This window comes from Caulobacter sp. GW821-FHT05F04, assembly GCF_059419665.1.
The window spans coordinates 111,757-222,816 of sequence record NZ_JBWKSF010000005.1; the positions used below are offsets into that span (position 1 = coordinate 111,757).

The 111,060-nt window shown below is 67.5% G+C and carries 110 protein-coding genes, 2 pseudogenes and 1 riboswitch (2 of these 113 cut by a window edge); of the genes and pseudogenes, 52 read left to right on the top strand and 60 right to left on the bottom strand.

What is annotated here, in order from left to right:
* The 5 genes from AC07R7_RS14770 to AC07R7_RS14790 form a co-directional block, all read left to right on the top strand.
* On the top strand, positions 1-54 hold the end of the coding sequence (locus AC07R7_RS14770) for a DNA polymerase III subunit delta' (protein ID WP_492885313.1). It extends 951 nt beyond the left edge of the window; 54 of the gene's 1,005 nt are visible here — the last part of the coding sequence; the start codon falls outside the window, past its left edge; its stop codon occupies positions 52-54.
* Positions 51-839, top strand: a complete 789-nt coding sequence (locus AC07R7_RS14775) for a TatD family hydrolase (RefSeq protein WP_492885311.1) — start codon at positions 51-53, stop codon at positions 837-839. The genes AC07R7_RS14770 and AC07R7_RS14775 overlap by 4 nt, the downstream gene beginning before the upstream one ends.
* Positions 836-1,648: an MBL fold metallo-hydrolase gene (locus tag AC07R7_RS14780; RefSeq protein WP_492885309.1), complete on the top strand. Its 813-nt coding sequence runs from the start codon at positions 836-838 to the stop codon at positions 1,646-1,648. The genes AC07R7_RS14775 and AC07R7_RS14780 overlap by 4 nt, the downstream gene beginning before the upstream one ends.
* 212 nt (positions 1,649-1,860) lie before the next feature.
* Entirely contained in the window at positions 1,861-2,067 is a 207-nt protein-coding gene (locus AC07R7_RS14785) for a hypothetical protein (RefSeq protein WP_492839168.1), read from the top strand.
* A gap of 79 nt (positions 2,068-2,146) precedes the next feature.
* A complete protein-coding gene (locus AC07R7_RS14790; RefSeq protein ID WP_494635673.1) occupies positions 2,147-2,857 on the top strand; it encodes a winged helix-turn-helix domain-containing protein in 711 nt (236 codons plus the stop codon).
* On the opposite strand, the gene AC07R7_RS14795 is transcribed toward AC07R7_RS14790, so the two are convergent.
* Positions 2,854-3,378, bottom strand: a complete 525-nt coding sequence (locus AC07R7_RS14795) for a hypothetical protein (RefSeq protein ID WP_492885305.1) — start codon at positions 3,376-3,378, stop codon at positions 2,854-2,856. The two genes, AC07R7_RS14790 and AC07R7_RS14795, sit on opposite strands and share 4 nt — an antisense overlap.
* 10 nt (positions 3,379-3,388) lie before the next feature.
* A complete protein-coding gene (locus AC07R7_RS14800) occupies positions 3,389-4,123 on the bottom strand; it encodes a 2OG-Fe(II) oxygenase family protein (RefSeq protein WP_492885303.1) in 735 nt (244 codons plus the stop codon).
* Between the two features lie 650 nt (positions 4,124-4,773).
* On the opposite strand from AC07R7_RS14800, the gene AC07R7_RS14805 reads away from it, so the two are divergent.
* Positions 4,774-7,656, top strand: coding sequence for a TonB-dependent receptor plug domain-containing protein (locus AC07R7_RS14805; RefSeq protein WP_494635873.1), 2,883 nt, complete (start codon positions 4,774-4,776; stop codon positions 7,654-7,656).
* A 115-nt stretch (positions 7,657-7,771) separates the two neighbouring features.
* Here the strand turns inward: AC07R7_RS14805 and AC07R7_RS14810 are convergent, their stop codons facing one another.
* Positions 7,772-9,265 (bottom strand): putative 2OG-Fe(II) oxygenase, encoded by a 1,494-nt coding sequence (locus AC07R7_RS14810; protein WP_494635674.1) that lies wholly within the window; start codon positions 9,263-9,265, stop codon positions 7,772-7,774.
* A gap of 59 nt (positions 9,266-9,324) precedes the next feature.
* Positions 9,325-10,206 carry a 3-keto-disaccharide hydrolase gene (locus AC07R7_RS14815; protein WP_494635675.1) on the bottom strand — a complete coding sequence of 294 codons (882 nt, stop codon included), beginning with the start codon at positions 10,204-10,206 and terminating at the stop codon, positions 9,325-9,327.
* Between the two features lie 130 nt (positions 10,207-10,336).
* Here AC07R7_RS14815 and AC07R7_RS14820 point away from each other — a divergent pair, with 130 nt between their 5' ends.
* Entirely contained in the window at positions 10,337-11,113 is a 777-nt protein-coding gene (locus AC07R7_RS14820; protein WP_494635676.1) for a 3-keto-disaccharide hydrolase, read from the top strand.
* Here AC07R7_RS14820 and AC07R7_RS14825 read toward each other — a convergent pair.
* Positions 11,110-12,117, bottom strand: coding sequence for a LacI family DNA-binding transcriptional regulator (locus tag AC07R7_RS14825; protein WP_494635677.1), 1,008 nt, complete (start codon positions 12,115-12,117; stop codon positions 11,110-11,112). The two genes, AC07R7_RS14820 and AC07R7_RS14825, sit on opposite strands and share 4 nt — an antisense overlap.
* Before the next feature lie 136 nt (positions 12,118-12,253).
* Between AC07R7_RS14825 and AC07R7_RS14830 the strand changes: the two genes are divergently transcribed.
* From AC07R7_RS14830 to AC07R7_RS14855, 6 genes are read left to right on the top strand one after another with little or no spacing between them, the layout of a single operon-like run.
* Positions 12,254-13,495 carry an MFS transporter gene (locus tag AC07R7_RS14830; protein WP_494635678.1) on the top strand — a complete coding sequence of 414 codons (1,242 nt, stop codon included), beginning with the start codon at positions 12,254-12,256 and terminating at the stop codon, positions 13,493-13,495.
* 24 nt (positions 13,496-13,519) lie between these two features.
* On the top strand, positions 13,520-14,458 hold the full coding sequence (locus AC07R7_RS14835; protein WP_494635679.1) for a sugar phosphate isomerase/epimerase family protein: 939 nt from the start codon (positions 13,520-13,522) through the stop codon (positions 14,456-14,458).
* Positions 14,459-14,469: 11 nt separating this feature from the next.
* Positions 14,470-15,606 carry a Gfo/Idh/MocA family protein gene (locus AC07R7_RS14840; RefSeq protein WP_494635680.1) on the top strand — a complete coding sequence of 379 codons (1,137 nt, stop codon included), beginning with the start codon at positions 14,470-14,472 and terminating at the stop codon, positions 15,604-15,606.
* The gene (locus tag AC07R7_RS14845; protein WP_494635681.1) at positions 15,603-16,658 is read left to right on the top strand and encodes a sugar phosphate isomerase/epimerase family protein; all 1,056 of its coding nucleotides are present in this window, start codon (positions 15,603-15,605) and stop codon (positions 16,656-16,658) included. The genes AC07R7_RS14840 and AC07R7_RS14845 overlap by 4 nt, the downstream gene beginning before the upstream one ends.
* 34 nt (positions 16,659-16,692) lie before the next feature.
* On the top strand, positions 16,693-17,052 hold the full coding sequence (locus AC07R7_RS14850) for a c-type cytochrome (protein WP_125158406.1): 360 nt from the start codon (positions 16,693-16,695) through the stop codon (positions 17,050-17,052).
* Positions 17,053-17,073: 21 nt separating this feature from the next.
* A complete protein-coding gene (locus tag AC07R7_RS14855) occupies positions 17,074-17,565 on the top strand; it encodes a cupin domain-containing protein (RefSeq protein WP_494635682.1) in 492 nt (163 codons plus the stop codon).
* A 9-nt stretch (positions 17,566-17,574) separates the two neighbouring features.
* Here the strand turns inward: AC07R7_RS14855 and AC07R7_RS14860 are convergent, their stop codons facing one another.
* The gene (locus tag AC07R7_RS14860) at positions 17,575-18,393 is read right to left on the bottom strand and encodes a 3-keto-disaccharide hydrolase (protein ID WP_494635683.1); all 819 of its coding nucleotides are present in this window, start codon (positions 18,391-18,393) and stop codon (positions 17,575-17,577) included.
* 171 nt (positions 18,394-18,564) lie between these two features.
* Here AC07R7_RS14860 and AC07R7_RS14865 point away from each other — a divergent pair, with 171 nt between their 5' ends.
* Complete coding sequence (locus AC07R7_RS14865; protein WP_492885280.1) at positions 18,565-20,313, top strand: FAD-dependent oxidoreductase; 1,749 nt, start codon at positions 18,565-18,567, stop codon at positions 20,311-20,313.
* On the top strand, positions 20,313-20,882 hold the full coding sequence (locus AC07R7_RS14870; protein WP_494635684.1) for a gluconate 2-dehydrogenase subunit 3 family protein: 570 nt from the start codon (positions 20,313-20,315) through the stop codon (positions 20,880-20,882). Before AC07R7_RS14865 ends, AC07R7_RS14870 begins: the two co-directional genes overlap by 1 nt.
* A gap of 25 nt (positions 20,883-20,907) precedes the next feature.
* Here the strand turns inward: AC07R7_RS14870 and AC07R7_RS14875 are convergent, their stop codons facing one another.
* Positions 20,908-21,150 (bottom strand): hypothetical protein, encoded by a 243-nt coding sequence (locus AC07R7_RS14875; protein ID WP_494635685.1) that lies wholly within the window; start codon positions 21,148-21,150, stop codon positions 20,908-20,910.
* A gap of 615 nt (positions 21,151-21,765) precedes the next feature.
* The gene (locus AC07R7_RS14880) at positions 21,766-22,647 is read right to left on the bottom strand and encodes an AraC family transcriptional regulator (protein ID WP_494635686.1); all 882 of its coding nucleotides are present in this window, start codon (positions 22,645-22,647) and stop codon (positions 21,766-21,768) included.
* A 146-nt stretch (positions 22,648-22,793) separates the two neighbouring features.
* Between AC07R7_RS14880 and AC07R7_RS14885 the strand changes: the two genes are divergently transcribed.
* The 3 genes from AC07R7_RS14885 to AC07R7_RS14895 all read left to right on the top strand — a co-directional run bounded on the left by AC07R7_RS14885 (position 22,794) and on the right by AC07R7_RS14895 (position 25,067).
* Complete coding sequence (locus AC07R7_RS14885) at positions 22,794-23,537, top strand: SDR family NAD(P)-dependent oxidoreductase (RefSeq protein ID WP_494635687.1); 744 nt, start codon at positions 22,794-22,796, stop codon at positions 23,535-23,537.
* Between the two features lie 135 nt (positions 23,538-23,672).
* Positions 23,673-24,005 (top strand): hypothetical protein, encoded by a 333-nt coding sequence (locus AC07R7_RS14890; protein WP_492885270.1) that lies wholly within the window; start codon positions 23,673-23,675, stop codon positions 24,003-24,005.
* 120 nt (positions 24,006-24,125) lie between these two features.
* On the top strand, positions 24,126-25,067 hold the full coding sequence (locus AC07R7_RS14895) for an MBL fold metallo-hydrolase (protein WP_494635688.1): 942 nt from the start codon (positions 24,126-24,128) through the stop codon (positions 25,065-25,067).
* A 77-nt stretch (positions 25,068-25,144) separates the two neighbouring features.
* Here AC07R7_RS14895 and AC07R7_RS14900 read toward each other — a convergent pair whose 3' ends face one another.
* The 5 genes from AC07R7_RS14900 to AC07R7_RS14920 all read right to left on the bottom strand — a co-directional run bounded on the left by AC07R7_RS14900 (position 25,145) and on the right by AC07R7_RS14920 (position 31,757).
* Positions 25,145-25,618: a hypothetical protein gene (locus AC07R7_RS14900; protein WP_492885266.1), complete on the bottom strand. Its 474-nt coding sequence runs from the start codon at positions 25,616-25,618 to the stop codon at positions 25,145-25,147.
* A gap of 156 nt (positions 25,619-25,774) precedes the next feature.
* A complete protein-coding gene (locus AC07R7_RS14905; protein WP_494635689.1) occupies positions 25,775-26,494 on the bottom strand; it encodes an alpha/beta fold hydrolase in 720 nt (239 codons plus the stop codon).
* 6 nt (positions 26,495-26,500) lie between these two features.
* The gene (locus AC07R7_RS14910; RefSeq protein WP_494635690.1) at positions 26,501-27,886 is read right to left on the bottom strand and encodes an aldehyde dehydrogenase family protein; all 1,386 of its coding nucleotides are present in this window, start codon (positions 27,884-27,886) and stop codon (positions 26,501-26,503) included.
* A gap of 127 nt (positions 27,887-28,013) precedes the next feature.
* Positions 28,014-30,887: an ATP-binding protein gene (locus AC07R7_RS14915; protein ID WP_494635691.1), complete on the bottom strand. Its 2,874-nt coding sequence runs from the start codon at positions 30,885-30,887 to the stop codon at positions 28,014-28,016.
* A 282-nt stretch (positions 30,888-31,169) separates the two neighbouring features.
* Positions 31,170-31,757, bottom strand: a complete 588-nt coding sequence (locus tag AC07R7_RS14920; protein WP_494635692.1) for a helix-turn-helix domain-containing protein — start codon at positions 31,755-31,757, stop codon at positions 31,170-31,172.
* 244 nt (positions 31,758-32,001) lie between these two features.
* Here AC07R7_RS14920 and AC07R7_RS14925 point away from each other — a divergent pair, with 244 nt between their 5' ends.
* Both AC07R7_RS14925 and AC07R7_RS14930 read left to right on the top strand, forming a co-directional pair.
* Positions 32,002-32,463 carry a nuclear transport factor 2 family protein gene (locus tag AC07R7_RS14925; RefSeq protein ID WP_494635693.1) on the top strand — a complete coding sequence of 154 codons (462 nt, stop codon included), beginning with the start codon at positions 32,002-32,004 and terminating at the stop codon, positions 32,461-32,463.
* Between the two features lie 42 nt (positions 32,464-32,505).
* Entirely contained in the window at positions 32,506-32,853 is a 348-nt protein-coding gene (locus AC07R7_RS14930) for a carboxymuconolactone decarboxylase family protein (RefSeq protein ID WP_494635694.1), read from the top strand.
* 28 nt (positions 32,854-32,881) lie between these two features.
* On the opposite strand, the gene AC07R7_RS14935 is transcribed toward AC07R7_RS14930, so the two are convergent.
* Positions 32,882-33,403, bottom strand: a complete 522-nt coding sequence (locus AC07R7_RS14935; protein ID WP_494635695.1) for a helix-turn-helix transcriptional regulator — start codon at positions 33,401-33,403, stop codon at positions 32,882-32,884.
* A 125-nt stretch (positions 33,404-33,528) separates the two neighbouring features.
* Between AC07R7_RS14935 and AC07R7_RS14940 the strand changes: the two genes are divergently transcribed.
* Positions 33,529-34,362, top strand: a complete 834-nt coding sequence (locus AC07R7_RS14940) for an oxidoreductase (protein WP_492885250.1) — start codon at positions 33,529-33,531, stop codon at positions 34,360-34,362.
* Between the two features lie 49 nt (positions 34,363-34,411).
* Here AC07R7_RS14940 and AC07R7_RS14945 read toward each other — a convergent pair whose 3' ends face one another.
* Positions 34,412-35,416 (bottom strand): zinc-dependent alcohol dehydrogenase family protein, encoded by a 1,005-nt coding sequence (locus AC07R7_RS14945; protein WP_492885249.1) that lies wholly within the window; start codon positions 35,414-35,416, stop codon positions 34,412-34,414.
* Between the two features lie 101 nt (positions 35,417-35,517).
* Between AC07R7_RS14945 and AC07R7_RS14950 the strand changes: the two genes are divergently transcribed.
* The 4 genes and pseudogenes from AC07R7_RS14950 to AC07R7_RS14965 all read left to right on the top strand — a co-directional run bounded on the left by AC07R7_RS14950 (position 35,518) and on the right by AC07R7_RS14965 (position 38,301).
* A complete protein-coding gene (locus AC07R7_RS14950) occupies positions 35,518-36,387 on the top strand; it encodes a LysR family transcriptional regulator (protein WP_494635696.1) in 870 nt (289 codons plus the stop codon).
* Positions 36,388-36,500: 113 nt separating this feature from the next.
* A complete protein-coding gene (locus tag AC07R7_RS14955; RefSeq protein ID WP_494635697.1) occupies positions 36,501-37,481 on the top strand; it encodes an alpha/beta fold hydrolase in 981 nt (326 codons plus the stop codon).
* Positions 37,482-37,842: 361 nt separating this feature from the next.
* A pseudogene (locus tag AC07R7_RS14960) lies at positions 37,843-37,941 on the top strand (hypothetical protein); the annotation flags it as partial.
* Between the two features lie 126 nt (positions 37,942-38,067).
* The gene (locus AC07R7_RS14965; protein ID WP_494635698.1) at positions 38,068-38,301 is read left to right on the top strand and encodes a hypothetical protein; all 234 of its coding nucleotides are present in this window, start codon (positions 38,068-38,070) and stop codon (positions 38,299-38,301) included.
* A 43-nt stretch (positions 38,302-38,344) separates the two neighbouring features.
* Here AC07R7_RS14965 and AC07R7_RS14970 read toward each other — a convergent pair whose 3' ends face one another.
* From AC07R7_RS14970 to AC07R7_RS14990, 5 genes are all read right to left on the bottom strand, one after another.
* Entirely contained in the window at positions 38,345-38,650 is a 306-nt protein-coding gene (locus AC07R7_RS14970; RefSeq protein WP_492885243.1) for a tautomerase family protein, read from the bottom strand.
* Between the two features lie 683 nt (positions 38,651-39,333).
* Positions 39,334-40,968, bottom strand: a complete 1,635-nt coding sequence (locus AC07R7_RS14975; protein ID WP_494635699.1) for a carboxylesterase/lipase family protein — start codon at positions 40,966-40,968, stop codon at positions 39,334-39,336.
* Positions 40,965-42,281, bottom strand: coding sequence for a spinster family MFS transporter (locus tag AC07R7_RS14980; RefSeq protein WP_494635700.1), 1,317 nt, complete (start codon positions 42,279-42,281; stop codon positions 40,965-40,967). The genes AC07R7_RS14975 and AC07R7_RS14980 overlap by 4 nt, the downstream gene beginning before the upstream one ends.
* On the bottom strand, positions 42,278-43,540 hold the full coding sequence (locus AC07R7_RS14985; protein ID WP_494635701.1) for a serine hydrolase domain-containing protein: 1,263 nt from the start codon (positions 43,538-43,540) through the stop codon (positions 42,278-42,280). Before AC07R7_RS14985 ends, AC07R7_RS14980 begins: the two co-directional genes overlap by 4 nt.
* Before the next feature lie 127 nt (positions 43,541-43,667).
* Positions 43,668-46,268: a TonB-dependent receptor plug domain-containing protein gene (locus AC07R7_RS14990; protein ID WP_494635702.1), complete on the bottom strand. Its 2,601-nt coding sequence runs from the start codon at positions 46,266-46,268 to the stop codon at positions 43,668-43,670.
* Positions 46,269-46,464: 196 nt separating this feature from the next.
* Between AC07R7_RS14990 and AC07R7_RS14995 the strand changes: the two genes are divergently transcribed.
* The gene (locus tag AC07R7_RS14995) at positions 46,465-47,151 is read left to right on the top strand and encodes a TetR/AcrR family transcriptional regulator (RefSeq protein WP_492838427.1); all 687 of its coding nucleotides are present in this window, start codon (positions 46,465-46,467) and stop codon (positions 47,149-47,151) included.
* A gap of 10 nt (positions 47,152-47,161) precedes the next feature.
* Here AC07R7_RS14995 and AC07R7_RS15000 read toward each other — a convergent pair whose 3' ends face one another.
* Positions 47,162-48,625, bottom strand: coding sequence for an AMP-binding protein (locus AC07R7_RS15000; RefSeq protein ID WP_494635703.1), 1,464 nt, complete (start codon positions 48,623-48,625; stop codon positions 47,162-47,164).
* Between the two features lie 233 nt (positions 48,626-48,858).
* Here AC07R7_RS15000 and AC07R7_RS15005 point away from each other — a divergent pair, with 233 nt between their 5' ends.
* Positions 48,859-49,917, top strand: coding sequence for an alginate lyase family protein (locus tag AC07R7_RS15005; RefSeq protein WP_494635704.1), 1,059 nt, complete (start codon positions 48,859-48,861; stop codon positions 49,915-49,917).
* Between the two features lie 47 nt (positions 49,918-49,964).
* A complete protein-coding gene (locus tag AC07R7_RS15010) occupies positions 49,965-50,549 on the top strand; it encodes a DUF2939 domain-containing protein (RefSeq protein WP_492885229.1) in 585 nt (194 codons plus the stop codon).
* A 1-nt stretch (position 50,550) separates the two neighbouring features.
* Here AC07R7_RS15010 and AC07R7_RS15015 read toward each other — a convergent pair whose 3' ends face one another.
* From AC07R7_RS15015 to AC07R7_RS15060, 10 genes and pseudogenes are all read right to left on the bottom strand, one after another.
* Positions 50,551-51,030 carry a tyrosine phosphatase family protein gene (locus AC07R7_RS15015; RefSeq protein WP_494635705.1) on the bottom strand — a complete coding sequence of 160 codons (480 nt, stop codon included), beginning with the start codon at positions 51,028-51,030 and terminating at the stop codon, positions 50,551-50,553.
* Positions 51,027-51,782 carry an adenosylcobinamide-GDP ribazoletransferase gene (gene cobS / locus AC07R7_RS15020; RefSeq protein WP_494635706.1) on the bottom strand — a complete coding sequence of 252 codons (756 nt, stop codon included), beginning with the start codon at positions 51,780-51,782 and terminating at the stop codon, positions 51,027-51,029. Before cobS ends, AC07R7_RS15015 begins: the two co-directional genes overlap by 4 nt.
* A gap of 2 nt (positions 51,783-51,784) precedes the next feature.
* Entirely contained in the window at positions 51,785-52,810 is a 1,026-nt protein-coding gene (gene cobT / locus AC07R7_RS15025) for a nicotinate-nucleotide--dimethylbenzimidazole phosphoribosyltransferase (RefSeq protein WP_494635707.1), read from the bottom strand.
* A 13-nt stretch (positions 52,811-52,823) separates the two neighbouring features.
* Positions 52,824-54,263, bottom strand: a pseudogene (locus tag AC07R7_RS15030) (cobyric acid synthase); the annotation flags it as partial.
* Complete coding sequence (gene cbiB, locus AC07R7_RS15035; protein WP_494635708.1) at positions 54,251-55,222, bottom strand: adenosylcobinamide-phosphate synthase CbiB; 972 nt, start codon at positions 55,220-55,222, stop codon at positions 54,251-54,253. The pseudogene AC07R7_RS15030 and the gene cbiB, both read right to left, overlap by 13 nt.
* Entirely contained in the window at positions 55,212-55,982 is a 771-nt protein-coding gene (locus tag AC07R7_RS15040; protein WP_494635710.1) for an ABC transporter ATP-binding protein, read from the bottom strand. The genes cbiB and AC07R7_RS15040 overlap by 11 nt, the downstream gene beginning before the upstream one ends.
* Complete coding sequence (locus AC07R7_RS15045) at positions 55,979-56,977, bottom strand: FecCD family ABC transporter permease (protein ID WP_494635711.1); 999 nt, start codon at positions 56,975-56,977, stop codon at positions 55,979-55,981. Before AC07R7_RS15045 ends, AC07R7_RS15040 begins: the two co-directional genes overlap by 4 nt.
* On the bottom strand, positions 56,974-57,810 hold the full coding sequence (locus AC07R7_RS15050; protein ID WP_494635712.1) for an ABC transporter substrate-binding protein: 837 nt from the start codon (positions 57,808-57,810) through the stop codon (positions 56,974-56,976). The genes AC07R7_RS15045 and AC07R7_RS15050 overlap by 4 nt, the downstream gene beginning before the upstream one ends.
* Positions 57,807-58,664, bottom strand: coding sequence for an aminotransferase class I/II-fold pyridoxal phosphate-dependent enzyme (locus AC07R7_RS15055; RefSeq protein WP_494635713.1), 858 nt, complete (start codon positions 58,662-58,664; stop codon positions 57,807-57,809). The genes AC07R7_RS15050 and AC07R7_RS15055 overlap by 4 nt, the downstream gene beginning before the upstream one ends.
* A 160-nt stretch (positions 58,665-58,824) precedes the next feature.
* Positions 58,825-60,777, bottom strand: coding sequence for a TonB-dependent receptor plug domain-containing protein (locus AC07R7_RS15060; protein WP_494635714.1), 1,953 nt, complete (start codon positions 60,775-60,777; stop codon positions 58,825-58,827).
* A 148-nt stretch (positions 60,778-60,925) separates the two neighbouring features.
* A riboswitch (cobalamin riboswitch) is annotated at positions 60,926-61,115 on the bottom strand.
* A gap of 36 nt (positions 61,116-61,151) precedes the next feature.
* Here AC07R7_RS15060 and cobU point away from each other — a divergent pair.
* A complete protein-coding gene (gene cobU / locus AC07R7_RS15065) occupies positions 61,152-61,670 on the top strand; it encodes a bifunctional adenosylcobinamide kinase/adenosylcobinamide-phosphate guanylyltransferase (protein ID WP_494635715.1) in 519 nt (172 codons plus the stop codon).
* 304 nt (positions 61,671-61,974) lie between these two features.
* A complete protein-coding gene (locus AC07R7_RS15070; protein WP_494635716.1) occupies positions 61,975-63,387 on the top strand; it encodes a tyrosine-type recombinase/integrase in 1,413 nt (470 codons plus the stop codon).
* 131 nt (positions 63,388-63,518) lie between these two features.
* Here the strand turns inward: AC07R7_RS15070 and AC07R7_RS15075 are convergent, their stop codons facing one another.
* The 19 genes from AC07R7_RS15075 to AC07R7_RS15165 all read right to left on the bottom strand — a co-directional run bounded on the left by AC07R7_RS15075 (position 63,519) and on the right by AC07R7_RS15165 (position 79,334).
* Positions 63,519-63,890, bottom strand: coding sequence for a hypothetical protein (locus tag AC07R7_RS15075; RefSeq protein WP_494635717.1), 372 nt, complete (start codon positions 63,888-63,890; stop codon positions 63,519-63,521).
* 24 nt (positions 63,891-63,914) lie between these two features.
* The gene (locus AC07R7_RS15080) at positions 63,915-64,886 is read right to left on the bottom strand and encodes an LPD7 domain-containing protein (RefSeq protein ID WP_494635718.1); all 972 of its coding nucleotides are present in this window, start codon (positions 64,884-64,886) and stop codon (positions 63,915-63,917) included.
* Positions 64,870-66,786: a type IV secretory system conjugative DNA transfer family protein gene (locus AC07R7_RS15085; protein ID WP_494635719.1), complete on the bottom strand. Its 1,917-nt coding sequence runs from the start codon at positions 66,784-66,786 to the stop codon at positions 64,870-64,872. The genes AC07R7_RS15080 and AC07R7_RS15085 overlap by 17 nt, the downstream gene beginning before the upstream one ends.
* Positions 66,752-67,753: a P-type DNA transfer ATPase VirB11 gene (gene virB11 / locus AC07R7_RS15090; protein WP_494635720.1), complete on the bottom strand. Its 1,002-nt coding sequence runs from the start codon at positions 67,751-67,753 to the stop codon at positions 66,752-66,754. Before virB11 ends, AC07R7_RS15085 begins: the two co-directional genes overlap by 35 nt.
* Before the next feature lie 4 nt (positions 67,754-67,757).
* Positions 67,758-68,906, bottom strand: coding sequence for a type IV secretion system protein VirB10 (gene virB10 / locus AC07R7_RS15095; RefSeq protein WP_494635721.1), 1,149 nt, complete (start codon positions 68,904-68,906; stop codon positions 67,758-67,760).
* Positions 68,903-69,754, bottom strand: coding sequence for a P-type conjugative transfer protein VirB9 (virB9, locus tag AC07R7_RS15100; protein WP_494635722.1), 852 nt, complete (start codon positions 69,752-69,754; stop codon positions 68,903-68,905). Before virB9 ends, virB10 begins: the two co-directional genes overlap by 4 nt.
* Positions 69,751-70,425: a VirB8 family type IV secretion system protein gene (locus AC07R7_RS15105; protein WP_494635723.1), complete on the bottom strand. Its 675-nt coding sequence runs from the start codon at positions 70,423-70,425 to the stop codon at positions 69,751-69,753. The genes virB9 and AC07R7_RS15105 overlap by 4 nt, the downstream gene beginning before the upstream one ends.
* Complete coding sequence (locus AC07R7_RS15110) at positions 70,422-70,634, bottom strand: hypothetical protein (protein ID WP_494635724.1); 213 nt, start codon at positions 70,632-70,634, stop codon at positions 70,422-70,424. The genes AC07R7_RS15105 and AC07R7_RS15110 overlap by 4 nt, the downstream gene beginning before the upstream one ends.
* Positions 70,634-71,563 (bottom strand): TrbL/VirB6 family protein, encoded by a 930-nt coding sequence (locus AC07R7_RS15115; protein WP_494635725.1) that lies wholly within the window; start codon positions 71,561-71,563, stop codon positions 70,634-70,636. The genes AC07R7_RS15110 and AC07R7_RS15115 overlap by 1 nt, the downstream gene beginning before the upstream one ends.
* 9 nt (positions 71,564-71,572) lie before the next feature.
* Positions 71,573-71,797 carry an EexN family lipoprotein gene (locus AC07R7_RS15120; protein ID WP_494635726.1) on the bottom strand — a complete coding sequence of 75 codons (225 nt, stop codon included), beginning with the start codon at positions 71,795-71,797 and terminating at the stop codon, positions 71,573-71,575.
* On the bottom strand, positions 71,794-72,519 hold the full coding sequence (locus tag AC07R7_RS15125) for a TrbJ/VirB5 family protein (protein ID WP_494635727.1): 726 nt from the start codon (positions 72,517-72,519) through the stop codon (positions 71,794-71,796). Before AC07R7_RS15125 ends, AC07R7_RS15120 begins: the two co-directional genes overlap by 4 nt.
* Positions 72,516-74,900 (bottom strand): VirB4 family type IV secretion/conjugal transfer ATPase, encoded by a 2,385-nt coding sequence (locus AC07R7_RS15130; protein WP_494635728.1) that lies wholly within the window; start codon positions 74,898-74,900, stop codon positions 72,516-72,518. The genes AC07R7_RS15125 and AC07R7_RS15130 overlap by 4 nt, the downstream gene beginning before the upstream one ends.
* A complete protein-coding gene (locus AC07R7_RS15135; protein WP_494635729.1) occupies positions 74,893-75,237 on the bottom strand; it encodes a VirB3 family type IV secretion system protein in 345 nt (114 codons plus the stop codon). Before AC07R7_RS15135 ends, AC07R7_RS15130 begins: the two co-directional genes overlap by 8 nt.
* 4 nt (positions 75,238-75,241) lie before the next feature.
* A complete protein-coding gene (locus tag AC07R7_RS15140) occupies positions 75,242-75,544 on the bottom strand; it encodes a TrbC/VirB2 family protein (RefSeq protein WP_494635730.1) in 303 nt (100 codons plus the stop codon).
* Complete coding sequence (locus tag AC07R7_RS15145; RefSeq protein ID WP_494635731.1) at positions 75,541-76,164, bottom strand: lytic transglycosylase domain-containing protein; 624 nt, start codon at positions 76,162-76,164, stop codon at positions 75,541-75,543. Before AC07R7_RS15145 ends, AC07R7_RS15140 begins: the two co-directional genes overlap by 4 nt.
* A gap of 80 nt (positions 76,165-76,244) precedes the next feature.
* Entirely contained in the window at positions 76,245-76,556 is a 312-nt protein-coding gene (locus AC07R7_RS15150) for a LuxR C-terminal-related transcriptional regulator (RefSeq protein ID WP_494635732.1), read from the bottom strand.
* Positions 76,557-76,746: 190 nt separating this feature from the next.
* Positions 76,747-76,968 (bottom strand): helix-turn-helix domain-containing protein, encoded by a 222-nt coding sequence (locus AC07R7_RS15155; RefSeq protein WP_494635733.1) that lies wholly within the window; start codon positions 76,966-76,968, stop codon positions 76,747-76,749.
* 48 nt (positions 76,969-77,016) lie between these two features.
* The gene (locus AC07R7_RS15160; RefSeq protein WP_494635734.1) at positions 77,017-77,895 is read right to left on the bottom strand and encodes an alpha/beta fold hydrolase; all 879 of its coding nucleotides are present in this window, start codon (positions 77,893-77,895) and stop codon (positions 77,017-77,019) included.
* Between the two features lie 53 nt (positions 77,896-77,948).
* Positions 77,949-79,334 (bottom strand): flavin-containing monooxygenase, encoded by a 1,386-nt coding sequence (locus AC07R7_RS15165; RefSeq protein ID WP_494635735.1) that lies wholly within the window; start codon positions 79,332-79,334, stop codon positions 77,949-77,951.
* On the opposite strand from AC07R7_RS15165, the gene AC07R7_RS15170 reads away from it, so the two are divergent.
* Entirely contained in the window at positions 79,333-80,091 is a 759-nt protein-coding gene (locus AC07R7_RS15170) for a TetR/AcrR family transcriptional regulator (protein ID WP_494635736.1), read from the top strand. The genes AC07R7_RS15165 and AC07R7_RS15170 overlap by 2 nt on opposite strands.
* Positions 80,092-80,101: 10 nt before the next feature.
* Positions 80,102-80,647, top strand: a complete 546-nt coding sequence (locus tag AC07R7_RS15175) for a hypothetical protein (RefSeq protein WP_494635737.1) — start codon at positions 80,102-80,104, stop codon at positions 80,645-80,647.
* Here the strand turns inward: AC07R7_RS15175 and AC07R7_RS15180 are convergent.
* Complete coding sequence (locus AC07R7_RS15180) at positions 80,644-82,047, bottom strand: flavin monoamine oxidase family protein (RefSeq protein WP_494635738.1); 1,404 nt, start codon at positions 82,045-82,047, stop codon at positions 80,644-80,646. The two genes, AC07R7_RS15175 and AC07R7_RS15180, sit on opposite strands and share 4 nt — an antisense overlap.
* Positions 82,048-82,224: 177 nt before the next feature.
* On the opposite strand from AC07R7_RS15180, the gene AC07R7_RS15185 reads away from it, so the two are divergent.
* The gene (locus tag AC07R7_RS15185; protein WP_494635739.1) at positions 82,225-82,821 is read left to right on the top strand and encodes a hypothetical protein; all 597 of its coding nucleotides are present in this window, start codon (positions 82,225-82,227) and stop codon (positions 82,819-82,821) included.
* Positions 82,822-82,824: 3 nt separating this feature from the next.
* Here AC07R7_RS15185 and AC07R7_RS15190 read toward each other — a convergent pair whose 3' ends face one another.
* Positions 82,825-83,931: a class II histone deacetylase gene (locus tag AC07R7_RS15190; protein ID WP_494635740.1), complete on the bottom strand. Its 1,107-nt coding sequence runs from the start codon at positions 83,929-83,931 to the stop codon at positions 82,825-82,827.
* Between the two features lie 134 nt (positions 83,932-84,065).
* Here AC07R7_RS15190 and AC07R7_RS15195 point away from each other — a divergent pair, with 134 nt between their 5' ends.
* Positions 84,066-84,803 carry a TetR/AcrR family transcriptional regulator gene (locus AC07R7_RS15195; RefSeq protein WP_494635741.1) on the top strand — a complete coding sequence of 246 codons (738 nt, stop codon included), beginning with the start codon at positions 84,066-84,068 and terminating at the stop codon, positions 84,801-84,803.
* A gap of 30 nt (positions 84,804-84,833) precedes the next feature.
* On the opposite strand, the gene AC07R7_RS15200 is transcribed toward AC07R7_RS15195, so the two are convergent.
* The 3 genes from AC07R7_RS15200 to AC07R7_RS15210 form a co-directional block, all read right to left on the bottom strand.
* A complete protein-coding gene (locus AC07R7_RS15200) occupies positions 84,834-85,961 on the bottom strand; it encodes a DJ-1/PfpI family protein (RefSeq protein WP_494635742.1) in 1,128 nt (375 codons plus the stop codon).
* Between the two features lie 104 nt (positions 85,962-86,065).
* Positions 86,066-87,046, bottom strand: a complete 981-nt coding sequence (locus AC07R7_RS15205; RefSeq protein WP_494635743.1) for a GlxA family transcriptional regulator — start codon at positions 87,044-87,046, stop codon at positions 86,066-86,068.
* 32 nt (positions 87,047-87,078) lie between these two features.
* Entirely contained in the window at positions 87,079-87,324 is a 246-nt protein-coding gene (locus AC07R7_RS15210; protein WP_494635744.1) for a hypothetical protein, read from the bottom strand.
* Between AC07R7_RS15210 and AC07R7_RS15215 the strand changes: the two genes are divergently transcribed.
* Positions 87,323-88,777 (top strand): amidohydrolase family protein, encoded by a 1,455-nt coding sequence (locus AC07R7_RS15215; protein ID WP_494635745.1) that lies wholly within the window; start codon positions 87,323-87,325, stop codon positions 88,775-88,777. The genes AC07R7_RS15210 and AC07R7_RS15215 overlap by 2 nt on opposite strands.
* A 106-nt stretch (positions 88,778-88,883) precedes the next feature.
* A complete protein-coding gene (locus tag AC07R7_RS15220) occupies positions 88,884-90,041 on the top strand; it encodes a saccharopine dehydrogenase family protein (RefSeq protein ID WP_494635746.1) in 1,158 nt (385 codons plus the stop codon).
* 60 nt (positions 90,042-90,101) lie between these two features.
* Here the strand turns inward: AC07R7_RS15220 and AC07R7_RS15225 are convergent, their stop codons facing one another.
* From AC07R7_RS15225 to AC07R7_RS15245, 5 genes are all read right to left on the bottom strand, one after another.
* The gene (locus tag AC07R7_RS15225) at positions 90,102-91,442 is read right to left on the bottom strand and encodes an MFS transporter (RefSeq protein ID WP_494635747.1); all 1,341 of its coding nucleotides are present in this window, start codon (positions 91,440-91,442) and stop codon (positions 90,102-90,104) included.
* A 105-nt stretch (positions 91,443-91,547) separates the two neighbouring features.
* Positions 91,548-94,139, bottom strand: coding sequence for a TonB-dependent receptor (locus AC07R7_RS15230; RefSeq protein WP_494635748.1), 2,592 nt, complete (start codon positions 94,137-94,139; stop codon positions 91,548-91,550).
* 36 nt (positions 94,140-94,175) lie between these two features.
* On the bottom strand, positions 94,176-95,552 hold the full coding sequence (locus AC07R7_RS15235; protein ID WP_494635749.1) for an aminotransferase family protein: 1,377 nt from the start codon (positions 95,550-95,552) through the stop codon (positions 94,176-94,178).
* 94 nt (positions 95,553-95,646) lie between these two features.
* Positions 95,647-97,362: a C45 family autoproteolytic acyltransferase/hydrolase gene (locus AC07R7_RS15240; RefSeq protein ID WP_494635750.1), complete on the bottom strand. Its 1,716-nt coding sequence runs from the start codon at positions 97,360-97,362 to the stop codon at positions 95,647-95,649.
* Positions 97,359-98,534 carry a saccharopine dehydrogenase family protein gene (locus AC07R7_RS15245; RefSeq protein WP_494635751.1) on the bottom strand — a complete coding sequence of 392 codons (1,176 nt, stop codon included), beginning with the start codon at positions 98,532-98,534 and terminating at the stop codon, positions 97,359-97,361. The genes AC07R7_RS15240 and AC07R7_RS15245 overlap by 4 nt, the downstream gene beginning before the upstream one ends.
* Positions 98,535-98,689: 155 nt before the next feature.
* Here AC07R7_RS15245 and AC07R7_RS15250 point away from each other — a divergent pair, with 155 nt between their 5' ends.
* From AC07R7_RS15250 to AC07R7_RS15325, 16 genes are all read left to right on the top strand, one after another.
* The gene (locus AC07R7_RS15250) at positions 98,690-99,286 is read left to right on the top strand and encodes a TetR/AcrR family transcriptional regulator (RefSeq protein ID WP_494635752.1); all 597 of its coding nucleotides are present in this window, start codon (positions 98,690-98,692) and stop codon (positions 99,284-99,286) included.
* A gap of 119 nt (positions 99,287-99,405) precedes the next feature.
* A complete protein-coding gene (locus tag AC07R7_RS15255; RefSeq protein WP_494635753.1) occupies positions 99,406-99,843 on the top strand; it encodes a DUF2147 domain-containing protein in 438 nt (145 codons plus the stop codon).
* A 73-nt stretch (positions 99,844-99,916) separates the two neighbouring features.
* Positions 99,917-100,690, top strand: coding sequence for an alpha/beta fold hydrolase (locus tag AC07R7_RS15260; RefSeq protein WP_494635754.1), 774 nt, complete (start codon positions 99,917-99,919; stop codon positions 100,688-100,690).
* A gap of 63 nt (positions 100,691-100,753) precedes the next feature.
* Positions 100,754-101,257, top strand: a complete 504-nt coding sequence (locus AC07R7_RS15265) for a PH domain-containing protein (protein WP_494635755.1) — start codon at positions 100,754-100,756, stop codon at positions 101,255-101,257.
* Positions 101,258-101,785: 528 nt separating this feature from the next.
* Positions 101,786-103,765, top strand: a complete 1,980-nt coding sequence (locus AC07R7_RS15270; RefSeq protein WP_494635756.1) for a ParB/RepB/Spo0J family partition protein — start codon at positions 101,786-101,788, stop codon at positions 103,763-103,765.
* A gap of 400 nt (positions 103,766-104,165) precedes the next feature.
* A complete protein-coding gene (locus AC07R7_RS15275) occupies positions 104,166-104,477 on the top strand; it encodes a DUF736 domain-containing protein (RefSeq protein WP_494635757.1) in 312 nt (103 codons plus the stop codon).
* A gap of 71 nt (positions 104,478-104,548) precedes the next feature.
* Positions 104,549-105,451, top strand: coding sequence for an ArdC family protein (locus tag AC07R7_RS15280; protein ID WP_494635758.1), 903 nt, complete (start codon positions 104,549-104,551; stop codon positions 105,449-105,451).
* A gap of 31 nt (positions 105,452-105,482) precedes the next feature.
* Complete coding sequence (locus tag AC07R7_RS15285) at positions 105,483-106,094, top strand: hypothetical protein (protein ID WP_494635759.1); 612 nt, start codon at positions 105,483-105,485, stop codon at positions 106,092-106,094.
* Positions 106,095-106,278: 184 nt separating this feature from the next.
* Positions 106,279-106,803 carry a plasmid mobilization relaxosome protein MobC gene (mobC, locus tag AC07R7_RS15290; protein ID WP_494635760.1) on the top strand — a complete coding sequence of 175 codons (525 nt, stop codon included), beginning with the start codon at positions 106,279-106,281 and terminating at the stop codon, positions 106,801-106,803.
* A gap of 155 nt (positions 106,804-106,958) precedes the next feature.
* Positions 106,959-107,828, top strand: coding sequence for a relaxase/mobilization nuclease domain-containing protein (locus tag AC07R7_RS15295; protein WP_494635761.1), 870 nt, complete (start codon positions 106,959-106,961; stop codon positions 107,826-107,828).
* Between the two features lie 74 nt (positions 107,829-107,902).
* The gene (locus AC07R7_RS15300; RefSeq protein ID WP_494635762.1) at positions 107,903-108,244 is read left to right on the top strand and encodes a type II toxin-antitoxin system RelE/ParE family toxin; all 342 of its coding nucleotides are present in this window, start codon (positions 107,903-107,905) and stop codon (positions 108,242-108,244) included.
* On the top strand, positions 108,241-108,522 hold the full coding sequence (locus tag AC07R7_RS15305) for a helix-turn-helix domain-containing protein (protein ID WP_494635763.1): 282 nt from the start codon (positions 108,241-108,243) through the stop codon (positions 108,520-108,522). The genes AC07R7_RS15300 and AC07R7_RS15305 overlap by 4 nt, the downstream gene beginning before the upstream one ends.
* Before the next feature lie 133 nt (positions 108,523-108,655).
* Positions 108,656-109,048, top strand: a complete 393-nt coding sequence (locus tag AC07R7_RS15310; protein WP_494635764.1) for a hypothetical protein — start codon at positions 108,656-108,658, stop codon at positions 109,046-109,048.
* Complete coding sequence (locus AC07R7_RS15315) at positions 109,045-109,407, top strand: helix-turn-helix domain-containing protein (protein WP_494635765.1); 363 nt, start codon at positions 109,045-109,047, stop codon at positions 109,405-109,407. Before AC07R7_RS15310 ends, AC07R7_RS15315 begins: the two co-directional genes overlap by 4 nt.
* A 43-nt stretch (positions 109,408-109,450) precedes the next feature.
* Entirely contained in the window at positions 109,451-110,425 is a 975-nt protein-coding gene (locus AC07R7_RS15320; protein WP_494635766.1) for an ImmA/IrrE family metallo-endopeptidase, read from the top strand.
* Positions 110,422-111,060, top strand: partial view of a C1 family peptidase gene (locus tag AC07R7_RS15325; RefSeq protein ID WP_494635767.1) — the 5' portion only. 51 nt of this gene lie beyond the right edge of the window; the window shows 639 of its 690 coding nt (coding positions 1-639); its start codon is at positions 110,422-110,424; the stop codon falls past the right edge of the window. The genes AC07R7_RS15320 and AC07R7_RS15325 overlap by 4 nt, the downstream gene beginning before the upstream one ends.

The window sequence follows — 111,060 nt, forward strand, 5'->3', positions numbered from 1 at the left end:
GTGTTCTGGAGCGTCATCTCGGACTTGCGCGCGGCGGCCAAGACGGCGATTTGAGCGGCATGCTCATCGACAGCCACGTGAATCTCCACGCCCCCCAGTTCGCCGAGGACAAGGACGCCGTCATCGCCCGCGCTCGCGAGGCGGGCGTCGCCCTGATGGTCACCATCTGCGATAAGGTCTCGTCCTTCGAGGCCGTCCACGCCATCGCCATGGCCGAGCCGGATGTCTGGTGCACGGTCGGCACGCACCCGCATGAAGCCAAGGAAGACCCCGGCCTGACCGCCGCGCGCCTGGTCGAACTGGCCCAGCGTCCGCGCGTCATCGGCATCGGCGAATGCGGTCTGGATTTCCACTACGATCTGTCGCCGCGCGAGGTGCAGGCCCAGGTGTTCCGCCAGCACTGCATCGCCGCGCGCGAGAGCGGCCTGCCGCTGGTGGTTCACACCCGCGAGGCCGACGATGTGATGGGTCAGATCCTCGAGGAGGAACACGCGGCCGGGCCATTCAAGATCCTGATGCACTGCTACACCAGCGGTCCGGCCCTGGCGGCTCGCGCCATCGCGCTGGGCGCCTGGTTCTCGGTGTCGGGCATCGCCACCTTCAAGGCGGCCGAGGACGTGCGCGAGGTGATCCGCGACATGCCCGCCGACCGGATCATCGTCGAGACCGACTGCCCGTACCTGGCTCCCGTACCGATGCGCGGCCGCCGCAATGAGCCGGCCTATCTGCCGCATATCTACGACAAGCTGGCCGAAATCCGGGGCTGGAGCCGAGCCGACACGGAGGCCCGCACCGAGGACGCCTTCTTCAACCTGTTCGACAGGATCCCCCGTCCATGACCGGCCCGCTGGAGTTCACCATCCTGGGCTCCGGCTCGTCCGGCGGCGTTCCGCGCGCCGACGGCAATTGGGGCGATTGCGATCCGGCCGAGCTCAAGAACCACCGCTCGCGCTGCTCGCTGCTCGTGCGGAGGAAGGGCGAGGACGAGGGCGGGGCGCTCCACGAGACCACTGTCGTTGTCGACACCTCGCCGGACCTGCGCCTGCAGGCCGCGAAGGCGGGGGTGAAGCGGGTCGACGCGGCGCTGTTCACGCACGATCACGCCGACCAGGCCCACGGCATCGACGACCTGCGACCGTTCTTCCTCAATCAGCGGGTCCGCATCCCGACCTGGATGGACCAGGCCACGCACGACGGCCTGCTGACGCGGTTCGAGTACATCTTCAAGACGCGCGGCGGCTATCCGGCCATCCTGGAACCGCGCTTGATCCCGCCGCTGGGCGAGGATTTCCAGATCGACGGCCCCAGCGGCTCGATCCCTGTCCACACCTTCGATGTGGACCACGGCGAGATCCGCGCGGTCGGCTATCGCTTCGGCGGGGTGGCCTACACCCCGGATGTCCGCGCCATTCCCGACGGAAGCTGGGCCGACCTGGCCGATCTCGATGTCTGGATCGTCGACGCTCTGCGCTGGACGCCGCATCCGACCCATGCCCACGTCGAGCTGGCCCTGGAATGGATCGCCAAGGTCAGGCCGAAGCGGGCCATCCTGACCAATCTGCACATCGACCTCGACTACAACGCCCTGACCGCGCGCCTGCCGCCGGGCGTCGAGGCCGGCTATGACGGTTTGCGGTTCACGCTCTAGGCAACTTTTCGGAGGGCCGCGGAGTTCTCTAGCCGCGCCGCTTCAAGGCGCCGTTCGCGTTTTAGGCGGCGCTGCGCTCGCATCTTCGCAACTTTTGCCGAGTTTGGCGAAAACTTGGCTTCACGTAACAGCGTTGAAATAAGCTTGTCCAACAACACCGTCATAGGGACGCGGTAGAGTCATTCTCCCGTGCGTCACCGACCAGACCTCCCATGGCTGAAACCGTCACCATTTCCCGAGAAGTCTTCCAGCGCCTCCGCTCGCGTCTGCCGGCGGTGACGCGCGAGCACCTGTTCGATTGCTACGCCATCAGCGAAACCACCTGGACCAAGCTGCGCGACGGCAAGCCGGTGAAGCGCTCGACCCTCGAGCGCATCCTGGCCAAGCTGGCGCTGCTCGACGCCCGAGTGGCCGCCTGATCCGCGACGATCCGGCCCCCTAACCTCATCAGTCCGCTCAAGGTCGTCGCCTCGCCGCGTGATCTGCTATGAGCGCTTCATGAGCTCCCTTGGGACCGGCGCGCGCCAACGCATCCTCGTCATCGACGACGAGCCGCAGATCCATCGCTTCCTAGGCCCGGCCCTGGATGCGGCGGGCTACGAGCCGCTACGCGCCGACGGCGGCCAGGAAGGCCTGCGCGCCATCGCCCTGTGGTCGCCCGACGCCGTGGTGCTGGACCTCGGCTTGCCCGACATGGACGGCAAGGATGTGCTGGAGAAGGCCAGGGCGTTCTACGACGGTCCGATCCTGATCCTGTCGGCTCGCGACCGCGAGATCGAGAAGATCGAGGCGCTGGATCGCGGCGCCAACGACTATGTCGAGAAGCCCTTCGGCGTGGGAGAGCTGCTGGCCCGGCTGCGCGCGGCGATGCGCCAGTCCGGTCGCGCCCAGGCGCCCAGCGGGCCGATCCGCGCCGGCGACATCGAGATCGACCTGGAGAAGCGTCGCGTCACCCGCGCGGGCGAGGCCGTGAAGCTGTCGCCGCGCGAATACGACGTCCTGATCCGCCTGGCGCTGGGTCATGGCAAGGTGCTGACCCACAAGGAACTGCTGACCGCCGTCTGGGGCCCCGCGCATGCACGGGACACCCAGTACCTGCGCGTCTTCGTCGGCCAACTGCGCCAGAAGCTGGAGGCCGACCCGGCGTCGCCCAAGCTGCTGCGGACCGAGCCGGGCGTCGGCTACCGATTCGCCGACGACGCGAGTTAACGCCCACCGACCTCCATGCGACGCACGCGGATGGCCGGCTGGCTGCCGATCTTCATCATGTAGCTGCCCATGGCCGCCTTGCGGACCTCGATCATGTCGCCGGCCTTGGGCGGCTTGCCCAGCATGGTGTCGTCGATCTGGCGCCAGACCGCGCCGTCCTCCAGCGTGACGACCAGCCGTTGCTCGGCGTCGACCCTGGCGCTCTTGACCATCGACTGCAGCTTCTCGGTCTCGGCCTTGTCGGCGCCCTTGTCGAGGATGGACAGCGTCGGCAGCTCCAGCCCGAAGGCCTGGCGCCGCGCGGCGCGGGCGGTCTGCTTGTCGATGATGATGACCTCGCCGGTTTCCTGGGCCTTGGTCACCGACTGGGCGGCCTTGTCGTAGCAGGCCAACCGCTCGGCGTCGGTGGTGATGGCGCGGCAGGCCTTCAGCGCCGCGATGACCGCCGGCTCGGCGGGCTCGGCGGCGAAAGCGGGAGCGGCGGCGAGAGCGATCGCGGCGGCGAGCAACAGCTTGGTCATCTCGAACTCCTTATGCGGCTTGCTGGGCGTCGCCCAGCAGCCATCCAGTCAGCGACATCCGCTTGGCGTCGGCATACGAGGCGACCTGGGCCACCGAATGGGCGGCGGGCACCTTGAACAAGGTCAGTACGTTGAACTCCGGCTTGAAGCCGCGCGTGACGTTGCCATCGGCGTCATGGAAGAGAAGTTGGCCGCCCCAGTCGGCGCGCCACTTCCGGGTGAAGCCCAAGGTGAAGGCGGCCAGGCGCGTATCCTTGCGGTGGCGGTCGTCGTGCAGCGTCAGGAAATCGCCGGGGCGATAGTAGGACGCCTGGATCCGGACGCCCGTCACGGCCGGCGCGCCGATCACGCGGCGGCCGAAATCGAGAAAGTCCTCGCTCTGCAGGAACTGCGTCGCGCGATGGATCGGCGCTTCTGGAGCGCGCAGATATTCGTCCTGCATGGCATAGGACAGGTGCACGAAGGAAAAGCCCGTCGCGGCGCGCTTGATCGCCCCTTGCAGGAACTGTCGGACCTGGGCCTCGCCGAACTTCTTGATCACGTCCGGAGTGATGACCAGCGTCTCCGACGTCTCGTCGGGCGCGACGATGTTCCAGGTCAGGCCTTCCATCGCTCCGGCGACCGCCTCGGCGTCGGCCGGAACCAGGAAGACCGGAATCTGCACATAGCCTTCCCGCGCGAACCGCTTCGCGAACGTCTCGATCGGCAAGTCGCTGTTGATTCTGAGGGGAGGGTGCGCGGGCATGCGGGACTCGTCGGTGCGGGATCGCGAGCATGGATTTGCTCGGATTTTATTCAAGCGGTGCTTTTCGTTCCCGTGCAACTGCCGCTGTGGCTTAAATCGCCAGTACCTGGGGCGACTTGTCGCGGACCTGCGCGCCATTCAAGTCGAGAAGTGAATATTATCGCACGGAAGGCCCCGTCATCGCCCCTAGGCCAGCATACCGACGCCTCGAACTGAGTTTATGAAAGAATATTTTCCTCCCGCTCGTTGGGGGGCGAACTGTATCGGCGTCGTCACTGCACTGAGGCGAAGTCATCTCTGGGTGGTTGATTACTTCGTATATAATCTACAGCATTGCGGATTTGCAAAGAAGCTGGCTGCATCCATCCCCTTGAAAACGCACAGTCTTGACCGCATCGATGCCGGGGCTTGTGTCAGGTGCGTTACATTTGGGTAACAGGTGGAAATTTCCTGGGCATTCGCGCCTTCTGGCTGATTGACCGGAGGTCGTCCAATTCCACTCTTGCCCGCAAAACCCGGTTCCAGGGGGGACAGGGGGAGCGCCGCATGCTCATCCGCAGAGCTCGGCGTATAGGTTTTGGAGGTGGAATTTGTTTAGTGTAACCACTCGTAGAAAGCGCCTGCTGGCGTCTTCGATCCTCTGCGGCTTCATGCTGCCGGCCGCCGGCGCCTGGGCGCAGCAAGCGGCCGCGCCGAGCGACTCCGCTCAGGTCGAAGAGATCGTCGTCACCGGTTCGCGCATCGCGCGTCCGGACCTGACGTCCTCGAGCCCGATCGCTCAAGTCGGCGCCGCCGAACTGAAGCAGTCGGGCGTGGTGAACACCGAAAACCTGCTGAACACCCTGCCGCAGGCCGTTCCGGGCATCACCTCGAACGTCAACAACGGCAGCAACGGCACGGCCACGGTCGACCTGCGCGGCCTCGGCTCTAACCGCACCCTGGTGCTGGTGGACGGCAAGCGCCAGACCCCGACCAGCTCGAGCGGCACCGTCGACCTGAACCTGATCCCGACCGCCCTGATCAAGGCCATCGACGTCGTGTCGGGCGGCGGCTCGGCCGTTTACGGTTCGGACGCCGTCGCCGGCGTGGTCAACTTCATCATGAAGAACGACTTCGAGGGCCTTGAGTTCTCGGCTGGCTACCAGCAGACCGACAAGGGGGAGGCCCCGATCTACACGGCGGACCTCACGATGGGCGCCAACTTCGCCGATCGGAAGGGCAACGTCGTTCTGAGCCTGGGCTACAACAAGCGCGAAGCCCTGACTCAGGGCGAGCGCGGCGGTATGCTGGCCAGCGCCTGGGGTGACAACGCCGCTCGCACCGGCTTCGTGCCCTCGGGCTCGGGCTCGATGGAGCCGGGCCGCGTCGATCCGTTCGTGTCTGGCAAGTTCGTGACCCTGCCCGGCGTCACCAACAGCGCCGCCAACTCGGCCTACTTCCTGCCGACCGGCGACGTCCGCCTGTATGACCAGAACACCGACACCTACAACTTCGCGCCGGTCAACTATCTGCAGACCCCGCAAGAGCGCTTCTCGGTCACGTCGCTGGCCAGCTACGAGATCAAGCCGGGCCTGACCGCCTACGCCAAGGGTAACTTCGTCAACTCGAAGGTCGTCACCCAACTGGCCCCGACCCCGGTCGGCAGCCGCATCTTCCGCTTCTCGCTGGACAACAACCCGTTCCTGACCGGGGCCTCCAAGACCGCCCTGAACAGCCTGGGTTCGAGCTCGAGCTATTCGATCCCCACCTCCAGCCCGTGGGCGACCGGCACCTACACCGACGTCGACACCGACGGCGACGGCCTCTACGACACCGTCACCGGCGTGTTCAACAAGCGCCTCAGCGACGTTGGCCCGCGTGTCTCGTCGTTCAACTTCTCGGGCTTCCAGATGCAACTGGGCCTGAAGGGCGACATCGAGGCCATCAACGGCGGTTTCGATCTTTACTATCAATACGGCAACACCCACGGCAGCAATACGCTGCTGGGCGACACCAGCCTGGCCCGCATCCAGCAGGGCTTGCTGCTGAACTCGACCGGCACCGCCTGCGCGGATCCGTCGGGCGGCTGCGTGCCGGTGAACATCTTCGGTCAAGGCACCATGTCGCCGGCCGCGGCCGAGTTCATCAAGACGCGCATCAACTCGGCGCAGGACTATGAGCAGCAGTACGGCGGCTTCAACATCAACGGTGACACGGCCAACCAATTCTCGCTGCCGGCCGGTCCGATCGGCTTCGCCGTCGGCTTCGAGTATCGCGCCGAGGATTTCGCCTTCAACCCCAGCCAGGACCTGGCCACTGGCAACCTTACGGGCTTCAACGCTAGCCCGCCGGTTTCCGGTCGCTTCGACGTCTACGAAGGCTACGCCGAACTGCTCGTCCCGCTGCTGAAGGACCTGCCGCTCATCAAGTCCCTGGACCTGGAGCTGGCTGGCCGCACCTCGGACTACACGGGCCAACCGCACCCGGTGAAGACCTATAAGGTCGCCGGTTCGTGGAAGGTGTTCGACGACCTGATGCTGCGCGCCTCGTACAACAAGGCGATCCGCGCCCCGTCGATCGGCGAACTGTACGCCCCGCAGGGCAACAGCTTCCCGACCTCCACCGACCCGTGCTCGGCCCGAGGCGCGCCGAACGCCGCGGTCCGTCAGGCCTGCATCAACTCGGGCGTGTCGGCCAGCGTCGTTGGTCTGATCAACGCCAACCAGCAAACCCAGACCCTGACGGGCGGCAACCCGAACCTGCGTCCGGAACAAGGCAAGACGCTGACCCTCGGCGCGGTCTACACCCCGTCGTGGATTTCGGGCCTGTCGTTCACCCTTGATTTCTACAACATCAAGGTGAACAACGCGATCGACACCTTCGGTGGCGGCACCGCCAACCTGATGAACGTCTGCTATGGCCCGCTGGTCAACGGCAATCCGAACTCGCCGTACTGCAAGGCCATCGTTCGCTTGGCCAACGGCTCGATCGACTACGTGGTTTCGACCAACCAGAACGTCGCCGCGCGTGAAGTGGAAGGTCTCGACCTTGGCGTGACCTATAAGACCTCGCTTGAAAACCTGGGTCTGCCGGACTGGGGTACGCTGGCGATTCGCTCGCTGTATACCAACACGTGGCTGTACACGATCACGCCGGACGAGATCTCCGCCCCGGTCAAGTGCGCCGACAAGTTCGGTAACCGCTGTCGTGGCTTCGGCGTCAACCCGATCCCGCGTCATAAGCTGCGGACCGCCGCCAACTGGCGCTTCAACAATGTTGGCGTCAACCTGGTGTGGAGCCACCTGGACGACGTGATCGACGACGCGCCGACGACCAAGTACACGGTCGAGCGTATCGGCGCGAAGAACTACTGGGATCTGTCGGCTGACTGGAACCTCAACGACAACGTCGCCTTCACCGCTGGTGTTCGGAACCTGACCCAGGAATCCTATCCGATCCTGGGCGGCAACGCCTCTCCGTCGAACAGCGGCTATCCGGCCGTTTACGACGTGATGGGCCGGATGTTCTTCCTGAACGCTCGCCTGCGCTACTAAGAGACCTGAACCTCTCCGATGCTTCGGCGTCGGGGAGGGGATTTCTTCGGAAAAGGCCCGCCTCGATTACTCGGGGCGGGCCTTTTTTGTTCTGTTTCAGCGTCTTAGAGAAACCTCAACGGGGCGTGACGTCGAAGGCCACGGTCAGGCGGTGCCCGGGGTCGGAGAACGGTCGGGTCCCATGCCAGAAGCATGAGGGGAATAGCACCAGCGTCCCGCGCTCGGGCTTGACCATGTGCTCGGCGGGCAGGGCGGGAGAGGTCCCGCATCCCGGCCGGCCGAACTGCAGCCAGCCCTCGCGCGCCTCGCCGTCATCGACGACGGCCGGCAGGTCCAGATAGAAGGCCGAGGAAATCCAGCCCTTGGGATGGACATGATCGGCGTGGAAGCCGTCGGAGCGCAGGCGCACCGACCAGCCGCCGGCGAAGTCGAAGGCCGCCGAGCGTCGGTTCCGGATCGGATCCTCGCCTGGCCCGAGATCCTCGATATAGCGCGCCACGGCCTTGCGGGCCGAGGCGAAGAAGGCTCGCACCAGCGGATCCGCCGAACGGTCCAGCGACGGAACCTGCGTGCCGCCGCGCAGGGACTGCTGCAGCGGATGGGTCTTGAGGTCGTGTAGCTCCAGCAGCCGGGCGCGCAACGCCTCCAGGAAGGTCTCCAGGTCGCTCCACCCGTCCGGCGTCTCCAGGCGATAGGCGCGCACGAGCTGATCGTAGTCGCCAAACGGCGCCAGGCGAGGATCCCGCGTCAGCCGCCAGGCGGTGTTGCGCAGGGCCAGGGCGTACTGGTCCTGGGGCGTGGCCGCGACCAGACGCTCGGCGGTCTCGGCGGCCGCCCGAGCCTGGCCGTTCGCCAGCAAGGCCTCGCAGAGCACGGCGTGAACTTCCGGCGCGGCGGGCGCCAGGCGCTGGGCCGCCTCGGCATGGGCGAGCATGCGGCCGGCGTCGTCGACCGCGCCGGCCGCGCGCGCGGCCGCCAGCCGCAGCAGAACATCGTTTGGCGAGGCCCTCAGCGCCTCCGCCAGCGTGGCGTCGGCCGCCGCGTGATCGCCGGCGAAGGTCAGCACGGTGCTCTTGATCAGCCACAGGCCGGGATCGTCGGGATGCTGCCGCAGCACGGCCTCCAGCACGGCCAGAGCCTCGTGCTGTCTTCCCGAGCGCATCCAGCGCAGCTGGGCCAGGTCCAGATGCGCGGCCGCATAGTTGGCCCGGCGCGCCAGGGCCGCCATGAAAGCCTGTTCGGCGTCATCGTAGCGGCGCAGGCCTTGCAGCGCCTTGCCCAGCACCAGCCAGACCTCCGGAGCGTCCAGACCCAGAGCAAGGGTCCGCCGCGCGGCGGCTTCAGCCTCGGCGTCGATGTTCAGGTCGCCCAGCGTGGCGGCCAGATTGTACCAGGCGAAGCGATCGGTCGGCGCCCGCTTCACGGCGCGCCGGTTGAACGCCACGGCGTCGTCGACCCGACCCAGGGCCTTCAGCGCCGCGGCGTGCGCCATCAGCAGGCTCGGCGTCGCGCCGCCGGTCTGGGCCGAGCGTTCAGTGAGGCTCAGCGCTTCAGCCGCTCGGCCGTGATCGATGAGGGTCCAGGCGTTCTGCGTGAGCGAGTCGGTCATGGGGCGCGGCGAATTACGAAGAGCCCGATCCTAGAAAGACGCAGGGTCCATTCATAGGACTATCGCGGCGCGCCGACCGTCACTTTCGGAAGCGTGGTGATCGGCTCCAGCACGATGTCGCGGAAGAAAGTCTCCGCGCCTTCCGACTGCAGCTGGATCGCGCCGTGGGTCAGGGGCAGGCCATTGGCCTTCAGGTCGCGGACCTCCATGACCGGAACGCCGTTGACGACATGGACGGCGCGGTCGCCCAGCACATAGAGATCCAGGGTGTTCCACTGGCCGGCCGGCTTCTCGGCGTCGCTATAGGCCTCGATATTCCAGTTCGCCGCGCCGCCCTTGGCGGTGACCGCTCGGCCCTTCGGCGAAAAGCGCAGGTTGGGCTTGATCAGGCTGGGGTCGTCGACCGCGTCGGCGACGACGCTGATCGCCTCGCCGACCGGCACCACCATGCCGATCGAGCCGGTCATGATCTCGAACTCGACCGCCTGGCTCCAGGTGCCCCACACGACGCCCGGCGCGCCGTGCGAGTGGTAGAGCAGGCCGTTGTTCGGCGCCTGGGCTTCGCGCGGCGGCCAGCGGCCGGGTCCCCACTTGTACTGCAGGCGCAGGTGATAGTTTCGGAAGTCGCCCGTGTGGACCAGGCTGCCCCAGGTCTTGCCGTTGACATAGATCGCCGGACGGCCGTCCTCGACCACGACCTTGAAGATCTCGCTGCTCAGCGGCGTCTGCCCGAGCGGCGCCAAGGCGGGGCGCTTGTAGGTCAGGGCCGGATCGGCATAGCCGAGCCACGGGCGCCAGTCGTTCAGGTCCTTGCCGTTGAACAACGTCGTCGCCGGCCCTGAGGCCTCGGGGATTTCGCCGAGCGCCAAGGACGGACGTGTCTCCGCCAGCGCCGAGGACGCGGCGGCCAGTAACGTCATGATGGCCATGGTCTTGATCATGTCGTCCTCCCGCGATCCCGCCTCCTAGTCGCCGATTGTCGGACAGCGTTGTCAAGAATGTCGTGGTCGTATTGGCCGACGCCCGGGCGCCGCATAGTCTGGTCCGTCCGACAGGGAGCCCAGGCGCCGCATGCTGACCCGATCCATCCTCACGCTCGCCGCCGCCAGCCTGCTGGCCGCGTCCGCCGCCATGGCCCAGACGAAGCCGGCGGAGACCGAGGTCTGGAGTCCGGTTCCGCCGATCGTCACGCCAGCGGCTGCTCCGGGCGGCGCGCCCTTCGACGCGATGGTGCTGTTCGACGGACGTGACCTGGACCAATGGGTTTCGGTCAGGGACAAGGCGCCGGCCGCCTGGATAGTCGCCGACGGCGTTCTGACCGTCGACAAGTCGAAGGGCAATATCGAGACCCGGCGGGCGTTCCGCGACTACCAGCTGCATCTGGAATGGCGCGTCCCGGCCGGAATCACGGGCTCGGGCCAGGCGCGCGGCAACAGCGGAGTCTTCCTGGCGTCCACCGGGGCCGGCGACAAAGGGTACGAGGTGCAGATCCTCGACAGTTTCCAAAACCCGACCTACGTCAACGGTCAGGCGGCCAGCGTCTACAAGCAGCATCCGCCCCTGGTGAACGCCAGCCGCCAGCCGGGCGCGTGGCAGACCTACGATATCGTCTGGCGCGCGCCGGTGTTCGGCGCGGACGGGGCGCTCATGACGCCCGCCGTGGTCACCGTGATCCACAACGGCGTACTCGTGCAGGACCACGCGGTGCTGGCCGGCGAGACGGTCTATATCGGCAAGCCCAGCTACACGGCCCACGGGCCCGCGCCGATCAAGCTGCAGGCGCACGGCGACCCCAGCGCGCCGATCAGCTTCCGTAACATCTGGGTCCGCGAACTGGCGCCGCGCTAACTGGGCGGCGAGGCCGTGCTCGACCGGATGACCAGCTGGTGGGGCAGGGTGACGTTCTGCAGCGCGGTGGCCCGGCCACTGAGGATATCCATCAGCAGGCGCACCACCTCGTGGCCGATCTGCTCCTTGGGCTGGCTGACCGTAGTCAATTTCGGATGCAGGTATTGGGCGAAGCGGATGTCGTCGAAGCCGACCAGCGACACGTCATCGGGGCAGGTGAGGCCGCGCTGGCGGATCGCCTCCAGAGCGCCCATGGCCATCTCGTCGCTGAAGCAGAAGATCGCCGTTGGCCGACCGGGCTCGTCCAGCAGCTCGCCGGTCTGGCGCACGCCGGACTCGATCGAGAAGTCGCCGATGGCGATGCGCAGGGCGCTGGCGCGGCCCTGGCGCTGGGCCGCCGACAGCACGCCGGCCAGGCGGTCGCTGCTGATCGGGCTGGCCAGCGGACCGGTGACCACGCCGATGCGGGTGTGGCCCAGGCCGTAGAGGTAGTCGACAACCTCGGCGGCGGCGCGGTCGTTGTCGATACGGGCGCTGGAAACGGCCAGGCCCGGCCGGAACTCGCAGCCGTTGACGATTGGCGTCCTGGGGCCCTTGGCGGCGACCATGTCGGCCAGCACGTCGGGCAGGCGGTGACCCAGGAAGATCAGGCCGTCGGCCTCCTTGCGGCGGAACATGGCCGCGTACTGCTCCTCGCGCGTCTCCTCGTGGCGGGTGTCGCCCAGCAGCACCGAATAGCCGGCGGCCAGAGCGGCTTCCTCGACGCCCCGGATCACCTGCGAGAAGAACGGGTTGGAGATGTCCGGCACCGTGACCAGGATCTTCTCCGTCCGCAGAGTGCGCAGGCTCTTGGCCGCGAAGTTCGGCTCGTAGCCCAGGCGGTTGACCGCCTCCATCACCTTGTTGCGGGTGGTCTCCAGCACCAGCTCGGGCGCGCTGAACACGCGTGAAACCGTCGCCGTGGAGACGCCCGCCTCGCGCGCAACATCTTGAATGGTCGCCATCGGCCGGACACTGGCGACAAGCCGACAGCTTGGCAAGCAGACCGACCCCTGTTATCGATGATTTCGATTACATCGGAGCGGAGGGCGTCCAAAAGGGCGAAACCAGCCGCCCAAACTGGTCGGGGAGGCCAGGTCCATGAACACGAGCGTCCGGCTCTTCGTGATGATGGTGCTGCAGCTGGCGATCTGGGGCGCCTGGGCGCCGAAGATCTTTCCCTACATGGGCATGCTGGGCTTCGAGCCCTGGCAGCAGTCGATGGTTGGCAGCGCCTGGGGCGTGGCCGCCCTGGTCGGCATCTTCTTCTCCAACCAGTTCGCCGACCGCAATTTCGCGGCCGAACGGTTCCTGGCCGCCAGCCACCTGATCGGCGGTCTGGCCCTGGTGGGCACGGCTTTCGCGACCAGCTTCTGGCCGTTCTTCGCCTGCTACCTGATCTTCAGCCTGGTCTATGTGCCGACCCTGTCGGTGACCAACTCGATCGCCTTCGCCAACCTGAAGGACCCGGCCGCCGGTTTCGGCCCGGTGCGCATGGGCGGAACGGTCGGCTGGGTGCTGGTCAGCTGGCCCTTCGTGTTCCTGCTGGGCGCGCATTCCTCGGTCGAGCAGGTGCGCTGGATCTTCCTGGTCGCGGCGATCGTCTCGTTCGCGTTCGCCGGCTACGCCCTGACCCTGCCGCATACCCCGGCCCGCAGGGACGCGCCGGACATCGACAATCTGGCCTGGCGTCGCGCCTTCAAGCTGCTGGCCGCGCCGTTCGTGCTGGTGCTGTTCGTGGTCACCTTCATCGATAGCGTCATCCACAACGGTTACTTCGTCATGGCCGACGCCTTCCTGACCAATAGGGTCGGGATCGCCGGCAACCTCAGCATGGTCGTCCTGAGCCTGGGTCAGGTGGCCGAGATCCTGACCATGTTCCTGCTGGGCCGGGTGCTGGTGCGCTTGGGCTGGAAAGTGACGATGATCATCGGCGTGCTGGGCCACGCCGCGCGTTTCGCGGTGTTCGCCTTCTTCGCCGACAGCATCCCGGTCATCGTGGCCGTGCAGCTGCTGCACGGGATCTGCTACGCCTTCTTCTTCGCCACCGTGTACATCTTCGTCGACGCGGTGTTCCCCAAGGACGTCCGCTCCAGCGCCCAGGGACTGTTCAACCTGCTGATCCTGGGCGTCGGCAATGTCGTCGCCAGTTTCCTGTTCCCGACACTGATCAGCCGCCTGAGCGCGGGCGGAGCCGTCGACTACACTACCTTGTTCATGGTTCCGACCGGCATGGCCCTGGCGGCCGTCTGCCTGCTGGCGCTGTTCTTCCGTCCGCCGTCGCGCGGCCCGGTGACGGAGACCGACGAGCTCCCCGCCACGGCCAGCCCGGCCCAAGTCTAAGCCCCTTCAGCAAAGGAAAGCCTCGTGCACGAACACCTTTCTCGGCGTGGCCTTCTGGGCGCCGGCGCGGCCCTCCTGGCCGCGACCCTGGCTGGCGGCGCCAGCGCGGCGGCGACGCCGTTCTTCCAGCGCCACAAGCTGCCGGTCGGCATTCAGCTCTACAGCCTGGGTCCGGACCTGGCCAAGGAGCTGGACGCCCAGCTGGCCACGGTCGCCAAGATCGGCTTCAAGTCGGTCGAGCTGGCCGGCTACCTCGGCCGCACCCCGGCCGAACTGCGCGCCGCTTTCGACAAGGCGGGCCTGGTCTGTCCCAGCGCCCACATCGCGCCCAAGGGGCCAGGCGGTTTCAGTGGGGATCTCTCCAAGCTGGCCGACGAGATGCACGTGATCGGCGTGACGTCGGTGATGATGCCGATCTTCTACATCCCCGACCGCCTGGGCGCCGACCTGCGCCAGGCCGGCGTGCAGATGACGGCCGACGACTGGAAGTGGAACGCCGACTTCCTCAACGAGAAGGCCGCCGTGCTGAAGAAGTCCGGCATCACCGCCGGCTATCACAACCACAATTTCGAGTTCGCGCCCCTCAAGGACGCTAAGGGTGTCGACACCAACGGCATGGAAATCCTGCTGAACGGCACGGATCCTAGCGTGGTGACCTTCGAAATGGACGCCGGCTGGGTCACGGCCGCCGGCCACGATCCACTGGCCCTGCTGAAGGCTCATCCGGGCCGCTTCACCCAGATGCACGTCAAGGACGTCAAGGCGACGACCAAGACCAACTTCGAACTGAAGCAGGACCCGACCGAGGTCGGGAGCGGCATGATCGACTGGAAGAACCTGCTGCCCGCCGCCTACGCCGCCGGCGTCCGCGGCTTCTACTACGAGCAGGAGCCGCCGTTCGCCCATGCTCGCCTCGAGTCGGCCAAGATCAGCTACGACTACCTGGCCAAGGTCGTCGCCTGATGAGCTTGCGGATGGCCCCCTTGCGAATGGCCATGGTCGGCGGCGGTCCGGGCTCGTTCATCGGGCCGGTGCACCGCATGGCCGCCGAGCTGGACGGCCGCATCCGGCTGGTCGCCGGGGTGTTCAGCCGCGACCCGGCCAAGAGCGCCAAGGCCGCCGCCGCCTGGGGCGTCGCGCCCGACCGGGTCTATCCGGACCATCGCGCGATGATAGCGGCCGAGCGGGCGCGCGAGGACGGCGTCGACCTCGTTTCGGTCGTCACGCCCAACCACCTGCACTTCGACGTCTCCGCCGCCGCGCTGAAGGGCGGGCTGCACGTGATCAGCGACAAACCCGCCACCCTGAACCTGGCCGAGGCCCAGGATCTGGCGGGCATCGTCGCGGCGTCGGGCAAGCTCTACGGCCTGACCTATACCTATACGGGCTATCCGATGGTCCGCGAGGCGCGCGAGATCGTGGCGCGCGGCGATCTGGGCGCGGTGCGCAAGGTCGTGGTCGAATATTCCCAAGGCTGGCTGTCAAGGCCGCTTGAGCGCGACGGCGACAACAAGCAGGCCAGCTGGCGCGCCGATCCCAAGCAGTCCGGCGTCGGCGGCTGCATCGGCGACATCGGCGTCCACGCCTTCAACATCGCCGAGTTCGTGACCGGCCACCGGGTCGAGCGCCTGTGCGCGGACGTTTCGACCGTCGTGCCTGGGCGCGGCCTGGACGACGACTGCAATGTGCTGCTGCGGTTCGAAGGCGGCGCGCGCGGCGTGCTGATCGCCTCGCAGATTTCAGCCGGGGCCCGCAACGGCCTGCGGCTCAGCGTCTATGGCGAGAAGGGCGGCCTGACCTGGTCGCACGAGGATCCCAACGTGCTGACGATCGACTGGCTGGACGGCCCCAGCCAGGTGCTGCATGCCGGCTCGGGCTATCTAGGCCCCGCCGCGCGCGCGGTCACCCGGCTCCCCACGGGCCATCCGGAAGGCTTCATCGAGGCCTTCGCCAATATCTATCGCGACTTCGCCGACGCCATCGAAGGGCGGGGCGGCGGGTTCGTGCCGGATATCCAAGCGGGCGTGCGCGGCATGGCCTTCGTCGAACGCGCCGTGGCCGCCAGCCGCGACGACGCCGGTTGGGTCGCCTTGGAAGGAGACGCGCGATGAAGACGCTCAAGGGACCAGCCATCTTCCTGGCTCAGTTCATCGGTGACAAGCCGCCGTTCGACAAGCTCGAGACCATGGCCAAATGGGTTGCCGACCTTGGCTATGTCGGCGTGCAGATGCCGACGGGCGGGGCGGACTCGTTCTTCGACCTGGCCCTGGCCGCCGAGAGCCAGACCTATTGCGACGACATCGCGGGGCTCCTAGCCGAGCATGGCCTGGAGATCACCGAGCTCTCGACCCACCTGCAGGGTCAACTGGTCGCCGTGCATCCGGCCTATGACGCGCTGTTCGACGGCTTCGCGCCGCCCGAACTGCGCGGCAAGCCCAAGGAGCGCCAGGCCTGGGCCGTGGGCCAGGTCAAGGCCGCCGCCGTCGCCAGCCGCCGTCTGGGCCTCAAGGCTCACGCCACCTTCTCGGGCGCGCTGGCCTGGCCGTACTTCTATCCCTGGCCGCAGCGCCCGGCGGGCCTGATCGAGGAAGCGTTCGCCGAACTGGGCCGTCGCTGGAAGCCGATCCTGGACGTCTTCGAAGAGAACGGCGTCGATGTCGCCTACGAGATCCATCCGGGCGAGGACCTGCACGACGGCGCCACCTTCGAGCGGTTCCTGGACGAGGTCGGCGGCCATCCGCGCGCCAATATCCTGTATGATCCCAGTCACTTCGTGCTGCAGCAACTGGACTATCTGGGCTACATCGACCGCTACCACGCGCGGATCAAGGCCTTCCACGTCAAGGACGCCGAGTTCCGGCCGACGGCCCAGTCGGGGGTCTATGGCGGCTATCAGGGCTGGGTCGACCGACCTGGCCGCTTCCGTTCGCTGGGTGACGGTCAGGTCGACTTCAAGGCGATCTTCTCCAAGCTGGCCCAGTACGATTTCGACGGCTGGGCGGTGCTGGAGTGGGAGTGCGCGCTGAAACACCCGGAGCAGGGCGGCCGCGAAGGCGCGCCGTTCATCCGTGACCACATCATCCAGGTGACCGACAAGGCGTTCGACGATTTCGCCGGCAGCGCGCCGGACGCTGGCCGCAATCGCCGGCTATTGGGTCTGTAAGGCCGCCGCCAAATTCCGACGGAGAGTTTTCTCGATGAAGTATCCGCTCATGCTCGCCGCCGTTCTGGCGGGGATGGCGACCAGCGCCGTCGCCGCGCCCACGGGGCAGCAGGTGTTCGAGCAGCGCTGCACGGTCTGCCATTCGCTGCGGCCCGCCCCAGGCAAGATGGGGCCGCCCTTGGCCGGTGTCGCGGGCCGCAAGGCCGGGACCGCTCCGGGCTTCGCCTACAGCGCCGCCATGAAGGCCTCGGGCATCACCTGGACGCCGGCGGAGTTGGACGCCTTCATCAAGGCGCCGGGCAAGAAGGTCCCAGGCACCAAGATGCTGCTGGGCGCGCCGGATGACGCGCAGCGCGCGGCGGTGATTGAGTACCTGACGTCGGTGAAGAAGTAGGCCTGGCGAGGGAGAGGCGCGGTGAAGACAATAGCTCGGACCTTCACGATCTGCGCGACGTCGTTGCTGCTGGCCGCACCGGGCATCGCCGGCGCTCAAGCCGCCGACCCAACCGGCTTCGCGAGCGGCGCGGATGTCCAGGCCCAGCTGCGCGACATGCTCGCCACGATGAAACCCGACCAAGGGTTCATGTGGCGCCCCCTGGTCCGCGACGGCGCGACCGTGGCGGCGATCGAGATATGGAAGAAGCCCGGTCGCCCCGCCGTCCACCCCGCCGAAGCCGAATACGCCATCGTTCTGGACGGCGCCGGCACGCTGGTTTCTGGCGGAACCATGACCGACCCGAAGGTCAAGAACGCCAACCTGACCGAGGGCGGCCAGATCGAAGGCGGCGTCACCCGGACACTGGGCCCCGGCGACGTCATCCTGGTGCCGGCGGGCGTGCCTCATTGGTTCGGGATCACCGGCGAGCGGCTCGTCCTGCTGGGCGTCAAACTGCCCGGCGCGAAATGACAGCGCGCCTTACCGCGCCGTCAGCTCTTGAATTTGAATGTCCTTGAACTCGATTGGGTGGCCCTCGCTCTGCAGGGCGATGTAGCCTTCCGTGACCGGCTGGGCGCCGCGCGCGAGGATGTAGGGTTTGGCCCCGCCCGCGACGGTGTCGTCGGGATCGAGGGTCACCCCCGCGTAGTGGTGGACGGCCACGCCGTTGATCTTCTGGGTGATTTCGCCATTGGGCAGGACTTCCAACTCGGCCTGGACCCAGGTCCCGTCTGGGATGGTCGGAGCCTTGGCGGGCGGGGTGCAGTGCTCCTTCACCTTCGCGCCGTCGATGGTGATGGTCAGGCCGGGCGTGCAGACCGCCCCGGTGGGGCGGGGCGCGTCACCATCCTTGCCCAGCAGCTGAAACTCGACCGAGACCGGGAAGGGCTGCTCGACGGTCATGCTCTCGGGGCTTTGGCTGAGGAACATGACGCCGCTATTGCTGCGCGCCCACGCTGGCGTGTCGGCCAGGCCGCCTTCGGTCAGGAAACGATAGGTCAGCTTCAGGCGATAGGCCTTGAACGGCGTGTTGTAGAACAGGTGCCCGAACTGACCGTCCAGCTTGTCATAGCCGGCGTAGGACACGCGGATCACGCCGTGGTCAGCGACGAAGGTTTGGCGGTAGTTCTCGCCGGTCGGATGCTTGGCGACCTTCGCCGTCCAGCCGGTCAGGGTCTTGCCGTCGAATAGCGGCCGCCAGGGCCCGGCCTTGACGTCCTGGGCGTTCGCCGCGCCCGCGCACAGCGCCAGCAGCAGACCCGCCGCCATCCGGTGCGCACGCCTCATCGAACTCGTCATCATATCCCTCCCAGGCGCTCGGCGATTTTGACGTGAAACGCTGAGCTTTCTTGCAATGTAACCCATTTCATGGAAGCCTCCAGGCAAGAATGAGGGGTTCGCCGAGGTCGGGGCGTCGCGTGGCTTACAGCTTCCGACGTGGTCCATCGAGCGACCGCGAAGGGAGTGAACATGGCCAATCTGAACGGCCGCGCGCGGCGTAAGAACACTTACGACGCGATCGTTGTTGGTAGCGGTATCACGGGCGGCTGGGCGGCCAAGGAGCTGACCCAGAAGGGCCTTAAGGTCCTTGTGCTGGAACGGGGGCGCATGGTCCGCCACCTCGAGGACTATCCGACCGCCGTCCTCGATCCCTGGCAGACCAAGTACCCGCAGGGACAGCTGCCGAAAGCCGAGCTGGACGCGCACTACCCGGTGCAGCGCCGCACCGGCTACACGATGACGGAGTACAGCCAGCACTTCTTCGTCAGGGACGACGAGAACCCCTATACCGAGGAAAACCGCTTCGACTGGATCCGCGGCTATCACGTCGGCGGTCGCTCGCTGACCTGGGGCCGCCAGAGCTATCGCCACAGCCCGATCGACTTCGAGGCCAACGCCAAGGAGGGCATCGGCGTCGACTGGCCGATTCGTTATGAAGAACTGGCCCCCTGGTACGAGCATGTCGAGCGCTTCATCGGCGTCTCGGGCCAGCCCGAGGGCCTGCCGCATTTCCCCGACGGCCACTACCAGCCGCCGATGGAGATGAACTGCGTCGAGAAGGCCTTCAAGAGCCGCTCGGAGGCCCGCTTCCCGGAACGCCGCGTCAGCATCGGCCGCGCGGCCCACCTGACGGAGCCGACCGAGGAACAGCTCAGCCTGGGCCGCACCAAGTGCCAGTACCGCAACCAGTGCATTCGGGGCTGTCCGTTCGGCGCCTACTACAGCTCCAACTCCGGCGGTCTGGTCGCGGCCGAGCGCACCGGCAACCTGGTGATCCGCCCGAACTCGATCGTCACCGAGCTGATCTATGACGAGAAGGCCGGCAAGGCGACCGGGGTGCGGATCCTGGACGCCGTGACCCGGCGGGACGAGGAATTCCACGCCGACGTCATCTTCCTGTGCGCCTCGGCCCTGAACTCGGCCTGGATCATGATGAACTCGACCAGTTCGCGGTTCCCGAACGGCTTTGGCAACGGCAGCGACCAGCTGGGCCGCAACGTCATGGACCACCATCTGGGCGTGGGCGCGTCGGGCGAGGCGCCCGAGTTCGCCGACATGTACTATTCGGGGCGGCGTCCGAACGGGATCTACGTGCCGCGCTTCCGAAACCTGGGTGACGCGGCCACCAAGCGGACCGACTATCTGCGCGGCTTCGGCTACCAGGGCGGCGCCTCGCGTCCGATCTGGGATCGCGACCTCGGCGAGCGCGGGCAGGGCGCCAAGGGCTTCGGCGCGGCGCGCAAAGCCGCGCTCAGCCAGCCGGGCCCCTGGAGCATGGGTCTGGGCGGCTTCGGCGAGATCCTGCCCTACGAGGACAACCGCATCACCCTGAACCGCGACGTGAAGGACCAGTTCGGCCTGCCGACGCTGTCGTTCAATGTCACCATGCGCGAGAACGAAATGGCCATGCGCCGCGACATGCAGCAGGCGGCGGTCGAGATGCTGGAGGCCGCCGGCTTCAAGAACGTCAAGGGCCACGACGGCGGCTACGCCCCGGGTCTGGGCATCCACGAGATGGGCACCGCCCGCATGGGGCGCGACCCGAAGACCTCGGTGCTGAACGCCCATAACCAGGTCCACGAGTGCAAGAACGTCTACGTCACCGACGGGGCCGCCATGACATCGGCCTCGTGCGTGAACCCGTCCCTGACCTACATGGCCCTGACCGCCCGCGCCGCCGACCACGCGGTGAAGGCTCGCAAGCGGGGAGACCTGTGATGCTGAACCGACGCGACACGCTTCGCGGCCTGGCCCTGGCGGTCGGCGTCGCCTCGACGGGCTGGGCCGAGCGCGCCCTGGCCGCCGCGGCGCCCGCGCCGGCCCTGACCTGGACCCCGACGGCCCTGACGGCGGACCAGGCCCGGTTGCTCGACGTGGTGGCCGAGCTGATCATCCCGGCGACCGACACGCCCGGCGCCCGCGAGGCTGGCGTCCCCCAGTTTATCGATCGCGCCGTGGGCGACTTCTACGACAAGGGTCAGATCGATCAACTGCTGGGCGGACTGGCCCGCATGGACGCCGACGCCCGCGCCGCGCACGGCGATGTCTTCGTGGCGCTAACGCCTGAGCAGCAGGTCGCGCTGCTGACGGCCTACGACCAGGAAGCCGGTGTCGCGCGAGGGCAGGGGCAGTCCCACTTCTTCCCGGCGCTGGAGGACATGGTCACGGTTGGCTACTTCACCTCCGAGCCCGGCGCGACGGTGGCCCTGAAGTACGAACCCGTGCCTGGCGCCTATCACGGCTGCGTGCCGCTATCCGAGATCGGCCGCGCCTGGGCGACGCGCTAGCGTCGCCATCATCCTGGCGGGAGCGTCAATCCCCGTCCGCCTCGTCGCCATCGGGCGGCATGACCGCCACGCCTTTGCGGCCGGCCAGCGCGCCGCCGTGACAGGGCAGGGCGGGAGCGTCGCGACGGTCATCGCCGGACGGCGCCGGGCGTGGCCCCTTGGCCGTACAGATCATCATGCCGACGGGCGCGGCGCAGGCCATGGGCGCGAGGACAAGGTTCAGCGCGCCCAGCAGGGCCGCGCCCGCGCTGAGCGACGGATGGGTCATGACCTCTGCTCCCTCCCGATAACGAGCGCCCATTCCGGCCTGTTATGCGAGTATATATTGTATTCTTCAGAAATCCTACCTTGACGTGTATTTAACGCCATGGCTCTCTTCCCGACAGGGAGAGCGCGATGGTTGGACAGCCACGACCCGAGGCGACGTTTCCGACGTGGCGCACGGACATCGCCGACCTCTTCGCCGCGCCCTTCTGGATGGCGCCGTCGCGGCGCGCCGACGTGGCGGCCTCTCGGACTATGACAGCGTCAAGGCCTGAGAATTCCATTATTTCCGATAATATATCTTAGACGATCTTACCTGCGTCATCCTGGGTACTTGTGTTGTCACTGACTCCAAATTCTGCGACTGGCGCGTTCTTCGACACCAGTTCTACCGATGTTCCGGCTTTCTGGCGCTTCTGACTCAATTCTCTGCAACTGGCTGACTCTTTTCGCTGCGACCGTAACGACCGAGCGCTGCTCCGGCCACGGCGTACCTCCAGCGCTGTTCTAGCGAGTACGGCCATCTGCAAGCGCGAAAGCTGAGCTGTGAAATGGCATCGCCGGGCAACTCCATGGTCAGCAGAATTAGCGGATCTGGAACCTGGCTTTAAGCCCCACCCTATCTCTCGCCTCCTCCAGAACCTCGCCACTGGCCGATCAGGGCCTCGGCGTCCCGACGTGGAGAGCGACCAAATAGCCGGGCGTATTCGCGATTGAACTGAGACGGACTTTCGTAGCCAACTCGGTCGGAAGCCGCCGCCGCGCCTAGGCCCTCGGTCACCATGAGACTTCGCGCCCGGATCAGGCGAATTGTCTTATGGAACTGCAGGGGTGTCATGCTGGTCACGGCCTTGAAGCGTCGATGGAACGCTGAGACGCTCATGGCGGCCAGGCTAGCCAGGTCGTCAATCGACGCCGGCTGATCGAAGTGCTCCCGCATCCATCGGGCGGCCGCATGAACGCCAGACAGCGCCGCGCCCGGCGTGGCGATGTCGCGGAGCATCCAGCCTTGAGGCCCTTGGAGCACGCGATAGAGAACTTCACGCTCATAAACTGGCGCGAGGACGGGAATGTCTTCGGGCCGCTCCATTAGCCGCATGAGCCGGACCCAGGCGTCGAGCAGTTCGGGCGTTGTCGCGGCGACGGAATAGCCGTCCCCCTCGCCCGCCGAAAGCGGAGTCTGCTCCAGAAGCGATGCGATCACCGCGCGGTCCAGCGTCAAGCTGACGGCGAGATAAGGCTCTCCGGTTGGCTCCGCGTGGACCGTTCCTATGGCCGGCAAGTCGACTGACATGACGAAATAGGTCGACGGATCATACCGCAGCGTCTTGCCGCCGATGGTCATGGACTTTGATCCACGCAGGATCAGATTGATCATCGGCTCATAGACCGCGGCCAGCTCGTGCTCGGGGATGACGCCCTGCGCCATCGCCAAGCGCGGGATGCCAGTCTCGGTCCGCCGGCTTTCGGCGCGAGCCGCAAGACGGCGCAGCGCGTCCAAGGGCTGTTCCATCCGTACTGCTTGCGCGGCGGCTCGGCTGCGCGCAAGCACAAAGCAGGATCAGGCAAGGATAAGGCAGGATCTCCCAGCGCCGAAAAGATCCCGCTGGCCTATTTCCCGCGCCTCAATCAGCGCGGAGAGCGGGCATGTCAGTCGTTATCATCACGGGGGGAAGCCGCGGCCTGGGTCGTAGCGCCGCCCTGCAGTGCGCCCAGCGCGGCATGGGTGTGATCGTCACCTATAACAGTCATCCCGAGGGCGCCGAGGCGGTCGTCGCCAGCATTGAGACGATGGGTGGTAAGGCCAAGGCCTTGGCGCTCGACGTCGCCCAGGTCTCGAGCTTCACGGCGTTTCGTGACGCTGTGAGCGCGGCGCTCGAGAGCCAATGGGGGCGCGAGCGCTTCGACTTCCTCGTCAACAATGCCGGCCATGGCCTCTTCGAGCCCATCTCAAGCGTCACCGAAGCCCAGTTCGACGGGCTCCTGAACGTGCATCTGAAGGGGCCGTTTTTCCTGACGCAGACCCTGCTTCCGCTGATGAACGACGGCGGCGCCATCGTGAACATCACCAGCGCCACGACCCGCGCGGCCACCGCCGGCGTCGCCCCCTATGCGGCGTTCAAAGGCGGCCTCGAGGTCCTGACCCGCTACATGGCCAAGGAGTTCGGCGATCGGCGCATCCGCGCCAACGCCGTCTCCCCGGGCGCGATCCGCACCGAGCTCGGCGGCGGCCTGACGACGGATTTCGAAGCGTTGCTCGCGGGGCAGACCGCCTTGGGCCGTATCGGCGAGCCGGACGACGTCGGCCGGGTCGTGGCCGCCCTGCTCTCCGAGGAGAGCGCTTGGATCAACGCCCAGTCGATCGAGGTGGCGGGCGGTTACCTGATCTGACCGAGGATCGGGACGAGATAATCCAAGAGCGCGCGGCGTGGCTTCAAGCCGCGCCGGAGGCGGCGGCCGACCATGCGGGGCCGCTTATGCCCCCCGCCTCCGACGGCGCCGCGCCCCTTTTCGAAGGTTCCTTTCATGACCAAGTCCGCCCCGGCCCAGGCTATTGAAATCACTCGCTTCCATCTCATCGACGGGCTGACGATCGGTGACTTCATCCGCGCCAACGCCGACGTCGATCCCTGGCTCCAGCGCCAACCCGGCTTCATATCGCGGCGTATCGCCCAGGACGCGGACGGCGAGGTCATCGACATGCTGGTCTGGGAAAGCGCGGCGCAAGGTCGGGCGGCCGCCAGTCGTCTGATGTCCGAACTGGCCGACTCGCCCGTTCACGACGCCATCGACCAAGGGACAGTCTCGTGGACGGTGGCGCCGGTGGTCCACCGCCTGGACGCCACCCAGGCTGGATGAGGAGGCTGAAGGCGGTATTCAGCCAAATGCGTGCGGCCCGGCTTCAAGCCCACTGGTGAGGCAAGGCGCAGATTCCGGGGACGCGACAGTTGCTGCGCGCCGAATTCCCAAGGAAAAGCCATGAGCGATCCCCAGTTCCTCTCGCGCCAAGGCGCGGTCCTCGCCATCTTCGTCGCCGCTCTGCTCGGCGCCCAGCCCGGACCCGCGGCCGCCCAGACGCCCTACGCCAATATCAACAAGGCGGCGGCCGCGGCAGACATCACCCTCACGCCGCTGCGTGGCGGCGTCTATCTGGTCGAGGGCTCCGGCGGGAACATGGCCGCCATCGGCGGTCCCGATGGCCTGCTGTTAATCGACGACGGCATCGCGCTGTCGAAGACCAAGATGCGGACCGCGCTCACGCGCGTGGGCAAGGGTCCGCTGCGCTATGTGATCAACACCCACTGGCATTGGGACCACACCGATGGCAACGGCTGGGCGCGCCAGGACGGCGCGGTCGTGGTGGCCCACGCCAACACCGCCCGCCACCTGGAGGAGACCATCCGCGTCGAGGAATGGGGTCACACCTTCACACCAGTCGCGGCCAGCGAGCGCGCCGACGTGCGCATCACGGCGTCGACGACGATCGCCTTCGCCGGCGACCAACTCGTCCTGCGCCCGTACGTCCCGTCCCACACCGATGGCGACCTGTCGGCCTACTTCGCCCAGGCCGACATTCTGCTCACGGGCGACACTTGGTGGAACGGCCTCTATCCGTTCATCGACTACGTCGCCGGCGGCGGCATCGACGGAATGATCGCGGCCGCAGACGCCAGCATCGCTCAGGCCGGGCCGCGTACGATCGTTGTTCCGGGCCATGGGCCGGTCGGCAGCCGCGACGACCTGATCGCCTATCGCGCCATGCTCGCGACCATTCGCGACAACGTCGCCAAGCTCAAGGCCCGGGGCCTGAGCGTCGATCAGGTGATCGCCGCCCGTCCCACGGTCGCCTTCGACGACGTCTGGGGCAAGGCGATCATCAGCCCCGAGCTCTTCACGCGCCTCGTCTATCGCGGCGTGTAACCGGATCCGAAGCTCCCAGTTCGAGCTTCGGTAGGCTCGTCGCCCTCACCCTCCCCCAGAAGGGGGCGACGAGCCGCTCATGCGACGGGGTCGCCGAGCGCGTGGCGCATGGCCTCGAGCGTGGCGATCATCGCCCGCATGGCGGCGGGGTTGTATTCCCCCTGCCCCGGCGCGCCGTGATGGATCTCCACGGAACGCCCACCGCCCAGGTCCATGTGGAACGTGTCCGGGGTCCTAAACCGCTGACCGGCCGGGGCGCCGTCCGGCGCTGGCTCGCGGGCTCCGGCGTCGGTGTCGACGGCGCCAAGCTGCTCCAATTGGCCGTTCAGCAGCGCCTTAAGCGCGGGGTCCAGGCTGCCGCCGGAAGGTCCCAGCAACGTCAATGAAAAGCCGTTGGCGGTGTCGGAGTCGAACAGGCTCGTCGGGCTTTGCAGCGAGGCCGTCTTGGGAAGCGAGATGGGATCGGCTGGCGAAGGCGAAGCGGTTGGCGCGGCGCCCTTCCGAGACAGGCTCGCGATAGACTGCCCGGCCGTCAGGCCCATGATGCTCATGATGAAACCCTCCTCGGTCTATGACTGGGGAGGGCTTCGCAACAACCGCGCCACGGATCAGACGTACAAGCCGCGGCCAACCCGTTCCCAAAATGGTCGCGTGGGCGGCGGTACATGCCTAGGTCGGCGACGAACCTGCCCAGCGTGTTACGCCGATCAACCGAGCGAGCGCCCAAACTCGGCGAAGGCTTCCGCCAAGGCGACAGGGTCTGACAGAAACGGCGAGTGATCCGCGTCGAGCACCGCCAGTCCGGCCAGGGTCAGACGCGCGCACATGGCCGCCTGGGTTTCCAAAGGAATGGCCTCGTCGCGGGCGCATTGGACATAGAAGCGCGCGATGCTGGCTGGCGGATCGCCCGGTATCGTATCGGCCGCCGGCCCCAGGGCCTGCCAGGTCGCGCAACGGTCGGCGGCCCAGGCGGCCAGGTCATCGGGGCAACGCGTATAGAAGGCCGCGATACGGTCCTGCCGGCTCAGCGCCGCCACGCCGCGTTCGGCGTCGACAATCATCCTCGGAACCGCTGCGCCCGCGGGGCCGAGGCCAAGCGCCTGAAGATGCGACTCGCCGGCAAGCGGCGCGCTGGCGGCGACATAGACCAATGCCTTGACGCCTTCGGGGCGCATCGCCGCTGCGGCGGTGATCGCCGCGCCCCCGAGGGAGTGACCGACCAGCCAAACCGGATCGTCGCCGATGGCGGCGGCGATCGCCCGCGCACAGTCATCGAGGCCGACTCCACCGAGCGCGTCCAGCGCCCCGCCGACGCCTGGAAGATCTATCGTCTCCACTGCATGCCCCTGCCGTTGGAGCCGCTGTTCAAGGCGCGACCAGCACCATGCGCCGTGCCAGGCGCCGTGGACCAGAAGGAAACGGGCCATGGATCGCTATTCCGAGCTGGTAAGGACCTGAAGGCGCGAGAATGGATCCTCGCGATCGCGTGCGACCGCCGCGAGGTCGGCGACCAGCGCCTTGGGATTCAGGGCGACGTGCGGGGCCTGGAGACGGGTGGCGACCGCCAGGGCGATCTCCGGTTCCTCGGACCAGACGACCGCGCTCGGCCGGCCTGGCAGAGCATTGGCGATCGTGATCGCTTCGTCGAGATCGCCATAGGGGATCACCGTCGCCACCGGCGCCCAGGGCTCATCGCGAACGAGGCTCATCGTCGGCGAGACATTGGCCGCTAGGGCCGGGCCCATGACTGCGCCCATGACCGCGCCTTGCCTTGGCGAAATGTCGTCACCCCGCAGAACGATTTCGGCGCCGGAGACCGCCGCATCGTCGAGCAGCAATGCTGCCCGCGCCCGCGCCGACTCTGAAATGAGGGGCCCGATTATCGTACGGGCGTCTCGCGGATCGCCGACCGGCAACGTGCGGGCCAAGCTGGACAGGGACGCGACCAATTCCGCCTGCCTGTGCCGCGGCGCCAGCAAGCGGCTGGGATTGGAGGGTCCCTGGCCGCTGGCCAGAAACAGACGTGGTCCAAGCGCCGAGATCACCGCGCCGAGGTCCGCGTCCGGCAGTAGGATGCCCGTCGTGCGGCTCTGCACGCCGTGGACAAGTGACTTCCCCGCCGCTGCGCGCGCGCGGGCCAGATCCGTGGCCAGCGCGGCGGGGCCGGAGTAGGCCAGCCAATCGATCTCGGAATGCGCCGCCATCCCCAGGCAAGCGGCCTCGTCGGCGACCAAGATGTTGAACACCCCGTCAGGAAGACCCGCTTCGGCCAGCAATTCGCCCAGCCACTGGCCGTCCAGCGGGCAGGCCGGCGGGAGCGCCAAGATCATCGAGCAGCCGGCAAGCAAGCTCGGCATCAACCAGGACAAGGCGCTGGGCTGGGTTGCGTTCCAGGCCGCGATGGCCGCTACAACCCCGGCGGGGCGGCGCGGGGCGGCGTCCGCCCCGCCAACACTCCCGCGCGCATGGGTCAGCCGAGCCTCGCCAGCCTCAAGGGCCTGCGCCATCAGCTCGCGCGCCGCCGTCACGGGCAGAGCCGTCTGGCGGGCGCTTAGGAGGACGAGTTCATCGACCCGTGCGAGATAGAGACGCCAGAAGCGATCGAGAACAGCCAGGCGCGCCTGATGGCTCAATCCCGACCAACTCCGCCGCTGGAACGCCTGACGCGCGACCTGGATCGCCAGTTCGATGTCGGCCTGGCCGGCCAGGGGCGCCTGACCAAGCCAAGCGTCGTCATAAGGGGAACGGACCTCAACGCGCAGGCGGCCAAGCGGCGCTTGTCGCCGGCCGCCTATGAAATTCCGCCGATAGGAGAGCATGTCGGTATGAGCTCTTTCGCGATCATCGCACGGCCAGGCAACGCGCTCCGGACGGCTTCTCAAGCCTGGGGCGCCGCCAGAGCGGCCGCCAGTTCAAAGGCGTGAATCGGTGTGAAAGCGTCGAACTCTAGGTCGGAGCTGACACCATATCGGCCGCTCGCCGCGCCAAGGGACCGTCTTGGTCGGGCATCGCGGCCAGCAGCTGTTGGACGCGCTCACGCGCTTCGCCGCGCGCCGCCTCCGGAGCGCCGCAGGCCAGCAACGCCATGGCCGCCGCGAGTTCCAGGCTAAGCGCCGAACCCGCCCGCGCGGCCTCCAGCGCCTGGAGCACATGGCCACGCGAGACCTCTTCGCCATCGCCCGCCATTACCTCGCTGGCGATCAGGTAGAGCCTTGGCAGGTCATAGTGCTGGCCGATCGCCTTGGCGTCTTCCAACGCCGCGAGGATCCGCCGTCGCGCTTTAGCCTGGTCGCCCAGGGCGTGGAGCCCCCAGGCGAGCGTCCCGGAAAACGCTGGCGAAAGAAGCCGGTGGGCTTCCCGGTCAAGTCGCTCGAGCGCCAGATCCAGCCCCTCGACGCCTTCGGCGTATCGCCCCCGACCGATATCCAGTTCTCCTGCCAGGGCCAAGCCAACGCCGTGATAGGGACCGATGCCGTGTCTAGCCGCATGCTCGATCAAACGCGATATCAAGCGCTCGGCCGTTTCCCAGTCCTCGTCCCATAGCGCGACCGTCGCGGTGTAGATCAGCGCGATGCACAGGCTGACCGGACGGCCGCCGCGCTCGGCTTCGGCCACGGCGGCCTCGCACACCTCGATCGACCGCGCGCGCTCGCCGCGGAGCCAGAGCGCGCGGCACAACACGATCAGCGCGCGCACCTTGTGGTCGTAGCCAAAGACATCCGCGCCGTCGGCGTCGGCGCCAGCCCAGTAGGCAAAGCCGCGGTCGATCGCTTCCTGGGCAAGGCGCTGGTCCGAGACCAGATGGAGCGAGGTGCCCAGCATCCATTGCGCCAGCGCCGCCCCACCCGGATCACGCACGGGGTCGCATAGCTCCGCGCATTGGCGCCCGCAGTCGAGCGCCGCTGAGAACTCGCCGATCCGCGTGAGGAAGATGTGCTGGCCCGCCAGTAGCTGCACCTGGTCGGCGCGCGCGCCCAAACGCTCGGCGAGCGCCAGGCCGCGCTCGATCGTTTCGCGGACGGCGTCGTGGTTGCCCCGACCGAACATGCGAGCGATCGCGACGGCTTCCAGCAGCCTCAGTTCGTCGACCCCGCCACGCCGCGCCTCGGTGAGGCCGTTCAAAGCCCTCAGGCACCAGGTCTCGCACTCCTCTAATTGGGCGCGCGACAGCAGCAGAGGCGCCGCGCCAACGGCGAGGCTGGGGAAAAGGTCTTGGGGACGGGCGACCTGCGCCCATCGCAGCGCCGCCAACACGTCGCCGATGGCAGGCGCCGCCGAAGGGGCGTACTTTTGGAAGAGTGACGCGCCAGGACGAGCGCCGTCCGCGAGACGCGCGAGCATCTGCAGGGCGTGTCGCTCGGCGGTGATCTCCGCCTCCCCGCTGCGCGTCAGCTTGGCGAGGGCGTAGGCCCTGGTCGTGTCCAACAGCCGGAACTGCACAGGCCCCACGCCGCCGTGAGACGTCCAGATCAGTGACTTGTCGACGAGGCTCGTCAGGGCGTTGGCCACCTCGAGCGCGTCATCGCCCACGTCCCCGGCCACCGCATGGGCGTCCTTCAAGCTGAAGGGGCCGGTGAACACCGCCAGGCGCCGCAGCACGCGCCGATCGCGTTCGCCCAGGAGGTCGTGGCTCCAGTCGAGCAGCGCCTGCAGCGTCTGGTGGCGCGGGGCGGCGTCGCGGCGTCCTGGCCATTGCAGGCCCAGGCTCTCGTCCAGGAGGTCCGCGACACCCTTGAGGCCAAGGGCGCCGACGCGGCTGGCCACGAGTTCGATCGCCAGCGCCACGCCATCCAGGCGTCGGCAAATGTCCCCGGCAAGGCGCGTCTCCTCATCCGTCCAAGGCCCGCGTCGACCACTGACCTCCGCCCGCTCGATAAAGAGCTGCACCGCCGAATAGCTGAGCGGCTGGCGTGCGACGGCGGCGTCATCGGCGGGTGGGAAGGCCAGGGGCTCAAGCAGATGGACGGTCTCGGCCTCCACGCGCAGGGCTTCGCGGCTGGTGACAAGGATGAGATAGGCGTCGAGGCGGCGGGTGAGCCGATCGCAGAACGCAGCGACTGCTTCGACCAGATGTTCGCAGCCGTCGAGGACCAGCAGCAGGCGATGGCTAGCCAGGGCGGTGAGCACCGTCTCCTCAAGTTCGCGACCCGATCCGTCCAGGCCCAACGCGGCCGCCACCGTCTTGACCAGACTGGCTTCATCATCGGCCGCGCTGAGGTCAACGAACACCGGCTCGATCGCCGCCCGCGCCTTCAGGGCCTGGGCGACAAGCGCCGCGACGGTGGTCTTGCCCAGACCACCGGCGCCGACCAGGGAGGTCAGACACCGCTCCCCCATCGCAGCGACGAGGCAATCGACGACGACGTCGCGACCGATCACGCGCGCGGCAGGCAGCGGTAGGCGGGTTGAAAGGCTGTGAGCCGGAGGCGGTGCAACGGAGGGCGGCGGCTCTTCAGATGCAAGGTCGAGCCACCGCACCGGCGCGACGAAGCAATAGCCTCGCCCAACCACATTCTCGATGTAGCGCGCGCCCTCCTCGCCTTCGCGCAGGGTCTTGCGCAGTCCCGACACGGCGACCCGCAGGTTGGATTCCTCGACCGTTAGGCCCGCCCAGGCGCGCTCGATCAATTGCCGGTGGGTCAGCACTCGGCCATGCTCGCTGACCAGAGCGATCAGGACCTCAAGCGCGCGCGCCCCGACGGCGACGGGAACGCCCTGCCGCGTCAGCAACCGCTGCTCCGGCGCGAGCATGTAGGGCCCGAACAGCGCCTGGCGTGTGCCAGCGGCCTCGCCGGAGTCGATGGCGCGTGCGTCCCCCAAACGGACTGTCCTCTATAAGGCTCCGATAGAACCGCCGCGGCCACAGCCTTCAGCGCCGCGCGGTCCCACAGCTTAGCCACAGTCAGGGTTCGTGGGCTTGTCCGTAAGCGCGTTCGTTCAAGTCCCCTTCGCGTGCTTGGCTTTCGACGGTTTGCGCCTGCAAGCCCTGGAGGCGTCCGAAGATCACGCCGGCCTCGCCGCGAGCGAGGACGGCGGTCAGGTCCGCCCAGGTTTCCGAGCGGATCGCCCGGTAGGGCCGGACGCGTGGCGGGGGCGGCGGCCTCAAGCGACCGCCTCCGCCACCGTCCACGAGGCCTGGGCGGTTCGACGCTCGCCCCGGTGATCACGGCGCCAGGCCGCCGGAGGACAACCGTAGTGCTTGCGGAAGGCGCGGGTCAGGTGGGCCTGGTCGCATAGCCCGCAGGCGTAGGCGATCTGGGCCAGGCCTTCATCGCTGTTCAGCATAATGTGCCGGGCCCGCTCTAGCCGCTGGCGCATGATGTAGTCCGACGGCGTCAGGCCGAAGGTGACATTGAAGCAGCGGCCCAGCTGGCTGGTGCTGATGCGGACTACGCCGGCCAGCTCGCCGACCTTGATGGTCCGCTCGATGTTCGCCTCGATGAATTCCGCCAGGCGGCGCACCCGCCAGCCGGTGAGACGCGCGCCCTTGGAGCGGGGCGGCGTGTTTTCGGGAGCGATCGGCGCGACATCCAGTTCGCGATCGATGATCCGATGCGCCTGGCCCAGATAGGTGCGCGCCGCATGCCGATCGCGGTCCAGCGACTTGAGCGCGTCGTCGATCAGAGCACGGACCATGTCTTGGCCGGGCGTCGCCCAGGTGGGGCGGTCTGTCAGGGCGATGCTGTGCATGAGAGCCTCCTTGTCGTGATGACAGGAGCATCGACCCGGATCGCGCCGAGTGCGCGTTAAGCGCCGTGACCGGGCGTGAGGCCTCGCGAAGGTTTTCGCCGCTCCTCGCACAACAGCGTTCGCCGGGAGGCTTCACAAGGCTTCACGTCGCCTGACTCGTGGCTCGGCAAGGTCCGTGCGCAGATCAAAGGGCGAAGGGCGTCGGCGTCTCTCGCCCCCTCCAACAGACTGCAAAGAGGCCGTCATGCGTCCCCCACTCCCCCCGTTCACCCTCGAGACCGCCCGGCAGAAGGTGCAGGCGGCCGAGAATGGCTGGAACAGCCGAGATCCCGTCGCCGTGGCCCAGGCCTATACGCCGGACAGCGTCTGGCGGAACCGCAGCGACTTCTTTACGGGCCGCGAGGCGATCGTCGCCTTCCTCACCCGCAAGTGGGAGAAGGAGCTCGACTATCGGCTGATCAAGGAGCTGTGGGCTTTCACCGAGAACCGCATCGCCGTTCGCTTCGCCTATGAATGGCGCGACACGACGGGCGCCTGGTTCCGCTCTTACGGCAACGAGAACTGGCAGTTTGGCGCCGACGGCCTGATGGAATGGCGCCTGGCCAGCATCAACGACCTCCCGATCAGCGAGTCCGAGCGCCTGTTCTTCTGGCCGCTCGGCGCGCGGCCGGCCGACCATCCCTCGCTGTCCGATTTGGGTCTCTGATCCCCCCCATTCTCCCTTCGACCTTAGGAAAAGGAGCCCCTGATGACCATGCTCAACTGGAATGACTATCGCGACCAACTGATGAAAGGCGTCGGCGATCTCAGCAAGCTGTCGCCCGACACCGTGCGCGGCTACGCCACGCTCAGCGGCGCCGGCGCCAAGACCGGCCATCTCGACGCCAAGACTCGCGAGTTGATCGCCCTGGCGACGTCCGTCAGCCTGCGGTGCGATGGCTGCATCAGCGTCCACACCGAGGCGGCGCATCGACTGGGGGCCACGCGGGAGGAGATCGCCGAAGCCCTTGGCGTGGCCATCGCCATCAACGCGGGCGCGGCCCTGGTCTATTCGACGCGGACGCTGGACGCGTTGGACGCGTTGCCAACGGTCTAGGTCATCACGTTTATGGCGCGCGCGGGGCCTAGCTCCGCGCGCCGCGACGCCAAGCGGCCGGCGTCTGGCCATAGGCCTTGCGAAAGGCGCGGCTAAGATGGGCTTGGTCGCAGAGGCCGCAAAGCTGAGCGATCTGCGCCAGGGCGTCGTCGGTTTCCAGCATCAGGCGCTGGGCCATCAGCAGTCGCCTTTGCATGATGAATTCAGACGGCGACAGACCAAACGTCGCCTTCAAGGCCCGGCCAAGCCGCCCCGTGCTCATCTTGGCGGCGCCGGCCAGTTCGGCGCTATAGAGCGTGCGCCCGATATTGCCGTCGACAAAGGCGGCGATCTGGCGCGCGCGCCAAGCCGGCAGCACACAACTGGCCGATCCTCCCAATGCACGGCGCTCGTCGCGCGGCGGCGGCTCTAGAAGTTCCCGCGCCCGACCGATCAGCACCTGGGCCGCGATGGGGTCGGCCGGAAGCGCGCCGAGCGCCTGATCCAGCAGGACGGCGACCCTCAACTGCAGCGGCCGCGGCGCGCGGGCTTCGGGCGCGGCTAGCGCCATGGCGGTCCACCCGCTTGCGAGGCTTCACAGCGCGCAACACCGCACAACATCCAAGGCGGGCACGAGCGACCTAGTCTGCTCACCAGGTTCGACGAAAGCCGTCGAGTCCCAAGGAGTTCTCCCCCATGAAAACCTGGTTCATCACCGGCGCGGCGCGCGGTCTCGGCGCCCAGATCGCCGAAGCCGCCCTGCAAGCCGGTGACAACGTCGTGGCCACAGCGCGCGATCCGAACGCCGTCGCCGCTCGATTTGGCGAGCGCGCGAACCTCCTGGCTGTGCGGCTGGACGTGACCCAACCGACAGAGGCCAAGGTCGCCGTGCAGAAGGCCCTCGACCGGTTCGGCGCGATCGATGTTCTGGTGAACAACGCCGGCTATGGCCTGGTGGGCGCGGTCGAGGAGGCCAGCGCCAGCGAGATCGAGCAGCTCTTCGCCGTCAATGTCTTTGGCCTGCTGGCGGTGACGCGCGCGGTCCTGCCGTCGCTGCGCGCGCAGCGTCGCGGCCACGTGATCAACATGTCGTCTATCGGCGGTTACCGGGGCGCGGCGGGCTTTGGCGTCTATTGCGCCACAAAGTTCGCGGTCGAGGGGTTGTCTGAAGCGATGCAGGCGGAACTGGCGCCGCTGGGTGTCCACGTCACGGCGGTCGAACCGGGATACTTCCGCACCGACTTCCTGGACCCAGCTTCGCTGAAGATCAGCCAGCCGCCGATCGCCGACTATGCCGAGACGGCTGGCGCTGTTCGTACGCGGGTGGGCGGACTCAATCACCAGCAGCCGGGCGATCCGGCGAGACTGGCCGACGCGATCCTGCGGCTGGCCAATATGCCCACGCCCCCGGTGCGCCTGCCTCTCGGCGGCGATACGGTCGCCGCGATTGTCGCCAAGCACGCCCGCGATAGCGAGATCCTCGCCACCTGGGGCGGCTTGGCGGCCGACACCGACCATCGGGCCGACTAAACGCGGAGAGCGGCCGTCGGCGGCCCTTTGCGGGCCGCCGACGCGGGCGTCAGGGATGCGCGACATCGACAACGACCTTGCCGCCAGCGCGACCACGCGCCAGCGTCTCGTAGGCCGCGTCCAGGGTGTCCAGGCCAAACCGGCCTTCGTGCAGGCGCGGCTTCAACGCCCCCAGGTCCGCCAGAGCCGCCACCTCGGCCAGGATCTCGCCGAAGTGGCGGCGCCCCTCGCCGCTCAAAAGCGGCTGCAGCGTGAACACGCCCGAATAGGTCGCCTGCTTGAACGAGAGCGGCGCCAGCGCGTGCACGCCCCAGCCCAGGCAGCTGACAACGTGGCCAAACCTTTTGACGGCCTGGAACGAGGCGTCCAGGAGCGCTCCGCCGCCGGTGTCGTAGACGATCTCGAAACCTGCGCCTGCGGTATGCTCGGCGACATAGTCCTCGACCGCGCGCGCGCCGTCGATGGCGACCGCGCCCAGGTCGCGCAAGTAGTTCTGATCCGCCTCGCCCAGGGCGGTGGCGTAGACCCGGGCGCCCTTGGTCAGGGCGATCTGAACGGCCAGATGGCCAACGCCGCCCGCGCCCCCTTGGACAAGCACCGTCTGTCCAGGCTGGACCTTCGCGCGATCGACAAGACCTTCCCAGGCGGTGATCGCCACCAGCGGCAGAGCGGCGGCCTCACGCGCGGCGAGGCTCGTCGGCCGTTTGGCGAGAAGGCTCGCATCTACGGAGACATAATGGGCGTGGGCGCCTTGCAGTCCCCCAACACCGCCGACAAGGCCGAAGACGCGATCGCCCGGCGTGAAACCCGCCACGTCGGCGCCGACGGCCTCCACCTCGCCGGCCAGGTCCATGCCCAGCACCGCCGGCAGTGGATTGCGCGCGTGCGCCGCCTGCTCGGCGCGGATCTTCAGGTCGAGCGGATTGAGGCCGCTGGCCTCGACGCGGACCAGCACTTCGGCCGGACCGGGTGTCGGGCGCGCCACGGGCTGGAGGGCGAAGGGGCCGTCGCGAGACGTGACGACGGCGGCGGTCATGGTTTGGATCGAGCTCATCGGAGCAACTCCAGTTGGATGAGCTCAAGAAACCACCCAAACAGGATTGACTGGAATAGAAGACTTGACACGATAATCATTCAGTTTTGAATGGGTGAGGCGTGGCGGCGTTCGAGTGGAGCGACCTTCCGATTTTCCTGGCGATCGCGCGGGAGGGCACGCTCGGCGCGGCCGGCCGTCGGGTTGGTCATTCGCAGCCGACCATGGGACGGCGACTGAAAGTGCTCGAAGCGGCGATCGGCGCGGCGCTCTTCCAACGCACCGCGGACGGCTTTGTCCTGACCGATGAGGGCCAGACACTGCTGGCTCATGCTGAACGGATGGAGACGGAGTCGCTCGCCTTGCTGCGTGCCTTGTCAGGCAGCGACGCGGCTCTGGCAGGCGAGCTCCGCGTCTCCTGTTCGGACTGGTTCGCCCGCGTGCTGCTCGCGCCAGTCCTGGCCGAGCTGGCTGACCTCCATCCTGCCGTGGTGGTCGAGACGTTGACCGATCCGCGCATCTACAGCTTGGCGCGCCGCGAAGCCGACCTCGTCGTGCGCATGGTGCCGTTCAGCGAAGCCGAGGTGATCGCCCGCCGGCTCGTGACCATCTCTTACGGCCTATACGGTCGCCCCGGGACTTGCGTTGAGCCGATCGGAGACGGCGAAGGCCACGCCTTGGTGGTCATGGACACCGCGTTCGGCGGCATGCCTGACGTGGGCTGGATCACGCGACGTCTACCGGGGGCCAGGATCGCCTCGCGCAGCAACAGTCGCGAGGTGCAGGCCCAGCTTTGCGCTCTGGGCGCCGGTCTGGCGGTGCTGCCGCGTCCGCTGGGCGACTCCGCCCCTGGCATTCAGCGGATCGAATTGGATGAGGACCCGCCGAGCCGGACGCAATGGCTGGGCTATCACCGGGACCTGCGGCGCCTGCCGCGATTGCGGGCTCTTGCCGGCCTTCTGATCGCGCGAATCCCCGCCCTCGCCTCTTAACGCCGCCCAGCTCTACGGATCCAAGAAGGGCCCGATACGCTCAAGCCCTTCTCCAGCGTCTGGATCAGCCTCCTCCCATAGCCGACCGCGTCGGTCATCAGAGGAGGTTTGAAATGAGCGAGCGTTCAACCAACGACCAAACCGCGTCACGACGCGCGGTGATGACGTCCGGCCTAGGCCTGGCGGCCATCGCGACGGCGCCAACGCTATCGCCGTCCAAAACCCAGGCCGCGACCACGTTCACGCCGTCCCGCCCGAGCAGCGGGTTGGTCAAGACCAAGGACGGCGTCGAGCTGTTCTACAAGGACTGGGGCCCGGCCGGCGGCCAGCCGATCGTCTTCCATCACGGCTGGCCGCTGACCGCCGACGAGTGGGACAACCAGATGCTGTTCTTCGGCGCCCAAGGCTTTCGCGTCGTCGCCTTCGACCGGCGCGGCCATGGCCGCTCGACCCAGACGGACGACGGCAACGAGATGAACGCCTACGCCGCCGACACCCACGCCGTGGTCCAAGCCCTGGGCCTGGCGAACGCGGTGCAGGTCGGCCATTCGACGGGCGGCGGTGTCGTCACGCGCTACGTGGCGCGCTTCGGGCGCGGCGACCATGTCGCCAAGGCTGTCCTGATCGGCGCCATCCCGCCTATCATGCTGAAGACTCCGGCCAATCCTGGCGGCCTGCCCATGGACGTCTTCGACGGTTTCCGCGCGGCGCTACAAGCCAATCGCGCCCAGTTCTACCGGGATGTCCCCGAAGGGCCGTTCTACGGCTTCAATCGTCCAGGCGCGAAGGTCAGCCAGGGCTTGATCAACAACTGGTGGCGCCAGAGCATGGCCGGCGGCGCCAAGGCCCAGTACGACTGCATCGCGGCCTTTTCCGAGACCGACTTCACCGAAGACCTGAAGACCATCGACGCGCCCGTGCTGATCATGCACGGCGAGGACGACCAGATCGTCCCGATCGGCGACAGCGCCCGCTTGGCCATCAAGCTGGTCAAGAACGGCGTGCTCAAGACCTATCCAGGCTTTCCGCACGGGATGGCGACGACCCAGGCTGATACAATCAATCAGGATCTGCTCGCCTTCATCCGCGGCTAAAGCGCCACCGATCCGCGACAGACGGCGGACCCTCGTCTTGCTCCTCACTGACGGCCGGACGAGGGCGCGCCGACACATCCATTTTGAAGCTTGATCAGAGAAGTCGCCGGTATGCACCACCTCGGCATTGATGCGACGCGGGTCGCTGAACTCGTTCGCAAGAACGCGCTCCAACTCACCTCAATCGGTGAGTGGCCGGGGCCCGATCAACCGATCCAAGCCGTGATTGACTGGATCAGGTGCCTCAGCGCCCGCCAGGGATCGTCGTAAGACGCTCGCGATCGACTATCCCGAAATCAGCTGGGCGGACGAAGAGCACGTCAACGAGCAGGATGGACATCCTTACTAGCTCTATGACCCCATCGATGGGGCCTATCACTTCCTTCAGGGCCCGCCCCTCTGGTCGAGCTCACTGGCTCTGATCATCGGTGGCGAGCCCGTCTTTTCCGTCGTGCATGATCCGTCGCTGCGAGACTCGCCGGAGGTCTGCTCGTCACCGAAGCCTGCGGGCATCATCGCAAATGCGTTGCATCCAGGCGCGATCGCGACGGGCTTGCAGAAACACACCGGAGGGCTGAGGGCCCCTGTGGAGCGCCGAAAGACCGTCGAACAGGGCGCGGCGACCTCGGTCCTTCTGGCGGCCTCGCCGTTGCTGGAGGGTGTCGGTGGTCGCTATTTCGAGGACTGCAACGAGTCCCGGCCGATCGCGAAACGCCCGGCCGACCTGGTCAGCGGCTATGCGCCCTACGCCCTCGATCCCGAAAACGCCGAGCGGCTGTGGACGGTGTCTCACGCCCTGGTCGGCGAGGCCCTCGCCTAGCGAAGCCGAACGTGTTTCGGCGCCGCTAAGCGAGGGCGCTGGCCTAGGCGGAAGGCGGCAACGGCGCGGCCTCCGCCCACTCGGCGCGCGTCGTCGGGCGTCCTTTGATGGTCGCGGCGATGGCGGCGGACTTGTCGAGGGTTTCCTGCAGGGACTTGGGCCCCTGGAACGGCCGTCCACCGATATGCCAGCCGTCGGGATGCAGCTCCTCGATCAGCACCCAGACAACTTCTCGGAAGGCCTCCGAGCCCTCGAACCTGACCATGACCTCGGTCAGGGCCTTGGCCATTTCGTGCTTCTGATCCGGCGTGAAGACGCCTTCGACGAGCTTTACGTTCACAAAGGGCATGGTCGCGTTCCTTTCAGGGTTGGGAAAGGGCTGCACTTTGCGGGCGGAGCGTTCCTGCGACTTGGACGCATGCGTCCCCGAGGCTTGTCAGCGCATTAGTTGCTCGCGCCGTGGGGCCGAGCTGAACGGGTGCAACAGGGAGGCGAGCGCCCAAGGCGCGGCAAGGTCGTTCACCTTGAAGCGACCTCAGACACGCAGAGCCGCCACGGTGGGGTCGTGGACGATCAACCGTATGCCGCCGTACCCAGCCGATCGTCGCCGCCGCCAACAACATGGGCTACGACAATCGGGGAGACCTACGCGGCTCCCGACGAAGGCGATGAGCCGAAACGCGCCAAAAGTCAGTCGCGCATTTTGGAGTCTGATCGCGCGATATCGGAGTCAGTCGCGGCTTATCGAGTCAGGCCTCACACCGAAATCGTTCGGCCGACAGTCGCGACTTAAAGAGTCAGTGACAACCGAGCTTGATCGGCGCGTGCGCAAACCCGCCCGCGCCGATCAGGTCCGCCGGCGCTTCATGGGCGTGCCGGCGTGGGCGAGATCACCGCCCTCTGTTTCAAAGCCGCCGTCGACGCCCCTGCCCGCTTCAAGAGCTCGCGCACCGGCGGCCCCACTTTGGCCTGACACCCAGACGGTTCTGAGGTCGGCCCATCCATGATGGGTTCGATCGTCATCGCGCCCGGCTACGGACACGTCTGGGACGGGCCGACCAGAACCGGCGAGACCAGGCCCACGTTCCAGTTCCAGGGCTGGTCGCCGGCGGCCTTGCGGCGACAGACGGCGCGTTCGTGGAAGGCGAACATGCCGGGCATCAGGTTGGTGTCGGCCACCGGCTTGTCGCGGAAGGCCATGTAGGCGCCGTCGGGCGTATAGGCCTTCCAGGTCGACGCGCCGCTGGCCCGCGGCCGAGCGGTCCGCGCGAAGCTGGTCCAGTAGCCGATCATGGCGTCCGACAGCGCCCTCTCCTCCGCCGTCTCCGGCGCCTTGGGCCAGCGGGCCGGGACGCGATCCAGCGACCCGAACATGTAGGGGATCTCGCTGGCGTGGAAGGCGTGCAGCCCGGCCTGATCCATGGCCGGATAACCGTGATCGAACAGATAGAGGAAGGCGGGCTGCCCCGCCTTGACCTGCGAACGGACGAGGCGCTCGGAGGTCCAGCCGTAGAGGGCGTCCCGGGTGGTCGCCAGAACGCTCTCCTCCAGGTTCGTCGCCGGATAGAGCTTCAGGAAATCGTCGGCGAGATCGCCATAGCGCTCGCGGATCATCTTCTCATATTCGGCGGCGGTCTTCGGGGCGGGCGGAGCCAGGAAGCGCAGGGAGCGGATCTCGCCGCTGTTGAAGCCCGTCAGGATCGGGACCTTGGCCTGCTCGCCGCGATCGAACGTGTCGACCAGCTGCCGCGTCAGGACGACGCCGTCGATGGCGCCGAAGGGCAGGAAGCCGGCCTGGGCCGCCTTGTCGGTCAGCGCCTGCGGGTCCATCGCCCGCAGCGCCGCCAGGTCTGGCGCCTTCACCACGCCGGCCACATAGGCGCCGGCGGCCTCGCCCGACGGCGCGCCATGGCTGGCCGCCTTCAGCTCCGGCGTGGAGATCATGTAGGCGCTCTGGGCGATGGCCTTGGCGAACAGCCCCTTCGCGGGCGGCGAGACTATCAGGTACATGACGCTGAGCGCGCCGGCGGACTCCCCGGCGATGGTGACATTGGCCGGGTCGCCGCCGAACACGGCGATGTTCTCGCGCACCCATCGCAGGGCCGCGATCTGGTCGAGCAGGCCGTAGTTGCCGGAGACGCCCTCCGGCGTCTCCTGGCTCAGCTCGGGATGGGCCATGTAGCCCAGCACGCCCAGGCGGTAATTGATCGTGACCAGCACCGTCCCGGCCTTCGCGTACCGGGCGCCGTTCTGCAGGGACGACTTGCCCGAGCCGGAAGTCAGGGAGCCACCGTGGATCCAGACGATCACGGGCGCCTTGCCCTGGGTGGACGGCGTCCAGATGTTCAGGGTCAGGCAGTCCTCGCTGGTTGTCCCGATCTCGGCGGAATAGACCGACGGCGGTCCGGGCGTGGGCTGGACGCAGGCGGCGCCGAACTGGCTGGCGTCACGCACCCCGCTCCAGCGTGGGGCTGGCGCGGGCGCCCGCCAGCGCCTCTCCCCGACCGGCGGCGCGGCATAGGGCAGGCCCTTGAAGGCGAGCGCTCCGGCGTCGACGACGCCCTTCACGGCGCCGGCGGGCGCTGAGATCACGGGCCGCTTGTCCGCGGCCTGGGCGGGAGCGGCGACTAGCAGCGCCGCGGCGAAGGCGGCCTTCCAGAGGTTCATCGAGCGGCTCCGGTCTTCGGGGCCTTGCCAAGGGTCCGCGCCAGCAGAAGGAAGAGCGTGATGGCCACGCCGTAGAACGGGACCAGGGTGAACAACGCCACCTGGAGCGAGTTGTGCGGATACGCGGCCCGGAAGAAGTCGCTGGCCGCGCCGACATAGGTCGGGCCCAAGCCCAGGCCGATGAAGTTCATGACCAGCAGCAGCAAGGCGCCCGACATCACCCGCTGGTTGGGGCGGACCGTGTTCTGAACCAGGGTCACGGCCGACGACAGATAGACATGGTTCAGGCACATGGCCGGAAGCAGGCAGGCCAGGGCCGTCGGCCAGTGCGGGGCGGCCACGAACCCCAGATAGCAGGGCACGGCCAGGATGAGGGCGCAGGCGGGCGCCAGGCCATAGGCGCGTTTGGACTCGCGGGTGAAGCGGTCGATCAGCCAGCCGGAGCCGAAGATCCCCACGCTCATCCCGACGCCGACCACGATCGCGTACCAGACGGCGACTTCGCCGAGCGTCATCCCCTTTTCGCGCATCAGGAACAGCGTGGCGAAATTGCCCAGGCCGTAGGTGACGAACTGCGTCGCGCCGCTGCCCAGCGAAGCCAGCAGCAGCACCGGATGCGAGAAGAACATCTTCAGGGTCTCGCCGAAGCCCGCGCGCGTCTGCACTGCATGGGCTGTCGGATGGTCCAGTCCGCCGCGTCTGGGCTCGCGCACCGTGAACTTCAGCACCAGGGCGGCGACGACGCCGACCGCGCCGGTGATCACGAAGGCGTCGCGCCAGCTGAACGCAGCCGCCACCGAGGCGCCGAACGCGATCCCCAGGGCCGCGCCGACCGGCGGGCCCAGGTTGTAGAGGCCCAGCGCCGTGCCCCGGCGTCCGGGCGGGAAATAGTCGGTGATGATCGCATAGGACGGGGGCACGCCTCCCGCCTCCCCGAAGCCGACGGTCATCCGCGCGACCGCGAAGCCGCCATAGGTCCTGGTCAGGCCGCAGGCCATGGTCGCCGCGCTCCACACGCCGCAGGCGACGGCCAGCACGGTCACGCGGTTGGTCCGGTCAGCCAGCCAGCCGACCGGGATGGCGATGAAGCAGTAGAAGGCCGCGAAATAGAGACCGCCCAGCAGTCCCAGCTGGCTGTCGGTGATCTGCAGCGTGTCCTGGATGGGCTTGGCCAGGATCGACAGCAACTGCCGGTCCAGGAAGTTCAGGACATAGATGAACCACAGGCAGGCCAGGGCGACCCAGGCCCGACGGTCGGGTTCCTGGACGGCGGGCGCGGCCATCGGTGCGGCATCCTCGATCGGGCGCATCATCGTTCCTCCCTGTTCAGGGCGGCGTAGACGCCCCGCTGGTGCTCGGGCAGAGCACGGCGTCCGGCGGCCCCGCGCCCGGTAGCGATGGTCGCTCCAGACTTGGCCGACACCGGCACCTGGTGCTGGATCAGATAGATCATCACCAGATCATTGACCGGATCGGCCTGCCACCAGGTGCCGAAGATGCCAGGCCAGGTCATCGCGCCGGGCGCGCCGCAGGCATACGGGTTATCGAGCGGGTCTTCGGCGATCGAGACGCCGAGGCCGAAGCCGTTTGTTCGCCACAGCGGCATGCCGGCGAACGGGATCTGGCGCTGGACGTCGGTCAGCCGGTTGGTCCGCATCAGGCGAACCGTCTCCGGACGGAGCAGGCGCACGCCGTCCAGGGCCCCCTCGCCCAGCAGCATTCGCGCGAACCGGTGATAGTCCGGAGCCGAGGAAATCAGCCCGCCGCCGCCCGGCGTATAGCTCGGCGGTTCATCGTACATCTCGGGTTCGACCTTCGCGAGCCCGCCCGCGGCCTCGTCATAGCCGTAGAGGCTGGCCAAGCGGTGACGCTTGTCGCGCGGCAGCCAGAAGTCGGTGTCGATCATGCCGAGCGGCTCGAAGACCCGCGCCTTCAACACCTCACGCAACGGCTTGCCCTCGACCCGACCGATCAGGAAGCCCAGGACGTCGGTCGAATGGCCGTAGTGGAAGCGCTCGCCCGGCTGGTAGGCGAGCGGCAGACCGCCCAGCGCGATCAGCCACTCGTCCGGCATCATGCGGGTCATGGCCGGATCCCCCAGGGCGCGCTCATAGGCCAGCTTCAGCGGCCCTTCCGAGAAGAAGCCGTAGGCGATCCCCGAGCGATGGGTCAGCAGGTCCTCGATGGTGATCGGGCGGCGCGCGGGCTCGGTCTCGCGCAGGGATCCGGCCGCGTCGCGCAGCACCAGGGGCTCGGCCAGTTCCGGGATCCAGCGCGCGATCGGGTCATCGAGGGCGAACCTCCCCTCCTCCATCAGGATCAGGGCCGCCACCGAGGTGATGGGCTTGGTCATGGAGGCGATGCGGAACAGCGTGTCGGGCCGCATCGGATCGCCGGCCTCGAGGTCGCGCCAGCCGATCGCGTCGGCCTGCACGATCTGGCCGCCGCGCGAGGTCAGGGTCACCGCGCCCGAGAGCTCGCCCCGATCAACGAAACCCTGGAGGACCGCCCCGGCCTCGGCGAGCTTGGCGGGGTCGAAGCCCTGGGCGCGGCAGGCGTCGTCATCGATCATAAAAAAGGGCGCTCCGGCCTGGGTACTGGAAGAAAGACCGCGGGGGCCGGCGGCAAGGCCAGGCTACCCCGCGGTGGGTCGGACGGCCGAGGCCGAGGCCGCCTCCCGAAGGACTTTTTGGGATCGGTCAGAAGGTCTTGCGCAGGTTCACCGCGACGAAGCGCCCGATGGGGTTGTAGGTCCCGCCGATGCCGTCGGTCGCCGGGAAGAACGGCGGCGTCTTGTCGAACAGGTCGTTGATCTGCAGGGCTAGTTCCGAACCCTTGGTCGGGCCCGTATCCGGCAAGGTCATCGCGATCCGCAGATCGACGGTCGTGTAGGCCTTGGCGTCGTACGTGCTTGTCCCCGTCGGGGTGGCGTAGCTGTTGGTGACGCCATCGCGATAGTTGACGAAGCCGACGAGGCGGAACGCGCCGGCCGCCAGGCCCGCCGTCGTGCGGACGGTCGCCTTGGGCACGCCCAGCTTCAGGGCGTCCGACACGGGCGCCGTTGGCGACAGCTGGGTGTCGAACTTGAAGATGTAGTTGCCAGCGACGCCGCCGAACACGCTGCCGAAGCTGGTGGCGCGCCTGTAGTTGACGTCGAAATCCAGGCCACGGGTCTTGCGCACCCCGAAATTGCCGCGACGCAGGTCCAGGGCGTTGCCGATCGCCGGCAACGGCGTCGGCAGGGTGACCGGCACGCCCAATGCCAGCAGGCTGGACAGCTGGGCCGCCGACGGATTGCGATAGACGACCGAGGCGAAGGTCGGGTCGGTGAAGACCAGGCTGGTCGGCGGCGTGCCGATCACGTCGGTGAAGTTGATGTCGTAGACGGTGGCGCTGGCCCGGAAGCCCGGCAGGGACGGCGGCGCTACATCGACCCCGAACGAATAGGTCCGCGCCTTTTCCGGCTGCAGGGTCTTGTTGCCGCCCAGCAGGAAGATCGTGTTGACCTGGGCCGCGCCCCGCGTTGGATCGCGGGCCAGCACACCGGCCGTCGTGGCGTCGTAGTAATAGGCGCCGACGGTGGCGCCGACGTCCCGCAAACCCGGCGCGCGGAACGAGCGGCCGTAGGTCCCTCGCAGCGTCAGGCCCTCCACCGGGTCCCAGTTGACGCCGACCTTCGGATTGCTGGTCGAGCCGAAGTCGCTGTACTTGTCGTAGCGCCCCGACACAGACAGCGACAGGCGGTGCATGAGCCGCGTCGCATTGCCGTCGCCGAAGATCGGCACGAACAGTTCGCCATAGATGGACTTGATATTGCGGCCCAGGTTCTCGGGAACCTGCGTGACGCCCACGAAGCCGCGCTGCCGGAACGTCTCGCGCCGATACTCGGCGCCCGCCGCGAACTTCAGCTCGCCGCCGGGTAACGCGAGCAGCGGGCCATCCAACTTGACCGCGGCCAGCTTGGTGCGCTGCTGGATCGTGACGCTGGTCGAGTAGTTGGTGATGTTGGAGACGACCGAGGGGCTCGTGCCCTGGCCGAAAGGATCGAGCGCCGTCGCCGTGGTCGTTCCGGCCGCCGCCGCGGCCAGGGCCGCCGGATTGATCATCGGCTGATGGGCGACGTGCTCGGCCCAGTCATAGGTGCCGTAGGCGCTGAGCTTGAAGTCGTTCGGCAGGCTGAAGTCCGCGCCCGCCGACGAGTTGCCGGCCTTGACGCGATAGGTCTGGTCGAAGTGGTCGGCGCCGACCAGGTTGTCGGGCCGGAAGAAGATGGTCGCGGCCGTCGCCGCTGTTCCCGGCGGGGCCTTGAAGAACGGGTTGGCCGCCGTCATCGTCACGGTCTGGGCCGGGATCGCCGCCCGGACCTCGTCCTTGCGGTCCGAATAGAGCAGGTCGCCCCACAGGGTGACGCGCTCGCCGATCTCCTGCCGCGCGCTCACGAAGCCGCTGTGCAGGCGCGAGGCCGGGACGAGATCGACCGGGCCGCCGACGTCGCAATAGTTCGTCGAGTTGGGCGTCAGGCCGGGCGCGCCGTAAACGACGCCGCCGACCACCACGTTCGGCGCGGGACAGCTGGTTCCCCGCGTGTCGACGCCGCCGAAGTTACGGAAATCCACCTTGCGGTAATCGCGATCCGCGCCGGTGACGTTGCCGTTCTCGGAATACTGGTAGGCGGCCAGGATCGAGCCGCTGCCCCAGTCGCGACCGGCCAGGCCGCTGATGCTGGCCGTATGGTAGTCGTCGGCCGTCCCGTAACGGGCCGACATCTCCAGGCCGGAATAGCGCTTGCGGGTGATGAAGTTGACGACCCCGGCGATGGCGTCCGAGCCGTAGATCGACGAGGCGCCGTCCGCCACGATCTCCACGCGCTCGATCGCCAGGTCCGGCAGGAACGGGAAGTCGGGATTGGTCTCGTTGGCGCCGCCCGCCACCACCCGATGGCCGTTCAGCAGCGGCAGGGTCGCCGTCGCCGGTAGGCTGCGCAGACCCGGCGCGAAAGACCCGGCCCCGGCGTTGTTGGCGCGCGGCGCGGTGTTGAAGCTGTTGAGCTGCGGCACGCTGGCCAGCAGGTCCGGCGTCGTGGTCGCGCCAATGGTCTTGATGTCGTCGCGCGAGACGCCGATCAGGTTCGAGCCGACCGGCGGCACGCCCCGAATACTGGATCCGGTGACGACGACGGCTTCAAGCGTATTGTCGGATGTCTCGTCCGTCGCCTGCGCCAAGGCCTGCCCAGCGAAAAGCATGGCAACCAGCGACGCGCCGGACAGCGCCATGTGGCGCGCGGTGTTCCAGGTTTTCATTCAACCCTCCCCTTTTGTTTTTTGCTTGCTCAAGGCGTAGCCGAGGGTCGCCGCCTCGTCAATTTCATTTATTTAGCGCTAAATGAAATTTGTTGAGACGTTTGCTTGACCCCTTGGGGTCGCCGCCTCATCGTCCCATCCTGAATCGTTGGAGAGCGTCATCACCGGACGGATCCGATCAGGAAGACAGGGAGCCATGCCAGCAGCGCCGAAAGCCGAGGGACGTCGCACGCGCGCCGAACAGCGGGCCACGACAGTGAAGACGATCCTGGACACGGCCGAGGATCTGTTCGCTCAGCTCGGCTATTTCGGGGTGACCATCAAGGACGTCGCCGACCGCATGGGCATCCATCCCGCGCTGATCCACTACTATTTCGAGGGCAAGAAGGCCCTGTTCGACGCCGTCTTCGAACGTCGTGTCGAATATGCCGTGACCTCGCGGACGGCGGGCCTGGACGCCTATGAGGCCGAGGTCGGCGACCATCCGACCGTCGAGGGCGCGTTGCGCGCCTATTACGACCAGGCGTTCGACGTCTACATCAACGGCGACGAGGGGTGGCGCAACTTCGGCCGCATCTTCGCCCAGGTGAACAACGCCCCCGGCTACGGGGCGGAGAAAATGGACACCTATTTCGATCCCATGGTGCTGCGCCTGATCGGCCTCCTGCAGAAGTCGCTGCCCGACGCCGCGCCCGAGGACCTGTTCTGGAGCTTCCAGTTCACCTCGGGGGCCTATTCGCTCCTTCTATCGCGCACTGGCCGCATCGATCGCCTTTCGAACAACCTCTGCGCCTCTGACGACTTCGAGGCGATCCGCGAGCGGTTCGTGACCTTCATGGCCGGCGGCTTCGACGCCCTGTACAGGCGCCGCAAGCCGGCCTGACCGCCATCCCTCAAGTGGCGACCTTCTCAAGTCGCGCGTCCCGCAGCGCCGCCCGCCGCACCTTGCCGGCCTCGTCGCGCAGGGGCTCGGTCGTGAACTCGATGCTCCTGGGCAGCTTGTAGCGGGTCAGCCGGTCGGCGGCGAAGTCGAGCAGTTCGTCTGGTTCCAGGCCGCTGTCCTCGACGGCCTGGACAATCGCGTGGACGCGCGCGCCCCAATCCTCGTCGGGCAGGCCGATCACCGCGCTGCCGCGCACCGCCGGGTGGGCGTCGAGCACGGCCTCGACCTCGGCCGGATAGATATTGGCCCCACCCGAAATGATCAGGTCGTTGCGACGATCGGACAGATAGAGATAGCCGTCGGCGTCCACTGACCCCAGATCCCCGGGCGCTTCCCACTCGCCGCGCCGGCGGGCCTCGCTGCCCAGGTAGTGATAGGTCGATCCGGCCCCGCCCTGGGGCAGGAAGAACACCTCGCCCACCTCGCCCGGCGGCAGTTCACGCCCCTCCCCGTCCAGGATCTTCAGGGCGTAACCGTCGCGAACACGGCCGACCGAGCCGCGGTGGGTCAGCCATTCGGATCCCGAGATCATGGTCGAGCCCGTGCCCTCGGTCGTCCCATAATATTCCCAGACCCGCTCGCTGCCGAGCCAGTCGATCCAGGCCTCCTTGAGCCAAGGCGCGCAGGGGGCGGCCATATGAAGCATCATGCGCAGGCTGGGCAGGGAGAAGCCGGACAGGACGTCGGGACCCAGCCGCCAGATACGGTTCATCATGGTCGGCACCAGGGTCACCCAGTTGACGCCGTGCGCCTCGATCAGCCGCAGCGCGCGTAGCGGATCGAACTTGCCCATCTCGACGATCGTCGCGCCGGTGAACATCCCCATGGTGATGCAGTGGAACGGGGCGTTGTGATAGAGCGGTCCCGGATTGAGGATGACGTCGCCAGGCCGCTGGCCCAGAAAGCCCTCCTCCGGGTTCCAGGCCCCGGGCATGGCGTCGACGATCACCTTCGGCCGCCCGGTGGAACCGCCGCTGGTCATGGCCTTCCAATGCGGCGAGATGACCTCGGGGAGCGCCTCGGCCGAGTACCGATCGAGCTCGCTCCGATCCCCCGTCATCACCGGAACGCCAGGTCTCGGCGGCGCGCCGATGAACAGTCGAGGACGAACGATGTCGAGGATCGCTTCCATCTCGGGGCGCGCCAGCTTGGCGGCGACGATGTTGGGGACCGCGCCCAGCTTCCACAAGGCGAACACCGTCTCATAGAACTCCAGTCCGTTGGGCAGGGCCACGGTGACGAAGTCGCCCTGTTCCACGCCGTACGCCGCCAGCATCCGCGCGCGCCGGTTCGTGCGGACATCCAGTTCGCCATAGGTGACGGCCCCGCCTTCCAAGATCAGCGCGTTTCGGGACGGCGACTGGCCCGCGTGGTGGGCGAGGATGGAGCTGAGCGCGACGCGATCGGTCGACATGGTGGGTACGCCTCCCTGACGGCGCCCCTGCAGCCCTCTACCGGGACGATCACAGCGGGCGCTTGATATCCGCTTCATTAATTTAGTCATGAATAAATGAAAAGGCAGAATCGCGACACTCACCGCTGTGCAATCCGGTCCGGCCAATCACCAGAATTGGCATGACCAATAATTGACAAGTCGCGCGACTGGCCAGATATCTTTCCCAAACCGTAAAAGCTTGGGAGGCTCCTATGAAGACCGCATGGCTTGCCGCGTGCGCCCTGATGGCCATGGCGTCCGCCGCGCACGCCGCCGACTACGGCCTGCTGGGCCCGACCTTCGGCAAGGGCGCGGTGTCGCCCGCGCTGAAGGCGGCGATCGTCTCGCGCGCCGACGCGACGCTGGATCGTCCGCCCGGCGCCATCCCCCACGCGCACACCGAAGGCACCCTGCCCGGCAAGGGGATCCGCGAGATCAGCATCAAGGCCCGCGAGGACCAGCCGATCGTGCTGAACTTCGCGCTGGCCTACCGCCTGACCGGCGACCGCAGGTTCCTGGAGGCCACGGGCCGCTATCTGGAGAACTGGGCCGACATCTACCAGATCTCGTTCAACCCGATAGATGAGACGGGCTTCGACACCCTGGTCATGGCCACCGACCTGACGGAGAGCGACCTCCTCGCCCCGATCCGCGCCAAGGTCGACGCCTTCTGGCGCAGGATGGCGGTCGGCTATCTCGACGCCATGGACGCGGGGCCGACGAACGCCCACACCAACTGGCAGAGCCACCGGATCAAGATGGCGACTCTGGCCGCCTACCAGACCGGCGACGCCAAGCTGATCGCCCGCGCCCGCGACGCCTTCCGCAAGCAGATCGGCGTCAACCTCTATGCGGACGGCTCGACCTTCGACTTCCACGAACGCGACGCCCTGCACTACGTCACCTACAATCTCGACCCGCTGATGATGGCCGCCCTGTCCGCCCAGGCGCATGGCGAGGACTGGTTCATCTGGAAGAGCCCGACGGGGTCCAGCCTGCCCCATTCGCTGGACTGGCTGGCGGCGTTCGCGCGCGGGGAAAAGACCCACAGCGAGTTCGTCAATTCCAAGATCCAATTCGACCGCGACCGCGCCAATTCGGGCCAGAAGGAGTATGCGCCGCACGACTGGGACGTCTCCAACGGCGTAAGCACCTACACCTTGGCCAGCCTGCTGGACGCCCGATACCTGCCCCTTCGCGACGACCTGGTGAAGCGCACAGGCAAGAAGCCGGCGCCGTGGACCGATATTCTGCGCGCCTCGCGGCCATGAGTTGACCCGGGTTCTCCCGCCTGCCTTGATCCTCGCGGGAGAACCTGATGACTCGCTCGAACCGCATCTTGACTGGCGTCGGCCTGGGCGTCTTGGCCGCGCTGGTGATCGCCGGCTATTTCGCCTCGCCGATCCTGGCGCTGCAGGGGCTGACGGCGGCGGCCAAGGCGGGTGACAAGGCCCGGCTGGAGAGCGCCGTCGACTTCCCGGCCGTGCGCGAGGGCCTGAAGAGCCAGCTCAAGGCCAGCATGACGCGCAAGTTGGAGGAAGACCCCAAGCTGCGCGACAACCCGTTCGCCGCCTTCGGCCAGATGCTGCTGGTCGGCGTGGTCGACAAGGCGGTCGAGACCTATGCGACGCCTGACGCGATCGCCAACATGGTCGCCACCAACGAGCCGCCGAAGAACATCGGCGCCACGCCAGGCGGTCCGGTCGTCGAGCAGCCCCAGCCCGAGGTAAAGAAGGCGAAGTCTGATACCGAGGTCCATTACGGCTACGTGGACCTTGATCACTTCCGCGCCACCTATCGCGACCGCAAGGATGGCGACCAGGAGCCGTTCGGCCTGGTGCTGGAGCGTCGCGGGCTCTTCAAGTGGAAGCTGGTGAAGATCGAACTGCCGGGCCTGGGTTAGGCTAGTCCAGCCGCCAGTCGATCACCGTCCCTTCATAGGCGTCGATCCCGCGCCCGATCCCGGCGACGGCGCGGATCATGGCCCCGCCGCGACCCAGGATCGTATCGGCCAGGGCGATCATCAGCGCATTGGGCGTGGCCTCCGGGCAGAGCGAACGGAGTTGAGCGGCCAGGGCCCACTCCTCGCCCGCCGGCCGCTTCGCACAGGCCAGGACATAGGCCGCCGCCGTCGAGCGGCTGACGCCAGCGAAGCAGTGGATCAGCAGAGTGGGCGTCTCGCGCAGCGCCAGGATCGTCTCGATCATCGCCGCCGAGGGGGCGATAAGGCCTTCATGTTGTTCGACTATATCATTGAAATATAACGTCGTTACAGGTTGCGTTAAGGTCGGCGGCGCGGCGTTCGGCGAGATCAGCGACAGCACGTGATCGGCCTGGCCCGCCAACCGCGCGACCGCCGTGATCGGACCGACCAGCAGCCTCATGCCAGCGCCGCCGCGCCGAGCAGGAAGCCGAGCTCGAACACCTGCTCGACCGCGCCGAGCGCGTCGCCGGTGTGGCCGCCGATCAGCCGCCTGGCCGTCAGGGTCAGCAAGCCGGCCAGCAGCGCGCCGCCCGCGAGGCCGACCAGGACCGCGCTCGGTGGCAGCAGGATCAGCGGCCAGCCGGCGATCAGCAGGGCGACGATCACCTCGCCAGTCCGCACGCCTTTAGGAACGGGCTTCCACTTCCCCGCCTCGCCGCTGGGCGCGTAGGGCGTCAGGCGCATGACCGCCACGGCGGCGGCGCGGCCCAGGCCGTGGGCGGCCAGCAGCAAAACGGCGGCGGCCGGCGTTCCAGCCAGCACGGCGACCTTCAGCGCCAGCACGCCGACCAGGGCGCAGACGCCATAGGTCCCGATGCGGCTGTCCTTCATGATCTCCAGCCGCCGCGCCGGCGTCTGGCCGCCCCCCAGGCCGTCGGCGGTGTCGGCCAGGCCGTCCTCGTGGAAGGCGCCGGTGATCAGAAGGCCCGCGCCGAGGGCCAGGATGACGCCGACCGGCGCGCTCCAAACCCGCTCGCCGACCAGTAGCACCCCGGCGCAGACCGCCCCGACGCCCTGCCCGACCAGCGGGAAATAGCGGGCCGAGCGGGTGATCCAGTCGGGCTCGAAGGTCTTCAGCGCCGGGGTCGGGACGCGCGTCAGGAACTGGACCGCGCAGAGCAGCAGCCGGACCTGATGCGCGAGCCAGCCCATGCTCAGAGCCGTCCGCTCAGGACGTCGTCCAGGCTGGCGACGTCGCTCATCAGCCGTGAGGCGGCGCGCACGAGCGGCAGGGCCAGCAGCGCGCCGGTGCCCTCGCCGAGACGCAGACCCAGGTCCAGCAGCGGCTCGGCCTCAAGCGCCGCCAGCATCCGCTGATGCCCTCGCTCGGCCGAGCAATGGCAGAACACGCAGTAGTCCCGGACCGCCGGGACCATTCGGATCGCCGCGAGCGCCGCCGCCGAGGCGATGAAGCCGTCGACCAGCACCGGGATGCGCGCCGACGCCGCGCCGATCACCGCCCCGGTCATCATGGCGATCTCCAGCCCGCCGAACTTGGCGAGGACGGCGGCGGGCTCGGTGGCGTCCGATCGCGCCGCCGCGCGCTCCAGCACGGCCAGCTTGTGGGCCAGGCCCGCGTCGTCATGACCGGTCCCCCGCCCGACGCACTCGGCCAACGGCGCGGGCGTCAGGCGGTGCATGACCAGCGCCGCCGAAGCGGTGTTGCCGATGCCCATCTCGCCCAGCGCCAGGATCTCGAAACCCTCGGTGGCCGCGTCGCGGGCGATGCGCGCGCCGGTCTCCAGGGCCTGGGCGACCTCCTCGACGGTCAGGGCCGACTCGACGGCGGCGTTGCGCGTCCCGCGCCGCACCTTCTGCGCCAGCAGGTTCGGATGGGGCGGCAGCTGGGCGTCGACCCCGGCGTCCACGACGCGCAGCTCGGCGCCGACCGCGCGGGCGAAGGCGTTGGCGCTGGCCTTGCCAGCCAGGAAGGTCGCGACCATGGCCTGGGTGACGCTGGACGGATAGGCAGACACCCCTTCGGCGGTCAGCCCGTGGTCGCCTGCGAAGACCAGCAGGAGCGCCTTGTCCAAGCTGCGCTCACCGGCGATCAGCGCCAGCCGAACGGCCAGGTCCTCGATCCGCCCCAGCGCGCCCGGCGGCTTGGCCTTGCCGTCAATCAGGGCGCGTAGCCGCCCCGTCTGGGCATGGTCGACGGCGGTGACGGGCGGCAAATTCATCGGAAATTCTCCAGGCGATCGCGGCGAGGGTGGGAATGTCGAAGGCCTGCTCCAGCGCCGCGGCGATCTCGTCCAGCGCCTGGTCGACGCGGACGGCCTGGTCGATCGTATCGGACACCGCGCCCAGCTCTGCCAGCAGGGCCGCCCGCGCCTCGCCTCGGTCGAACAGGCCGTGGACATAGGCGCCGCGCACCTGACCGCTGGTCGAAACCGCGCCGTCCGTGACGCCGTCGTCGAAGGTCAGCATCGGCGAGAGCGCGCCGGTGGTGCGGCCGACATGCATCTCGTAGCCCTCGAAGCGCGCGCCGCCGGTCAGTCGGCCCGCGATCGGCCGCAGGGTCTTGTCGCCGGTCATCACCGTCTCGACGTCGAGCAGGCCCAGACCCTCGACCGAGTCCGGCGGGCCCTCGACGCCATCCGGATCCGACACCCGCCGGCCCAGCATCTGGTAGCCGCCACAGACGCCCAGCACACGGCCGCCGCGCCGGACGTGGGCGGCCAGATCGATGTCCCAGCCCTGGGCGCGCAGGAAGGCCAGATCGGCCAGGGTCGCCTTGGTCCCCGGCAGGATCACCAGGTCAGCGTCGCCCGGAAGCGGCGCACCCGGCGGGATGAAGGCGAACTCGACTTCGGGCTCGGTGCGCAGGGCGTCGAACTCGTCGAAATTGGCGATCCGCGACAGCATCGGCACGACGATCCGCACCTTGCGGCCGTCAGCGGTCGCGGCGCGGTCCAGCACCACGGCGTCTTCGGCCGGCAGGCGACGCGCCGCCGCCAGCCACGGGGCCATGCCGAGGTCGGCCCAGCCCGTGCGACGGACGATCTCGGCCCGGCCGTCCTGGAACAGGCTGGGATCGCCCCGGAACTTGTTGATCAGGAAGCCCTTGATCATGGCGCGGTCGGCGGCGTCCAGCACCACGTGGGCCCCGACCAGGGCGGCGATGACATGGCCGCGATCGATGTCGCCGACCAGCACCACCGGCACGTCGGCCGCGATCGCGAAGCCCATATTGGCGATGTCGCCGGCCCGCAGGTTGATCTCGGCGGGGCTGCCGGCGCCTTCGACGATGACGAGGTCGCTCTGCGCCTGCAGCGTGCGGAAACTCTCCAGCACCGTGTCCAGCAGCGCGCCCTTGCGTTCCTGATAGCCGCGCGCCTTCCAGGTCCCGGCCATCCGGCCGCGCACGATCAGCTGGGCGCCGACGTCGCTCTGGGGCTTCAAGAGCACCGGATTCATGTCGACGGTCGGGGCGACGCGGCAGGCGATGGCCTGCAGGGCCTGGGCGCGGCCAATCTCGCCGCCGTCGGCGGTCACGGCGGCGTTGTTGGACATGTTCTGCGGCTTGAACGGCCGCACCCTCAGGCCGCGATTGGCGAACAGGCGGCACAGGCCGGCGACCAGCACCGACTTGCCGACATCCGAGCCGCAGCCCTGGATCATCAACGCGGCCATGCGAATCCTCCCCAGACGAACCCGGCGACCGCCAGCATCAACCAGAGCAGCCCGCAGGCGAGAAGATAGATCCGCAGGGCGCGGGTCAGATCCGCGGGTGTCGCCGCCCTGCCCTCGCCCAGAACCGGACGCTGGGACAGCGCGCCGTCGTACCAGGCCGGACCGCCCAGGCGTACGCCGAGGGCTCCGCCCATCGCCGCCTCGGGCCAGCCGGCGTTGGGCGAGGCGTGCTTGCCGGCGTCGCGCAGCATGATCCGCCAGCCGCCCCCCTTCAAAGCAAACATGCCGGCGAGGGCGATCACCCCGCCCGCCAGGCGCGCCGGGATCAGGTTCATCAGATCGTCGAAGCGCGCCGAGGCCCATCCGAACGCGCGCCAGCGTGGCTCGCGGTGGCCGATCAGGCTGTCGGCCGTGTTGACGGCCTTGTAGACGAACAGGCCCGGCAGGCCGGCGATCACGAACCAGAACAGCGGCGCGACGATCCCGTCGCAGAAGCTCTCGGCCAGGCTCTCGATGGCGGCGGTGGCGATGTCGCTCTCACTCAGTCGGGCGACGTCGCGGCCGACGATGTGGCCGACCGTGATGCGCGCACTGTCCAGGTCGCCCGCCGCCAAGGGCTTGGCGACGGCGCGGACATGGTCGAACAGGCTGCGCTGGGCCAGGCCCACGGTCCCGACCAGCACGATCGCCACCGGTCCGCCGAGGTCCGCGACTATCCAGCCGGCCAGGGCGCTGGCCCCGACGATGAGCGCCAGGGTCACCACGCCCAGCAGGCGGCGCGCGATCTCGCCGAACCCCGGCAGGTTGAGGCCCGCCTCCAGCGCAGATATTAGCCCGCCGATCCACACGACCGGATGCGGCGCGCGCCTGTGCAGAGCGTCTGGATAGCCGACGGCGGCCTCCACGACCGCCGCCGCCAGGACGATCCAGGGGCTGGTGGGTAAGAGCCTAGCCGGCACGGCCTAGCACCTCGATCAGCGGCCCGCCCTCGCCCCCGTGAAGGCGGACGACGACGCCATAGACGGCTGACAGGGTTTCTTGTGTCAGGGCCGTGTCGGGCGCGCCGTCGACGACCAGACGGCCTTCGCTCAGCACCAGCACCCGATCGGCGAAGCGCGCGGCCAGGTTCAGGTCGTGCAGGGTGACGATCACGCCCTTGCCCTGGTCGTGGGCCAGGCGGCGGAACAGGGCCAGGGCGTCCAGGGCGTGGCCGGGGTCAAGGCCCGTCAGCGGCTCGTCGGCCAGCAGCCAGTCGGTCTGGCCGGCCAGACCGCGTGCGATCAAGGCGCGGGCCCGCTCGCCGCCCGACAGCCGGGTGACGGCGCGGTCGACGAAGCGCTCCAGGCTGGCGGCGGCGATGGCGGCGTCGATCGCCGCGCGGTCCTCGGCGCTGGGACCGAATGCCCCGAGATGCGGCGTGCGACCCAGGCCCACGAAGGCGCGGACGTCGACGTCCCAGGCGATCTCGGGCGTCTGGGCCAGGAAGGCGATGCGGCCCGCGCGTTGGCGGCCGGGCAGAGTCGCGACCGCCGCGCCGTCCAGGGTGACCGCGCCGCTGTCCGGACGCCGCAGGCCGGCCAGGCACGCCAGCAAGGTCGACTTGCCCGCCCCGTTGGGACCGACGATGGCGATCACGCCGCCCTTGGCGAAGTCGGCGGTGACGCCGTCCAGCACCGCTTGTCCGCCCAGGGCCAGGGTCACGTTCCGGGCGGAAATCATGCCAGCCTCCGGCGCATCGAGATCAGCATGGCCAGGAAGAACGGGCCGCCCAGCATGGCCATGGCGACGCTGAGCTTGACCTCGCTGGCGGCCGGGGTCATGCGCACCAGGATGTCGGCGGCCAGGGTCAGGGCCGCGCCGCCTAGGAACGATGGCAAAAGCACCGCGCTCGGCCTGGCGCCCAGCAGCGGCCGCAGCAGGTGCGGGGTGATCAGGCCGACAAAGCTGATGACGCCGGTCACCGCCACGCTGGACCCGACCGCCACGGCGACGCCGATGGCCATCAGCAGGCGCGTGCGCGACAGGTCGACACCGAGGGAGCGCGCGCCCTGCTCGCCCAGGGTCAGGGCGTCCAGCGAGCGGCCGAGGGTCAGCAGCAGGACGCCACCGGCGACGATCCCCGGCGCGGCCAGCTTGACCTCGTCGACGCTGCGGTCGGCCAGCGAGCCCAGCGTCCAGTTGACGATCTCGTTCACCGCCCAGGGGTTTGGCGCGAGGTTCAGGGCTAGGGCGATGGCCGAGCCGCAGACCGTCTGGATGACGAAGCCGGCCAGGATGAAGGTGACGATGCTGGAGGTGACGCCCGCCAGGCCCAGCAGGGCCGCGACGCCCAGGCCCGCCCCGACCATGGCGGCGGCCGGCAGGATCCAGATCGCCTCGCCCGCCGCGCCCAGATAGAGGGTCAGCACCGCGCCCAGCGCCGCCGCCGCCGAGACGCCCAGGGCTCCGGGATCGGCCAACGGATTGCGGGTGTAGCCCTGCAACGCCGCGCCGGAGAGGCCCAAGGCTCCGCCGACCAGGATGGCGAGGATGGTGCGTGGCAGGCGCAGGCCGAAGACGATGGCCCAGCGCGGATCGGCGCCGCCCGAGGTCCAGGCGCTCCACGGCGCCCAGACGCGCCCGGCGCACAGGCTGACGCCGAACAGTACGACCAGCAGCGCCAGCAGAACGCCGCAGATCGCCCATGGCGCCATGGGGGGAGACCGGGGCTTCATGCGCCCTCCTTCAAGGCTTGCACCCGCGCGTGGGCCATGGCGGCGGCGGTCTCGATCAGCACCGGGCCGCCGCAATAGAGAAGCTTCTCGGGCACCGGCGCCTGGCGCATCCGGCCGGACACGGCCTTGAGGGCCGGGTGGGTCATGATCCGGTCGGCCCAGCTGCGCGCGCCTGGCGCGGAAACGCCGACCAGCAGCACCTGCGGCGGATCGGCCAGCAGGCGCTCCAGCCCGACATTGCCCCAGGTCTTCAGGCCGAAGCGGCGGGCGACATTGTCGAAGCCGGCATGGTCCATCATCTCGTCGACCAGGGTGCCGGGCCCGGCCGCGAAGCCATTGGGCTGATAGATCAGCGCCGTCAGCCGTCGCGCGCCGGGCGTGGGCTTGGCGGCCGCGATCGCCGCCTCGATGCGGGCGACCAGGGCCTCGCCGCGATCGGTATGGCCGATCAGCCTGGCCAGCTCGCGGACCTGGCCCAGGCTCTCGTCGATCGACCTGGGAACCTTGAAACGCTGGACCGGCACGTGCAGGCGCTTGAGCGCGTTGCGCGTCGCCAGAGCCGAGTGCTGGCTGGCCAGGACCAGATCGGGCATCAGGTCGATGACCTCCTCGGCGCTCTCCCAAGTGTAGGGCAGCGTCCGGGCCTGGGCCGCGACGGTGGAGGCCTGCGCGTCTCGGGCATAGTGGCTGAGGGCGGCGATCTGGCCCCGGTCGGCCAGGTGGACCAGCATGGCGTCCAGACAGCTGTTCAGCGACACGATGCGCCTTGGGAGCGGCGGCGGACCGCCCGCCGTCATCGCCAGGGCCCCGGCCATAGCCTCGCGGCGGTTCATGACGTCACCGCGCGAAATGCTTGCTCAAAGCGATTGAATTCATTGCGCGAAGGCAAGCCAATCCGAAGTCGATCCAGCCGGTCCGCGAAGGGGCGCGTCAGCACGCCCTGAGCGCAGAGCCGGCTGAACAGGCCACACGCGTCGGGCGCTTCGGCCCAACGGAAGAGATCGCAGCCGCCAAGCGGCTTGAGGCCCGCCTTGGTTAGAACAGCGTCGACCGCGCCCGCCTGGGTCTCCAGCCACGTCCGAGTTTGCGCCCTCCAGGCGTCATCGGCGTAGGCCTCCAACCCCATCGTTAGGGCGTCGGCCCCGACCGGCCAGTCGCCCAGAAGCGCGCGAAATTCCCGCGCGAAAACCTTGTTTCCAATCAGGAAACCCAGTCGAACCCCAGGCAATCCGTAGAACTTGCCGAACGAGCGCAGGGTCACCAGTCGGTCGATCTCGAGGTCGGCGACGCTGAGCTCGGGCGCGACCTCGCCGAAGGACTCGTCGACGACCGTCCAGCGTCCCGCGTCAGACCGCTCCGCCGCCAGGGCGGCCAAGGCGGTCCGTTCGATCCGCCGGCCGTCGGGATTATTCGGATTGACCAGCACCAGCACGTCGGCGCGGACGGCGCTCGGATCGTCCAGCGACGCGATGAAGTTCGGAGGCGACGACGCCCAGCTCTCGGCATGGCCGCCATAGATCGGGGCCAGCAGCGCGACCTGCCCGCCGCCGATCAGACCGGGCAGCAGCCGCAGCGCCGCCTCCGCGCCGGAGGTGGCGACCACGCGGCCGGGGTCGGCGACGCCGAACGCGCGCGCGGCGACCGCCTCCAGTTCGGCCAGCTCAAGCGGATCCGGCAGCCGGCGCAAGGCGTCGGCCGGCGCCCGCTGGCCGGACCAAGGCTCGGGATTGATCCCGGTCGACAGGTCCAGCCAGGGACGCGGCGCGTCCGGAAAAGCGGCCATCGCCTCGCGGAGACGGCCGCCATGCCGGAAGGCGCCGATGGTGGAAATCGACGCCTTCATGGGCCTAGAAGCGCGCCCGCAAGCCGACGAAGGCTCCGCGTCCCGGCGTCCCGTAGTTCAGGATGGTCTGGTAGTCCTTGTCGAAGGCGTTCTCGACCCGGCCGAAGACCTCGAGGGTCTCGTTGATCGGATAGGCCGCGCGCAGATCGACCAGGGTATAGTCCTTCACCACCTGGGTGTTGGCGTCGTTGTTGTAGGTCTTGCCGACGTAACGCACCGCCACCGTCGTGGTCAGACCGACCGGCCAACGATAGGCGGCCGACAGGTTGCCCATGTTTTTCGGGCGACGGGTCAGCTGCTTGCCCTTGCTGGCGCCCGAGTCGGACTCGGCTTCGGTATAGGTGTAGTTGCCGGTGATGGTCAGGGCCGGGACCGGCTTGACCTCGCCGATCAGTTCCACCCCTTGCGCCTTGGTCTTCTGGACGTTGTCGTAGTAGCCGAAGCGGAACGCGCCGTTCGGATTGCACAGGGCCGTGGTCGAGCCCGAGGCGCACGAGAAGAAGCGGATCTCGTTGTCGGCCTCGCGGTGGAACCAGGTGGCCGAGGCGCGGGCCTTGCCGCCGAAGAAGCGCTGCTCGATCCCGGCGTCCCAGCTGTCGAAATCTTCCGGCGACAGGCTGAGGTTGCCGTACTCGCTGTAGAGCTCGTAGAGGCCCGGGGCGCGGAAGCCCTGGCCGAAGCTGGCGCGCACGACCGTATTGCCTTCGTTCAGCGCCCAGGCGGCCGCGACTTGCCCGAGGGTGTGCGAACCATAGGTGTCGTGGTCCTCGTAGCGCAGGCCGCCGGTCAAGGTCAGGCCCTTCACCGGCTCGACCTGCAGCTGGCCGTAGAGGCTGTCGACGCCGACGCGGCCGGTGCTGAATGCGGGGTTCGGCTTGGCGACCGTGGGCGAGCGCGTGCGCATGCGGGCCCTCTCGGTCTCGGCGCCGAAGGTGGCCGTCCAGATGTCCGAGATCGCGAACACGCCCTGATATTCGAAGCGCTTGTTCTTGCCGGCGGCGTCGAAGGTCAGCGGCGCGGCCGGGCGGGCCGGGTTGATGTTCTCGCGGTCGGTGTCGGTATAGGCGTAGCCGAGGCGGTTGTTCCAGCGACCGTCCAGCAGAGTGAAGTTCAGGCCCGTATAGACGACCAGTTCCTCGGTGCGGCCGAACTCGGCGCTGTCGACGTTGAAGCCGTCGAAGTCGTTCTTGCCCTTCGAATAGACCGAGCGGACCTCGGCCGAGACGTTTTCGGCCAGCGCCACACGGACACGGCCCGACAGGCCGGTGTTCTGGTAGCCGTCCTTCTCCTTGCCGAGCTTGTAGGTCGAGAAGCCGTCGGTGGTGTAGTAGCCGCCGGCCAGGCGCCAGGTGATCTTGTCCGAAGCGCCGCCAACGCCGGCCCGCAGGTAGCCGGTCTTGCGCGCGCCGCCTTCGGCCTCGATCGAGCTGGTGAACGGAACGGTGGGATCGGCGGTGACGATATTGACCACGCCGCCGACGGCCTGGCTGCCCCACAGGGTCGACTGGGCGCCGCGTAGCACCTCGATACGCGCGATGTCGCCGATCAGCAGGTTGCCGCTGTTGAAGCCGCCCTGAGTCGAGGACGGGTCATTCAGCTTGACGCCGTCGATCAGCACCACGGTGTGCTGGGTCTCGGCGCCGCGGATGTTGAGGCTGGTGGCCGTGCCCGGCCCGCCGTTGCGGGTGAAGCTGACACCCGGCGTCTGGGCCAGCAGCTCCGTCACCGAAATGGCCTGGCTGGCCTCGATGGCGGCCTGCGTCAGGACGGTGACCGACGCGCCGACCTTCTCGATCGGCTGGGCGGTGCGGGTGGCGGTGACGATCAGCTCGGCGACGCCGTTGGCGCCGACAGCGCCGGCGACATCGGCCTCGGGGGCCTTCTGCTCTTCCGCCATGGCCGAACCGGCGACAAGGAGGGTTGCGAGCGCGGTGGAGCTCAAAAACGTTCGGATCATGTTTCAATCTTCCCAGTTGAACGACCCGCACGGCTGACCGCGACGCACCCGCGAGCTGGAAAGCCACACGTACGCCCCGGACCGTCGCGCGGCCCTTTGACTGTCGTTTCGCGGGAGATCCCGTTCGTTCGGCGCACCCCGGCCGAGCGATGAACGACTGCGCCGGGCAGGTCTCCTGGCTCACGGGTCGTCGCTCTTGGCATCGCCTTCCCAGGGTCCGGAGACCCCAGTGGCATGTGACGCTAGAACTCGCCGCTTACAGTTGCGGGGGCAGCCGAGGTCTTGAACCTCGTTCCCTTTTAATCCTCTTTCGAGGAGCCTGGTGCGGGGGCAGCCCTATAGACTGCGCCGCTTACGGTCAATGTGGAGCTTCCATGACGTCGATCCTGGTGCTGGGCGGAGCCCGTTCCGGCAAGAGCGCCTTCGCCCAGAAAGCGGCGGAAATCGCCGCTGGAGCGGTGCGTCCGGTGCTGATCGCCACCGGCCAGGCCTTCGACGACGAGATGGCCGAGCGCATCGCCCGCCACCAGGCCGACCGGGGCGAATCATGGACCACGGTGGAGGCGCCGCTGGCCCTGGCGGAGGCGATCGCCGCCCTCCCCGCCGACGCGGTGGCGGTCGTCGACTGCCTGACGCTGTGGCTGTCGAACCTGATGCTGGACGAGCGCGACATCGCGACGGAGGCGACCGCTCTGGTCGAAGTCGTCGCCGCCTGCCCCGCCCGCCTCTGGCTGGTCAGCAACGAGGTCGGTCTGGGCCTCGTGCCCGAGACGCCGCTTGGTCGACGGTTTCGGGATGAGGCCGGACGGCTGCACCAGCGGCTCGCGCAGGCGGTCGACGAGGTCTATTTCGTGGCGGCCGGGCTGCCGTTGAAGCTGAAGCCGCAGGGGTGAATTCCCGTCGGCGTGCGGGCGCTTTTCCTTCTCCCCCTGCGGGAGAAGGTGGCGCGCGGCGCCGGATGAGGGGGTGATAAGCCTGTCGGATTAGCTTTACGGCGCGAGCGGTTAGCCCCGTGTGACCCCTCATCCGACCGCCCTCGGCGGCCACCTTCTCCCGTAGGGGGAGAGCAGGTAAGCTTACGTATTTGATTTTGCTCACCTTTGACTCACCGTAGGGCCATGCACCGGTCCTACCCAGCCACGCAAAATCAAGGACTTAGGCGCGCAACAGACACAGAACCTGCACAGGTGTCCTGCCATGGCCTTCCTCCTCGAACCCCAGGAATTGAAAGACGGGCTGATCATTTTCCGGCGCGGCGACGTCAAGCACCGCAAGTGGTACTGCCGCATCAAGCTGCCCAACGCCGACCGCTACAAGACGGTCTGCCTCAAGACGACCGACGTGGACGCCGCCAAGGAGCGCGCGTTCGACGAGGACGCGGACCTTCGCTTTCGCATCAAGCATGACGTGCCGATCTTCAATCGGCCGTTCAGCGCCGTCGCCAAAGATTTCCTTGCCGAGCAGAAGGTCCGCGTGAAGATCGGAGACATCACGGCCAAGCGGCTGGAGACGGTGGATTCGGCGATCTACTGCCAGCTCAACACCTACGTCGGGTCGGTCCAGATCAACCAGCTCGGCAAGGACCGCTGGACCGGCTATCCGACCTGGCGGCGCCTCGACGCGCTGGAACGGAAGGCGGTCGAGGATGAGCGCCAAACCCGTCTGCGCGAAGCCGAGCAGGCCAACGACAAGCGGGAGCTGGCGAGGCTTCGCGCGGCCGCGCCGAGAGACCGGAAGGGCCGCATCCGCTTACCGACGGGCGTCGTCAGCGACGCGAGCATCCGCACCGAGATGTCGATCTTTCGCGCGATCATGGCCTACGCCGCCGGCAAGAAGCTGATCAACGAAGGCCAGGTCTTCGACGGCCGGTTGCCGCTGGCCAAGGTGCGGCGAGAGGAGTTCACGCCGGAGGAGTACCGCCGTCTCCACACCTTTGCCCGCAAATGGGTGAAGGCGGCGCCCAATGCGCGGTCAAGGTGGGCGCGGACGGTCGCCTACAACTTCACCCTGATCATGTGCAACACGGGCATGCGTCCGCCCGAAGCCAAGAACCTGCGCTGGCGGGATGTCGCCTTTCGGACCAATGACCAGGGCCGCGCCTTCGTGGTGCTGCATGTCCGGGGTAAGGACAAGTTTCGTGACCTCGTGGCCGCAAGCAATGTCGCCACCTACCTGGAGCGGGTTCGCGAGACGAGCGCAGCCACCGGCCCGGACGACGCGGTCTTCACCACGGAGAACGGCGAGCCGGCCAGCACGCTCTATGAGAGCCTGATCGAGACCCTGCTGGAGAAGTCCGAGCTGCGCGTCAGCTCGTCCGGCAAGCTGCGGTCGACCTACTGCTTCCGCCACACCTACGCGACCTTCCGCCTGACCGAGGGCGTGGACGTCTATTTCCTAGCCAAGCAGATGGGCACCTCGGTGAAGATGATCGAGGATCACTACGGGCACATCACGCCGGTGAGGAATGCCGCGCGCATTCTTCAAGGATTGCCCGGTTGGGAGCCTATCGCAGACGCGCCCGCGGTCGAGGCCAAGAGCGGATCCGTGAACGGAGACGCGGCCGAGGCCCCTGCGCAGGCCGTCAGGCCGAAGGCGCGAAAAGCCGCTTGATGCGGGGCGGAGCGCCGGGATCACGCATCGAGTTCGATGCGCCGACGCTCCCGCTCCGTGCCGTCCCCGTGCGCCCGAGGGCGCTCTTGAGGGGACGGTTCCGCCGCTCTTCGTTCGATGTTGAAGGCCCGTCAGTCGTCGTCGAGCAGATCGTCCAGCCATCCCATGTCCCGCCAATGCTGCTCGTCGCCGTCCCAGGGCTCGTCGTCGACTGGATCGGGAGCGAGGATTTCCGCGTTGCGGCGGAGGTCCGTGAGACCCTGAGCCGACAAGGGATCAAGTGCGGTGACATGGGCCTCCGCCCATTCCAGCCAGGCTATCATCGTCGCCGAGCGCGACTCCGGGGGCAGTCGCCGACGAAGCTCGGCGAGGAAACGGCGCATCTGCGCCGCCTCCGCCCACCGCGCTGCCATCGACTGGAGAAAATCGTCCTGGGCCTCCGCGATCCGTTCCCGGTGGAGGCGCAATGCCGCGCGCCGCATCGCGACTTCCAGTTCATTCACGACCGCCGACCAGTCATCTTCAACCTACCGATGGCGCTCCCGCCGTCGATCCACTGCCCGCTCCTGGGCCGGGGCCGGCTCGAACCGCGCGCCGCGCATCAGCCAGTTGGCGATCCGCTCTCGCGCCGCGCCGATGATCCGCTCGGCGGCCGCCGGCTCGGCGCGGCTGCGCACCACGGTCTCGATCGCGGCCATCCGGCTTTGCGCGCCGCGCAGCTGCGGGTCACGCGCCGCTTGCTCCGGCGTGGCCCCGCGGAACCGCTCCGCCACGACCTCCCACTGGTTGCGGGGCACGGTCCGCCGCTGGACCTCGACCTTGCCGGTTTCCCGGTCGGTCTCGCGCACGGCCTTCAGCACCTGCTCGACGCCGGTGCGCCGCACCGTGACGGTTTCGCCGATCTGGACGCCGGCCTTCTCAAGGGCGCTGGGAAGGCCCACGCCCCACAGGGTCTGCACGCGGCCGGTCTGCGGCTTCAGCTTGATGAACGGCGAGTTCTCGGCGTCGGGCCGATGCTTGTAGGGCGCGGTCCCGACCTCGATCAGCTTTCCGGTGAGGCCGCGATCCTGATCCTGCGCGGACTTGGCCGCCGGTGCCGCCGGAACGTCCCGCGCCGGTGTCCCCGTGCGGCGCTCCAGCGCCTGCTGGTCACGGCCGGTCGGACGATAGCCGCTCACCTCGATCCCCCGGGCTTGCGCCAGCAGCCACGCCTCGCGTCGAAACTCGACGCTGCCGCGGACCTGAACCTGCGACCAACCGCGATGCTCGGCGATGGCCAGCATGTCCTTGATGACCGCCGGACTGGCGCGGTCGGCCATGAGCCGCCGGCCGACGTCGTGGAAGGCCGGCTGCTTGACGGTGCGGTCGGTGAAGTAGGCGAGCTGAGCGCCTCGCCCTTCGGTGAAGTAGCGCCTTCGCACGGCGTCGGGCACGTCGCCTTGCGCCAGGGACGGCGCCGCGCCGGTCGGCATGATGACGCCTTCAGGGTTCTCGGCCATGGTCGGCTCCTTTCGCGGTCAGTTCATCCGGGGCCGTCACGCCGGCCTCGCGATCGATGAAGCGGTTCACCCACGCCTCGATCTCGGCTTCGGTCGCGCCCTCGGGCGGCAGCGGTTCGAGGTCGCCGGCGTCCAGCACCGGCAGCGCGAGCGTCAAATCATCCATGCGCCTTGTCCTTGCCGAGGCCTGGCTGTTGGGCTTGGCGGGCGCCGCCGGCCGCGCCGTGGGCGTGGGGTTGGCGACGGCGGGATGGGCGGGAACGGCGGGCGGCGGCAGGACGCGCTTGGCGAACGCCCGCTCGCGCCAGTAGACGATCTTGCGCCCGCGAACGGGCGGCATCCCGGCGCGCAGGACAATCAGCCGGTCGGCCGGCATCTGGATCAGTTCCTGCGGCAACATCAGCGCACGGCGCTGATCGGACTCGCTGACACTGCGATGGCCGCCGGACAGGCCGCTGGGCCGACTGTGCGACCGGCCCTGATAGGTCCAGTAGCCGAGCCGTTCGGAGAGATCCTGGGCGACCTTCAGCTCCTTCGGTGCGAAGGCGATCTCCACACCGCAGTTGGCCATGATCTCTTCAGCCAGGTCCGCCCCGTACTCAGCGCGAAGCTGGGCCGGGCTTTGCAGCACCGGCAGGAGCCGCAGGCCGTAACCGGCCACGTAGGAGAAGCCGCGGGCGATCACCGCGGCGTGGCCGAGCCTGGCGAACTCGTCCATCAGCATCAGCACCGGGATCATGTGCTTGCCGTCGCCCGGCAACTCGCGCGTATTGAGGTCCACGAGCTGCTGCAGGAGCAGATTGTACAGCGGCGCCACCCTGGCCAGGTTGTCGGGCGAGACGGCCAGATAGAGCGAGATTCGGCGCTCGCGCAGATCGCGCAGATCAAAATCGCTGGCCTCGGTGGCCGCACAGACGCGCGGGTTGATCCAGAGGCCCAGCCGGCTGGTGACCGTCTGCTTGACCCCGGCGAAGGTGTTTTCCGAGGCCGAGCAGAAGTCGGTGAGCGCCTTGGCGCAGCCGGCCGAGAGCGGTCGTCCCGCTTCGGCGCGGGCGGCCATGACCGCCGGCAGGCGGGTGCGGGGATCGCCGTCGGTCAGCTCGGCATAGAGAGCGCCAAAACTGAACGGAAGCTCCGGCGTCTCGGCGACATAGGCGCCGATCCCGATCAGACCCACCCGCGCCGCCTCGGTCCAGAACGGGTCGGTGTTGGGCGGGACAGGGAAGAGCATCACCGCCAGCTTCTGGAGTTCATCCAGCACCGCGACGGGATCGGCCCGGTCGAAGTGGCCGAGCGGGTTGAACCGGGCCGTGCGGCCCTCCGGGCCGAGGGGATCGAACAGGATCACCTGTTGGCCATGGGCGGCGCGAAAGCCGGCCGAGGCCGTCCAGTTCTCGCGCTTGATGTCCAGCACGACGACCGAGTCCGGCCAGGTCAGCAGGTTGGGGATCACCACCCCTACGCCCTTGCCGGTGCGGGTCGGCGCATAGAGCACCACGTGCTCGGGGCCGCCGAACACCAGCGGTCGTCCGCCCTTACGGCCAAGGACGATACCCTGCTTGGCGCGCCACCCTTCGCGCACCAACTCGGCCTCGCTAGCCCAGCGCGCGGCGCCGTACAGCGGTGGCCGCAGATTGCGGACAACGCCCAATGCGATGGCCCCGGCCAGTCCGAAGGCCGACAGCAGGCCGACGCCGGACCAGCGCCGCACTTCGGGATCGGCGCGAAAGTACCAGAACCAGCCCGGGATCGCGGCCAGGTCGATGTCGGCCGAAAGTCGCTTCAGGCCAGCCAAGGCGATCACGGCCGCCAAGCCGAGCAGCAGAGCGGCGGCGCCGGCGATCAGGACGCCGACATAGACGGCCTTAAGCGGCCAGGGCGCGCTTGCGAAGCGGGTCATACCAGACCTCGGTCATGCGGAACCGGCCGTCGACCCGACGCATCTGCACCACGACGTCGACCAGCAGATGAAGCAGGGCGCGGATGTCGTCGCGGGCGAGATCGCGGCCGCCTTCGGATTCCTTCACCAGCAGGGTCAGTTGCTCGAAGGCCAGAACGGCGCTGTCGGCGTGGATGGTGGTGATCGAGCCGGGATGGCCGGTGTTGACGTTGCGCAGGTAGAAGAACGCCGTGCCGTCGCGCAGCTCCTGCAACAGGATGCGGTCGGGACGCATCCGAAGCGCGCTCTCCAGAAGTTGCTTCGGCCCGACCTTCGCCAGGCCCTGACCATCCTTAGCGTAGAGCAGATGGACGGCGTTGCGGTGCGGGACCACCAGTTCGCGGGCGTCCTCGATGGTCAGCAGCCGTTCCTCCGGTGGGATCAACTGCACCAGCCCCTTGGCGAAGGTGGTCTTGCCAGAACCGGTCGCCCCGGAGATCAGCACGTTGCGGCGGCTCCGCACCGCCAGGCGGAAGAAGCCTGGCCAGTCGCCCGCATCGCGAAGCGCCATCAAGGCCGTCTCATCGGCGGAGAGGTCGTTGGTCGCGACCGCCACGGCGTCGAACAGCCCGCCGCGCGCGAAGGCGTCGAGATCGAAGGTGGCGGCCGAGGGCTTGCGCAGGGTCAAGGACAGCCGTTCGGCGGCAGGCGGCAGGACGATCTGACAGCGCTCGCCTTGCGGTAAGACGGTCGAGCAGATCGGCGCCTCGTCGGTGACGTCCTGGGTCGTGAAGGCGGCGGCGGCCTTGGCCAGGGTCGCCAGCCAAGTCTCGGTCAGGTCGGGCGCGTCGCGCCATTCCCAGCCGCCGGCCCGCTCGATCGCCAGTTCGCCGGGTCGATTGACCACCAGCTCGGTGACGTCGTCGGGCACCAGGCAGCGCTGGAGCGGCGCGAGATAGTGCAGCAGGACGGAGGTATCCTGGGCCATGGCGTCACCGCGCCTTCAGCCCATAGACGCTTGAGAAGTCGAAATCCTGGGCCACGAAGATCGAGACCTCCGAGCCCTGCGGCTTGCGCAGGCTGGGCGGGATGTTGATCGAGTTCTGCAAGGCGATGCCGGCGGCGTCCGAGGGCAGCCGCGCCGTGGCCGAGCCCCCAGAGCCGACCGAGTCGCGACCGGCCAACGCATAGGCCCCGTCGTCGACGATGGAGAGCAGCAGCGCCCCGCCGAACCGGTCCCAGAAGTGGGTGTCGAGATCGCCGTCGAAGCCGGCCCGGCCCAACGGATCGGCTGCGGGCGAGGCCAGGCTGATCGCCACCCCGGCCGGCGTCACGGCCCGCGTCCACAGGACGAAGAGGCGTTGCTGTCCCTGGCGCAGCGAGGAGCGATATTCGCCGAGCACCTTGGTGCCCTTCTCCATCAGCACCACGGCGCCGTTGTCGGAGAGTACGTCGCGCGGGATCAGGCAGCTCACATAGCCCGGCGTGGCGGTGTCCATCGCCGTCTGCAGGATGCAGGGGATGGCTGCCCCAGCGACGATCAGGAAGTTGCGGTCCGGTAGTCGCGTGGCGCGAGCCCGGCCGATGGCCGAGCCGCGTCGCAGCTGATCCAGCTCCGTCTGGCCTTCAGCCGCCACGGTTTGCAGCGCCGGAACGGCCGGGGCGACGGCCTCAAGCGTCGCCCCTGGCCCGCCGCTGCGGCTATAGGCCAGCAACGGCGCGCCCCGGATCGCGGTCAGCTCCGCGCGGCGCTGGGCCGCTGGATCGGAGGTCGTGGACGCAGCGCCGGGCTGGAGGGCCGGAACCTGTGTCCCATCGGCCGCTGGCCCGAGACTCGGCGCGTCAACGCCGGGCGCGGCCAGCGTCGGGGCCTTGGGACCATACAGCGGCTCGAACGGCACGACCTGACGGGCTGGCTGCACCGGCGCGCGATCGGTCCTGGGTTTGTCGTGCCCCCAGGTTGCGGCGACGAACACGCCACAGCCGGCGACCAGCGCCGCCAACACCACCGCCTTGCCGGCCCGGCCGGAGCCCAGCCGCCCGGCGATCGGCGAGATCGCGCGCTCGACGGCGGGCGGCACGACCGCTTCGGCGGTTGGACCGGGGTCTCGCTCTTCGCGCGGATCGGGAGCGTCGGTCATGGGCGGGGACCTTCCTTGTCGGTGCGCTCGACGTCACCCGCCGCGGTGCCGGTGCCCGGGTTGGTCCCGTAGGGTTCGAAGGCCTGGTTGTAGATGCAGAGCACCTCGCGGCCGCGACGCAGGCGCAGTTCGCGGACCACCGCGTGGACCACCACGAACTCGCCACGCACGTCGAACGGGACTAGGCTTTCGGTCCCGCCGGCTTCCACCTGATAGAGCGCAGGAACCTGCTGGTTGGCCGGAAAGCGCAGAACGGTGAAGCGGCCGTTGTCCGAGACTTCGGAGGGCTGCAAGCCACTCGCGCCCTGGACAGCGTAGTTCATGTTGCGCCGGCCTTCGACGACGGCGCGGTCGAGTTTCAGTTCCAGAATGCGGCGCTCCAGCGCGGCGGTCTCAGCCGACAAGACCGCGGCGGCGCGTGCGGTCTCATCGGTGGGATAGCGGAAGCGCAGCACGAAGACCGTGTCGGACGTCGCCCGGCTCGATGAGCCGCCACGCGTCGAAAGTTCGAAGGTGTAGTTGCGCGTTCCAGCGCCCCGGCTGGTGGTGACGATCAGGTTGGTCGGACCGCGCGGCGCCTTGGGTTTGACGAACAGGATGTTCTTCTCGGCCGCCACGTCCCAGCCGGTCGCGTCGCCGACCGCCACATGCAGGATCGTCTCGTCCTCGCCGAACTGGATCTGGGTGGCCGTGCGGAAGACGCCCACGACCTTCACGACCGCCCAGGGGTCGTAGTCGATGACCTTTATCCTGGGATCGGACGGCCCGGCCTTGGGCGCGTCCAAGGCCAGGGCGGCGGTCGGCGCGAGCAGCACGGCGGCGGCCATGAGGGCGACGAGCCGGCTCACCGCACCACCTCCGGATCGGCGCGGTAGCTGGTCACCTGGAACCCCAGCGGATTGCGCCAGCGGTCGGCCTCGGCCATCGGCGCCTTGGTGTAGGTGAAGGCCAGGGTCGCGATCCAGTCGCTTTCGGTGACCTGCTGCGACATCCGCACGATCCGGTGGAAGCGGACGTTGGCGACGCCGTCGCTGACGAAGCTGATCGCCCGGACATCGACCTGAGCTTCGCCGGCCGAACCGTAGACGACCTGCGGGCTCAACGGATTGGCCGGCCGGAAGAAGTCGCCCCAACGCTGCTGCTCGGCCGGGGTCGACATGATCGAGACCTGCCGAAAGTTGGCCTCAGCCGCCGGCGCGAGCCAGCCTTCGCGGGCCCGGACGTACTGGGCCAGGAAGTGCTTGGTGACCGCCTCGTCGTAGCTAAGCGGCTTCTCCGACTTCAGGGCCGACATGACGTCCACCGCGCCGGTGGTCCTGTCGACGCGAACCACGAACGGCTCGACGGTCTTCAGCGGCGCCAGCGCCGCGACGGCCCCGACCGCGACGGTGGCGACCAAGCCGGCGAAGGCGGCGACGCTCCAGGCCAGCCGCCGCGACCGCTCAGCCGCGCGCAACTGGTCGGCGTTCCAGGTCTTGGCCTCGTCGAAGTATCCCTTGAGGTCGCGCGCGCCGGTCATATGCAACTCGGATAGCTGGTCGATGGGACGGCGGAGAGCTTGTCGGGCTTGGCCGGCGCCGCGGCGGGCTGAGCTGCCGGGTCCAGCACCGAGCCATAGAGGTTCGCCGGTCGCCGGTGCTTGCCGTCGCACACGGGGGCCTTCTCCCTGCCCATCGTTGAACAGCCGCCGAGCGCCAGCACCACGATGACAATGATCAACTTTCCCATCACCGTGCTCCCGCCGGCCGGATGCTGCCGCCGCCACGCGGCGCGCTTCGCTGCGCTTCCTGCGGTCCCTGCGGCGCGCCCGACCGGGGCGCACCGCTAAGCGACGCGGCATTGGCGAAGTCGGCGAGGCCGGCGCTGGCGCCGCCCGCGATCCCGGCCGCGATGGCCGGAGTTTGCAGGAAGAAGATCGCGCCTAGCAGACAGAGCGCGATGAACAGCAGGCCGCCGGCCATCGGGTCCTGGCCGTCGATCTGGCCCCACTGCTGATCGACCAGCGACAGGATGAGCTGGAAGATGGTGATGATCAGGGCGAACAGAACCAGGTAGTTCACGGCCTGCGACAGCCAGCCGAAGAAGAACCGGCGGCTCCCGTCGAAAAGCGCGCAGGCGATGAAGATCGGCCCCAGCGCCACCAGCAGGGCCAGGGCGACCTTGGCGATCAGGACCACGCCGAAGCCCAGCGCGGCCGCCAGGGCGCCGATGATGTAGACCACGGCCGCCAGGATCCAGGGCCCGAAGTCGACGGGGCTGGCCTCCTTGGCGATCTTCTCGGCGAGATAGGCCGCGCGGCTGAAGAATTGGTCGAAGGCCGCGCCGACGTCTGGCACGCCGCCGCCGCTGATCGCTTGCGCCAGGGTGTCGGGCAGGACGTGGAACAACGGATCGGTGACGTAGGTGGAGTAAGCCACTGTGGTCGCCAGCATGTAGATGAAGGCGAGCTTGATGCTGCGGACCACGAAATCCATCACCGGCTCGCTGATCGAGCCGCGCAGGATCGCGAAGCCGTAGAGCAGGACGTAGAGCACCAGGGCCACGCGCAGCGGCCCGGACACCTCGGCGATCACCGAGCTGGCGCGCTGGTTCAGGAAGACATCGAGCTTGGCGTCGATGAACTGGTAGGCCGGTTGGAAGATCGCGAACGGTTCCACGGGCGCGCCTCAGAAGTTCTGCTTGTAGCGGTCCATCCGCGCCTTGCGCCGGATGGCCGCGGCGCCGGCCTTGGCGTTCACGCACTCTTCCCCGCGATGGGCGCCGGACGCGCAGTCGACGACGATCTTGGCCGCCTCTTCGGGATGGGCCTCGAAGTAGGAAGCGCTGCGCGGCTGCGGCGAACAGGCCGCCAGCCCCAAGAGCGCTAGGAGGCCGGCGACCCGCGCGGTCATTGGAAGCCCTGACGGTAGAGCGCCATGCGCGCCTCCCGAGCCGCCGCCATGCGCTCGCGCTGGCGCTGGGCCTCCAATCGATCCTCCGCCGCCTGCGCCATGGCCAGGCCCTGAAGTCGCATCTGGTCGTTGGCGATCATCGCCTGCTCGGTGGTCGCGCGGGCCTGGATGTCGAGAACGGCGCGGGCGTTGGGGGCGGCGTCGATGGCCTGCTGCAGGGTCTGCAGGCCGGCAAGTCGCTGGCTGCCGGCTGTCGAGACGGCCTCGCCCAGCGCCAGGTCGCGCGCCGCCCGCATGCCGGCGGCGTCCAGATCGGCGCCGAGCGGATCGCCGGCCGGCGGGGTGTAGAGCCGATTGGCGTCGCGGATGGCGCCGGCGCGCGCGCCGATCGAGCCGAGACCCGATAGATCGCCCTTGGTCGCTGCAGCCAGCGCCGAGACGTCGGGCAGCATCTCCCGCAGCAACGGCAGGCCAAGTTGGCTGGCGATCTGACCGACGCCTGAAGCCTGGTTGAGGCTGTCGAACAGCTTCTCACCCTGCTTCACCTGGGTCTTCAGCTCGTTCAACTGATCCAGGGCGGTCTTGGCCTGCTCGATCAGTTTGAAGTAGGCGGCGGGGTCGTAGACGACCATCCCCGTGGCGTGGGCCGTGGTTGCGGCCAGGCCGAGGGCGAGCGCGGCTGTGGCCGCCCCAACGCGATGTCTGACGAGGCGGGTTTTCATCGGAGGAGCCTCCGTTCCTGATTAAAGGGTTCGAGCCACTGGGCGGGGTCGTCGCCATGGTTGGCGCGGATGCGGTCGAGCAGGTCGACCGTCTCGGTCCGGCCCGAGAGCACCGCCAATTCGTCATCCAGTCCGTCCAGCCGCAGTTCGGCGACGACGGAGTTGAGGCCCTGCTTGATCAGGAACTGGCGCGACTCAGGCGCCAGCTCCTCGCGGACCAGGGCGAACTCCCGACGTGTTAGGCCAAAGCCCTCGACATAGTCGCGCTCGGCGGCGTGGGCGTTGGGCAGGAAGATTTTGGTCGCGCACTGCTCCAGGATCGTGTGGGCGATGGGCGAGCGCAGGACGTCGGCGGGCGACTGAGTGCCGAAGACCATGAAGGCGTTCTGCTTGCGATAGGTCTTGAGGCCGTCCTGGGCCAGGCCGCGGAAGGCCTCGTCGCCCAGCGTCTTCCAGAACTCGTCGATGTCGATGACCAGCCGGCGGCCGTCCACCAGGGCGGCCAGCCGGTGGAACAGGTACATCATCATCGGCGTGCGGACCTCGGCGTTGTCCAGCACATGGGTCATGTCGAAGCCGAGGAAGCGGGCGTCGAGGCCGATCGCGTCGGCCTCGTTGTCCAGCACCCAGCCGAAGGCGCCGCCCCGGCACCACTTCTCCAGCCGGGCGCCGACGCCGCCGGCGTCGCGCTGGCCGAGCAAGGTCCGTAAAGCCGAAAGCGAGCGCTGCTCGGCCGGCAGCGGCCATAGCGCCAGGACAGCATCGTCGATGGCGCGCTCTTCCTGCACCGACAGCGGCCGGTCGCTGGCGCCCACGAGCTGGCGGACCAGCGCGCCGAGGAAGGCGCAATTGCTGGCGGACAACGTCAGCGCCTTGAATGGCGCGAAGCCGGATGGCTCGCCATTGCGCAGGGTCAGGTAGGTCCCGCCGCAGGCTCGGACGAAGATTTCCGCGCCCCTGTCCTTGTCGATGAACACCATCTGCGGCCCCAGCTTCTCGAGCTGGGCGAGCATGAAGTTCTGGACCACCGTCTTGCCCGAGCCCGACGGGCCGCAGATGAAGGTGTGACCGAGGTCCCCGACGTGGAAGTTGAAGTGATAGGGCGAGCCGGCCGAGGTGCGCAGTACCGCCACCGCCGCGCCCCAATGGTTGCCGTCCGCGCGGCCGGCCGGATGGGTGTGGAACGGCGCCAGGGCAGCGAAATTGCGCGAGGTGATCGCCGCCGGCCGGACACGGCGGCTGAAGTTCCCCGGAAACTGCGCCCAGAAGGCGGCCTCCAGCGCCAAGTCCTCGCGGGCGGTGACCAGGCCGGAGTCGGCCAGCATGGCGCGGGCCGCCGAGAGGTTGTTGGCCAGCGCGGGCGGATCGTCTCCGTAGACCAGGACCGAGGCCTGGTGGTCGCCCATGGCGAAGCGGCCGGACATCAGGTCGTCGAGGGCATCGCCGAGGCCGACGATCTGTGAGGCGGCCCGGTCCCGGGCCGACAGCATCTGGTTTTGTTTGCGCTCCATCACCGCTCGCGCGGCGGCCTTCGACAGGAAGCTGAACGACTGGCTGGCGACGAACGGAAAACGGGCCGAGAGCAGGCCGTTCCAGAGCCCAGGCCGGGTGACGGCCGGATATTCCTTGATCCCGAAGATTCCGGCGAACCGGGCGTCGGCGGCATCGCGGATCTCCAGCGCTTCACGGCCGAAGATCACCCGGGCGGTGTAGATCGCCGAGCCGAGATGGCCACGCACGAGCGGCACGCGCTCGCGCCGGCCGGTCAGCACCAGGCGCAGCACTTCCATGGGTTCGGAGAACCACAGGCCGTCGCGCTCATAGAGGCCCAGCGGCCGGACGCCGTAGCGGCCGAGGTATTGGGAAAGGTCGCGGCCGGCGTCTTCCAGCCGTTTGACCGCCTCGTCCTCGGCGTCGAGCATCGGCGTCTTGCGCGTGCGGGCGAACCAAGCCCCGGCGCGATCGGCGGCCTCGCGGCCGGGATGCAGCACCAGGGTCACGAACAGCTCGTTGACGAACATCCGCGTGGCGCCGAGGCGGGCGCGGTAGCAGCTGTCGAGATCGGCGGCGAAGGCCGAGCGGAAGCGGCCTTCGGGATAGCCATGGTGTTCGCGCCGGACCAGGTGATGCCAGACCGCCAGCCGGTCGTCGGCGAGGTTGCGCCAAGCGCCGTTCAGCTTAGCGTGCCAGTCGTTGAGGTCGCGAATGTCGGCGGTCTCGAAGCTGGCGCCGTCGAGTTGGAACGACAGCATCAGCGCCTGGGTGTCGAGTCCGATGATCCGGCCAGTGACATGCCGCGCATAGGGTAGCGCGGCGCGCGGATCGAGTTCGCGCAACAGGGCTGACGAGGCCGGCCGGGGTTGGAGGGCCAGGTTAGCCACGCAGCACCTCCTGCGCGGTGAAGCGTCGGCGAAGGGGCAGCGGCGTCAAGGAACTTCCGCCCCAGGCCGATCCGTTTCGGGCCCGACCCTTGGTGTCGATGAACATCCACAGCACCCGGAAGGCGTTGTGGTCGTGCTTGCAGACAGCCCGGAACACGACGTGCAGCACCGGGGCGATCAGCAGATAGAACGGCGAGTGCGCCGCCAGGAAGATGGTCGCCGAGACCATGAGGTTGAGACCCATGGCCTCCATCGGCACGCCGGCCACCATCGCCGGCCGCGTGCAGGCCAGGAACAGCGTGTCTTCGACCAGGCGCTCCTCGGGTTCGGTGGTCATGGCGTCAGCCTCCGCCCCCACCGCCGACAATCAGGTCGACGATGGCCGCCGCACTGAAGATCACGATGATCCCGACCACCACCGTGCCGGCCCGGCGCATGTCGAGATGCCCGAACATCCACGCGATGCCGGTGATGATGATCGCGATCACCGCCAGGCCGCGGATGACGTTGTTGTTGAGCAGGTCGATGATGTTCTGGATGAAGGTGCCGATGTTGCCGCCCACGGCCTGCGCATAGGCGGGCTCGGCGCTCGCCACGGCGAGCAGGGTCAGGCAGGCTAGCAGGCGGGCGCGGCGCGCGATCACTTCGGGTCTCCGTCAGGCGTGGGCGCAGGCGTCGAGATGAGGATGACGAAGCCGCCGCCGGTCGATTGGCCGAAGACATCCCAGGCGGGACGTGGAGGCGGGGGTTCGGTCGCTTCCGTCGACATCACCGGACCCGACTGGATCGCGGGCACGACGCGCGCCGCGGCGCTGACCACCTTGGCGACGTAACCGTTGTTGAATCCGCGCGCGGCGTCGCCGGTGTTGTACCGAGACAGCGCCACACGCAGCGCCTGCTGCTCGCCGACGACGGAAGCCTGGTCGGCGTCGTACCCGCCGCGCAGGATGCGCGCCGCCGCGGCGAGGTTGCGGCAGGGGTCGAAAGCGTCTTCGACGGTGAGGCCGAGCCAGGTGAGATTCTTGCTGTTGATCTGAGCGAGGCCGAGATCGACGCTGCGGCCGGCGGCGATCAGAGCCGAGGACTTCGCGACGGCTTCCGCCGGCGTCCTGGCTGTCACTACAACGCGCGGCTTGCCGTTCACGCCGATCGCCAACGGGTTCAACCCGCTCTCGACCTGGACGATCGACAACAACGTTTCCGGTGCGATTGCCGGCGCGCATTGCGCGGCGAGCGTCAGGGCGTCGGGCAGGTCCATCGGCATGAGCAGATCTCCAGACCGCAGGTTCGCGCAGCGGGGCCGTAGCGCCGACGCGTAAGCCTACGTGCCTGGACCACGTAAGTTTACGGCGTGGGGGATCGGAGAAGGCCGAGGTCGCGCGCCTTCAGGACGGCCTGGATGCGCGTCTTGACGCCGAGGTGCTCGCACACCTTGGCGATGTGGCCCTCGACTGTGCGGCCGGAGATGCCGAGGATTCCGCCGATGTCGCTAGCGCTCTTGCCCTCCTGAACCCAGGCCAGGCACACCAGCTGTCGCTCAGTGACCTGGCGGGGCGCAAACGATCTGACTTCGGAGGGCGCGGGATCGGGCGGGTCGGACTTGGTTTCCCAATTGGTTTCCCAAGACCGCGGCGGGCAGACACCAGTAGAGGACACGATACGCTTCCACCTTCAGATCGGCCGCTTCCAGCAGGCCGGAATGAACGTTCACAGCGTCGGGCCCCACATGCGATGCCGCGGCGACTCGCCAAAGACGCCGCGTCACGGGCGATTGCGCGCCAGAAGTGTTGCGGATGGCCCAGTTGTCCACAATCCGCAGGAATGCCGTCCGTCAACTTACGGAGTGCTAGAAGACTTCGATCAGCTTTAATTGGACAGCCCGCGCGACCGCATGGATCCGGGTGCGGACGCCAAGCCGCTCGCACGCTTCGCCGATGTGCTGATTGACGGTGCGAGGCGAGATGCCCAGACGCACCCCGATCTCCGGCGCACTTAACCCCGAGGCGGCCAGTTGCAAGCACACGAGCTGACGAGGGCTGAGCGCGTTACGAAAAACATCCTCAGACAACAGGACGGCTCGGATTTGGATCGCGAAGCGCTGGGCTCGACTTCGCCCTCATCCGTGCTCGTCCGCCGCGATCTGGTCCAGAATTTCATCGGCGATAATCTGGCCATTGCTCAACGTGATCTCGTGACCCATGTGCCGCGGCGCGACAATGCGGCTTCCCGAAATGCGCGCGGCGGTGTCGAAGCCATGAGCCAGAGGCAGCAAGGGGTCCTCCTCTCCGTGGATGACGAGGCACCGAGCGCGAATCCTGGAGAGCAGACGGTGTCGATCCCGATCGGCGAGGATCGCCGCGTACTGTCGCGCCGCGCCGCTGCCTAGCGGCCAGCCGTATGCCGTCGACTGCCCGACCCGGCGCTCAAGTTCCACAAGGTCGCCGTCTGTCAATGTCCCTGCGATGAGGCGGCGGAATCGCTTGGCTCTCTCCTCCGCGCTCGCCAAGCCATCAGGCCCCGCGTCGCGCGTGAAAGCAGCCAGGACGTCCTTGCGGGGACCGGGCAGGCCGGGCGCGCCCGAGGAAGACATGATCGATGTGAGCGAGAGAACCCGCTTCGGATGGGTGACGGCGATCCGCTGCGCGATCATTCCGCCCATGGAAGCGCCAATGAAGTGGGCCGACCCAATGTCCAAGGCATCCAACAGCGCCACGACATCCGCCGCCATGTCGACGAGGTCGTAGGGCGGCTTGGCTGGCGCCGGCAAACGCAGGGCTGCGCTGAGCCAAAGGCTTAGCAATGGCGGAGCGCCCAAATGATCCATTCGCGATGACCGACCGACATCGCGGTTGTCCAACCTGAGGAGGCGACAGCCGGCCCCGGCCAGTCTGTCGATGAAGTCCTCTGGCCAATCGACCAAGGTTTGTCCCAGGCCGTGGATCAGCACCACCGGCGCGCCGCAGGCCGGGCCATCATATCGATAGGCGAGGCGCATGCCGTTCGCCATTGCTTCCGATGTTGCGACGGCTTCGCTTCGGATAACTGCGCTCACGCCGCGACACCGAGCGGCCGAGTGATTTCAAGATCCGGCCGAACGTCGCAAGACCCCGTGCGAGAGGTCGCGTCGGGCGCCCGAATGTCGTCCAGGATCGCGGCAAGCCCTCGCAGGGCCGACTGATGTTCGTGGAGACTACGCGACTTCGTGTCGGCCTTTTCGACGAAACGCAGACCCTGCCATCGCTGGGCAAACCGCATAACGCCGTGCTTGCCGAGTTTGGCCATGACGCCTTCGGCATCACGCGCCTCGAACGCGGCCATCCGGGCCGACAGGTAGCCTGCACTCTCGAAGAGCGGCCCACCCCCGGTGCGTGCCTGCCCAAGTCCAGCAATGAACAGGCCCCTCCGCTTAGGACTCATCATCATGAGGAAGAGAACGGGAAGCCCATCCTCCCAATCGATAAGCCGATCTTCCGGCCACAGCATGGGAAGGGTGATCCGATAGCCGATGGCCCAGAGGATCAGATCATAAGCCTTGCGGGAGCCGTCGGCGAAGATCACCGAGTTCCCGTCGAAGCTGGCGATCTCGGGACGTACGCCAATCTCGCCGAGCCGAACTCGACGCAGAAGTTCCGTGTTGATGACGGGATGCGTCTCAAGGATGCCTTGACTCGGACGCGGCATCCCCCACCGTCGCAGGTCCCCGACCGCGGTGGCGTTGATGACGCGGGCGATGATCTTGTCGATCCAATCCCCGCGGATCGGCGACGCCTGCAGAAGGGTGTCGATCGGTCGGCCGGCAAAGGTCCTCGGGAAGAAATGGACCCCTTCGCGGATTGAGATGTCGGAGGTCACCCCGTGGTGCGAGGCATCCACGGCGGCGTCACAAGCCGTGTTGCCTGAGCCCACCACCAGCACACGCTTGCCCGCGAACTGATGGGGACTCCGGTAATGGCTCGACGGCATCGACTCGCCTGTCCATTCTCCGGGGTACGACGCGACCTTGGGCTCGGAATGGTGGCCGCAGGCGATGGTGACCGTGCGGCATCGGTAGGTCTCCCCGGCGGCCGTCTCGATACGCCAGCGCGCGCCATCCGCGTCCGACCCAATTGGGGAAACCCGCGTCACGGCGACATTGAAGCGGATGTTCGGCAGCAGATCGAAGGCTTCCGCATAGCTCCGGAAATAGCGCTGCATCTCAGATTTCGAGGGAAAATCCGGATAGCCGGCGGGCATCGGAAAATCGGGGAATCCGGTCGAATACTTCGACGAGATGATGTGAGCGGTCTCATAGGCGCCGGTGTGCCAAATTCCTCCGACGTCCGAGTTGCGATCAAGGCAGATCACTTCCTCGCCAAGCTCCATCAGCTTCTTGACGATTGGTAGCCCCTGGAACCCGGCCCCGATCACACAATGCGCGACGTACTCACCAATCATGGCGACCTCTAAATCAATTGCTTTAATCGTCACTAAAGCAGTTGATTTAGGCCGGCAAGCCGTGTCTTTGGCCCATATGGAAAAATCTGTTCAGAAGCAGACGGAAGGCGGAGGCGACGGTCGCGATCGGATCCTTGAGACCGCCATCGTTTTCTTCGCCGAGCATGGCATTCAAGGCGCGTCGCTACGGGCGCTTGGCCAGGCGGCGGGCCAGCGCAACACCGGGGCGATCCACTACCACTTCGGTGATCGAGACGCTCTGGTGACGGCTGTGTTGGCGCGCATTGTCGACGCCCTCAACGAGTCGCCGTCCGAAGCTCAGGTGCGAGCCCTGCAGCTGTCGCCGGCCGATGCAATGTCCGAACCGCTGCTGGGAATCGTCCAGTGGGCGTTCGTTCCGACGCTCACCCTGCCGCTACGCTACGAGTGGGGAGCCGCGGCCATAAAGCTTCTCGCTCGGATACTGTTGGGCGAGGCGCCGGCCGCAGCCAGAATTGTCGATGACATGCTGGCCGATGGCGCCGCCGAATTTGTTAAACAGCTCCGTCAGCATCTGGCCGATCTACCCGAGATGGTCCTGCTGGAGCGCATCGAGTATGCCTTCGTGAACGTGGTGTTCGGCATGGCCGCCGTGCCGTATCTGAAGATCAACCGCCGGACGGATAGCCCCGGCTGGCACGGAACGGCGGTGAACAACCTCCTTGCCTATGTGGCCGCAGGCTTGGCGGCGCCAGCGCCAAGACGATTGGCCGGTTGAAGGGTCTGCCATGGAACCCGAACGCCAGCATGTGCGCCCCAAGCTGGTCCTGAGCCTCAAGTTGGCCGCGACCGCAGTGGTCGCCTATCTGTTGGCTATTCCGTTTCTGCAGCCCCAGGCGGGCGATGGTGTCCTCGGCGAAGTGAACGCGCTGGGCCGAGGACCAGCGGCAGCTGTGGTGCTCGCTTTCCTTTGCCTTGTGGCCCTCTACTGCCGATCCCTCGAACGCTGCCTTGCGCTGGTCAGGCCGTCGTGCCGCGCCGCCGCGCCCCGGTCCGTCTGGCTGATGTTCCTGCTGCCCTACAACTTCATCGAGGACTTTTTCATCATCCATCATGTGGCGCGGTCGATCCGCGCCGAGGCGGCGCTCAACATTCGCTTGAGCCACTTGAGGGGATATGGCGCCATCAGCGGGTTCGGTTGGTGCGCCGCGCAGATTGTCTCGCTCTGGCCGAGCCAGGTCGGCGCAGCGGCCGGCTTCGTCGCGCTGCCGCTGTGGCTCTGGCACTGGCTCTTCGTGGTCCGGGTCAATCGCCGACTAGCTCGCCAATTCTAGTTTGCACGCAGCAGGGGCCCGATCGTCTCGGCGACGCGTTCGCCGGAACGGATTGCGCCATCGATATAGCCGATCCAACGATCTGATGTTTCGGTGCCTGCCCAGTGTATGCGGCCGACCGGCGCCGTCAGAGCGGGGCCGAACGCCGTGAGCACGCCGGGACCGGCGACGGAGACATAGCCCCCGCGTTGCCACTGCGCGTTGGGCCATACCTGCTCGGCGTAGTCGATCGGATGGCGGGCCCGATCTCCAAGATAGGTCGCCAGATCGTCCAAGACCTGGGCGCGCCGCTCCGCAGCGGGCCGATCCGCCCAGGCCTGGGCCGGCCCCCCGTCGAAGAAGCCGACCAGTCCGCCCAACTGTGAGCCCGGGAAGCTCTTGTCCAACCAGGGGCCGGTGGGGATCTTGTCGGAGGTGATCAGGCCGCTCAGGCCTTCCTCGCGCCAGAAGGGCGTTTCGTAGGCCAGCAGAATCTTGATCACGGACCCCAGCGGCATGCGCTGACTGAGACTGTCTCGCAGGGCCGGCATCGGCGGCTCATAGGCGATGCGGGCGGCCATGGCAGGCGGGGCCGTCACGACCACGTACCTGGCGGTCCAGGTCGCGGAACCGCTGCTGACCTGGACGGTGTCGGAATCCTGGCGGATCGCATTCACCGGGCTGTTGAGCAGGATCCGGTCGCCTAGCCCCTCGGCCAGCTTCGCAGCGAGTTGCCAGACCCCGCCGTCGAAGACGCTGTCCTGGGCCCCGCCGCGCGTGCCGATCAGGGGGGCAAACCCGCCGGCCGACGCCGCATAGTTGGCGAAATAGAGCATCGAGATCTGGCCCGGCTCCACCGAATAGACCGCCCGGGTCAGGAACCGAAAGAGCGCTCGAGTCGGCTCGGACTGCGTGGCGACGCCAAGCCAGGTTTCGACCGTCTGGGCATCCAGTTGTGCGGCCAACGGCGAAGTCCACGGAGCGGTCGGGTCGAGCCCTTGGGTCAGATCGTCGATCATGCCGGTCACGCGCCCGAACTCCGCGAGATCGTCGGGTTCGAGCATCGGGATTTCGCCGGCGTATCGGACCTGCTGTCCCGCCACATCCATGATGTTCTGACCGTCGACGTACTGCAGCGAGGTCTTGACCTGAAACTCTTCGGCCAGCTTGAGCAGATCGAGCTGGGTTGGTCCGACCCACTGACCGCCCAGATCGACGGTGTGCCCGGCGATCGTGCCAGGCATCGTCCGGCCACCCACCCGATCGTCGGCTTCGAGCACCACGACAGCCGCGCCCGCCTCGACCAAACGACGCGCGGCAGTGAGGCCGGAGAAACCCGCCCCAACGATGACGACATCCACTCGTTTGGCGGTGCTTCCATCGACTCCAGACGGGCGGGCAATGTCCACCTGCTGTTCCATCGCCCTGTTCCCTTCGCGTCTTGCGCTCCCTCGCCAAGCAGCCCTGGAGCCTTTACGGTACGCGTACTATAATCGGGTGAGGATGTGGCGCGGTCAAGCGGGGACCACCCCTTGGTCCGCCGGACGCGCGCCACGATCCACCTCCGGGCGCGCGGACTAAAAGCGAAAGGGTGAGCCGTGAAGGATCAGGTCAGGATAGATTGGTCGTACGCGGGAAGAGCGGACTACAGCGCCGGCACGGGCGCTACGCCCGCAGAACGGTTCCTACCGATCGCGGCCGGCCTGGCCTTGGCGCTCTGGCTCGGGCTCGACCTTTGGCGACCGCAGACTCCATGGGGTTGGGGTGCCTGGGCCCTGGGGCTCATCATCGCGTTCGACGTTGGTGGCGGCGCCGTGGCCAACAGCCTGAACTCCTGCAAGCGGTTCTACGGCACGCCGCCGGAACCCGATGCAGGCTTGGCTTCTCGCCTCCTGAAGAACCATCTCCTGTTCGCCATGCTTCATGTCCACGCGCTGGCCGCATGGATGGTCTGGGCGCCGGCCAGCTGGATCGTCGGGCTGGGCTGGTATGTGCTCTTGATCCTCGCGACGTCGATCACCCTGGCGACGCCGCTCTATCTTCGACGGCCCGTGGCCCTGGCGCTGGTCGGCGTCGCCGTCGTCTTGAACGGCCTGCCGTCGGCGAGCTTGCCTCACCTGGCCTGGCTGCAGCCGCTTCTGTTCCTCAAGATCGTCCTCGGCCACGCCGTTCGTGAAGAGCCCTATCGGCCCTAGCGCCTACAGCTGCGAGAGTAGCGGCGCCGCCGAGCGCGCGGCGGTGACGGCGTCAGCCTGCCAGGGTGTAAGCGCCTGGCCGGGTATCCCGTCAAAGATCTGAGCGAAGACGTCGGCGCATCCGCTGGACACTCCCGACATCTCCTCAATGACGGCCAGGCCGCAGAAGGGCGTGTATTCAGCCGAGTACCCTCCCTCGTGAATGGCGACGAGCCGCCCTCCGCAGAGCCGTTCGGCCAAGTCCATCATCCGCACGGTCATGGCTCTGAAATGGGTCGAGGTCAGCATCATGTGGGCGAGCGGATCCATCAGCGACGCATCGAACCCGCACGCAATGATGATCAGCTCCGGGCGAAACGCCTCCAGGGCGGGAACCACGATCTGGTCGAGGGCGTGGAGATAGGCCCCGCCCCCGGAGCCCGGGGGCAACGGGCAGTTGATGTTGTAGCCCAGACCGGCCTCCCGACCACGGTCGGCAGCTGCGCCGCGGCCCATCGGATAGAGTCCGTCCTGGTGGAGGGATATCGTCAAGACCGAAGGGTCGTCCGCGAAGATGGTCTCGGTTCCATTGCCGTGATGGACATCCCAATCGACGACCGCGACGCGGCGCAGACCCAGGCGGGCCTGTGCGTCGCGGACGGCGATGGCGATATTCCCGAAGATGCAAAAGCCCATTCCTCGATCGGGTTCGGCATGATGCCCCGGTGGCCTGACAAGGGCGTAGGCATTGCGCGCGCCCCCTTGCAGGACGGTCTCGACCGCGGCGATCGCCCCGCCTGCTGCGAGTTGGGCGGCCTCGAACGACCCGGGGCCGACCAGGGCGACCTCTCCGGCGTCACCGCCCTCTGCGTTCGATAGAGCCTGGACTTTGTCGACATAGGCGGGCGTATGGACGCGCTCAAGCGCCGCACGGCCGGCCGGCGCGGGGGTCAGACGCATGAGTTCATCGGTCACGGCGTAGCCGTCCAACAGGTTCTTAAGCCGTCGCTTCGTTTCGGGGTTCTCAAAATGCACGCCGGGCTGCCAGCGCGTGCGGCTTGGAAGGATGGCGGTCGATGGCCCGACATCGTGCCAGAGGCAGCGTTCATGGAAGACGAAGCAAGTGGTCACGTCAGACCCTCCAATATCGTACGCGCACGATATTTTGAGCCTGTTCCTCGCGCAACGGGACATAAGGGCGGCAGTCGCCGTCCGCACACGGCGTTGCCGGACCGTATGGATGGGTTTTCTGGTGCGCGTACGAAATGTATGCGCTGCGTTCCAAGCCCGCGGCGTCAATGAGGGCGGAATGGGAGTTTGCGCCGCCAGGCGCAGGCCTTACGAGTGGTTCGGACAGGAACTTGAGGGACGAATCCTTGGCGTCCGAAACGGTGGGGAAGCGCGTAAGGCGAGGCCGCGACGAAGGCGAGCGACTGCGCCAGCGTCTGCTGGATGCGGCCCGCACGCTCTTCGCCACGAACGGCTACGAGAGCGTCTCCATCCGTAAGATCGCCGAGCGGGCGGGCTGCCCGACCATGACCTTCTACGGCTATTTCAAGAGCAAACGCGCGCTCCTACGTCACCTCTGGGATGACGTCTTCGCTGAACTTGAAGCCTACGCCGTCGCGGCGGCGAACACTGAGCAGGCCGCCCCGAAGCGCCTGGCTGCGATCGTTCGCGGAATGATCGACTTCTGGCTTGAGCAGCCCGACAGCTACAGAATCGTCTTCATGAACCAGGACGTCGCGGAGGCGGACGACGACCAGTTCTACGTGGTTCAATTCGACGTCAGGAAGCGGTTCGCCCTGATGGAAAGCGTGATCGAGATGGGCAAGGCGGACCTGTCCTTCAGGGACATCGACACCGAAGTGCTTTCCCAGGTCCTAGTGACCACCACGATCGGCGTCGTTCACGCCCTGATCACCATCCCCGAGTTGCCTTGGCGGCGCGAGGAGCTCATCACCACCAACATTGAGCTGCTCCTTCGCGGCCTGAGCCGATAGGCCGCCGCAACGACGCGACGCGTTCCTGCCCTACCTCCTATCGACGCCCGGGTACTCGACCTGGGTGGCTACCCACCTTGCCGTCTTCTCGCCGTATCGGGCGGAGATGTCGGCCAACGCGTGATCGAGGGCGGCAAAGCCGCCGTAGTTCGCCGAGGTCGCCAGGGTGTGCGAAACCTCCGCCTTCGCCGGCAGGTCGGGAAGGAGCTCAACGCCGTGGTTCGTCCTGACCGGCGCGTCCGCGAGCGTCAGCGCTTGGGATCGATAGGTCCGGGAGTAGGCATCCGCCCTCAAGGCGAGGGCGACGTCGTCGACCCCGCTGGAGACCGGAATGCCCAGCTTCTCGTGCTTCCAGAACGCAAGCTTGTTCCCCGTAATCGTCGGCAGGTTGGGCTGCAGGGAGAACATGCCGCTCTGGTAGGTGGGGCTCCAGTCGGGCACGTTCAGGGCCGCGGCCACCTCGCGAGCGCGATCCCGCCCCGCAATGGCCTCCACCAGGGCCAGGGAGATCGGGGCCGATGCGGTCACGCCGGTCGTCGTCACAACGCCTCGGTCGACGACATAGCGGCGATGAGGAACCCAGCGCATGGTCGGGTTCTGCTTCTGCAGGCCCTCGACGTCGAACCAGTGTCCGGTCGCGGCGCGATCTTTCAGCAGGCCGGCGTTCGAGATTACCTGCGCGCCGCTGCAGATGGCGACGATCGTCGCGCCTTTTGCCGACTGCTTCTGGATCCAAGCGACCACCGCAGGATCGTCCGCGCGGTGCATCGCCGGCACGATAACGTAATCGGCGCCATCCGGATAATGCGCGTCGAAATCGGCGATGCTCTGATCGACGCGGATCTTCAGCGCAGGCATCAGGGTCAGCGTTCCACGGGACACGCCAACGGCGAAAACATCCGCCGCCTTGGACTCCCTCAGCACCGCGAGCGGCAGCAGGAAGTCCGTCGTTTCGCTGCCGTCGTTCGCGCCGAGGACCGCGACGACCGGGCGCTGGCGTTTGGGCGGGCGGAGTCCGGCGAGGGTGACGGCGTACTCGCTCTCCGAGACCGCGGCCGGAGGGGTCTTCGGCTCGCCAGCGTCCGAGGCGGCGGCAGCAACGCAGCCTGATGCGAACAAGGCGGCCACGACGGCGGCAAGGGCGAGGGTGCGTGACAACGGAGATGCTCCTGTTTCTTCAGGAGAGTCTCGCGGCTCTCGCCCTTGGCGGAAACGCCGAATGCCTCTCACATTCCGCCAAGCCTTGCACGGCCGTGCGGCGATCAGGCCGCGTATGGTCCCGCGCCCCGCCGGCCGAAGCGCTGGCGATACTCGCCGGGCGTGATCTTCAGCCGGCTCGAGAACACCCGGTGGAGGGCGGCGACACTTCCGAAACCCGCGCGCTCCGCGACCCGGGCCAGAGGCCAATCAGAGGTTTCGAGGATTGCCTTTGCCCGATCGATCCGTGCTTGTTCGACGAAGGCCGCCGGCGTGACGCCTGTCTCCTGGCGGAATGTCCGGGCAAAGGTGCGTTCGGACATGCCCGCCCGTGCGGCCAACTCCGGCACGCGCAGATCCTGGGCGGGCTGCTCTACGATCTCGGCGACGAGCTGTCGAAGCTTCGGCGCCGCTGCCGCTAGCGCTTTGAGCCCCGCGCTGAACTGCGTCTGCCCCCCGGGCCGGCGCATGAAGAGCACCAGGTTGCGAGCGACGGCCAAGGCGAGTTCCGGGCCGCAATCCGCTTCCACTAGCGCGAGCGCAAGATCCAAGCCGGAGGTGACGCCGGCAGATGTGTAGATGGGCGGGTCGGCCACGAAGATTGCGTCAGGCTCGAGCTTGATCGAGGGTCGAAACGTCTTGAGATTCTCGCAAGCGGCCCAGTGAGTGGTCGCACGCCGATCGTCGAGTAGCCCGGCGCCCGCGAGCACGAAGGCACCGCTGCACACGCTTGCCATGCGCGGCGTTCGTCTTGCCCGGTCGCGCACCCAGTCCACGAGCCAGGTTGATTGAAGGGCGCGCAGCGTCGCCTCTTCGCCTCCCCCGACGATGATGGTGTCGACCTCCGCCGGCAGGTCCTTCAACGCCGTTGCGCCGGCCAGCACGATCCCGGAACTGCAGACCAGGTCGCCACCGTCAGGTGAGGCCAGGATGACCTCATAGCGAGGTCGGGAAGAGAACCTGTTGGCCATGGAGAACACCTCCATCGGCCCGACGACATCGAGAGCCTGCACGCCCCGGAAGCCGACAAACACGACCGTCTTCACCCGTCCTCCGACCATTGCGGCTCTCACGACCTTCACCGCAGGGCGGCAGAATGCTGGCAGATATAACACATTCTGCCATCCGCGACCGACCATGCTTCGGCGGGACGCCTCTTGGTGAGGGCATACTCGCCCCAGGGCGCCTTCTCCATCAGGTCATCGCCGTGCCAAGGCGCGAGGTCCGCGGGCAGCGGTGGACTGGCGATGGCCGAAATTGCGAGCCCTTTGTCCGCGCGCTCGCCGCCCGTCGCTGGAATGCTGGAAGACTTGGAGGGCTTCATGCGACGTCTCGTTCTCATCGCCGGCGTAGGCGTGGTGGCAATCGTCGCCGCCGTGTCCGGGGCCGTGCTCGTCCTGATCCCGCCGCGCCTTCCGGCGCCGCCGCGCACCGACATCGTCATCAGTGACGTGACGGTGCTGAATCCGGGCGTCGATCGAGCCGAGCACCAGACGATCACCGTCCGCGCGGGGCGCATCCAGTCGATCCGCGCCACGGCGCCGGGCGATCCCTCGCCAGTCTGTCCCGGCTGCATTGCAATCCCGGGGCTGATCGATGCCCATGTCCACACGCCAACGCCGATTCTGGTCGGCATCCAGCAACTGTTCGGTCTTCAATATCTGGCCCATGGCGTGACCAGCGTGCGCGACATGGGGGCGGCCGACGACAGTGTCCGGACATGGGCTGAACGCCTGAATGCGGGGCGCGAAGGCGGGCCGCGCGTCTCCCGGTGCGGTCCGGTGCTGGACGGCGAGGATCGCCTGTGGCCGTTCGCCTTGGCGGTCGGCAATCCGAACGAAGGCCGCGAGGCGGTCCGCAGAATTACGGCCGAGCCCAGCGATTGCGTGAAGGTTTACAGCCACCTGGACGCGGCGACGTTTGGGGCGATCGCCGAGGCGGCGGCAGAGGCACGGCTTCCGCCGGTGGGCTACTTTCCGCACGGGGTTGGATTGGCGAGCGTCAGAGAGATGGAGGTCCAGCATCTGACGGGCTTCCCGTACCTGCACCGCAAGCCGCTCTGGAGCAGCGACATAAACCCGGCGGACCTGCCCGAGATGCCCAGCGAGGAGATCGCCGAGGCGGTGAATATGGCGAAGGCTCAGCACTTGAGCATCGCGCCGACGATTTCGACCTATCGGGCGAGGCTGACCGCCAGCGACCGGGTACGTTTTCCGCCAACCGCGGCCGCGGGGATGCTTCCAGACATCTGGGCCCAGGCTTGGCCCGGCCTTGTGCCCCACCCGGAAGGCCAGCAGGCCATTCATAAGCATCTGGCCTCGGTCGGAGCCGTCCAGAGGATCAGCGACGTTGCCAGGCGCCAAGGCATCGAGGTCCTAGCCGGCAGCGACACATTGATGCCCTGGGCTGTCCCTGGGGATGCGCTGTTGAACGAGGTCGACGAGTTGGCGACGGCGTTCGGAAGCCCGGAAGCCGCGTTGCATTCTGCCACCGTCGTGAACGGCCGCCACATGAAGGCCCATGAGACCGGGATCCTGCAGCCGGGATTGCGCGCGGACATCCTGCTTCTGGGCGAGGACCCGACCAAGGACCTGGGCGCGCTGCGGCGTTGGCGGATCGTGATCGCCGACGGCCGGCGATACGATCGGGCCCTCGTCGATCGATGGCTGGCCAGCTATCGCCGCCACTTTCGATCACCGGCCTACAACGCCTTGTTCAGGCCCGTCGGCTGGTTCGTGGAACGGCAATACAAGTCCGACCTCGCGACCAAATCATAGGACCGGACGACGGGGGGCGAGGACCGCTTCCCGCCAAAAGCACGGGCTGGCGGCACCTCATGCGGAGTTCCGGGAAGTCTACCGCCTCATCAAGGGATCTAGCGCCATGAACGCCGACGAGGAATTCGACATCATCGTCTATGGGGCCACCGGCTTCACCGGCCGGCTGGTCGCGGAGTACCTGAACGCCACCTACGGGGTAGGCGCCGAGGTCAAGTGGGCCATGGCCGGGCGCAGCGCCGAAAAGCTCGCCCGCGTACGGGACGAGATCGGCGCACCGGAGCAGACGCCCCTGGTGGTAGCCGACGCCTCCGATCCGGCCTCGCTTAACGCCATGGTCGGCCGGGCCCGGGCGATCCTGACCACGGTGGGTCCCTACCAGCTCTATGGTTCGGATCTGGTGGCGGCCTGCGCGGCGGCGGGGACCGACTACCTGGATCTCTCGGGCGAGCCCAACTGGATGGCCCAGACGATCGCCGCCCATGACGGGACGGCGAAACGGACCGGCGCGCGGATTCTACATTCCTGCGGCTTTGACTCGGTCCCCTTCGAGCTGGGGGTCTATTTCGTCGAGAAGTTGGCCCGGACGAACTTCGGGCATCCGGTGGCGCGGGTGAAGGGGCGCGTGCGCTCCATGCTCGGCGGCATGTCCGGCGGCACCGCCGCGACCGGCAGGGCCACAATGGAGGCCATCGGGAAGGATCCCGGGCTGATGATGCTGATGTTCAGCCCCTTCGCCCTCACGCCTGGATTCCAGGGGCCGGAGCAGCCCGGCGGCGATCAACCTGTCTACGACGACGACCTGGGCGCCAATGTCGGGCCGTTCATGATGGCGATGATCAACACCAAGAACGTCCACCGGTCCAACCTGCTGCAGGACCACGCCTACGGAGCCGACTTCGTCTACGACGAGATGATCGCGCTGACCCCGGATACGCCGGTCGAGTTCCCGGATCTCGAAGGCGCCGCCGGGCCGCAACCGGGCGAAGGGCCTTCGAAGGAAGAGCGGGAGGCCGGCTTCTACGACCTGCTGTTCATCGGCATCGACAAGGACGGCCGTCAGGTGCGTGGCAGTGTCCATGGCGACAGGGACCCAGGCTACGGTTCGACCTCGAAGATCATCGCCGAGACGGCGGTCTGTCTGGTGAAGGAAGGTGCGTCCGCGCCTGCCGGCGTCTCGGTGCCCGGCGCAGCGCTCGGGCAGAAGCTCATCGACCGACTCCAGAGGAACGCCGGTCTAGCGTTCAAGGACGAGACGGCCTGACGCTTTGGGCGGGCCGAGGCGGCCTGCATCGCCTGGCTGGCGGAGCGCCTTCTAGGGCGATCAGGAAGCTGGAAGGCTGGCGCCTCTGGCGGTCCGCCAGTTGATGATCGCCCGAATGCGGTGCTGCGCTCGCGCGTCGATCGGATAAATCCAGATCAGCGGCACGGTGCATAGGGCCAGAACCATCGGGGCGAGAACGCCGACTGATACGAGCGCGGCTTGAGCCGGCACCGACATCGCCTGTTCAGGCGTGAAACCCAGGACCTTCAGCGCCGGTAGGGCGATTCCGACGCCCACCGCCTCCGAGAGCTTCTGACCCACCCCCCAGACGGCGATGAACAGCGCCCCACGTTGGCTGCCGCTTTTCAGCCAGTCGAGGTCTATGACGTCGGCCGCCATCGACGCACCCAGGATGAGCGGGCCGGAATAGGCGAACCCGGTCGCGACCTGGAGACAGGTGTAGCTGACGACGTCGCCTGGCGGAATGAACGGCATCAACGCCAGGAACGCCGCATTCCAAACCGCCGCCACGGCGAGCGCGCGGTGCTTTCCCAGCTTCGCGCCTAGCCAGACCCAAAATGGCGCGCCCACCAGCGCGGCCACGAAGAACACGAAGATCATGACGTCGGCTTCCGCGGGCAACCGCGCGCGGTAGGTGTAGAAGGCGATGGTCGTGGTCTGGTTGATGCCGTTGCCGAGGGCGGACACCACTCCGGCCGCGAGCAGTACGAGAAAGGGCTTGTTGGCCAAGAGCGCCGCATTGTGGCGATGGCCGGGAGACGCCTGTGCCGCTGGACGTTCGCCAACCCGCCAGATCAGGATCAGGGCAGCGATCGGCAGCAAGGCCACGGTCAGCCAGGTGAAGGCCGTGACATCGGCTTTCATGGTCGCGACGCGATCCAGTGGGGTATCAGCGCCGAAGAATAGCGGCGCCGTCACCGCCAACAGCAAACCGACAACGCTCATCGATTCCCGATAGCCGACGATGCGCGATCGCTCGTGGTAGTCTTCGGACATCTCGGCCCCCCACGCGCCGTACGGCACCGTGATCAGCGACCAGCCGACGTAGAAGACCAGGGCCCAGACAAAGAGGTAGCTCAGGGTCGCGTCGTCCGGGGGCATGAAGAGCCGCCAAGTCCCCAGCATCATGACCGGGGTTCCCATCGCGATCCAAGGTTTGCGCCGAAATCCGAGCACGCCGTCGCGGTCGCTGAGCCAGCCGACCAGGACGTCGACGACGACGTTGACGATACGCGCGGCCATCAGGGCCAGCCCCACCCCGACGAGGTCCAATCGCACATGGTCCGTGTATAGGGGCGCCAGGTAGAGCGCGATGGGCAGTCCGGCACAGGCGAGCGGCAGGGTTATGAGGCTGTAAGCGATCAGCGAGACCAGAGGCAATCGCTCGCCACGACTAGACGAATGGGACAATGCTCACCTGATTTTCTGGAAGAACCGCGCCGGGAGGCGCGACGGGACGCGCCTCCCGGCGGGATCATTTCGTCGTCAGAATCTGAAGCCGACCGCGACCGAGACTTCACGGGGTCGCAGGGTGAAGACGTTGGTGGCCAGTCCGTTGGCCGGATCGGTGAGGTAGTGGCCGGTGATGTTGTCGGCGTCCAAAAGGTTGCTGACCGCGGCCCGGAGGTAGAGTTCGCTGGATGTCGGACGCACTTCGACAAAGGCGTTGAGGACCTGCCAGCCCTTGATCCGGTCGATGGGGTCGTTGAAGATTCGTCCCCAGAACGCCGAGCGCGCGCTGTAGTCGATGCGCGCCAGATAGGTCAGGCGGCCGGCGGAACCGCTTTTCTGGATACCGAGATTGAGGTTCCAGTCCGGCGAGTTCGCCAACTCGCGGCCCTTCAGGCTCACCGGGTTCCCCGGAGATAGATTGAGCGCGCGGCTCGAGCAGCTTCCGAACGGCTGCCCGCCCAGAAGATTCGCCAGCTGGGCGGTGGTGGCGATGCAGTTACCACCGACGGTCGCCGAGAACGGACTGTTGTCCTTGACCGTAACGAACCCCGGCAGACCGCCCGTCGGGTCCCGGGGGTTGATGCTCATCGTATCGCCGACTTCCGTGTTCAGGTGAGACACCGAGAAGTCGATCTGGAAGCCATGCTCCAGCTTGAGAACGCCCTCGGCCTCAAGGCCCCAGATCTTGGCGTCCACATTCTCGTTGAGGATCGTCTGGTTGAGGCTCTTGGAGATCTGGAGCCCGTTGTAGTCGTAGTGGAACGCCGTTGCGTTGAGCCAAAGCCGTTCGCCGATCCGGGTCTTCACGCCGGCTTCGAATGCGTCGATGAACTCGGGTTCGAACCATGCCGGCACGCCTACGTCCGGCCCGTCGGGATTGAAGCCGCCGCCCTTGTAGCCCCGCGAATAAAAGCCGTAGACCAGGGTCTCGCCGTCCCGATCGAACGCCGGCTTCCAGTCGAAGCCGGCGCGCCCGGTCCAGGCCTCGGTCTTCGCCGTGTTGGAGACGAACGGCGTCTCTTCGAGCAACATGCTGCGGTTCACCTGTGCCTTACGGTCCTGCGTCCAACGCAGGCCACCGGTGAGCTTCAGGTTGTCGGCCAGCTTGAAGTAGACCTCCCCGAACGCGGCGTAGGACGAGAGATCGCTGACCGGCGTCTCAAGCCGGAAGAACGGCGGCGTCGCCCCGCCAAAGACCGCTGATGCCGAATCGAGCACGTTGGATATCGAGTAGAAGTCCTCCTCGCTCTTGTAGTTGAGGTAGAAGAGCCCGGCAGTGAAGTTGAACCTCCCGTCGAAGTCCGACGTCATCCGGGCTTCCTGAAGCCACTGCGAGCTCTTCGAAGTTCCGCGTTCGAGCGTGTAGGGCCTGCCGAAAGCGCCGATCGTGTTGCCGCCGACACTGCCCAGATTGGTCGGGTCGGGTGCGCTGGTCGGGATCACGCCGGTCGGAAAGATCGGAACGGGCGTGAACTGTCCGGAGGCAACGAGGAAATCGTCGTCCGTCGTGTACTCCCCGCGCGCTTCGCGGAAATTCGTCAGCAGATCGAAGGTCAACGACCCGAGTTGTTGCTGGATACCCAGCGTGACGTTGACCGTCCGGTTGTCCACGCTGGGGTCGAAATCCATCGCGACTTCCCGGTAGCTGGCCGGCGTCAGGCTGTCCTTGAACGGGTCCGTCCCAACGGGAACGATCGCCTGGACGCCGCGGACGGCCCGCGAAGTGTCCAGCGATGCCAAGGCTCCGGCCAGCGTTCCGCGGAAGTTCGGCGCCTCGAATGCCAGACGGTCTGATAGACACCCCAGATTGCCGACCGGATCCCTGTGGCAGAGCCGCTTGGTCGCCGTCATGCCGCTACCACGCGCCCTCGAATAGCTGCCGATGAGGTCGATGTGGGTGGAGGCGGTTGGATCGAAAGACCAGCTGCTACGCACCGCGACCAGTTCGCCGCCGTTGATCCGGGAACCGGTGTAGAGATTGCGTACCCAACCGTCTTCGCGCGCCGCCCGAAATGCCAGGCGCGTGGCGGCGTTGTCGCCGAGCGGCAGGTTGAGCATCCCTTCCCCTGACCAGCCGTCGAACGAAGCGGCTCCCACCTCGAAGGCCCCCTCCAGGTCGGGACCAGGCTTTGCCGAGACGATATTGATGGCGCCGCCGGTGGCGTTTCGCCCAAACAGCGTGCCCTGCGGTCCGCGCAGGACTTCGACGCGATCCAGGTCGAAGAACTCTCCGCCGGTAGTGTCGCCCTGGATGAAGGCGCCGTTTGAATGAAGGGCGACCCCGGAGTCGGCGCCGTCGCCGATCACCGACCGGCCGATGCCCCGTATAGAGAAGTTCGCGCCGCCGAAATTCGTGTCCGTGTAGCTGAGGTTGGGCACCATCAGTTGCAGGTCCGTGGCGGAGGTCATCTGCCTGGCGTCCAGTTGGTCCTGGCTCAGAGCGGTCACCGCGATGGGAACCTCGCTCAGGCGTTCCTCCTTGCGCTGCGCGGTCACCACGATCTCATCGACGGCGAAGACGCTTCCGGGATCCGCCTGGGCCCAGCATGCGGCGGGAACCGCCAATCCGAAGCCGACGGTCGATATCGCCAGCGTGCGCAGGCTTGCGCCCCATAGTCCGTGCATTTTTCTCTCCCCACTTTTTCTGTTGTTCTTGCAGTCTCAGGCGACGCCGAGCGCGCGCTCCCACTCCGACAAAGTGCGATCCAGCCGTTCGGCCAGATCGTCGATTTCGGTCTCGGTGATGACGAAGGGCGGGCTGATCCACATCGGCAGTCCGCGCTCGAAGCGAGCGGTGCGACGGGGCCCGTAGAGGGAGCTGTACAGCACCAGGCCGTTGTCCAGCCCCTTGCGCTGGAACAGGCGCTCGGCGCCCTGGCCGCGATCGAAGAACCCGCCTCCGGCCGGATCGACCAATTCGAGCACCATGAAGAGGCCCCAACCGCGCACCGCCGCCACGGTAGGATGAGCAAGCAGACGCTCGGCGTGAGAGAAGAGCCGTCGCCCCATGGCCGCCGACCGTTCTACCAGGTGGTCGTCATGAAGGATGCGGATCACGGCGGAGCCCGCCGCGCACGCCGCGGCATGGCCGCCGTGCGTGAAGCCGTGGATGAAGTGGGTCTTCGTCTCGAAGGGCTCGGCGACCCTGGCGTTCACGGCGACCGCCCCGAGCGGGAGGTAGCAGGCCGACAGACCCTTGGCGAAGGTCATCAGGTCGGGGACGACCCCGAAGTGATCCATGCCGAACCAGCGGCCCGTCCGTCCGAAGCCGGTGACGACCTCGTCGGCGATGAACAGGACATCGTGCTCGTCGCAGATCCGGCGGATCTCATGCCAATAGCTGGCCGGCGCGACTTGCCCGTAGTCCGCGCCCGATCCATGCGGCGTGGCGATGAAGGCGGCTATGCTGGCCGCGCCTTCATAGTGGATCAGGGTCTCGAGTTCCCGGGCGCAGACCAGCGCCCACGCCTCCCGGTCGAGGTACTCGGGCTTGCGGGCGTCACTGTACTGCTGGACGTGGGGCCACCGAGGCATCATCGGCTCGAAAGGTCCCGCCGAACCTGGCGATCCCGACAGCGCCTGGGTGGCGAGCGTCATGCCGTGATAGCTGTCGTAGCAGCTGACGATCTTGTGCTTGCCGCTCGCCCCACGCGCCAAATGGTACTGACGGGCCAGCTTGATGGCGGTCTCGACGGCTTCCGAACCACCTGACACCAGATAGACCTTGTCCAAGCCTTCGGGGGTGACCTCCGCAATGTCGCGGCACAGATCGGCCCGTGGACCATTCGCAAGCGCGGGGTGGCAGTAGCTGAAGCGTTGCATCTGCTCGGTCACCGCCCGGATGACCCGCGCATCGCCATGACCGAGATTGACCGCCATCGGCCCGCCGGAGGCGTCGAAGTAGCGGCGGCCCGCAGTATCGAAGACATAGACCCCCTCCGCCTTGGCGATCTCCACCTCCAGGGCGTGATGCGCGAGCACATGACCCCAGCGATCGGCTCCAGTCGTCGCATGCAAGACGGTTTGATCGACCGACATATCGTCCACCCCCGATGTCATAAAAATAACATCTGTTATTATTAAATGAAGGCGAGCGAGGCCACTGTCAAGCTGCGACGCCGACCGCTCGCGCCTACTCGACGCCGCTGTGCAGGGTGAACGCCATCGGCAGCCGGCGTGCGTCCCGGACCTCGAAGGCCTTGGTCACGTGACGTCGAGCTAAGTCGATCAGACCGGAGTTGAGCCGCGTCAGGGCCGGGCCCAGCGGGTCTCTCTCCAGGATTTCGTTCAACCGCCGGACCGCGTCGCTTCGCCGTCCCAGGCAATCAAGCGCGATAGCCGCCAGGTAGGCCGCTTCCGCCTGTTCGTTCACTGATTGTGCGACCGCGGCCGGCATTTCGAGCGCGTCGAGCGCCGCTTCAAATCGCTCCAGGCGGATGAGGAGCCGCGCGTGGAGTCGACGATGCGTCGAGTCGGTTGGGTCCAAGTCTATCGCCTGCCTGAGAGCATCGTGCGCGCGCTCCGGATCGTCCGCTTCAGCCGTCTCAAGGGCGCTCCGAGCGGCCATGCTGGCGCGGAGCGCGACACGGCGCTTGCTGGCTGCGAACAAGCCTGGCGCCAAAGGCTCGGTCAGCCGGATGGGGCCGCCATCGAACGCCTCGGCCAGGTCAAAGCCGATATAGGGGCCATCACAGGTCGGCGCGTCGCCCTCACTGACCCACAATCGCCGGGACGCAGGTTCGGCTATCGCCGACATCACAGTCAGGGGACCAGCGATGGTCTGCCCCAAGGAGCGCACAGCCTCGCAGCATGGATCAAAGCGGTCGGCGAGTATGTCCGCCACCCGCGCCGGGGTCAGGTCGCCTTCTCCCGCAGCCGTCCGTGCACGGTGGCAACGGGCCAGAGAATTTCGCCCGGCCCCCTCGGCCAGCAGCAGATCGCGAGCCGCCGGATCGTCGGGCGCGACGTAGTGGTTGGCGCAAGCCAGCAGTCCGTCGCGCGGGGTTCTGGCGAAGACCTCTTGACTGTCGCATTCGAACACTCGGGCGCTATCGCGGTCGGCGACCGCGAAGGCGAAGGCGCCCCATCGCGCCTGGCCGGCGAGGATGGCTTCCGCCGTGGCTAGACTGTCCGCGCGCTTGAGCAGGGCATGTTCGAACGCGGTGAAGCCTGTTCCAGCCGGCTGAGCGAATCTTGAGAACAGCAGGTGCCCGCCCACGGTGACGCCGGCCGCGTTCATGCCGAAGCTGGCCTTCAGCAAGCCGGCAGTCCCGACGCGAACGTGGGGCAACGCACCCGGCGTCCGCACGACGGCGACCGTCGGTACGAGATCCCACAGGCCGGCTCCGTCGTAGTCCTGGTTCTTTCCGTGAAGCAGCCGCCGGTCCTGCGTACGGTCCGGCGTGGCGATCAGCGCCGTGCATTCGCCCGGCGGACGGCTCAGACGCGAAGCGGCGTCCATGGCGGCCAGGATCTGCAGGATTTCCGATCGAAAGCTCGCCCGCAGCAGGACGTGAAACGGAACATCGGCGCCTTGCCCGATGCCGGCCAGTTCAGCCTTCAACCCGTCATCGAGGCCTAGCTCCAACTCCGCATAGAGCCCGTCGACCAATCGGGCAGCCAAGGCCGCGTCGGCCTGCGGCAGGTTCGAGAAGAGGTCATCAAACCCGCGCTCGCCGCCGAACACCGGCGCGCATCCAGCGGCGATCTCCGTTTTTAACAAGGCCCCTTGCTGAAGGCCGACCTCGAACGGTTCTCCTTCCAGTGCGAGGACGTTCAGTCGCCCCACCTTGGAGTGCGTGCCGGACCCGCTACGGCCGACAACTGTCAACGCGGCCTGCTCGATCATCTCGCCGCCTCGGCGGTGACCTGGCCGTGCTCGATGAGATCCGCTCCAGTGGCGAAGTCACCGACACACCATGGGGCCAGCAGATTGAAGAACCAATCAGGTGCGATGGCCTCCTCGGGGGTCAGCACACCCGAGCGCGGACGGGTTTCGCCGGCAAACAGATGAAGCGCGAGGCCAAGCGGAACGCCCGTGGTTCCGCCCATGCCTCCAGCGGGCAATCCCCGGAGCCAGGCCGCCGAGACGACAGGGCGGCCATCCTTGAGACCTTCCGCCCATCCGAAGAGGCCGGGCAGGTTCTTGAAGGGTTTGCGCTTTGCGGCGCCGCCCTTTGCGTCGGATCGCTCCAACTCCCGCGCGGCCTCCCGGATCGAGAACACCCCGGTGTCGACCAGCCCCTGCAGAAGCTTGAGCCCCCGGAAGGTCTTTTCATCCGAACAGGTCATGACGTTGACGCACGAGCGCAGGCCAACGACCGTCCGCGGCAGGGTCACGGCCTCCGGATGCCCGACCGTCCAGGCGGCGATCCGACCCAGCCCCGGAAAGGCGATTTCCCTCCGCTGGAGCGGCTTGACGAGTTTGGGCTCGCCATCCTTCTGGACGCGAATCTTCCCTGAGAGTTGTTGCATCCAGTGGATGGTTGCCGCCGACGGCTCGGTCCGTTGCGCCATCTTCGCGGTCTCTTCGCCGGAGAGGTCGTCGATGCACCAGCCGGTCAGGAGCTCGTGGGTGACATCCAGGGCGCTCGCGGCCTTCACGGCCAGCAGATTGGTGAGACCGGGGCTAGCGCCGATCCCCAACACAGCGGTGACGCCGCGTTCCCTGGCCCGGCCATCCAAGGCGAGCATGTCGAGCGTAGGTTCCCAGTCGTCGCAGATGTCGAGATAGTTCGCGCCGGCCTCTATGACGGCCTCGAGCACCGGGACGCCCAGTTCGAAGAACGGGCCCGAAGCGTTTATCACCACGTCCACGCTCGCGAGGACGGCGGCCAACCCGTCGCGATCACGCAAATCGACCGGGACGGCCCGCGCGTTTCGGGATTGCGCCGCGACGACCTCAGCCCCCGCAAGATTTCGGTCGGCGACGACGATCTCGCCAACGAAGGGCAACTCCGCGGCGGTTCTAACGGAGATCTGGCCCATCTCGCCCGCCCCACCCAACACCACAATTCGCATCGCCAACTCCTCGGACAGCGCGGGCAACCTGCCGGGCCGCGCCGAGGCGTGCAAGAGAATTCGATAACAGTTGTTATTTTTCACAGGAAAGCTTGGTCGTTGAGCGACGCGCGCTTAGAGATCAACACGACGGATCTTCAGGAGCAGATTCTTCCGTGGCCAAGCCCGCCGAAAAACAGGTCGCTAGACGAAACGACGTGGTCCAAGCCGCCCTGCGTGTGATCGCCCGCAACGGTCTCGAGAACGCATCCTTTCGCGCCATCGCGGCGGAGCTGGGTTGCACGGTGGGAGTGCTGACCCACTATTTCCCGAGCCGGGAAGCGCTGATGCACTTGGTTCTCGAAACCGTCAGCGACAGCATCAGCCAGACCTTCGAGGCCCACTCCAGGGTCCGCACGATCCGTGAGTTCGAAGCTCTTATCGCGGAGTTGCTTCCCCTCGACGTCCAGAGCCGCACGCTATGGAGGATTTGGCTGTCGTTCGCCGTTGCGGCCAACGGCGTCCCGGCGTTGGTACAGAACCATTCGGAGCGGTACGCGCAGATGATCGCCGATATCGCCAAGTTGCTTGGCGCTTTGCGGGACGACGGGCTCCTAGCTCCTGACCTGGACGTCGAGAACGAGGCCGAGGTCCTTGTGTGCCTGATGGACGGCGTTGGCGTGCATGGGGCCCTAATGCCCGCCCGCATGACCGCTACCCGCCAACGCTCGATCCTGAAGGGGTACATCGACGGACTTTCGGCGCGGCGATGAGGTCCGTCGAGGCAAGCGGCCGCAATTTGCTGTCCCTACGCTTGCCAGATTAAATCATTCGCTTTAGATAAAGCGAATGATTTAGCCGGCTGTCCGGCAGCACCGGGCAGGGAGTACGCATGCTGAGCACAGCGTTGGCCTTGGCGGCGTCGTTGATCGCTGCAGGGCCCTCAGGACCTTCGCTCCCGACCGGGCGCTGGATCACAACGGACCGGAGCGCCGTCCTACAGTTCAGCAATTGCGCGGGCCGCTCCTGCGCAACATTGGTGTGGGCGCGCGAAGGCTTGGCCGGGCGTGACGAGCGGAACGACGACAGGCGACTTCGTCAGCGCCCCCTGTGCAACCTTCCCATCATCGGCGCCCTGTCGTCGGACGGCGGCGGCAAATGGGCTGGCGGATGGCTGTATGACCCGGAGTCGGGCGTGACGTTTGGGCTTCGTTTGATCGAGGAAAGGACTGCTCTGAAGCTGTTCCTCACGGACGAGCGGGGGCGCGTAGTCGCAACGGAAACGCTGCGTCCTGCCCCCAAGCACGAGGCTTGTGCGGGCGTCAGGTGAGATCGGCTCCGTCACTAGCTCGAGGGCGTTGGGCAGCGGCTGACCGGCTCGCTTCTTTCAAGGGAACCCGTCTATGACTCGCCTTCTTCGCTGCATCGGCCTGTTGCTTTCACCCTTCCTCGCCGTTGGGGCAGCGGTAGCCCAAGCGCCTCAACCGAAGGACCTCACCGCCACGCGACCGACGGTCGTCTTCCAGTCCGGGCTTGGCGACGGCGGCGCCGTCTGGAAGAAGGCCGAGCGCGCCTTGCAAAGCCGGTATCCGGTCTTCAGCTACGATCGGCCCGGCTATGCGGGAGTCCCTCAGGCGGAAGGTGGGCGCGACCCATGCTCGATCGCGCGGGAACTCCACGAACTGCTTGCGGCGCGCGGCCTCAAACCACCGTATCTCCTGGTGGGCCATTCCTTGGGTGGCCTGTACCAGTACGTGTATGCGCGCCTCTATCCGGGTGAGGTCGCCGGGCTGGTGCTCGTCGATCCGACCCACCCGCAACACTGGGCTACGATGCAGCGGGAGGCCCCGGACACGGCGCTTTTGATCAAGTCGATCGGCTGGTCGATGGGCGCCGCCGGCAAGCGGGAATTTGCTGATCAGGCGATCTGCACCGATGCCTTGGACACTCGACCTTTGGCGTTGCCGGCCCGCATCCTGGTGAGGACGCGCCCCCAGCCCATGGAGACCCCGCGTTTTCGAGACATGGAAAAGAGACTGCAGCGGGACTGGCTGCGTCTCACGGGCGTTGAAGCCAATTTGCCGGTCAAGGATGCCGGTCACTACATCCAGAAGGATCGTCCTGAGGCCGTCGCCGCCGCGGTTGATGCCGTTGCCGCACAAGCCGCTGGACCGTAGCCGCGTTGGCTAGCGCTCGGTCGTGGGCGCTGCTCGCCGCCGAGCCAGACATGGAGCGCTGTCATGGCCGTAGGCAGACCGACTACGGGTGAAGTTCGTCTGGTCCGATCGTACTCGCCGATTGCGAGGGTCGCCTTTGGGGCCTTGGGCATCGCCATCGTCGTCGTCGTCCTGAAGGAGCTCTGGCCGGCCCTGCGGCCGATCGGGTGGCAATCGCTTGTTGTCGTGCCCATCGTGGTAGGCGGCGTGGCGATTGGAAGTCTCCTACTCGTCACGGCGGCTCTTGGAGAACACACCACGTGGGTCGTGAAGGACGCCTCCGTCGAGATATCCCGGCGCTCGGCATGGGAGAAGCGACGGGACGTCGTCCCGATCAGTGCAATTGCGGGTGTCGATCTAAACGAGCGCGATTGGGAAACGCTGACCCCGACCTTCGGCATCACCATTAGGCTTGCCAACGGCAAGCGGCTGATCTCGCCCGACTGCGCGAGCAAGGAAGAGGCTGAACGGCTCCGCGACAGGTTGCTCGCACGCCGCGGTAGCGCGCATCGACGCCCCGGAGATTGACCTCGGAACTGGACTACCCATGCGTCTTGGGTCGCCACTATCGTCGACGCGCCGAGCCTCGACGGTAGGAGGGGAAGGCCTTCCCCTGCGGCCGAGCCTGGAGTCTCGTCCGACCCCTTCGAGCGGGGGAGCCCCGCAACGCCCCTGAAGACGGAGAGCAGCCGGCGGGCGTGCTCGGTCCCGCCGCGTGCCGCGGCTCCTACGGGTCCGCCCCTTCGGGCGCCTGCGGCGCCGCCGGCCGCTCGACGGCGCTTCCCGCCATGCAGCGCCTTCGGCGCGCAGGCTCCTTGCAGCCTTCTCTTTCGCGCCGCGCTAGGCGCGGCCGTGGCTTGGGGCTCCGCCCCCGGCGCACTTCGGATCGGCTCCCGCCCAGCTTCGGGCTGGGCAAGGATCGCAAGGATGCAGGGCCTCAAGCCCTGCAGCCGGTTCCCCGCGAAGCCGCCCCTCCGTTTGCACCCCCGGTCTCGCCGACGGGCAAGCCTGCAGGCGCGCCTTGCGCCTGCAAGCCATGCCCCAAGGAGCAGGACCATGACCGAACAGACCCGTGTGACCCATGAGAGCTTCGACATCGTCGATGTGCCGCTCAACAAGTTGAAGAAGTCGCCGCGCAATGCGCGGCGTACGCCCCATGCCGAAGCCGACATCGAGGCCCTGGCCGCGAGCATCGCGGTCAAGGGCGTCCTGCAGGCGCCGGTGGTGGAACCGGAGGTGGATAAGGCTGGCGCGCCGACCGGCTTCTATCTGACCACCATCGGAGAAGGCCGCCGCTTGGCCTTGCTGCTGCTCGCCAAGCGGAAGGTGGTCAAGAAGGCCGAGCCGGTGCGCTGCGTGGTGGACCTGACCAACGATCCCCACGAGATCAGCCTGGACGAGAACGTCACCCGCTTCCGCATGCACCCCGCCGACGAGTTCGAGGCGTTTCGCGAGCAGGCTGAGCGGCGGGGTCTCGGCGCCGAGGAGATCGGCGCCCGGTTCGGCGTTTCGGCCCAGGTGGTGAAGCAGCGGCTTCGGCTTGGCGCGGTCAGCGGGAAGCTGATGGAGTGCTACCGCGCGGGCGACCTGACCCTCGACCAGATGATGGCCTATGCGGTCAGCGAAGATCACGACCGCCAGGAGCAGGTGCTTGAGCAGTTGGGGACGGAGCGTCCGCCCTACCTGATCCGCCGCGCCATGACCGAGTCCAAGGTCACGGCCACGGATCGGCGGGCGGTCTTCATCGGCGTGGAGGCCTATGGCGAAGCGGGCGGGACCATCCTGCGCGACCTCTTCACCGAGGACGGCGGCGGCTGGTTCGAGGACCCGGCCCTGCTGGACCGACTGGCCGCCGAGAAGCTGGCCGGGATCGCCCAGGACGTGCGGGAAAAGGAGGGGTGGAAGTGGGCCGAGGCCCATATCGACTACCCGCGCGCGCTCGGCCTCGCCCGTGTCTACCCACATCCGGTGGAGCGCTCGGAAGACGAGGCGGCCCGCATGTCGGCGCTCGGCGAGGAGTACGACGCCCTGGTCAGCGAGTGGGACGCGGTCGAGGAACTCCCGCCCGAGATCGAGGCGCGGTTCGCCGAGATCGATGCGACGCTTGAGGCCTTCGGCGACGGAACGGCCTTCGACCCGGATGAGATCGCGCGTGGCGGCGTGTTCGTCATCCTCGGCCAGGACGGTATCGCCCGCATCGAGCGAGGTCTGATCAGGCCCGAGGACATCCCGACGCCCGAGCCCGAGGTGGAGCCGGGGAGTGAAAACGCGGGCGATGCGGCGGGCGGCGAGGACGACGCTTCGGCCGATCGTGAGGAAGCCGAGGAGGATGCGGGCGCCCCGTTGTCGGAGCGTCTGGTGCTGGACCTCACAGCCCATCGGACCCTGGCCCTGCGCGACGCCTTGGGCGTCAACCCCACGGTCGCCCTGTCGGCGGTGGTCCACAGTCTGGCGCTGTTCGCCTTCTATCCGCCCTACGACCGCGCCTCCTGCCTGGAGATCAAGGGCGTCTCGGCCTACCTCGACGGCCACGCGCCGGGCATCGACGACACCCGCGCCGGGCGCAGCATCGCCGAACGGCATGAGCGCTGGGCGGTGCGCCTGCCCAAGGAGGCGGCGGACCTCTGGCCGTTCGTCGAAGGGCTGGCGGCGACGGACCTCCTGGACCTTCTGGCCCATTGCGCGAGCCTGACGGTCAATGCGGTGCGCGCGCCGTTCGACCGCAAGCCGGGGGCGTGGGCGCATGCCGACCGACTGGTTCAGGCCGTGAACCTCGACATGACCGGCTATTGGGCGCCCACCGTGGCGAGCTACCTGGGTCGCGTCACCAAGGCCAGGATCGGCGAGGCCGTGCGGGAAGCAGTGTCGGACGACGCGGCCGAGCGGATCGGCAGCCTGAAGAAGCCCGACATGGCATCGGAGGCGGAGGCGTTGCTGGCCGGAAAAGGCTGGTTGCCGAGCCTGCTTCGGGCGCCGCCCCCGGCGGAGTCTGAGGGTCAATCCGAGGCGCCGCGCCTGGACGAAGAAGCCGCCTAGAGGCGAGGCCACCAATTGCGGCCTCCATCTCTCTGACTTGGGGCCGTGCGCCGATGAGGCGTGCGGCCTTTCCTTCCGTGCGGAGTGTGAGGCGACGCCACATGGGTGCGGTCCCGGTCACCTGGCCGATCTCCTCAACCTTCGCAACCGGCCCATGCCGCCTCTCTGGCCTGATAGGGCCGAGGGGTACGAGCCGTTCCGGCTCCGCTGATCGCCGCAACGCCGGCTCCTCGACTTCTTTCCCCTTCGGCTGCGCCGAATTCCTCGCGGGCCAAACAAGTCGTCGCCGGCGTCCTCCGCTGCGCTGCGGGCCTGCGGCTGCGGCGCTCAGCGCCCCTCGTCCTGGAAATCGCCATCGAGGCCGCGATGGGCGCGGTCCGAGGAACCAGGAGACTTCACCATGGCGACCATCGGCACCTTCACCAAGGACGACGCCGGCAACTACAACGGCGCGATCAAGACCCTCACGCTCAACGTCAAGTCCGCCGTCCTGCGCAAGGTCGAGAAGGACAACGACAAGGCCCCCGACTTCCGCATCTTCTCCGGCCAAACCGAATTCGGCGCTGCCTGGAAGAAGACCTCCCGCGAGGACCGGGCCTACCTCTCGGTCAAGTTGGACGACCCGAGCTTCCCGGCTCCGATCTACGCCAGCCTGGTCGACGCCGACGAGGGCTACAGCCTGATCTGGTCGCGCAGCACCAGCTCGAACTGACCCATCGCAGAGCGCCTCGCCGAACTGGCGGGGCGCCGCTTCCCCCAGAACCGAAACCACAGGAGGCCGCCATGGCGCGCCCTCACGAGACCTCACGCCCCGATCTCTACAGCCGGGTCACCAACGCCATCATCGCCGAACTGGAAAACGGCGTCCGCCCCTGGACCAAGCCCTGGTCCGCAGAACATCTGGCAGGCCGGATTACCCGGCCGCTGCGCTCCACCGGAGAGCCCTACAGTGGGATCAACGTCGTCCTGCTCTGGGCCGAGGCGATCGCCCGCGGCTACACGGCGCCGATCTGGATCACCTTCCGTCAGGCGCTGGCGCTCGGTGGCCATGTGCGCAAGGGCGAGCACGGTTCGGCGGTGGTCTACGCCAACCGGATCACCAGTACCGAGTCTGGCGACGACGGCCAGGACGTCGAGCGCCAGATTCCGTTCCTGAAGGCCTACACCGTCTTCAACGTCGATCAGGTCGAGGGCCTACCCGACCACTTCTACGCGGTGGCCGAGCCCAGACTCGACGCCGCCCAACGGATTGATCACGCCGACGCCTTCTTCGCGGCACCCGGCGCCGACATCCGCCACGGCGGCAACCAAGCCTACTATGCCCAGCAGCCCGACTACGTGCAGATGCCGCCCTTCGAGTGCTTTGGGGATCCGGAGGCCTACTACGCGACCCTGGCCCACGAATGCATCCATTGGACCCGGCACTCGACCCGGCTCGACCGGGACTTCGGCGGTAAGCGCAGGGGCGACGATGGCTATGCTCGCGAAGAGCTGGTCGCCGAACTGGGCGCGGCGTTCCTCTGCGCCGACCTTGGGCTCGAGCTTGAGCCCAGGCCCGATCATGCCAGCTACATCGAGAGCTGGCTGAAGGTGTTGAAGGACGACCGGCGGTTCGTCTTCACCGCTGCGGCCCACGCCCAGCGGGCCTGCGATTTCCTGCGAGGGTTTCAACCCGACTCCTCATAGGAGGCGGTCCCGTCGCGGTGTAGCCTGAGCCATGATTGACGAGATTGCTCGCGAAATGGCCATCAGGCGGCACGGATTGGCCGAATGTCTGCACGTGCCGATCGCTGCCGTCGATGAAGAGGCCATCACAACCTATGTCGGCGACGTTCAGCGGGTCCTGGGCCGGGGATCGGCGCGCCGGGCGCTGCTGGTGCAAGTCCGGCCGCCACCGCCGCGCGACCCCCGCTTTCCGATCTGGGACGTCGAGGGCTGTCACATCCTGCATCAGTCGCTTCAGGTCTGGGTGGACGTGACCTACAGCCGGTATCGCCCGGCCTACCGCGTAGCCTTTCCCGACGAAGATCTCGGCGACCGTATTCTCAGCCACACGATGAACCGGCGGGTAGCTGCGCTGAAGGGTTTCCGGTTCGTCCGGCTGACGCCCACTTCCCGCGCCGCCAATTCCAGCAGCGCCTTCTCGGAGGGCTGGGGTGTAGCGCTGCACAGCGACCCCGCGCAGATGGTGGCCAACCGGCGGCGCGGCGCCTTCATCCAGTTCGCCGACCTCACCGAGCTGATGCTGATGCTCGACATGCGGTTGGGTGGCGGAGTGATGGAGGCGGTCAACGCAGGCCAGAGCCTGATCCGACCGAGAACACTATAAACGCGACGCATCGCGTCACCGTCTCGACAGGCCCGGCTGGGGCGCGCCGCAGGTGCGGCGGGTGGCGGGCGCGATGCGTAGACTTACGCGTCGCGCCCGCCGAGGGGAGGAGCCAGTCTGTCCTCGTCGCGGTCTATGGCAGGATAGCCTTGGCGGCGGCGGGTCTTTACGCAGACGGCGGCCGATGGCGAACTTCAACGTGCGCGTTCCCGACGACCTGGCGACCAGCTTCGACGGCTGGGCGGCCGAGCGCGGCGGTCGCTCGGCGGCGCTGCGTCATCTGATCGAACAGGCCTGCGCATCCCCCGCGCCATCGTGCGCCACGCCCGGCCGGTTGGCCGCCCGGCCCGTGAAACTGACCGTGCGCCTGGCGGCGGCCGACGGCCGAGGTCTGGACGCCGCCGCGGCCGAAATGGGCCTGACCCGCAACGGCTGGGCCGCAGCGCTCGTCCGTCGCCGGCTTCATGCACGACCGACATTCCGCCGCCCGGACGAGCTGTCGCTGCTGGCCATGCAGACCGAGTTGCGGCGCATCGGCGTCAACGTGAACCAGATCGCGCGCGCCCTGAACACGGCCGTCATGGAGGGCAAGGTGCTCGACCTGGAGCTGGCCTATCTCGACGATCTGCGGGCCGAGATCCGCGCCCACATGCTGGCGCTGCACGAAGCCTTCGCAGGCAATCTCGCATATTGGCAGGTCGAACCATGAGCGACTTCCGGACCGTTCGTGGGTTCGAGGACGCCTGGCGTCCGCCAGTGCTGCCGCGCCGGACACCGCGCGCGATCCTGGCGCCACGCGGATCGGGAACCGGAGACGCCGCCCGCGCGCGGCTGGCCCGCGTCGCTGGCCGAGCGCCGGAGGTGATGGTCAAGGTCACAGGTCGCACCCACGACCCTGGCCACCTCCGTGCCCATCTCGACTACATCTCGCGCAACGGCGAGCTGGAGGTGGAGGACCGCGACGGCGCCGTGATCACCGGTCGGTCCGCCGTCAGGGAAGTGGCCGACGACTGGAGCGCCATCGCCCTGGCCGACAGCCGGCGCCGCGTCACCACGCCGTTCAGCGTGTCGGTCGTGCTTTCCATGCCGGCCAATACAGACCCGGGGACTGTTTGCGACGCCGCCCGCGCCTTCGCTCGTGAGGTCTTTGCCGACCGGTTCGACTACGTCTTCGCCCTGCATACCGACGCCGAGCACCCGCACGTTCATCTCGCCGTCCGCGCGCTCGGCGACCAGGGCGAACGCCTCAATCCAAAGAAGGCCGATCTGGAGACCTGGCGCCAGGTCTTCGCCCAGGCGCTGCGGGATCGCGGCGTGGAAGCCGAGGCAACGCCGCGACGAGCGCGGGGGATCACCCGAAAGCCCGAACGCACGTCATTGCGCAAAATCCGCGAACGGCACGAAGCCGGCCAGGGTGAGCCGGCGAAGGTCCGGCGCGCCGCTTATAATGACGCCGCCAAGGCGGCGTTCAAAGGCGAGACGGCGCCCACGCCCTGGGAGGCCCAGATGCTGGAGCGCCAAGCAAAGGTGCGGGGTCTCTACCTGGCGCAGGCGAAGCTGCTCGGCCGCTCGGTTGACCCCACCGACCAGGCGCTCGGCGCCAAGGTCGAGGCGTTCGTTCGATCCATGCCTCGGCCGGATAGCCAGCGGTTGGCGCTGGCGCGCGAGTTGCGCGCCGCCAATCACGCCCTGATCCGCCAGTCGCCTGACGACGGAAAGGAGCGCGGCCGATGATCCCGACCGCTCAGGGGCCGGCAATCGCTTCACCATTGCTGGGCATACAAAATCTTGTATAGAAGGGATCAGTGATGACTGAGACTCCGAAGCCGGTGGCGTTTCGGGGAAGCGCGCTTGAGGACCTTCGGCGTTTCCCGGACGCGGCACGGCGGCAGGCGGGTTTTCAGCTCGATCTGGTGCAGAACGGCCGCGATCCCGACGGCTGGAAACCGATGACGACCATCGGCCAAGGGGTCCGGGAGATACGGGTCCGCGACAAGGCCGGCGCGTTCCGCGTCATCTACGTCGCCAAGTTCGCCGAGGCGGTTTTCGTCCTGCACTGCTTCGAGAAGACGTCGCAACGGACCAGCCGCCAGGACATCGAACTGGCGGCGCACCGTTACCGGGAGTTGGTCAAGGAGTTGAAGGCATGAGCGACAACCGTTTCGCCAGCGTCTGGGACGCCATCGAGAGCGACCCCGGCCAGGCCGAAAACATGAAGCTACGCTCCCGGCTGATGATAGCGCTCAGGGACCACATCGCCCAGGAGGCTCTGAGCCAGGCCGCTGCGGCGAAGCTGTTCGGCGTGACCCAGCCGCGTGTCTCCGACCTCGTGCGGGGCAAGATCGATCTGTTCAGCCTCGACACGCTGGTCAACATGCTGGCGGCGGCCGGCCTTCATGTCGAATTGCAGGTGGCCAGCGCGGCGTGATGCGTCCTGGCGTTCTCGTCTGGTCGAAGATGGTGATGTCCCGCTCGATGGGCACCACGGGAAGACGACCTCAACCTCGGTGAAAGCGTGACGGCCAAGCTGCATGACACGCCTGGAATCTCCGAGGGGTTGCATGTCGGAATATTCGACATTACATTGGTCGAATGTAGTCAACGGGCAGATCGACATGACATCGGACCTCGACGACAAACTGCACACCAAGGCCTTCCCGCTGGCGGCGGTTCAGTCCTGCCTGCTGGCTGAGCTGACCTTACTCGCCGAAGCGGAAGCCCAAGTCCGAGGGCTAGAGCCACCCAAGGAGCGCCCGGCGCTTCTCAAGATGGCGATCCCGCTCGACTCGCTTTCGGTCGTTGACGTCCTCTGCGCGGTTGAGCCTGTCATCGGCTTTGAGCTGAAGGACAGTCTGGTCCGCACCGGCGGCTATGGAACTATTGAGGCCGCGATGGACCACCTACTTCCGCGGCTCGAAGCAGTGTGGACGAAGAAGTACGGGGCAAAGTCGTGACCGCGCAGGACGATGACGACGTTGCACGGCGACGCCTTGGCGAGCGGCTGCGCGATGCACGGAAGTACCTGGGCCTGAAGCAGGAAGAAGTCGCCACTTACCTGAAGCTCCCCCGGACGGCGCTGACTGATATTGAAAACGGTCAGCGCCGCGTCGAGGCCATCGAGCTTACGCGGCTGGCGAGGCTCTACCGTCAGTCCGTAGCCTATCTCACGGGTGAAGATGAGGTCTCGTCGGCCTTGCCCGCCGATGTGGCACACCTCGCCCGGCAGGCCGCCACCCTATCGGAAGAGGATCGCCTGGAGCTTGGCCGGTTCGCAGAATACCTGCGGGCGCGATCGAAGCCCGGAAAGGCCTGACCCGATGGCGCGTGATTATGCGGGTGCCGTGAGAGCAGGAGCGATGGCTGCCAGCCGGCTGCACCGTGACCTGGGCCTTCGCGAGTCCGACGATGGCACCGGGGCGGCAATCGACGTTTTCGGCGCGATCAACACGCTTGAACTGCCCCTGATGCTGCGACCGCTCAAAGGGCTGATGGGCGCTTTTTTGAACGAACCTTGTCCGGGGATCCTGATCGGCACGGGGTGGCGCATGAACATCCAGCGCTTCACTGCTGCCCACGAACTTGGCCACTGCATCCTCAAGCACCAGCCCAGCTTGGACGATGAAGATCAGATCCTTAGGCGTGTCCCGTTGGATGCCGACGCCCGCAATGGCTACCAAGAGACCGAGGCCGACGCCTTCGCGGTCGGCTTCATGATGCCGAAGTGGCTGATCGTCGGACACTGCGCGCGTCAGGGGTGGAGAACCACGGATCTCCTCCGGCCGGACGTGGTCTACCAATTGTCCCTGCGACTTGGCGCCAGCTATGAGGCCACCTGCCGGACGCTGGAGCGGTACAGGCTCGTGGCTCTAGATGATCGCGACGCGCTCCTGAAGGTGAAGCCGCGACCCTTGAAGGTCGATCTGCTGCGCGATTATCGACCCGCCGACTACAAGGGCGACGTCTGGCTACTGACCGATCGCGATCAAGGCGCCCGCATCGACGGAAGCCGCGACGATCTATTCGTGGTCCGGCTCGAGGAACGCAGCTCTGCCGGCTATGTCTGGAATTTCGAACAGCTGGAGGCCAGCGGGTTTGCCGTTCTCCGTGACGTGCGGGAATCCAGTGACGCCGAAGGCATTGGGAGCCCAGTGATCCGGCGGGTTACTGCGGCGCCGCAGGATGGGCCAAGAGGACGGCTTGAGCTGAAGGAGAGCCGGCCCTGGCAGGCAACGGACCCGATTGCCGGCTTCGCGGTCGACTTCGACCTCTCGGGTCCCGAACAGCTCGGCTATTCCAGAGCTGAACGTCGCCATATGTTGGAGGCGGCGTGACACACGAGATCAAGGTTACCGATGATCTGCGGTCGCTGTTTGGTCCGGTCCGCGATCAAGGGTCCCGTCCAACCTGTTTGGCCTTCGCCGCGAGCGACGTCCATGCCGGCGCGCGCGCGGACTGGGCGCCATTGTCATGCGAATTCGTCTTCTATCGCGCGCAGCAGCGAGCCATGCGGCCGCCGTCTGCAGGCGCGACCCTCCCGCATATGCTCGACGCGCTTCGCTACGATGGGCAGCCCGAGGAGGCTGGGTGGCCCTATCTTTCCACGACCCCGACCGATGCGGCGGCCTGGCGCCCGCCCGCTTCGCCGGGGCCGCTGTTCGGACGCGACGGCCAGCAGAGCCCGGCCTCCTTCGCTGCCGCGTGCGGTCATCTGGTGGCTGGCCGTCCGGTCATGTTGTTAATGGCGCTCTCTGCCAGCTTCTTTTCTCCGGCGGCAACAGGCGTAGTCGTGCCCGGCCCCGGCGAGGTCCCTCAGCCATCACTCCGGCACGCAGTGATCGGCGTCGCGCGGGGCCTGGTTGACGGCGAGGAGGCTATTCTCGTGCGCAATAGTTGGGGCTCAGGTTGGGGGCTCAATGGCCACGCTTGGGTGACGGAGGCGTTTGTCTCGCCGCGGCTGTTCGCGCTC

Coding starts and splice junctions, on each gene's coding strand:
- AC07R7_RS14780 (WP_492885309.1), top strand. CDS start 836: ATGACCGGCCCGCTGGAGTTCACCATCCTGGGCTCCGGCTCGTCCGGC.
- AC07R7_RS14785 (WP_492839168.1), top strand. CDS start 1,861: ATGGCTGAAACCGTCACCATTTCCCGAGAAGTCTTCCAGCGCCTCCGC.
- AC07R7_RS14790 (WP_494635673.1), top strand. CDS start 2,147: ATGAGCTCCCTTGGGACCGGCGCGCGCCAACGCATCCTCGTCATCGAC.
- AC07R7_RS14795 (WP_492885305.1), bottom strand. CDS start 3,378: ATGACCAAGCTGTTGCTCGCCGCCGCGATCGCTCTCGCCGCCGCTCCC.
- AC07R7_RS14800 (WP_492885303.1), bottom strand. CDS start 4,123: ATGCCCGCGCACCCTCCCCTCAGAATCAACAGCGACTTGCCGATCGAG.
- AC07R7_RS14805 (WP_494635873.1), top strand. CDS start 4,774: ATGCTGCCGGCCGCCGGCGCCTGGGCGCAGCAAGCGGCCGCGCCGAGC.
- AC07R7_RS14810 (WP_494635674.1), bottom strand. CDS start 9,265: ATGACCGACTCGCTCACGCAGAACGCCTGGACCCTCATCGATCACGGC.
- AC07R7_RS14815 (WP_494635675.1), bottom strand. CDS start 10,206: ATGATCAAGACCATGGCCATCATGACGTTACTGGCCGCCGCGTCCTCG.
- AC07R7_RS14820 (WP_494635676.1), top strand. CDS start 10,337: ATGCTGACCCGATCCATCCTCACGCTCGCCGCCGCCAGCCTGCTGGCC.
- AC07R7_RS14825 (WP_494635677.1), bottom strand. CDS start 12,117: ATGGCGACCATTCAAGATGTTGCGCGCGAGGCGGGCGTCTCCACGGCG.
- AC07R7_RS14830 (WP_494635678.1), top strand. CDS start 12,254: ATGAACACGAGCGTCCGGCTCTTCGTGATGATGGTGCTGCAGCTGGCG.
- AC07R7_RS14840 (WP_494635680.1), top strand. CDS start 14,470: ATGGCCCCCTTGCGAATGGCCATGGTCGGCGGCGGTCCGGGCTCGTTC.
- AC07R7_RS14845 (WP_494635681.1), top strand. CDS start 15,603: ATGAAGACGCTCAAGGGACCAGCCATCTTCCTGGCTCAGTTCATCGGT.
- AC07R7_RS14850 (WP_125158406.1), top strand. CDS start 16,693: ATGAAGTATCCGCTCATGCTCGCCGCCGTTCTGGCGGGGATGGCGACC.
- AC07R7_RS14860 (WP_494635683.1), bottom strand. CDS start 18,393: ATGACGAGTTCGATGAGGCGTGCGCACCGGATGGCGGCGGGTCTGCTG.
- AC07R7_RS14865 (WP_492885280.1), top strand. CDS start 18,565: ATGGCCAATCTGAACGGCCGCGCGCGGCGTAAGAACACTTACGACGCG.
- AC07R7_RS14870 (WP_494635684.1), top strand. CDS start 20,313: ATGCTGAACCGACGCGACACGCTTCGCGGCCTGGCCCTGGCGGTCGGC.
- AC07R7_RS14875 (WP_494635685.1), bottom strand. CDS start 21,150: ATGACCCATCCGTCGCTCAGCGCGGGCGCGGCCCTGCTGGGCGCGCTG.
- AC07R7_RS14885 (WP_494635687.1), top strand. CDS start 22,794: ATGTCAGTCGTTATCATCACGGGGGGAAGCCGCGGCCTGGGTCGTAGC.
- AC07R7_RS14890 (WP_492885270.1), top strand. CDS start 23,673: ATGACCAAGTCCGCCCCGGCCCAGGCTATTGAAATCACTCGCTTCCAT.
- AC07R7_RS14895 (WP_494635688.1), top strand. CDS start 24,126: ATGAGCGATCCCCAGTTCCTCTCGCGCCAAGGCGCGGTCCTCGCCATC.
- AC07R7_RS14900 (WP_492885266.1), bottom strand. CDS start 25,618: ATGAGCATCATGGGCCTGACGGCCGGGCAGTCTATCGCGAGCCTGTCT.
- AC07R7_RS14905 (WP_494635689.1), bottom strand. CDS start 26,494: ATGGCCCGTTTCCTTCTGGTCCACGGCGCCTGGCACGGCGCATGGTGC.
- AC07R7_RS14910 (WP_494635690.1), bottom strand. CDS start 27,886: ATGCTCTCCTATCGGCGGAATTTCATAGGCGGCCGGCGACAAGCGCCG.
- AC07R7_RS14920 (WP_494635692.1), bottom strand. CDS start 31,757: ATGCACAGCATCGCCCTGACAGACCGCCCCACCTGGGCGACGCCCGGC.
- AC07R7_RS14925 (WP_494635693.1), top strand. CDS start 32,002: ATGCGTCCCCCACTCCCCCCGTTCACCCTCGAGACCGCCCGGCAGAAG.
- AC07R7_RS14930 (WP_494635694.1), top strand. CDS start 32,506: ATGACCATGCTCAACTGGAATGACTATCGCGACCAACTGATGAAAGGC.
- AC07R7_RS14935 (WP_494635695.1), bottom strand. CDS start 33,403: ATGGCGCTAGCCGCGCCCGAAGCCCGCGCGCCGCGGCCGCTGCAGTTG.
- AC07R7_RS14940 (WP_492885250.1), top strand. CDS start 33,529: ATGAAAACCTGGTTCATCACCGGCGCGGCGCGCGGTCTCGGCGCCCAG.
- AC07R7_RS14945 (WP_492885249.1), bottom strand. CDS start 35,416: ATGAGCTCGATCCAAACCATGACCGCCGCCGTCGTCACGTCTCGCGAC.
- AC07R7_RS14955 (WP_494635697.1), top strand. CDS start 36,501: ATGAGCGAGCGTTCAACCAACGACCAAACCGCGTCACGACGCGCGGTG.
- AC07R7_RS14970 (WP_492885243.1), bottom strand. CDS start 38,650: ATGCCCTTTGTGAACGTAAAGCTCGTCGAAGGCGTCTTCACGCCGGAT.
- AC07R7_RS14975 (WP_494635699.1), bottom strand. CDS start 40,968: ATGAACCTCTGGAAGGCCGCCTTCGCCGCGGCGCTGCTAGTCGCCGCT.
- AC07R7_RS14980 (WP_494635700.1), bottom strand. CDS start 42,281: ATGATGCGCCCGATCGAGGATGCCGCACCGATGGCCGCGCCCGCCGTC.
- AC07R7_RS14985 (WP_494635701.1), bottom strand. CDS start 43,540: ATGATCGATGACGACGCCTGCCGCGCCCAGGGCTTCGACCCCGCCAAG.
- AC07R7_RS14990 (WP_494635702.1), bottom strand. CDS start 46,268: ATGAAAACCTGGAACACCGCGCGCCACATGGCGCTGTCCGGCGCGTCG.
- AC07R7_RS14995 (WP_492838427.1), top strand. CDS start 46,465: ATGCCAGCAGCGCCGAAAGCCGAGGGACGTCGCACGCGCGCCGAACAG.
- AC07R7_RS15000 (WP_494635703.1), bottom strand. CDS start 48,625: ATGTCGACCGATCGCGTCGCGCTCAGCTCCATCCTCGCCCACCACGCG.
- AC07R7_RS15005 (WP_494635704.1), top strand. CDS start 48,859: ATGAAGACCGCATGGCTTGCCGCGTGCGCCCTGATGGCCATGGCGTCC.
- AC07R7_RS15010 (WP_492885229.1), top strand. CDS start 49,965: ATGACTCGCTCGAACCGCATCTTGACTGGCGTCGGCCTGGGCGTCTTG.
- AC07R7_RS15015 (WP_494635705.1), bottom strand. CDS start 51,030: ATGAGGCTGCTGGTCGGTCCGATCACGGCGGTCGCGCGGTTGGCGGGC.
- cobS (WP_494635706.1), bottom strand. CDS start 51,782: ATGGGCTGGCTCGCGCATCAGGTCCGGCTGCTGCTCTGCGCGGTCCAG.
- cobT (WP_494635707.1), bottom strand. CDS start 52,810: ATGAATTTGCCGCCCGTCACCGCCGTCGACCATGCCCAGACGGGGCGG.
- AC07R7_RS15040 (WP_494635710.1), bottom strand. CDS start 55,982: ATGATTTCCGCCCGGAACGTGACCCTGGCCCTGGGCGGACAAGCGGTG.
- AC07R7_RS15045 (WP_494635711.1), bottom strand. CDS start 56,977: ATGAAGCCCCGGTCTCCCCCCATGGCGCCATGGGCGATCTGCGGCGTT.
- AC07R7_RS15050 (WP_494635712.1), bottom strand. CDS start 57,810: ATGAACCGCCGCGAGGCTATGGCCGGGGCCCTGGCGATGACGGCGGGC.
- AC07R7_RS15060 (WP_494635714.1), bottom strand. CDS start 60,777: ATGATCCGAACGTTTTTGAGCTCCACCGCGCTCGCAACCCTCCTTGTC.
- cobU (WP_494635715.1), top strand. CDS start 61,152: ATGACGTCGATCCTGGTGCTGGGCGGAGCCCGTTCCGGCAAGAGCGCC.
- AC07R7_RS15070 (WP_494635716.1), top strand. CDS start 61,975: ATGGCCTTCCTCCTCGAACCCCAGGAATTGAAAGACGGGCTGATCATT.
- AC07R7_RS15080 (WP_494635718.1), bottom strand. CDS start 64,886: ATGGCCGAGAACCCTGAAGGCGTCATCATGCCGACCGGCGCGGCGCCG.
- AC07R7_RS15085 (WP_494635719.1), bottom strand. CDS start 66,786: ATGACCCGCTTCGCAAGCGCGCCCTGGCCGCTTAAGGCCGTCTATGTC.
- virB11 (WP_494635720.1), bottom strand. CDS start 67,753: ATGGCCCAGGATACCTCCGTCCTGCTGCACTATCTCGCGCCGCTCCAG.
- virB10 (WP_494635721.1), bottom strand. CDS start 68,906: ATGACCGACGCTCCCGATCCGCGCGAAGAGCGAGACCCCGGTCCAACC.
- AC07R7_RS15105 (WP_494635723.1), bottom strand. CDS start 70,425: ATGACCGGCGCGCGCGACCTCAAGGGATACTTCGACGAGGCCAAGACC.
- AC07R7_RS15110 (WP_494635724.1), bottom strand. CDS start 70,634: ATGGGAAAGTTGATCATTGTCATCGTGGTGCTGGCGCTCGGCGGCTGT.
- AC07R7_RS15120 (WP_494635726.1), bottom strand. CDS start 71,797: ATGACCGCGCGGGTCGCCGGCCTCCTAGCGCTCTTGGGGCTGGCGGCC.
- AC07R7_RS15125 (WP_494635727.1), bottom strand. CDS start 72,519: ATGAAAACCCGCCTCGTCAGACATCGCGTTGGGGCGGCCACAGCCGCG.
- AC07R7_RS15135 (WP_494635729.1), bottom strand. CDS start 75,237: ATGACCACCGAACCCGAGGAGCGCCTGGTCGAAGACACGCTGTTCCTG.
- AC07R7_RS15145 (WP_494635731.1), bottom strand. CDS start 76,164: ATGCCGATGGACCTGCCCGACGCCCTGACGCTCGCCGCGCAATGCGCG.
- AC07R7_RS15160 (WP_494635734.1), bottom strand. CDS start 77,895: ATGCGCCTCGCCTATCGATATGATGGCCCGGCCTGCGGCGCGCCGGTG.
- AC07R7_RS15170 (WP_494635736.1), top strand. CDS start 79,333: ATGGCGACCTCTAAATCAATTGCTTTAATCGTCACTAAAGCAGTTGAT.
- AC07R7_RS15165 (WP_494635735.1), bottom strand. CDS start 79,334: ATGATTGGTGAGTACGTCGCGCATTGTGTGATCGGGGCCGGGTTCCAG.
- AC07R7_RS15175 (WP_494635737.1), top strand. CDS start 80,102: ATGGAACCCGAACGCCAGCATGTGCGCCCCAAGCTGGTCCTGAGCCTC.
- AC07R7_RS15180 (WP_494635738.1), bottom strand. CDS start 82,047: ATGGAACAGCAGGTGGACATTGCCCGCCCGTCTGGAGTCGATGGAAGC.
- AC07R7_RS15195 (WP_494635741.1), top strand. CDS start 84,066: ATGTATGCGCTGCGTTCCAAGCCCGCGGCGTCAATGAGGGCGGAATGG.
- AC07R7_RS15215 (WP_494635745.1), top strand. CDS start 87,323: ATGCGACGTCTCGTTCTCATCGCCGGCGTAGGCGTGGTGGCAATCGTC.
- AC07R7_RS15210 (WP_494635744.1), bottom strand. CDS start 87,324: ATGAAGCCCTCCAAGTCTTCCAGCATTCCAGCGACGGGCGGCGAGCGC.
- AC07R7_RS15220 (WP_494635746.1), top strand. CDS start 88,884: ATGAACGCCGACGAGGAATTCGACATCATCGTCTATGGGGCCACCGGC.
- AC07R7_RS15230 (WP_494635748.1), bottom strand. CDS start 94,139: ATGCACGGACTATGGGGCGCAAGCCTGCGCACGCTGGCGATATCGACC.
- AC07R7_RS15235 (WP_494635749.1), bottom strand. CDS start 95,552: ATGTCGGTCGATCAAACCGTCTTGCATGCGACGACTGGAGCCGATCGC.
- AC07R7_RS15240 (WP_494635750.1), bottom strand. CDS start 97,362: ATGATCGAGCAGGCCGCGTTGACAGTTGTCGGCCGTAGCGGGTCCGGC.
- AC07R7_RS15245 (WP_494635751.1), bottom strand. CDS start 98,534: ATGCGAATTGTGGTGTTGGGTGGGGCGGGCGAGATGGGCCAGATCTCC.
- AC07R7_RS15255 (WP_494635753.1), top strand. CDS start 99,406: ATGCTGAGCACAGCGTTGGCCTTGGCGGCGTCGTTGATCGCTGCAGGG.
- AC07R7_RS15260 (WP_494635754.1), top strand. CDS start 99,917: ATGACTCGCCTTCTTCGCTGCATCGGCCTGTTGCTTTCACCCTTCCTC.
- AC07R7_RS15265 (WP_494635755.1), top strand. CDS start 100,754: ATGGCCGTAGGCAGACCGACTACGGGTGAAGTTCGTCTGGTCCGATCG.
- AC07R7_RS15270 (WP_494635756.1), top strand. CDS start 101,786: ATGACCGAACAGACCCGTGTGACCCATGAGAGCTTCGACATCGTCGAT.
- AC07R7_RS15275 (WP_494635757.1), top strand. CDS start 104,166: ATGGCGACCATCGGCACCTTCACCAAGGACGACGCCGGCAACTACAAC.
- AC07R7_RS15280 (WP_494635758.1), top strand. CDS start 104,549: ATGGCGCGCCCTCACGAGACCTCACGCCCCGATCTCTACAGCCGGGTC.
- AC07R7_RS15285 (WP_494635759.1), top strand. CDS start 105,483: ATGATTGACGAGATTGCTCGCGAAATGGCCATCAGGCGGCACGGATTG.
- mobC (WP_494635760.1), top strand. CDS start 106,279: ATGGCGAACTTCAACGTGCGCGTTCCCGACGACCTGGCGACCAGCTTC.
- AC07R7_RS15295 (WP_494635761.1), top strand. CDS start 106,959: ATGGTCAAGGTCACAGGTCGCACCCACGACCCTGGCCACCTCCGTGCC.
- AC07R7_RS15300 (WP_494635762.1), top strand. CDS start 107,903: ATGACTGAGACTCCGAAGCCGGTGGCGTTTCGGGGAAGCGCGCTTGAG.
- AC07R7_RS15305 (WP_494635763.1), top strand. CDS start 108,241: ATGAGCGACAACCGTTTCGCCAGCGTCTGGGACGCCATCGAGAGCGAC.
- AC07R7_RS15310 (WP_494635764.1), top strand. CDS start 108,656: ATGTCGGAATATTCGACATTACATTGGTCGAATGTAGTCAACGGGCAG.
- AC07R7_RS15320 (WP_494635766.1), top strand. CDS start 109,451: ATGGCTGCCAGCCGGCTGCACCGTGACCTGGGCCTTCGCGAGTCCGAC.